Raw genomic sequence first — 115,343 nt, 5'->3', positions numbered from 1 at the left:
TGTCATAAAGGGATAGTTTCGTATGAGTACCGAGTGTAGTGGTGGATTGAGAGATGAAATGTTTTGCTGCGTATTCACTGCTTGTCCCCTTAGGGCCTAGTGTGTTGACTGTAAACATCTTAGGTGAAGGGCTTGGCTCTTCTTTGAAATGAAACACATCATCATTCTTTAGGATCATGTTTACCATCCAATCTTTTTCAAATTTTTACTAGATTATAAAATTTAAAATTGGTAATTGTCAACAAATTTTATAAAAAATGTAATATATGATGATATTAAAAATTGATCTAAAAAACTGCACATATCGAGATGTGCAGTGAAATGTGCTTACGTTTCAAGAGTAGTTGGCTGTTTTTTCTGTAAGGCACGTTCTCGTTTATAGCTGCCGAAGCTGATGATGAAACCAACAAGTGTGATCAATGCACAGACAAGACCTACCGTATGATATCCGAAATGGACATAAACGGGTCCCATCAGTCCGGAACCGAGCATAACAGCAAGGTTGGAGGCCAGGCTGTAAAAAGCCATCACTTTCCCGCGATGGGTTTGAGAGCAGTCGCTTAGAACGGTGCTTAGAAGCGTGACAGATAAGCTTTGCATAGCACCCCAAATAAATAGGGCGAAAATCAGCAACATCCACGAGAATGGCGCATAAGGAAGCAAGGCTAGAACAAGCGCAATTCCACCCAGCACGAGGACAAGGGAACGGGTTTTACCGAACCAGTCTGCTAATTTTCCAGTAAACATACTCATAGAAAAGCCGACGCCATAAGCCATAATAAGAAGTCCAGCTGTTGATTGTCCGCCATCAAACAGACTTTGCAAATAAGCACCTAAAAACGAGTACATGCCGTAAAATCCAAGCATATTGCAAAACGTCACAGTCAAATAGGCAGGCACACGATCGATTTTCAAAGCTCCCCATAAAGAGCCTGTTTTCTCTCTAGCTTGAGGTGCCTTCGGATCAGCTGCTCTGACTTGTTTTCTTGATTCAAGGATGACGAGCAGCAGGACAATGAGACTCATCATAGCGAAGATCCAAAACGTCCAGCGCCAGTTTAAACTCTGGCCGATAAAGGCGCCAATGGGCACACCAAGGACAAGAGAAAGAGACCAGCTCGATACAATGAGTCCCATCACTTTGCCGCGATATTCGTATGGAACCCGGTCGCCCACAAGAGCATAGGCTGTTGGCACAAATACACCAGTTGCCAGCCCAGAAATAGCACGACCTGCAAAAAACACGGCCAAATTTGGGGCAGCAGCACACATCACTGTTCCAATCAAAAAGAAAGACAGCCCAATCATCAAACACAGCTCTCTTGAATATCGGTCCCCTAAAGGAACGAGCAGCGGAGCTCCAACCAACACAGCTAACCCATAAATGCTGATGGAAAGAGCGAGAACATCAAGAGAGTGCTGAAAGGAGTTTGATAAATCAGGCAGCAGTGGTGAAATCACCAGTTCCTCCGATCCCGCCGCAAAAACGCCAAGTGTGAGTGCAATGGCAAGTGTGATGGGAAATGTTTTAGAAGCCTGGCTGTCTAAAGATTCTTTCATCAAGTGATCCCTCCATACTTGCTTTTTCATTCAATTCCGTTAAAATAAATTCTACCATTATTTAGTTTTATTTTACATTTCGTATCATAAGTATCATCATAAAATACTTTTCAAATGGAACGATTTTGGGATAGGAGCGTAACGAATGAAAATCACCGATGTGGATGTGCATATTTTAAACGAATTGAGAGAAGATGCCCGCTTATCAATGAGGGAATTGTCCAAACGAGTGAATTTATCGGCGCCTGCGGTAGCAGAAAGAGTGCGAAAACTGGAGGATGCAGGGATTATCGAAGGGTATTCTGTTCAAGTCAATTATAAAAAGTTGGGTCTGATGATAGACTGTTTACTGGAAGTCACCGTATTAAATGGGGAGTATCAGCGTTTTGTGACATTTATGAACCAGCATCCACGTGCGTTCTTTGCTTATCGAGTGGCAGGACAGTCCTGTTTTTTCATTAAGCTGTCTGTTTCTTCTCTTGAAGAAATTGAAGCGTTTATTCAAGATGTGTCTGGCTTTACAAAAACGGTCTCTCATATTGTCTTATCAGAGCATTCCTTTACCCATCCCATTCATGAACGTGTGAAACAAATAGAAGAGCCAGAAATGACCGTGGTGAAATAGAAAAAGGACCTGCCCTCAGGTCCTTTTGATTCGTTTATCTGACTGATAGCTCATGATCGTAATGATCAATCCAATGAATGTTACACTTGCCGCAAAGAGCGGGACAAGCTGTAAATGTGTGATTTCGATAGCAAGACCGCCAAGCGCTGCACCGCCGGCATTTCCAATATTAAAGGCAGAATGACTGAGCGTTGATGCGAGTGTCGGGGCTTCATGTGCCATGTTCATCGTGCGGTATTGCAAGGTAGGAACGAGAATAAATGAAATGATTCCCCAAACAAAAATCGTCAGCACGGCAGGCACTTTAAAGGCAGATGTATATGTGAATAACAACAGGACAACCATCAGCAAGATCAATGTGACGATAATACTCGGCATCAGCTTCCAGTCCGCAAGTTTTCCACCGACTAAATTCCCAATGGTGACCCCAAGCCCAAAGAGGACAAGAATGAGGGTGACCCCGTTTTCCTGAAGGCCAGTCACTTGCAGCAGGATCGGGCTGATATACGTAAAGGCGGTAAACACACCCGCAAAACCGAATATCGTCATCGCAAAGGAGACGAGGACCTGCGGCTTTTTCAACACCGATATTTCATTTCGAATATCTAATACTTCTTCTTTCGATTGATTGGGTACTAAACTGATAATACCGATTAAGGAAATGAGACCAATGACAGCAATAACGAGAAATGACATGCGCCAGCCGAATTGATTTCCGATAAAGGTGCCAAATGGCACACCCAGTACATTGGCTACTGTCAGTCCTGTAAACATGAAGCTGATCGCACTTGCGCTTCGCTCCTTAGGAACAAGCCGTGCAGCCATAATGGCGCCGACACCAAAGAAGGTACCATGGGCAAATGACGTTAAAATACGTGCAGCCATCAAGAGACCATAAGAAGACGATACAGCTGCGACAGCATTTCCTGCTACGAAAAGAATCATTAATAGAATGAGGAGACGTTTTCTCGACATTTTTCCAGTTGATAACGTTAAAATAGGGCCGCCAACTGCGACACCGAGTGCATATCCGGTAATCAGCTGACCTGAAGCAGAAATAGATACATGAAGATCATTTGCGACATTTGGCAAAAGTCCCATGATCACAAATTCAGTCATGCCAATCGAAAACGCACCGAGCGTTAACGCAAAAATAGCGATGGGGAAGTTTTTCATGATGAGATCACCTTTCTAAACAAATACATAAAAAGGCTTCGGAGAGATCCGAAGCCTTAAGAGTTTATCATACATGGAAATAAGACGCTAGTTGCTCGTTTGCTAATCGGTTTCCAACAAAGAAGGAACCAAATTCGCCGTAACGTGCACTCACTTCATCAAATCGCATTTCGTAGACCAATTTTTTAAATTGAAGCACATCATCAGAGAAAAGAGTGACGCCCCACTCATAATCATCAAAGCCAACAGAACCTGTAATGATCTGTTTTACTTTCCCAGCATAGCTTCTGCCAATTAAACCATGGCTTCTCATAAGGGATTTGCGCTCATCCATTGAAAGCATGTACCAGTTGTCATTGCCAGAACGTCTTTTATCCATTGGATAGAAACAGACATATTGAGAAGAAGGAAGCTCTGGATAGAGGCGTGCACGTACATGCGGGTTCTCGTAAGGGTCTCCGCCATCTCCGCCTCCTGCCAAGTAGTTGCTGAGTTCAACAACTGACACGTAAGAATAAGCTGGAATCGTAAACTCTGCTAGTCGTGTCTTGTTAAATTCAAGTTCAATTTCACCCAGTTCTTCCATGGTCGGACGTAAAATCATGAGCATAATATCTGCTTTTTGGCCGACAATACTATAGATTGTTTGGCTTCCAGCCTGATTGTGCTCAGCTGTTTTCCATTTTTCTAATAGACCTGTGAACTCATGAATGATAGCTTGACGCTCATCGCTTGTTAGCAACTTCCAAGCTGTCCAGTCGATCGTTCTAAAATCATGCAGTGCATACCAGCCATCTAGTGTTTGAGCTGCTTCATTTGTTGTATGTTGTTCGCTCATTTCTTTCACTCCTATTTACAGTTTTCCATCTGTTCCAACTATAACATAGTTTGTCCAAATGAAGATGTGATCAAAACTTGAACGACGAAAACGCTTTTCTAGAAATTGATTTAATTAGTTTGAAAAATAAGAATTTAAATTGTAAGCGCTATAATGTAAGTTGGTAGTTTGAATTTATGTAGAAGAAGAGTATGCTTAAAAGAGAACGCTTTTTTTGTAAAATCAAGGAGGGTATTGAAGTGGCAGATATTTTTTCAACAGTTCAGGAAAAGGTTGCAGGTAAAGGAGTTAAGATCGTTTTTCCTGAGGGAATGGACGAACGCATTCTAACAGCCGTTCAAAAACTAGCAGATGGCAAAGTATTGCAGCCAATTGTTGTAGGTAAGAAGGAAGAAGTAGAAGCAAAAGCAAAAGAATTAGGTCTTACACTTGATGGTGTTGACGTGTATGATCCTCATACATATGAAGGTTTTGAAGATCTTGTACAAGCTTTCGTCGAAAGACGTAAAGGCAAAGCGACAGAAGAGCAAGCGAGAAAAGCATTACTGGATGAAAACTACTTCGGTACAATGCTTGTGTATAAAGGTCTTGCAGACGGCCTTGTAAGCGGAGCAGCACACTCAACTGCTGACACAGTACGCCCAGCACTTCAAATCATTAAAACAAAAGAAGGCGTAAAGAAAACTTCTGGCGTCTTCATTATGGCTCGCGGCGAAGAGCAATATGTGTTTGCTGATTGTGCGATCAACATTGCACCAGACAGCCAAGATCTTGCTGAAATTGCGATCGAAAGTGCAAACACAGCAAAAATGTTTGACATCGAACCACGTGTAGCAATGCTTAGCTTCTCTACAAAAGGTTCAGCAAAATCAGACGAAACAGACAAAGTATCTGAAGCGGTTCGCATTGCAAAAGAAAAAGCACCTGAGCTTGTTCTTGATGGAGAGTTCCAATTCGATGCAGCTTTCGTTCCTTCAGTGGCAGCGAAAAAAGCACCAGATTCCGTCATCAAAGGCGATGCTAGCGTATTTGTTTTCCCTAGCCTTGAAGCTGGAAACATTGGCTACAAAATTGCCCAGCGCTTAGGTAACTTTGAAGCTGTAGGTCCAATCCTACAAGGTCTAAATCAGCCAGTAAACGATCTTTCAAGAGGCTGTAATGCCGAAGACGTTTACAATCTTGCGCTTATCACAGCAGCTCAAGCACTATAATATAATCATCCAAGAAGCTAGCTTCGTGTCAAAACGAAGCTAGCTTTTTTTATGTGAATTAGGTATAAAAACCCAATACATACGATTCATTTTTAAGTGAATTCGTTTTCAATCATATGCCTCTTGTGCTAGTAAATGGTAACATAACAGAGGACTATTTGAGGAATAGAGGTGTTTGACGATGTCTGGAGCTATCATCGGTTATACAACAGCCTTGTATTCGTTAAAGGCAGACATATCCATAAAAAAAGAACAAATCATAGAACTGAACATGTGTCGAAAAGAAATCAAAGAAGCAAAGTCTGCTCTGGCAGATGCTAACAAGAAAATGACTCATCCAGATCTGACATCACATACATGGTTTGGCCATCTCGCAGATACGTTTGATGACATTCGAGACGAGATGGCATCCGCCAGTCAAGAGATAAAAAGTGTACAGCTGACCAATCTATTGAATCGAATTGATGAGAAAATCAGCGACTTAAAATCAGAGATCCATTCATTAGAACATGAAATTCATTCGGTTGAAAGAAAAATAGAGAAAGAAAAGCAGAAACAACTGGAAGAAAAAAGAGGGTAGTCACATGAGCAGAGAAATTAAAATAGATGCCAGTCAGGTCAAACGAGTATTACAGCATGCAAAACAATCAGGCGCTCAAATGAATGCAACACTTCCAACAACCATCAAAGGAAGAAATCAGCTCCTGACGGCAGACACATTAGAAAAAATCAATCAGCAGCTGAACGAATTAAGTACATCCTATATAGACATTCTTCAGAAACAACTTGTACAAACAGAACAAGCGGTGAACACCATGATCGAAACGGACAAGGCGCTTGCTTCCAGCAGTAAAAGAAAATAAAGGAGAAACGATCCATACCTGCGACTTTATCATCTGTTATTGGATCTCTTCCTGTAATAACCCGACCCAATGCACAACCATATACAGGTACGCTTAAGTCGAGTGCTGGGTATGGTAAAGTTGTTGGTAGGCAGTCTGCTGACGGAAAAGTAAGATGGAGATTAGATTATGATCCTAATAAGGGACCACATATAAATATTGAAGATTTTCGTAATGGTAAAGGAGCTAATGCAAAGAAAATCGCTATACCATTTGAAGGTAACGAAGGTACTTTTAAATCTTTATTAAAACACTTGAATAGATAAGGAGATTTTATATGAGTTTATTTGATGAATGTATTGAGGCACTTGGTGAGAATGTACACGTTTTATATGATAATAGTAGGGAGAAAATATTAAGCCATTTTGAAAGTTCATTTCCATTTTCTGATTGGGGGCAAATTGAATGGAAGAATTTATCTTCTTATGCTGAAGTGAATACGTTTGATGAGATACAATCTTTTTTAAATCAAAAAATGGATGAGTATAATGATGTTGTTTATATCATTTGGGATGAAGGGACGTTACCAATTATTCAATCTACTTTAGATAAAGTTTTTGAAGCTATAGATGATGTTACTGCAGTCAGTTTTGATACATGGATTTTTTCACCATCTTCTGGTTATGTTATTGAAATATTTCATGATGGTGAAGTGAAAGTAGGATTAAAGTAGGGATGTAATAGAATGATGGATAATGATTGGATATCTGTTCAGGAAGTTGAAGATGATACTCAAATTTGGGCTGGAACCGTAGTTAGAGTTTTTAAGGAGGAATTAAATAAGGATAACCTAGAAGGTAATTTCTATGATTACATCGTTTCTTTTATTTATGATAACAATGAATATTTACAATTAACCTGTCTAACTCAAGGTGAGGGTGGAAATATTGTTTGTGTATTGCAAACAGAACCAAATTCTAATTATTCATTAGGTAAGGAATTGAAAAGAATGATGGATGATGGTACAAACTCTGTTTTTGTGAAATTTTCACCTGAATGTATCGTTAAGTAAACATCTAATATGAGCGGTGAACACCATGATCGAAACGGACAAGGCGCTTGCTTCCAGCAGTAAAAGAAAATAAAGGAGAACGCAATGAAAACCCTTGATGCTTTTGCGCTAATAAACGGAATTGACCAAACGCTGAATACATTAAAGCAGCAATCACAACAGATTAGCTCCATAGAAAAACAAATCCAACAGATCATCTCACTTGATGGCGCACTAAAGGGAGAGGCGGGACAAGCCATCCGCTCCTTTTATACAGAATGCCATATTCCCTTCCTGCAATTTTTTCAGGTTGTCATTGAGGAATACAGCTCTGCGCTCAAACAAACAAAGCAGGCGCTTCATACCCTTGAATCAAATCAGCACGGCTTTATATCACAAGCATTTATTGAACACGAACTTGATCAAGGCTTAAAAAAAGCGGAGCGAGCGATTTCTGAAATCGTATCAGAGGTGAACCACGCCATTGGCAGAGTTGGTCATATTGTTCACTTGCCAAGTGTAGACGAATCAGCTTTTCAGCAAAACTATCAAAAGGCATGGCTTGAGACCTCAAGAACCATTGGTCTGCTTCATGCATTTGACAGGGAGCAGACAAGTGCTTTGCAAGAAACAAAAAGCTCCCTTCAAACAATGAAACAATTCATCAACACGCTAAGCACCATGTTCACCGGCCCAAAAATCGACATCACGAGTTATCAAAAAGGGTCTATTTTCAAAAATGGAAAAGAAGAAAAAATAAGCAACACCATCAGTGGATTGAATGACAAAATAGACAACATGAAAGAAAACCCGATGATGATCATGCTGAAGAAGCTGAGAGAGAAACAACAGGCGAATGTGGAGACGGTGGTTCGGGACGAATCTCATAAAAACATTAATCAACAAGTCACAGCAAACGATCCATCACTTACGACATTGCAAAGGGAAGCTGTGAGCGGGAAAAGTAAGATTCATAGAGACATCAGGGTCGTAAATGGTAAACTATATAACGTAAAAGGCATCAAAAAGCTAAAAGAATTCGACATCGCTGATGAAGTCGTCACAGATCCGTCGAACATTGATTTTATAGGCGGGAGATACACCGTTTACGCCAATAAACAAATCATTCGAACGTATATCGCAAACGGTGAAGTTAGAATAGAAGAAGTAGATAAAATCCCAGAAAGCCGGAGCCGAGGCAATGCGAAACGCATATTAGACGGTGAAGTTGTCTCAACAACCGAAAACATCATCCTAGAATACAGCGGAATCTATGACGGTTATCGAGCCGTCACCGGCAAAGACCCTGAAACCAGCAAAAATATTAGTAGCACAGAACAAGTTCTGTCCGCAGCTTCAATTATCCCAATCGCAAAAATAGTGAAGGTAGGGAAATATGTTTTTAAGATAGATAAAGGGAAGAGTGCGGTAAAGAGGATTACTACTAGTACAGGGAGTAAGATAGATTCTGATACAATAAAAAAATATGTTAGAGATATAGAAGGACGAACAGGAAGAGAGTTACCTAAAAACCAAATAGATAATTTGAAAGCAGCATTAAGAAATAAAGAGTATAGCAAAATGTCACCTATAGAAACAGCTAAGCATCGGGCGAAATTTGATAGTGTGAAAAATAAAGTAATCAAAGAGTGGGAAAGAAATACTGGACAAAAGTGGCCAGTGTATAATGAGAATATTATTTCAGGAAAAACTGGTAAAGTAATTAGAAAAAAAGGAGATAAGTATGATGCTCACCATATAATTGAAAATACTTTTGGAGGAGAGCATGAGTGGTGGAATATGCATCCTGCAAAATTTCCAAATGAGCATCAAGCAGGTATACATGGAGCAGGTTCACCCGCAAATACATTATTTAAAGGAGTTAAAAAATAATGGGATATGAAATTATTAAGAAAAACGAAGAAAATAGTTTTTTTTTAGTAACTGAAAAAGAAATCTTAGATGTTGAAAAGGAACTTGATTTAAAGTTTCCTAAGGAGTTAATTCGTTTTTATATAGAGGTAGGTTACGGTTTTATTAATGGGTCTGAGTTTAACACTAATCGCATCATGGACCCTTATTCTGTAAGAGACTTTCGATTAAGGGCTAATGATTTTGAATTTTATCCTGACATTGAAATCTATGATGAATTTGAGAATAACAAATTAATCTTTTTTGAAGCAAATGAGACAGCATTAATGTCAATTGAATTGAATGAAAAGGATAAAAGCGCAATATATTATTATGATATAAAAATCGCTAATTCTTTGGAAGAATTTTTAACCAAAATACAAGAGGATGATAAATATTATCTAGATTTACTAGCAGACTAATAAAAGCCTTTCAAAAGTTACTTTGCATTGATTAACTAATAGATGAGAATTGCAAAAGTCGAAATTCATAATTTGGAATATAAGTATGGGTTGAGTGACCTGTTAAGTAAAATTTAAAGATAAATCAAAAATTTATAAACATAGCACTCATCGAGGAGGATTCACATGATCGATGTAACCCAAATTCCAGGTTTAATCATCAACAAACCAGAAACTGATATAAACATCAAAGAGGTAGAATCCCAGCTAAACATGCTGCTGCCCCATGCTTATAAGACCTTGCTGAAACAGACAAATGGATGTTCCGTCGAAGGCGACGTTCTACTATATGGAACTGAGGACATAGTGGAACGCAATGCAACATGGGAAGTCCATCATTATGCCAGCGGCTATGTAGCCATTGGTGACGATGGCGGCGGGCGAGTATTTCTTATGCGGCAGGCAGAAGAGGAGAAAAAAGTGTGGATTGTCGATGCTGGTGTGATGGACCCTCAGCATGCGGAATTGGTGGCTGAAGACTTGTTAAGCTGGGTAAGTCACGGCTGTTTCATAGAAGTTTAGTCTATTAAGGAGATGATCGATTTGCCGTGGAACACATTGATCGCTGCGGGCCTCGTGGTTGGGGTTCCTGTCGTTTTGATTGCAGCTGTTTATTTCATCTCGAAAAGGAAGAACAAGAAAACCAAAGCATCCAGTTGAAAAGCTCTGTGACGTTCCTTGTCATAGAGCTTTTTTCTCTCTCATTCTCCCTCCATGTTATAATAAACACAGTTTATGAACGAGAGGATATGCAGGACATGAAAAATGAACCTATTGAGTTATTGACACAGCCGACATGGCGAATCATAGATCAATCGAGCCTGGGTCTCTATGTGGATCCAAAGCAATCTTTTGCGATGGATGATACGCTTTGTGCGTCGGTCGGGAAAGGACTCTCATCAGCGACAGCGCGTTCTTGGGTGCACCACAATACGATCGTTCTTGGGATTCAGGATACAAGACTTCCATTTCTCCAAGAGGGTGTAAAGCTTCTTGAGGAAGAGGGATATCGCGTCATTGTGCGCAATTCAGGCGGTCTTGCTGTTGTGCTGGATGAAGGCGTACTAAATGTGTCTTTAATCTTTGCGGAACAAAAGAAGGGCATTGATATTGACCGTGGATATGATGCGATGGTGGAATTGATCCGCCGGATGCTGTCGATGTATGAGGTGGACATTGAAGCCTATGAAATTGTCGGCTCTTACTGTCCAGGTAGCTACGATTTGAGCATTAATGGAAAGAAATTTGCCGGCATTTCTCAGCGTAGATTACGCGGAGGGGTCGCTGTGCAAATCTATTTGTGTGCAGATGGAAGCGGTCGGGAACGTGCTGATTTGATTCGCCGTTTTTATGAGGCGGCCTTAAAGGATAGAAGGCATGAGGTGAAAGCGGTATTCCCTGATATACAGCCTGATACGATGGCATCCCTATCAGAATTAACTGGAGAACCCATTGATTGTGCGCTTCTCATGCGTCTTTTACTAGAAGAACTTCAAAAGCTGAGCGAGCAACTGACTGCTTCAGGGTTGACGACCGAGGAACAACTGGAGTTTGAGAAGAACATGACACGGATGATTGAGCGAAATGAGAAAGTGTTCTCGTAAACATATCGTCCCATCTTAAAAATAGGGGTGATGTAATGGAAACGAAACTTCTGAAAGCTATTGAACTTCGAGAAAGTGGACATCTTCAAGAATCCAATGACATGCTCATCCGTCTTGTAGAAGAGTATCCAGATCATGCCTCCATTCACTATCAATGTGCTTGGAGTTATGATGTGTTAGGGAAGGAAAAACAAGCTGTCTTTTTTTATGAGAGGGCCCTTGAACTAGGTTTGTCTTCAGAAGAAAGAGAAGATGCTTTCTTAGGATTAGGAAGTACATACAGAACCTTAGGGGAATATGAAAAGTCAAAACAAATATTCCTCCATGCGATGGAAGCTTATCCGCATAATAAAGCCATTCAAACGTTTTATGCCATGACTTTGTATAATTTAAATGAACATAGCAAAGCCATGGAAATATTACTGAACTGTTTAACTGAGACGACAAATGATCCTGCTATTTTGAGTTATCGAAAGGCCATTGATTTTTATTCAAATCAGTTAGATAGATTGTGGAAATGATTTGGTTTGTTTGGTCAGCCAAATAGAAAAGGAGGATTACGGTGAAATCTAAAAACGGCGGTTACCTCTATTTACTATGGCTTCCTGTCATCATAGGAGCCGGCTACGGCATTTCGCTTTTCGTGCCGTTTCTTCAGCCTGTACTGATGCTTGGTATCGCAGGGCTTTATATTTTTATCTTTGGTGATTTTCAGGTGAGGCAAGTCAGGTATATTTTTATGTTCGTCTTCTTGATCAATGTCCTTTTTAGTGTGATGCTATTTTTGGATATTTAAAAAAGTGCTTCCCGCAGGTGGGGAGCACTTTTTGGTTATTCAGCCATTTTTTCAAGGTTGCCGTTACGATCCATTTTAAAGGTTGGTGCGGCACTGTCGTCCTCTTCAAACAAAACTAGTTTTCTTGCACGGTTCATGATTTTGACGAGTGTTTCATAATCTTCTTGAATCGTGAGCTGATCCTTTTCAAGTTTTTTCACTTCAGCTTCTAGCTGCGACACTTTATGTGAAAGTTCATTGTTTTCTTGTTTTAACCGGCTGTTTTCCATCCGTAAGGCAGAAGATTGCTGTCCATCGCCTTCATAGCGGCGTAAGAAATCAATGATATCTTCAATGGTTAGCTCTTGGCGCTGCCCAAATGGATTGGTTTCTGGCTTTTTCTCTGTCACTTGAGAAGCCTGTGACAATAAATGTGATAAACTAGCTAACTCTTCATTGTAGCTTTGATCCACAAATTGAAGCTGTTCGGCTGTTTCGGCTACAGGTGCAAACGTTTCTTCTTGCGCAGGTTCCAGTTCTTGAGAGAACTCTTCCTGTGTGATCGTTTCTTCAACTTGCGGCTGATAGAGCAAACGTTTTTTCGCAGGCTGCCCATTGCCGAGTGCACGCATGCGTTGTTTACGCTGTTTTTTGGCAAGTGCCAATGCTTTTTCATATTGATGCCTCACGACAGCATTCCATCTAAATCCGCATGCCGCTGAGGTACGGTTTAGCTTGTCTCCCACTTCTTCAAATGCGTTCAGCTGTGTACTGCCCTCTCTGACGTGACGTAAGACGGTTTCTGCCAGAAGGAGATCATTTTCCTCTGACCAAGCATCTTGTCTTTGTTTTGACATGTGTTTAAACCCCCATAAGATTTGATGGTATTAGATTAGCCAAGTTGAAGAAGGTTTATACAAGTTTGCTAAAAGGATAGTGGAAAATACTAGCTTTTATGTGAATACGTCTCTGTGCTGACAAAGCTTCTTGCAACTCCAGTCGCTTCGATGTACAATGTTGGGTGGTATATTATTCACTCTTAGTTGTCCAACTGTTTCATATAGAATGAAGTTTCATCATTGAAAGGAAGCGTAAGAACATGGCTAATGAGTTTCGCGTATGTGACGATTGTGATGCGACGAACCTAAAAACGTTATTGCCTCGACTTAAATCGGTTGACCCTGATGCAAAAATTGAGATTGGCTGTCAATCGTATTGCGGTCCAGGACGAAAAAAGGCTTTTGCGTTTGTGAACAATCGCCCATTATCCGCACCAACAGAAGATGAGTTACTCGAAAAGGTTCAAAAAAAAGTCAAATAAATGTCACTGAATGTGTTCAGTCGACCTAAAAAGAGGTCCGTCCCTGTCAGGTCGGGCTTTTTACGTCCGTTCAATCTATGAGAACACATTCGCCAGCAAATTCAAGGATGTTTTCGGGAAAAGTTACCCGATATAATAGAAACACGTCTTAAAAAAAGAGGGACGAAACGATGGCGTATCCAAAAGGGAAATTATCCGAAGAAAAGGTATTTAAAGATCCTGTGCACCGCTATGTTCACGTACGGGATGCATTGATATGGGATTTAATCGGAACGAGAGAGTTCCAGCGCCTTAGACGAATTAAACAGCTAGGCACCACTTATTTAACGTTTCATGGGGCAGAACACAGCCGATTTAATCATTCACTCGGTGTATACGAGATTGTCAGACGAATTGTGGATGATGTGTTTAAAGGAAGACCCGAATGGGATGAAGGGGAGCGTGAGCTTGTACTGAGTGCCGCCCTGCTTCATGACCTTGGACATGGTCCGTTTTCTCATTCCTTTGAAAAGGTCTTTCATTTAGATCATGAATCGTTTACAAGAGATATCATTTTAGGGCAGACGGAAGTAAATGAAGTGCTGCGCCGGGTTAGTGACGATTTTCCAAAGCATGTAGCAGAAGTCATTGCCAAAACGTATCAAAACAAACAGGTGGTCAGTTTGATTTCAAGTCAAATTGATGCCGACCGAATGGATTACTTGCAGCGGGATGCTTACTATACAGGCGTCAGCTATGGTCACTTTGATATGGAACGTATTTTACGCGTAATGCGTCCAAGAGAAGATCAGATTGTGATGAAACAGAGCGGGATGCATGCTGTAGAGGATTATATTATGAGCCGCTATCAAATGTACTGGCAAGTCTATTTCCATCCAGTGACACGCAGTGCGGAAGTCATTTTAACGAAAATTCTCCATCGTGCAAAAGAGCTGCATGAAACGGGATATATTTTCACACATGCCCCTGTGCATTTTTATTCGATTTTTGAAGGAAATGTCACCACAGAGGACTATATTAAGCTGGATGAATCCATTGTCTTATTTTATTTTCAGGCGTGGGAAGATGAAGAAGATCACGTGCTGGCTGATTTGTGCCGCCGTTTTATGAACCGCCGTTTATTCCAATATACAGAGTTTAATCCAAATGAAGAAATGACGAAATATTTCAAGCTGACGGCTTTGTTCAAAGAAGCAGGAATTGATCCTGACTATTATTTAGTGGTCGACTCTTCCTCTGATTTGCCTTATGACTTCTATAGACCGGGCGAAGAAGAAGAACGGCTGCCGATCCATCTCTTGACGCAAAGTGGTCATATTAAAGAACTGTCGAGACAGTCAGATATTGTTGACGCCATTTCCGGTAAACGAAGAACCGATCATAAACTTTATTTCCCGATGGACTTAATTGTAGATATGTCGGAAAAAGCTGAAGAAAAGAAGGCGATCATGAAGCTGCTTGGATTGGGATAAGGAAGTACTGAAAAAGGAGATGTCGGGAATTTGTTGAAAGAGCATGCAAAGTTGATGAAGGTGTTCTCTGAATCTGGGGAAATCGTTGGACGGAAGAAGCTGCAAAAAATGATTTACATAGCAAAAAAGCTAGATTTGCCTTTTTACGAGAAATACGATTTTCATTTTTATGGCCCTTATTCAGAGGAGTTGACGCTCAGAATTGAAGAGCTGTGCAACCTTGGATTCTTGGACGAAATGAAGGAAAAAAAGGGCGGATACTTTCAATATCGCTATTCGCTGACGGACAATGGGAAAGAGTTTCTCGATCAGTGTGAAGTGGACATGCCTGACCTCAAAGTGCTGACGCAGCAGATGAATGAGCAATCGTCTCGTTTTCTAGAGCTTGTCTCAACGATTTTATACTTTGACGATCTGCCAAAAGATGAGGTAAAGGAAAAGGTCTTCACCATTAAAAGCAAGCAGCGCTATACGGACGAAGAATTTGAGGCGGCTCTTGCGTATATTGATCAGTTGAAGGAATTGAACTAACTTTGCAAAAGCCCAATTTTTGGGCTTTTTTTGTTTTGTAAGACCCGGACCGAAAGCGCTATTTTTGAATAAAATGTGTGTCAAAATATCCGAAAAATTAGTGAAAATGACATGTTTCGACTTTCTTCCTGTATATCCAATTCCCTGTTTTTGACTGAATAGAAGGAAAATGGTGAATTTTCAGTGAATATATAACCTTGTGAAAAACAAAGGAGGGATAGGAATGAAAAAGCGTTCAGTCTTTTTGTCATTTTTATTGGTAGGTAGTTTGTTACCGGGGGTAAGTTCAGCTTCAGCACCAGTTGCAAGTGCAGGTCATGGGCATGATCATGGTCATGCGCCGTTTGAAACACATATTAGTGAAGGGTTGCCAAAGGCAAACGATTTTAAAGATTTGACGAAGGCACCTCCTATTGAAAGAGATGTGACAACAAAGATTTTAGATGAGTCTGGTAAACAGGTAGGGTCTAGAACCTTTAAAGCAAATACAGGAGATTCGATTTCAACAAAAGCTAGTACAGGCAGTCAGAAAGTGACCGTCTATGCAGTAGCTGATGCGCAGTATCGTGCGAAATATAGTGATTGGCAGACGCGCATTGTCAGCATCATTGAGCAAGCGGATGTGACATTTAACCGTGATCATGATGTGGACTTTGTCGTACAAGCCGTAGGGTCTTGGACGTCTTCAGGATCAAATGCATCACAAATTTTGTCTAACCTTCAGCGCAGCTTTGATGGCAGAGGATACGATTTTGTCACAGGATTTACAGCAAATCCAAACTTTGATGCTGGCGGAATCGCTTACGTATATAATAGTGCACCGAGCGGAAGTGCATTCGCCGTTAACCTTGACCAAGGAACAGCGAATACAGCAAAAGCGGCTACACATGAATACGGCCATAACTTTGGTTTGCCGCATGACCCTCAAGGCAGCGGAATTGTCTGCTTAATGAATTATGATTATTCTTACACTGTCGATTACTTCGATGCGGCTCATAAAAATCAAGTGAACCGTAATAAAGCTTGGTACAGATAAGGTAAGAGAAAAAAGGACAAACACCGAAAAAGTGTTTGTCCTTTTTATATGCTTACAGGTCGCTCATTCGCTTTCCTGCTACAGCATAATGTTCTTTTTTCATCTCTTCAATAATGACAGAGACTTTCTCTGCACCTGCGCCTGTTGTTTCAACAACGGCATCTGTGACTTTCTCCACAAGAGCTCTTTTCTGCTCATCTGTTCTTCCTTCAAGCATTTGAACGGTGACAATTGGCATGGCGAAAACCTCCTTTTCCTTTCATGCTACGCTTCCCTTTAGTTTAAGGGACTTCTTATAGTATACTGAATGAAGTAAATCATTGTATAGAAAGAAAGAGGGATTCATGCCTTTGGACCAATTTCTTGTTTATCCATTAGAACTGATTCCATATGTCGCCATTACGCTTGTTGTGGCTTTTACGATACACGAGCTGGCGCATGCATATGTTGCGTATCGTTTTGGAGATCCGACAGCTAAAAATCAAGGGAGACTGACGCTCAATCCATTGAAGCACCTTGATATTTTCGGGACGATCTTGATCTTTGTGGCTGGGTTTGGCTGGGCGAGGCCTGTACCTGTGAATCGGTACCATTTCAAAAACCCGCGCTTAGCAGGAATCTGCGTCTCGATTGCAGGCCCATTAAGTAACTTGGTGTTGGCGTTTCTAGGCTTTTTTGTGTACGTCCTTCTTCAGAAATTTGGCGGGGAGTCGCTCATACGCTTTGAGCCGGGGGTCGATTATTTCTTCCAAATCTTTATTAACTTGAACGTGATTTTGTTCCTATTTAACTTATTACCGATTCCGCCGCTGGACGGATATCGTATTATTGAGGATGTTGTCAGTCCCGGCATCCGTGCAAAGATGACGCAATTTGAACAGTATGGGATCATCATTTTCCTCATCTTCGTCATCACACCGCTAGGTCAGTTTGTTTTTGTTCCATTGATCGGAATGCGGGATCAAATCATATACTGGTTTAATCTTATTTTGAAGCCGCTGCTTTAGGAGGTCTAATGAATGGAAGGTAAAAAGAAGAAACCAATTGGTTTTAATATCATTAAAAAAACAGATGCAACGGATGGACATGGAGGTTTTGGTGCAGGTGCCCTCAGCCTTGATAATATCTCGCCGGTGATCATTGATGTGGAGGAAAAGGAAGCCGTCATTGATATTGGTGCGATGCATGCAAGAAGTGCCGTCGAAAAAGGAATTAAATTTTTAAAAACCAAAGAAGAGGTGCCTAACGGAAAACCGTATTGGCTCGTATGGGTGACGATTGACCGCAGAGAAGAAGGGCCATATTATGCAGGAGTCACAGCTTGTGAAATGACAGTTGACCGCTCGATCCGCAGAGGATATAAGTCGCTTCCTGAGCATGTGAATTTAATGGATAAATCCATGAAGCGTAAAATCGTTGTCAGTCATATGGATGATGGTTCGAAAAAGGTGCTCGCTGATTTCTTGAAGAGTCACAATGAAGCGTTATGGGAAGCATCTACAGATGAATTAAAAGAAGGATTGGCTGTTCCTGAGTAATTGTGAAATTTTTGTGAAGAATGATGAATGGATACCAATTCCAAGCGTTTTTTCAGTAAACTGGTGTTAAAGCTAGGACATGGAGAATCCCGAGATGCAGATCTCGGGGTTTTTCATGTCCATTTTTAACGTTTCAGCCACTTTTCCCACCATTTCTTAGGCTGTTGATCCTGAGTCGTGTCTTGTTCAGATGCTTTGTTCTCGGCACCATAGCAGACACTGGTCGGCTCCGTTCCTTCTATAAAATACGTGAATACCTTTGATTCGCATCCTGGGCCTGCGAGATCACCGGTTTTTGGATTGATATATACGCCTTTTACACCGTCTGGCGGCATGAAGGAGGAGGCTGGCTGGTTTGAGAGGGCTGATTCCATAAAGGAAGCCCATATCTTTTTCGCATAGGCGGTTTCTTTGACCGAGTCAATGGTGCGTCCTTTATCATAGCCAGTCCACACACCTGTGACGAGCTGGGGAGAGAAGCCGATCATCCAGCTGTCAGCGCCTGTCGTCCCCGATTTCCCTCCATACGTTCTGGTAAGATCTTTTGAAATGGTACGACCTGTGACACTTGTATAGCCATTTAATTGATGATTGAACATCCCTGACATCATGTCAGTGGTGACAAATGCTGCTTTTTCATCTAGTACTTGCTCTCGTTTTTGTTTCTCCTCAAAGAGCACGTTGCCCTTTGCGTCCGTTACTTTCGTAATAAAGGTTGGCTTGACGCGTTTTCCTCCATTGACAAGCATCGCGTAAGCATTGGTCATTTCGATTGGTTTGACAGGTGAAGTACCTAGCGCAAGTGAAGGCACTTGATCTAGTTTTTCGTGAATCCCGAACGTCTTGCCTGCACGTACAAGCTGTTCCATTCCTAAAAATAGATGGGTTTTGACCGCATAAATGTTATCAGATAGAGCCAAAGCCTGAAGCATCGTAATGCCGTCATTGGCGTAATAGCCGTGATAATTGCTTGGTGAATAAGCGGCGCCGCTTCCTTGCTCATCGAGTTCAAAAACAGTTTCTTCACTGCGCATCACGGTTGCTGGTGTAAACCCATTTTGCAAAGCCATGTAATAGAGAAGTGGTTTCATTGTTGAACCCGGCTGTCTTTTTGCTTGTGTGACCCGATTGAATGGGCTTTTCTCGTAATCTCTTCCGCCTATGAGGGCGAGTACATGACCTGTCTGGGGATGAATGGCGGTTAAGCCAATTTGGATACCTGATTCAGAATCCATGATGTTGGTTAAAGTCTTTTCAGCGATTTTTTGTAATTCAGGTTGTAAGGTCGTTTCGATATGAAGACCATACGTTTCAATTTGTTCCTCGGTTAAGCCCAGCGTTTGTTTCAGTTCGCGAATCACATCATCATAAAAATACGGGGCCTGCTTTGCTTGCAGCTGCTTTTGTTTGAGCGGGCGATAGGACAGCTTTTCCTTGCTGGCATCAGCAGCTGCTTTTTTCGTAATCATGCCATCCTCTTGCATTTGCCTCAGAATCATATTCTTTCTTGCGCTGGCTTTCTCCTCATTCACATAAGGGGAATAGAGAGAAGGACCCTTTGGAATACCGGCAAGCAAGGCAGACTCAGCTAAAGTTAAGTTCTTCGCTTTTTTCCCAAAGTAAAGGCGGGATGCCGCTTCCACACCGTATGCGCCGTGGCCATAATAAATGGTGTTCAAGTATCCTTCCAATATCTCATCTTTTGTATAGTTTTGTTCTAAGCGGATGGTGTAAAAGGCTTCATTCCACTTCCGCTTCCATGTTTTATCATGATCTAAATATAAATTTCGTGCGTATTGCTGGGTGATCGTGCTGGCGCCTTGTACTTTTGCCATTGCACGAATATCTGCCACCGCAGCACCTGCCATTCGTTTCACATCAAAGCCGTGATGCTGATAAAAGGTTTTATCCTCAACCGCGACCACTGCCTGCTGTATATGAGGGGACATGTCCTTTAACGGAACCCAGTATCTCTTTTCTCCAAAGCTCGATTCGCCAAGTTTAGACCCATCGGCTGCATAAATGGTCGTGGATTGGGGAACTTGAACAGAGGGTGCGCCTTGCCACTTAGCTAGTAAAAGAATCGACAAAAAGACTGTGCCTGCAAATAGAAAAGCGAGCAAGCCGATAAAAAAACAGGCCCGAATCGTTTTCACGGTCATGCGGATTTTTTTATTACTCATGATTGTGTCCATGCAAAGCCCCCATTTTGACGGTTTTTTATCAGTATGGGACAAAGAAAACCGTTTTAAACAGGCGGCTGCAAGGGTGTGCTTTAAAAATGAAGTTATCTCATGCGGTTCTTTACAATTTGATATGAATCCACTATACTTTTTTCTTGGACAATCGATATAGTCATAGCCGATAAAAGGCGCTAACAATAGATGTTTGTTTATTATTGGATGAGAGGAAGATGAACGATGAGCGAACTTTGGTATACAGAGAAGCAAACGAAGAATTTTGGCATTACATTGAAGGTGAACAAAACCCTTCACACAGAACAAACAGATTTTCAGCATTTAGAAATGGTGGAAACAGAAGAGTTTGGTAATATGCTGTTTTTAGACGGTATGGTGATGACATCAGAGAAAGATGAGTTTGTATACCACGAAATGGTGGCACATGTTCCTCTTTTCACTCATCCAAACCCGGAAAATGTTCTTGTTGTAGGCGGAGGAGACGGTGGTGTTATTCGTGAAATCCTGAAGCATCCAAGTGTGAAAAAAGCGACACTTGTTGATATTGATGGCAAGGTCATTGAATACTCGAAGAAGTTCCTTCCTTCAATTGCTGGGAAACTAGACGATCCTCGTGTAGAGGTGAAAGTCGGAGACGGCTTTATGCACATTGCGGAAGCCGACAACGAATATGACGTGATCATGGTTGACTCAACTGAGCCAGTTGGACCAGCTGTAAACCTGTTCTCTAAAGGTTTCTATGCAGGAATCTCAAAAGCACTCAAAGAAGACGGTATTTTCGTTGCACAAACGGACAACCCTTGGTTCACACCTGAGTTAATTACAAATGTACAGCGTGATGTAAAAGAAATTTTCCCGATTACCAAGTTATATACAGCGAATATCCCAACATATCCAAGCGGTCTTTGGACATTTACTATCGGTTCTAAGAAGTATGATCCACTTGCTGTAGAAGACAGCCGCTTCTTTGATATCGATACGAAATATTACACAAAAGAATTGCACAAAGCGGCATTCGTTCTGCCGAAATTTGTGAGCGACTTAATCAAATAAATCAAGCGAAGTGGAAATGCGCAAATGACCGTTTGCGCATTTTTTGAAGCGTAAAAGGAGGAATCTTGTATGAGATTCGACGAGGCTTACTCAGGAAAAGTGTTTATTGGAAGTCATCCGACATGGGAAGATGCGAAAGTCATTTTATACGGGATGCCGATGGATTGGACCGTCAGTTACCGTCCAGGTTCTCGTTTTGGCCCGAACCGTATTCGTGAAGTATCCATTGGATTAGAGGAATACAGCCCTTATTTAGATCGTGAACTGCACGAGGTGCCATTCTTTGATGCTGGCGACATCCCGCTTCCATTTGGCAATGCACAGAAAAGCTTAGATTTAATTGAAGAGTATGTCGACAGCATTTTAGAAAAAGGGAAGTTTCCATTAGGAATGGGCGGCGAGCATCTTGTGTCTTGGCCGGTTTTCCGTGCGATGTATAAGAAATACCCTGATTTGGCAATCATCCATATGGACGCACATACCGATCTTCGTGAGGAATATGAGGGTGAGCCGCTTTCACATTCGACACCGATTCGTAAAGTTGCAGGACTTATTGGACCTGAAAATGTATACTCTTTCGGCATCCGTTCAGGGATGAAAGAAGAATTTGAATGGGCAAAAGAAGCAGGCATGCACATTTCTAAATTTGAAGTGCTGGAGCCATTGAAGCAAGTATTGCCAAAGCTGAAAGGCCGCCCAGTTTATGTGACAATTGACATCGATGTACTCGACCCAGCTCATGCACCTGGTACAGGGACGGTAGATGCTGGCGGTATTACGTCAAAAGAACTGCTGGCATCCATTCATGCCATTGCTGGTTCTGATGTGCATGTCGTCGGTGCAGACCTTGTAGAGGTAGCGCCTGTATATGATCATTCCGATCAAACGGCGAATACAGCAAGCAAACTTTTGCGTGAAATGCTGCTTGGTTTTGTGAAATAACATTGATAGAGGAGCTTGTCATCTCATATGGACAAGCTCTTTTTTTACATTGGTGACATGATAAAGGAGGCAGGTCGTGTTTTCTTCTGTATTGATGGTATTACTCGCTTTATGTGTGTTAGCGGCAGGCTTTCTTACGCTGAAAAGAGAGCTTGCAGCGAGTCCGCCCACGTTCACCTCGAAAAAAGAGACAAAGGATGAGATGGTTCATCTGTTTCAGGATCGAGGCTTTTTCTATCTTACTGGCATAGCGCTGTTGATGCAGTTTGTTTATAAGCAAGGGCATCTTCTCCCATTTGATTTCTTTCAGGCATTTTTGGCAAGTTTAGGTATCCAAGCACTGTTTTATCTCATTAATCGAAAAAGCGCAGGGCTCAAGACTGGACTCGTGATAGGCGTGAGCTTCATTTTTCTTTTTTTCTAAAGAGACATGTGAAGATCAAAAAGGGGGTATCATCCACACGAAGATGAGAAATGATGGGATGATAGGCAATCGGGATTATGGTATACTATTTTAGTTAAACGGGTCTTAGCAAAGGAAGTGCAAAATGACACAAAACCGAATTTCAATTCATGTAAAGTCAGTGATGAAACCAGAGACGGAACCGGCTGAAACGATCGAATTCCGAACAACTGGAACGTATCAAGAGAAGAATGACAAAACGTATCTCACTTACCATGAAGAACATGAAATGGGTCAAGTAAAAACTGTTGTCAAAATAAGTAAAAAAGAAATTTTTGTCATGAGATCAGGTGCGATTCAAATGAAGCAGCGCTTTCTCACTGGAGAAACGACCGTGACACATTACACGATGCCATTTGGCACACTTCAACTCGATGTGCACACACATGGTATTGATCTTGATGTAGACAATGGGCTTCTACACATTACGTACGATATGCTGACAGGTGAAGATCAAAAGCATTTACATACATTATCGATTTCATATAAGGAGGATTTACGTTCATGAATATCGCAGAACAGGTCAAAGATGCGTTAAAAGAAGAAATCATTGCGGCAGTCGTCAAAGCAGGACTTGCTGATGAAAGCCAGGTGCCGGATGTTCTTTTGGAAGTGCCAAAAGACAAAACTCACGGTGATTATTCCACCAATATGGCGATGCAGCTTGCACGCATTGCGAAAAAAGCACCTCGTCAAATCGCCGAGGACATTGTGAATGCATTTGACAAAGGCAAAGCGTCAATTGAAAAACTGGACATCGCAGGTCCAGGATTCATCAACTTTTATATGAACAATCAATACTTAACAAAACTGATTCCGGCAGTCCTTGAAGCAAAAGAGGCATATGGAGAAACAAATACAGGCGGCGGTCAAAAAGTGCAAGTCGAATTCGTCTCAGCCAATCCAACAGGTGACCTTCACCTTGGACATGCCCGCGGCGCAGCTGTAGGAGATTCTCTTTGCAACATCCTTGATAAAGCAGGCTTCGACGTGAGCCGTGAATACTATATCAACGATGCAGGCAATCAGATCAATAACCTTGCTCTATCTGTAGAAGTACGCTACTTTGAGGCGCTCGGTCTTGAAAAAGAAATGCCAGAGGACGGTTACAGAGGAGAAGACATCAAAGGCATCGGGCAGAAACTTGCGGATGAATTTGGTGACCGTTTCGTGCATGAATCAGAAGAAGAGCGTATGAAATTTTTCCGTGAGTACGGTTTAAAATATGAACTAGAAAAACTACGTGTCGACCTAGAGAATTTCCGTGTCCCATTTGATGTGTGGTATTCTGAAACGTCTTTATATGAAAACGGAAAAATCGAACCAGCGCTAGAAACACTTCGCGCTAAAGGCTATGTCTTTGAAGAAGACGGCGCAACATGGTTACGTTCAACTGATTTTGGTGATGACAAGGACCGTGTCCTGATTAAAAAAGATGGCAGCTTCACGTACTTGCTTCCAGATATCGCATATCATAAAGACAAATTAGACAGAGGTTTTGACCAGCTCATCAACATTTGGGGAGCGGACCATCACGGCTACATTCCTCGAATGAAAGCGGCAATCCAAGCACTCGGATATCCAGCGGACAAACTGGAAGTCGAAATCATTCAGCTCGTTCACCTTTACAAAAACGGTGAAAAGATGAAGATGAGTAAACGTACAGGTAAAGCCGTCACAATGCGTGACTTGATTGAAGAAGTAGGCTTAGACGCCACTCGTTATTTCTTTGCGATGAGAAGTGCGGCGACACATATGGATTTTGACCTAGACTTAGCGATTTCTACGTCTAACGAAAACCCTGTGTACTATGCACAATATGCACATGCGAGAATTTGCAGCATGCTCCGTCAAGGGGAAGAAAAAGGCTACGAGCCAAACCTTGAAAAAGCAGATTTCTCTCACATTCAGTCGGATAAAGAATACGATCTTCTGAAAATCATCGGCAGCTTCCCAGAGGTTGTAGCAGAAGCAGCAGAAAAACGTATTCCGCACCGCGTCACAAACTATATCTATGATCTAGCATCAGCCCTTCACAGCTTCTACAACGCCGAGAAGGTCATTGATGTTGAAAATGAAACAAAAACAACAGCACGTCTATCGCTGATGAAAGCAACACAAATCACGCTTGCGAATGCATTAAAACTTATCGGCGTATCTGCGCCAGAGAAGATGTAGTGGAATGAAGGAAAGCCCCGCTCTATTTTATGAGCGGGGCTTCTTTATATAAAAAACCCGCTATTCTCGAGAGATAACGGGTTTTGAAAATTAACCAAGCGTATTAATAATGTTAGAAATAGAATCGAATAATTGACTAAGTACATCAGAGAACATGAGCGTATCCTCCTTTCAGAAAGCATGTAGTATGTGCGTGTCATAGGAATTACCCAAGTGTGTTAATAATGTTAGAAATAGAATCAAATAATTGGCTAAGTACATCAGAGAACATGAGCGCATCCTCCCTTCAGAAAGCATGTAGTATGTGTGCGTTAATGGGATTATCCAAGTCTATTAATAATGTTAGAGATAGAATCGAATAATTGGCTAAGTACATCAGAGAACATGTTTTTGCCTCCTCTCTTTTCTTTTTACATCTACTTAACGAAGGGGATGAAGGGTTGGATCACTTTTTCTAAAAAAATTTTAAAAAGAAATAAAGGCATAGAAAAAGCACCCTCATATGTGGGTGCTTTTTAGGTTTTATTTATGCATGAACACGCCATTGGATTTGTCCGCCGTAGCAGGATAGTTCGGCACTCCCGCCAATCGGCAAGGTGAAGACCGGCTGTGTATGTCCGATATCGACATCGTAAATCACTGGAATGTGTTGAAGCATTGGGTGCTTATCTAGGATGAACCTAAATGTTCCTCTGTCATCTTGGATTTCTTTTGAAAACGTCCGATGATTAACCCTTTAATGGATTCGGCATGCTGCAAGAGCGAGGCAAGGTCTCTGGCGAACATTTCAGGAAAGACCAAGTCATCATCTTCTACAAATAAGATGGCATCCTTGATGCGAGGCATAAAGGGTGTCCCTTGCAGTAAGTTCAGTGTACAAAGATTTCCGCCATACAAGGTGCCTTCAGCTGTTCCTTCCTGATAAATCCCCCATGTTGTCGGATGAAACTGCCTATTTACTTGATCAAGATACCACGCATCATCACTCCACTTTGTAGAAGGGGTGACATCAAATGGCTCGCTGCTCATCACGCACGCTTGAAACATGGCTGTCTGCTCCTCTTGTCCTTGTTCCATTTGGAAACTGGAGAAATGAGGACCTGAGTACGTCACCATGTCACATTTGGCGGTAATGGCGTTTGCAAGTGCGGTAATATCACTGTAGCCGCAAAGAACCTTTGGGTGCTGACGAATCAAATTATAATCTATATAAGGCAAAAGCTCATTGCAGTTAAAGCCGCCGATTGCTGTCAAAATGCCGTCGACTTCATCATTTGAGAATGCCTCATGTAGATCAGATAAACGGTGTTCAATAGAAGAAGAGGAATGCAGATCACATTCAAACACGTGTTGTCCAAAAGAAACAGTGAACCCTAATGCCTCTAAACGTTTTTTCGCCTGAGCCATTCCTTCTTTTGATAAAATGCTGGCACTTCGACTTGGAGCAATTACCCGAATGTGGCTTCCCTTTTTTAAAGCAGATGGTGTACGCATAAGTCATTCATCCTTTCCTTCACATATTTTCCATTATATCGGATCAAAACGCTCCAGTCTGTAAAAGCTAAAAGAAAGCAGCAGACCGTGCGTTTCAGACGAGCTGTGCAAAGGGTATGGAAAAGAAAAAGACAGAATGAGGGCGGAGAATGTGAAAAAGAGGAGACTGGAATTTCTATTTTTATATTTCATGATATTTGGGGCATATGTGGTGTTTTGGTGGCCAGTGCCGGCGTGGGGTTTTCAGCTATACGCAGCTAGTTACATCGCCATCATTTTATTTAGTATTATTTCGCTCATGCTAGAGAACCGGACATCACAGCACACGCTGTTATGGATGTATGTACTGATCTTTTTCCCGATCATCGGCTATATGTTTTATTTGTTCTCAGGACAGCTTTATGTCAAAGGACATTTGTTTAAATCAAAGAGAATGTATAACCGAGAAAAATTACGCAGAATATCAGAGCTTGAGAGTAAACCGGATGAGACGCGTTTAACCGATAATCAGCGTGCTTTTTTTCATTACACAGAAAAAGCAACAGGGATGCATGTAAATACAAATAGTGATATGGAGATTTTAAAGAATGGAGAGGAAACCTTTCCTCGTATTTTTGAAGAATTAAAAAAGGCAAAAACGTTCATCCATATAGAATATTACATGTTCAAATCTGATTTCCTCGGTCACCGGATGATGGAGATCCTGATTGAAAAAGTGAAAGAAGGAGTAGAGGTTCGATTCATCTATGATGCGGCTGGCAGCATTCGCTTCTCACGAAAAGATATTAAACGATTGAAGCAGGCAGGGATAAAGGTCGCTCCTTTTCTACCATTAAAATACGGATTCTTTAATCAAAAATTCAATTTCCGAAATCACCGGAAAATCGTGATTATTGATGGAGAAACAGGATTTGTTGGCGGGCTCAATGTCGGGAAGGAATATGTAGGACGCGATGAAAACATCGGCTTTTGGCGTGACACGCATACGATGTTAAAGGGTGAAGCCGTTCAGACACTTCACTCCATATTTATGCTGGACTGGGAGTATGTATCAGATGAAGTGTTAATTGATGATCCGAAGTATCACACCCCGCATCCTGTGACAGGAGAAGATGTCATTCAGGTCGTGCCGACTGGACCTGATATGAAGGAAAGTATGAGTGATTTATATGACGCACTCATTTCGAATGCACAGCAATTTGTCTGGATTGCGACGCCTTATTTTGTCCCAAATGAATCCATTCGCACAGCGTTAAAAATTGCGGCGACAAGAGGGGTGGATGTGCGTGTGATGGTGCCTGAGATTAATGATGGATTTCTCACGCAATACGCCACACGATCTTATTTTTCTGAGCTTTTGAAAGAGGGCATCAAGGTGTATCACTATCAAAAAGGGTTCATGCATCAAAAGGTCATGATTGCAGATGGAGAACTTGCCTCTGTCGGAACGGCCAATGTTGATATGAGAAGCTTCCAACTCAATTTTGAGGTCAATGTCTTTACAGCGGCAAAGAAACCGATCGAGCAATTGATGGCTCATTATGAGGAAGATATGAAAGAATGTGAGCAAATGGGGCCAGTTCATTTTTATAAAAGGGGCTTAAAGGAACGTTTAAAGGAATCGTTTGCGCGATTGTTTTCAGGTGTATTGTGAGGGTTTCGAGGGAAATAAATCATTTCCTGATCTAGTATTTCGATAATGATTCCTCTATAATTGAAAATGATTATCAATTATAGGGGAAGTGAGGTTCTTTTACATATGCTAAAACGCTTTTTTGCCTATTACAGGCCCTATCGCGGTCTGTTCTTTTTAGATTTCTTTTGCGCTGTTGCCGTTGGGCTCATGGAACTAGGTTTCCCGCTCATCGTGAACTACTTCATTGATACATTATTACCAACAGGGAACTGGACGGTCATTGCCTGGACCGCACTTGCGCTGTTTGTCATTTACGCACTCAGCTCAGTGATGCAATTTATCGTGTCGTATTGGGGACACATGCTTGGCATTAACATTGAGACCGATATGAGAAAAAAGCTATTTGATCATTTTCAGCGTCTGTCCTTCAAATTTTTCGATAACAACAAAACAGGCAAACTCATGTCACGGATGACAAATGACCTCATGTACATTGGTGAGGTGGCGCATCACGGACCTGAGGATTTGTTTATTGCGATTATGACCATTCTTGGCGCCTTTGCCGTCATGCTCATGATTAACTGGCAGCTTGCCATTTTAACCTTCTTGATTATGCCAGTCATCATCTGGTTAGCCCTTCATTTTAATAAAAAAATGACACAGGCGATTACACAACTCAACAATGACATTGGAGATTTTCATGCAAGGGTTGAAAATAATATTGGTGGTATTCGTCTTGTTCAAGCCTTTGCAAATGAACATTTTGAGAAAAAGCGTTTTGCTGAAAATAACAACCGCTTTCGAAAAGCGAAACTTCTTTCCTATAAAATTATGTCAGTTAACGGATCAATCAGCTATATTCTCACAAGACTTGTGACGCTGTTTGTCCTTCTGGCAGGTACATGGTTTGTCCTTCAAGGTCAATTAACGGCAGGCGGATTTATCGCCTTTGTTTTGATCACAAATGTGTTATTCAGACCAATTGATAAGATCAACACGGTGATTGAAATGTATCCAAAAGGCATTGCCGGTTTTAAAAGCTATGTCGATTTGCTTGAAACAGAGCCAGATGTGAAGGATACAGAAGGAGCACGTGATCTTTACGGCTTGAAAGGTGAAATTGAGTATCGAAACGTGACATTTGGCTACGATGAGCACAGTCATGTATTGAAGGATATCAACTTAAAGATCAAACAAGGGGAAACTGTTGCGTTTGTCGGGCCATCAGGAGCGGGGAAATCGACCATTTGCAGTCTGCTGCCTCGTTTTTATGATGTGGACGAAGGAGACATCACCATTGATGGTGTGAGCACAAAATCGATGACCTTGTCCTCTTTAAGACAGCAGATTGGCATTGTGCAGCAGGATGTCTTTTTATTCTCAGGCACCATTCGTGAGAATATTGCGTACGGCAACCTAGAAGCGAGTGATGCAGACATTTGGGAGGCGGTGCGACGTGCCCATTTAGAGGAGCTCGTTCAGCGTTTCCCAGAAGGGTTGAATACGGTCATTGGAGAACGCGGCGTTAAGCTATCCGGCGGTCAAAAGCAACGCCTGTCAATTGCACGGATGTTTTTGAAAAACCCGTCTATTCTTATTTTGGATGAAGCGACGTCAGCACTTGATACAGAAACAGAAAAAGCAATCCAAGACGCACTAAGCGAACTGGCAGTCGGCCGGACGACACTCGTCATTGCTCACCGCCTTGCGACAATTAAACATGCAGACCGAATTATCGTCGTGACAGAGGAAGGCATTGAAGAACAAGGCCGTCACCAAGATTTAATTCAAATGGGCGGTGTATACAGCAGACTGCATGAAGCGCAGTTTGGTCATTGAAGAGAAGTGATTGAGTGAGTCCAGCTATTAAGCTGGGCTCTTTTTGATAGGATAAAATCTTCTTTTCTATTTAAATGGAATGTTGATATAGTATAAGGCAATTGGATTCAAAAGGAGAGGATGGCTTGAGTGAAACGGCAAAAACAGTCATGATCAAAAGTATTCACTACGTGACGCTCGTTGGCTTATTTATCTTAATCATTCCCGCTGGACTCAATCCAGTCTTTTTTTATGTGGGAATGATTTTGTTTGGCATCAATACTGGAGTGAACGTCATAGGTAGTTCTCTGAGCAGAAAAAAGATATTTGCGATGCTGGCCATCAGTTTTGCTGTCATATTGTTTGGGCTGTTTAAGCTCTTATATTAAATCTGAGCCCTTTTGAAAAAGGGCTTTTTTTGCTAGGATAGTAAAAACTCGTGTAGGAAGGATCTGATGGAATGAAGGGGCTTCGGCATTTACAGAAGGGCGATAAAATTGGTATTTATTCTCCCTCAAGTCCGGCATCTGCCACCTCGCCTCTTAGGTATGAGCGGGCGAAGGAATGGCTTGAACAAAAAGGATTCATTGTGGTACCAGGATCATTAACAGGGAAAGAGGATCACTATCGTTCGGGAACGATTCAAGAACGAGCAGCTGAGCTAAATGAGCTGATGGCGAGAGAAGATTTGACCTGTATCATGTCGATGATTGGAGGGACGAACTCGAATAGTTTGCTGCCTTATCTTGATTTTGAGCTGCTGAAGAAGCATCCGAAAATCATGATTGGTTATTCAGATGCGACGGCGATTCTTTTAGCGGCTTATGAAAAAACGGGTCTTCCTGTTTTTTACGGACCTGCACTTGTGCCGTCTTTTGGAGAGTTTGAACCATTTGTCAATGATACATATCAATCTTTCGAGGACATTCTCATTCATCCGCAGCCCATCCCATATCAGGTGAAAAAGCCGCCCTTCTGGACGGACGAACGGATCAACTGGGAAGAGAAAATACGAGAAAAAGAAAAACGTCCAAACGATTGGATGTGCGTCATTGAAGGGCAGGCAGAAGGCAGACTGATCGGCGGGAACCTAAATGCCATGTATGGCATATGGGGAAGTGAATTCATGCCTCAAATCCAAAAAGGCGATATCCTTCTCATTGAAGATTGTATGAAAACCGCCTCCACCGTCGAAAAGAACTTCTCTCTGTTAAAGATAAATGGTGTGTTTGAACGGGTATCTGGTATCCTCTTAGGGAAACATGAGCTGTTTGATGATGAAGGAACGGGCAAAAGGCCGCACGATCTTTTACTTGAAGTACTGGGAGATACAAAGAGGTCGCTCATCGCCGAATTTGACTGTGCTCATACGCACCCGATGCTCACGATGCCAATCGGTACACAGGTAAAAATGAATGCATCGTCAGGTGAGGTTTGGCTGACAGAAGCATGGATATAAGAAAAAGAGGTGCTCACGAATGCGCAATTCGCTCCGCTCCTCGTCCTTCCTAGACGTCAAAGGTTTTCTATCACACTGAAAAGAAGATAAAGGGCTAAAATAAATTTTATTTTAGCCCTTTATCAACAATCTAGAGCAGCCTTAAGACTGCCTTTACGAAGCATGTTCTTTTTCAAACGGCTGAAGAAGGTCTTGTGCCTCTTTTCCTTCTACCACGATTAAATAGTCTGAGTCTAAATGAGTGAGCCTAAAGGTTTCTAGCTCTACGATGTTCTTAATGTTGCACATTGTTTTTTTAGAATATACATATAAACGATGCTGAGCGTGTTGGCACTTTTCGTATAGAGAAATAAGCTTATGTAAATTCAATGCTTTCGCAGCAATTCGGATTGAATAGATTTGTGACATCTTCATATCCTCCTGTTAAATACTTTCTCACAATAGCTTTGTTACCCCCGTTGTGATAGAGGTAAACCTTTCTCTACGATTTCCACTCAATGGTGCCTCCGCCCGTCCGCCGATTGCCTCTGATCGCTGACAGCTCCTCAACAAGACGGAGCAAAGCCTGATCCTTTTTCTTTGCCTCAATCATAAAATCCACATCACGACCATACGGCTTTAAAGCTTGAAAAAGTGGCAATACAAAGGACATCTCCACTCCATCCGCATGGCTTCGTATCGCCTTTTCTGATTTTGGTGAGGATAAGTGGATTTTAGGCGGTATGCCAGTGTTTGCCCACGTGTCAAACACTCTTGGCAGAATGTCATCAAGTGCCGCATCATCATCTTTGTTTGCAATGTGATGGTGGTAATCAAATACAAACGGGATGCCATGCTTTTCACAAACATCAAGCGTTTCTAATGACGTATAGGTTTTGTCATCATTTTCAAGCGTCATTCTCGCCTTGATATGTGCAGGAAGCTGCTTTATATTTTCATCAAAACGCTGTAAAGCAGATGCCTTGTCGCCATATGCACCTCCGACATGAATGTTCATATAGCCTTCCTTTTCAAGCTCCATGGCCTCAAGCATTTCATAATGATAGGTCATATCAATGACGGCGTTTTCTGTAATGGAAGGTTTTGGACTTGTGAACAAAGTAAATTGATTGGGGTGAAAGCTCACTCGTAATCCGTGCCGCTTTACGAGTTGACCAATCTCTAGAAATTCTTTGTGAAAGGGTGTCACAAAGTCCCACCGCACCTCAGGATGGGTGGCGAGCGGGACAATCGAGCTTGAAAAACGGTAAAGCGGAATATCATGGGCAATCGCAAAATAAAGCGTTCTTAATGTATTGACGAGGTTGGCTTTCGTCGTTCGCAATAGAGCCTCTGTCCTCTCTACCTTTGAGAGCTTACTGTATCTTGCAAAGGTCAGCGACTTGGCAGGTGAAGCTTCCCATAAAGTGACGGCGTTGGATACATAACCAAATCGATAACGCATAGGTCAACTCCTTTATAAAAAATACGAGAACAGGGCGCCTATCCACTCAATTGGTCGCGTGAGAAGTGGGCGTTGTTTGTATTTTTCTTCAGTCATCAGTTCTGACACTTCCATGTGTTCACGAATCTTTTCCTCTACATGTGCGGTGAAGGCGGGATCATCAATGGCCACATCCACTTCTTCGTTGAAAAACAAACTTCGTTTATCAAAGTTCGCCGTACTGATCATACAACGGCTATGATCGATGAGAATGGCTTTCGCATGATAAAACCCTTTATAAAAACGATACACAAGACATCCAGCAGCAATCAGATCCTTCAAATAATGAAATCCAGCTTCTTTCACAAGCGGGTGATCTGCCTTCATTGGGATGATAATGTCGACAGTCACGCCTCGCTTCCGTGCGTCAAGAAGGGCGCTTAGAAGAGGAGCGGATGGAATAAAATAGGGTGTGCAGATGGTGATTTGCTTTTTCGCCTGTTGAATATCGTGAAGAAATAAGGCTTCTAAAGAAAAACCTGCCGTCGCACGTGTAGTGCACTGTAATGTCCCCGGTTCCAGTGTAGGAAAAACCTCGTATTGCAGCTGGTGAATACCAGATGACCGGTACAAATCATTCAGAAACACATGCTGGAGGTCTGCGACAACCTGTCCTGTCATGCGCAGGTGATAGTCTTTCCAAATGCCAAACCTGCCGTTTTTCCCTACATATTCATCGCCGATATTAAACCCGCCAATGTAGCCGATCTTCCCATCGATCACCGTGATCTTCCGGTGATTTCTCATGTTCAAGCGATAAATGAAAAAAGGAAAACGTGGTTTGTTTAAAAAGTAAAATTGAATGCCGCTTTTTTCGAGCATCTGAATGGATGTTTGATCAAATGGATAGGAGCCTAACCGATCAGTGAGCAAAAAAACCGAAACACCTTGCTCTGCTTTCGCTTTAAGTGCTTGCAGAATCCTTTGCCCAATCTTGTCGTTCTTTACAATAAAGAACATCATATGAATAGAAGAAGAGGCTTGCTGTATATCCGTAAGCAGCTGATCAAACAGTGGTTCGCCATCATGATAAAAAACTGCATTGCCGCTTGTTTGGTCAAAAGACCGTTCAAAAGCATGGGTAGAAAAATATTTTCTCCCTATATAAAGATCTAGCCTGACGAGTAGAACAATGACGAAGACGACGAGTAGAATGATCCATGCGATCATGAAGGTTCCTCCTTTTTTACATATGACGATAGTGTACCCAAATGGGCAAAAAATATTGACTGAATACTCATTCATTATTTATGATAGAGGTACAACATGGAAACGGAACAAAGTGGGTCTTGGGGAATGAAAGGGGGAGCAAGATGAATAGCCTTTTAATTGTTAACTTGATTGCATTTGCGGCAGTGACCGCTTACGCTGTGTATTTGTTTATTTATCTCATTCGAACACGAGCCGCGTATATTCGTCTTGGCAAAAAAGAAGAATTTCAGAAAGACATGAAAAAACGCTTAGAACGTGTTTGGGTGAATGTGTTTGGTCAAAAGAAACTGCTGAAGGACAAGAAGAGCGGCATCATTCATGTGCTGTTTTTCTATGGATTTATTTTAGTGCAGTTCGGAGCCCTTGATTTTATTATGAAGGGACTTGTTCCAGACAGCGGGCTACCATTAGGTCCGCTTTACGGTGTCTTTACGTTCTTCCAAGAGGTAGTCACACTTCTCATTTTAGTGGCGGTGGTTTGGGCGTTCCATAGAAGATATGTCGAGAAGTTAGTCCGTTTAAAAAGGGGCTTTAAGTCAGGGCTTGTCCTTTTGTTTATTGGCGGATTGATGCTGACCGTATTACTGGGAAACGGAATGAACATCATTTGGCATGGGCACTCACTATCAGCAACTGAGCCCATTGCTTCCGGCATTGCTTTCTTGCTGGGTTGGCTGTCACCACTTGCGGCAACAATTGTGTTCTATGTCGCATGGTGGGTGCATCTTCTTATTTTACTGACGTTCTTAGTGTACGTCCCGCAGTCTAAGCACGCCCATCTTATCGCTGGCCCGGTCAACGTATTTGTCAGCAGATTGGACCCGCCAGGCAAACTGCAAAAAATTGATTTTGAAGATGAGACACAAGAAACGTTCGGCGTTGGGAAAATTGAAGATTTCCGTCAATCTCAGCTGATCGATCTTTACGCTTGTGTGGAGTGCGGGCGCTGTACGAATATGTGTCCGGCGACAGGGACGGGGAAAATGCTGTCTCCAATGGATTTGATTTTACGATTAAGAGATCATTTAACAAATAAAGGGGCTGCCATTACTTCAAAGACACCGTGGGTTCCGCAGCTTGCTTTCAAACAGACGACAGGAAATCAACTGGCATTACAGGCAAGGGGAGCTGGAGCGGAAGAATCTGCGGCGAGCGCAATGTATCATCCTTCTCTCATTGGTGAGGTCATTACAGAAGAAGAAATCTGGGCATGCACGACATGCCGAAACTGTGAAGATCAGTGTCCTGTCATGAACGAACACGTCGACAAAATCATTGATATGCGCAGATACTTAGTGCTGACAGAAGGAAAAATGGATGCAGATGCACAGCGTGCGATGACAAGCATCGAGCGACAAGGGAACCCATGGGGATTGAATCGAAAAGAAAGAGAAAACTGGCGTGATCTAAGAGAAGATGTGCACGTACCGACAGTGAAAGAACTGAAAAAAGCAGATCAGACCTTCGACTATTTATTCTGGGTTGGATCGATGGGTGCATATGACAATAGAAGCCAAAAGATTGCTCTTGCCTTTGCAAAACTGCTCAATGAAGCAGGGGTTTCTTTTGCCATCCTAGGCAATAAAGAGAAAAACTCAGGTGATACACCGAGAAGACTTGGGAATGAATTTTTGTTCCAAGAACTTGCTGCAAAAAACATCGAAGAATTTCAAAAAAATGACGTAACCAAAATCGTCACGATCGATCCGCATGCTTACAATTTATTTAAAAATGAATACCCAGACTTTGGACTTGAGGCAGAGGTGTATCATCATACAGAATTGCTGGCAGAGCTAGTAAAAGAGGGGAAATTAACGCCAATTCATGAAGTGAACGAAGTCATTACTTTCCACGATTCTTGCTATCTAGGCAGATATAACGAGGTCTATGATCCGCCAAGAGATATTTTAAAAGCCATTCCTGGTGTGACACTGAAAGAAATGGAACGGAATCGTGAATCGGGGATGTGCTGTGGTGCCGGCGGTGGCTTAATGTGGATGGAAGAAGAGACAGGTACTCGAATTAACACAGCGAGGACGGAGCAGGCCTTACAGGTACAGCCGTCCATCATCAGCTCAGGGTGCCCATATTGTTTAACCATGCTTGGGGATGGGACGAAAGCGAAGGAAGTAGAAGAGCAGGTCGGCACATTTGATGTCGCAGAACTTCTTGAAAAATCAGTGTTTGGCGAAACGAGAACGCAGGCTTCATAAAGGTGTCAGGCCGATGGATCGACTGTTCATCGGCCAGTGGACACCGATATTTTATGAACTGTCTAGCATTTATGTAAGCGGTAACAAATAGGAGGGGAAAGAAATGAGCACGACGGTCATTGTATCTGGGGCGAGAACACCATTTGGAAAACTAGGTGGAACTTTAAGTCGTTTGACTGCTGCAGAATTAGGCGGGATGACGATAAAAGCTGCGCTGGAAAGAGCCTCAAATGTTCATGAAGTGGATGAAGTCATCATGGGCAGTGTCCTTCAAGGAGGACAAGGTCAAATTCCTTCAAGGCAGGCAGCTAGACATGCAGATCTCCCTTGGTCGGTTCCGACGCAAACCATCAACAAAGTCTGTGCTTCAGGAATGCGCAGTGTCACGACAGCCGATCAAATCATTCGAGCGGGAGATGCCAATGTGATCGTGGCAGGCGGCATGGAATCCATGTCTCATGCTCCTTATCTTCTGAAAAAAGCACGATGGGGTTACAAAATGGGAGATGGTGCAGTACAAGATGCCATGATTTTAGATGGATTAACCTGTTCGTTTACAGGTGTTCATATGGGTGAGTATGGAAGCATGGCGGCGAAAGAGCTTGGCATTACACGAGAAGAACAAGACCTTTGGGCGTTAAGAAGTCATGAACGAGCCATTGAGGCGCAAAAAAGCGGCTTTTTTAAAAATGAGATCATCCCCGTTACCGTCAAGAATAAAAAAGGAGATCAGCTGATTTCAGAAGATGAAGCCCCGCGGCGTGATACGTCATATGAACGTTTGTCAAAACTGATGCCCGTTTTCGATCAGGCAGGTACGATCACTGCTGGCAATGCACCTGGTGTCAATGATGGTGCAAGTGCGCTTCTATTAATGAAAGACACATATGCCATGCAGCAAGGTGAAAAACCTCTGGCAGTTGTGCTTGGACATGCGCAAGTAGCAGTAGAGGCAAAGGATTTTCCGAAAACACCAGCCTATGCCATCGAAAAAGTGTTAAAGAAAACAGGGAAGCGAGTAGAGGATATTGATTTGTTTGAAATCAATGAGGCTTTTTCAGCGGTTGCATTGGCATGCGAAAAAATTCTTGGACTGGATCGGCGGAAAATGAATGTGAACGGAGGGGCAGTCGCGATTGGTCACCCGATTGGAGCAAGCGGAACACGTATTATATTGACCTTGATCCATGCACTCAGACAAAGAGGCGGCGGGATCGGCATTGCGGCGATTTGCAGCGGCGGGGGTCAAGGTGATGCGATCATGATCAAGGTGGATTAAAAGGGAGGCGTTCATTGTCATGAGTATAGAAGAAACCGTCATGGTCGTTGGGGCTGGTCAAATGGGCTCGGGTATTGCCCAAGTATTTGCACAGTCAGGTTATACCGTCCTGCTCCATGATACGGAAGAGGAGCAGATTCATCGAGCCATTTCCTCTATGACCAAACAACTGACGAAACGAGCAGAAAAAGGAAAGCTGGCACATCAGGCAGTCCGTGATATTACACAGCGACTGGCTGTTTCAACAGATTTAAAGGATGTACAGCAGACGCATTTAGTGATTGAAGCCGCATCTGAACAAATGAAGATCAAAAAACAAATCTTTGAAACCCTCGATCAATTTGCACCTGATGACACGATATTTGCGACAAATACGTCTTCCTTGTCGATCACAGAATTAGCAGCCGTGACGAAACGGCCTGAGAAAGTGATCGGCATGCATTTTATGAATCCAGTTCCCGTGATGAAACTTGTGGAAGTAATCCGTGCGCTACAAACGGATGATGCCACGTACCAATTTGTTTTTGACACCGCAAAGACATTAGACAAAACCCCAATAGAAGTGGAAGACTTCCCTGGGTTTGTGTCAAACCGTATTTTGATGCCGATGATCAATGAAGCCATTTATACCCTTTATGAAGGCGTCGCAGATGTAGAAAGTATTGACGGCATCATGACGCTTGGAATGAACCATCCAATGGGCCCGCTTCGTCTCGCCGACCTCATCGGGCTCGATACTTGTTTATTTATTATGAATACCCTTCACGAGGGTCTTGGAGATAGCAAATATCGACCTTGTCCTCTTTTGAAAAAATACGTGAACGCAGGCTGGCTGGGCAAAAAGACAAAGAGAGGTTTTTACACTTACCACGACCACTCATAGGGGGAGTCAAGATGGATGTGTTGCTGACAGAAAAACAACGTCTTTGGAGAAAACGAGTAGCAGAATTTGCACGCCAGCATGTATTCCCTGAAATAGAAGCGATGGAACAGGGCGTGTTCCCGAAAACGCTTTTAGCTGAAATGGGTCGGCAAGGCTTTTTAGGCATTCCGATCCCAGATAAGTATCACGGATTAGGGGCAGATTTCACAACCTATATCATGGCGATTCATGAATTTTCCAAAGTAAGTGCAACCATCGGTGTCATTGTATCCGTTCATACATCCGTTGTGACGATGCCGATTTTGGCGTTTGGAACGACTGAACAAAAAGAATCCTACGTTCCCAAGCTTGCGTCCGGGCAGAAGCTGGGCGCCTTTTGTCTAACTGAACCGAAGGCAGGATCAGATGCCTCTAGTATTCAGTTGAAAGCAGAGCGGGCAGACGATCACTATGTGTTAAATGGAACGAAAATTTTTATCACAAGCGGCGGTGAAGCGGAAGTCTATCTTGTATTTGCCGTGACGGACCCTGCTTCTGCTAAGAAAAATATATCAGCGTTCATTGTGGAGAAGGGGACACCAGGATTTACGATCGGAAAAGATGAGAAGAAAATGGGCCTGCATGGATCAAAAACAGTCACACTTCATTTTGACGGTGTTCGAATTCCAAAAAAACAGCTGCTCGGCGCAGAAGGAGAAGGCTTTCGGATTGCCATGTCTAGCTTAAATGCGGGGAGAATTGGCATTGCGGCTCAAAGCCTTGGTATTGCAGAAGCCGCATTAGCTGAGGCGGTCACGTATTTAAAGCAGCATCCAGCTGGCCTTGAAACGACCATTCGGTTGGGCGATCTGGGCACCAAGCTGGAAGCGGCAAAACTTCTTGTCTATCAAGCGGCTTCTTATAAAGAGGCCAATCGCCCTGTCACGAAGGAAGCGTCGATGGCGAAGTTATTTGCATCTAAAACAGCGGTTGATATTAGTACAGAAGTCATCCATTTGCTTGGTCTAGCTGGTTACACGAAGCAATACCGAGCAGAGCAGTACTTTCGTGATGCGAAAATTTGTGAGATTTATGAAGGAACAAGTGAAATACAAAGGCTGGTTATTTGTAAACAGCTAATATGAAGTGAGGTGGCTCATGATGCAGTTCCAATTAAGTGACGAACACGAAATGATACAAAAAATGGTGAGAGACTTTGCGAAAAATGAAGTGGAGCCAACAGCAGCAGAGCGAGATGAAACAGAATCGTATGATCCCGCTATTTTTCGTCAAATGGCGGAGCTTGGTTTAACGGGAATCCCTTGGCCAGAAGAAAATGGGGGGATTGGTAGTGATTATTTGGCCTATGTCATAGCGGTTGAAGAGCTCTCACGAGTGTGCGCCTCAACAGGCGTCACCCTATCTGCTCACACATCACTCGCCTCATGGCCAATCTATACATTCGGAACAGATGAGCAAAAGGAGACGTATTTAAAGCCGCTTGCAGAGGGACAGAAGATCGGCGCATACGCACTGACCGAGAGCGGATCGGGCTCAGATGCCGGCGGAATGAAAACAACAGCAGTAAAAGCAGGGAATGAATACGTCTTGAACGGGGCAAAGATTTTTATTACCAATGGAGGCATTGCGGATTATTATATTGTGTTTGCCGTTACCGACCAAGATCCTTCATCCCGTAATACAACCGCTTTTATAGTAGAAAAAGAGACGCAAGGCTTCTCAATCGGCAAAAAAGAAAGCAAACTGGGCATCCGCTCATCGCCAACGACAGAAATCATCTTTGAAGACTGTCGTATACCCGAAAGGAACCGGCTTGGTCAAGAAGGCGAAGGTTTTAAGATAGCGATGATGACACTTGACGGCGGCAGAAACGGTATTGCCGCACAAGCTGTTGGTATTGCTCAAGGTGCTCTGGATGCAGCAGTCAATTACGCAAAGGAGCGCAAACAATTTGGTAAACCAATCATTCAGCAGCAAGGCATTGCTTTTAAGTTAGCGGATATGGCAACGGCAATTGAGGCCTCAAGACTGCTCACCTATCAGGCAGCATGGCTTGAAACGAAAGGGCTTCCGTATGGGAAAGAATCAGCTATGTCCAAGCTCTTTGCCGGTGATACAGCCATGAAGGTGACGACAGTAGCCGTACAAATCTTCGGCGGATACGGCTATACAAAGGATTACCCAGTCGAACGATACATGCGTGATGCGAAAATCACTCAAATCTATGAAGGTACACAAGAAATCCAGCGGCTGGTCATCTCACGGAAACTGCTAGATATGTAGAAACCAAGTAAAGACCACCTGATATGAGGTGGTCTGTTTTTGTATCAAATGTGAAATCTCTCCCATATGATCTCATATCACCTGATCACTATGGTAAAATTGGGAAAAGAACCAAAATGGAGGTTATCATGATGAACACAACATTTATTGGCATTTTAGGAATCGTCACGATGATCATATGGATTATGGTCTCCACAGAGCTTTCAAAGTCTCCAAAAAGGAAGGAAGAAAAAGAAAACAGCCGCAGAAAACTCATTGTACTCGTGTCTGCGGGCACTTTATTCACCGTACCTTTGGTTTTTTCACTCATTCAGAATATCCAGGTGTAACATATCCATTCGACTAAACCGCTGCTGTCTGTTTTAATTTCACCCATTTGAAAAAAACAAAACGGACAAGCGGTCCCATAATCAACATTTGCAAAGGGAACGCCAACATGACATTATGACCGAAAATCGTTAAGTAATCAGATAGAATCGATTGTGTTTGAAATCCTGTGCTGATGCTTTGAACGACATATCCGCATAAAGACATGAGACACACCATCCCAAACACGATAAAGATAGAAAGAGTGAGAATAAAATAGATTTTCTTGCCTTTTGGGGCAAAACGGCTGGCTGCTTTTTTTGCTGAAGGCCCAACAATAAACATCTCAATCAACAACGTGATGGCAAAACCGATCACATAGGTGAGTACACCTTCTAACCATGTCATATGTCCAAGCCGTCCATTTAGAAATAGGTTATAAAAGAACATCACTGAAAACATACAAAAACACATCAAGACACCAAATTGTATATCTTCTTTTTTTGTCATTGGCAATTCGATCAACCTTTCAAAATTAGTCTATTTATTATAGATTTCTGTTTCAATTCGTCGTAAGTGAACATTTTGTGAAGGAATAATTCCCCTTTTTTAAGAAGAGTAAATGGCTTTGTATTCATCAAAAGAGAAGACAAAAAAGCATGCAAAATGTGTGCTCCACACATGAATTGCGCCAATTCGGCACAAATGATTGACCGCTAGAGGCTCCTCTTGTGAAAAAATCAAAAATTAACATCAATAAAGGTGGCATAAACTCCCCTAATTTGTTTATAATGAGAGGTATGGTTTGTCGTAAGAATAAGGTATAAATACTTATTATTTCACTGATAAATGGATACATACATGTAATAGAAAGGGAGTGTCTGACCTTGAGTTTGAAAGAATACTCACAGGAACAGCTCAAACAAATGTCTTTAGTTGAACTTGCTTATGAAATTTTCAGAGACAGCAAAACGCCGATTACGTTTTCCGAGTTAATAGATGAAATGGTCCGTTTGCAAGGGATACAAAAATCTGATCTTGATGATCGACTTGCTCAATTTTATACAGACTTAAATATAGATGGCCGCTTTATTTCGTTAGGTGATCAGAGATGGGGACTTCGCAGCTGGTATCCAGTTGATCAAATCGAAGAAGAAGTTCAGCCAGCTGTGAAAACAAAAGCGAAAAAGAAAAAAACAAAAGCTGCTGTCGTTGAAGAAGATTTCGATGATATTGAAGAGGAAGAAGAAATCGACGAGCTTGAAGAAGATCTTGATCTTGTTGAAGACGACGAGGACCTTGACCTAGATGATGAAGAAATCGATGAAGAGATAGAAGAGTTCGACGAAGATGATGATGAAGATGATGACGGCTTAACGGAAATTGATGAAGACGATTTAGACGATGATGAGGAAGACAAATAACCCTCACAAACCGGTCCTGAAAACAGGACAAAACCGTCTTGACTTTCCAGAGCGAACTATGTAGTATGTATTTTGGGCTCTCTAAAAAAGAGTACGTAAAGATACGTTCATTTACGCTCCCTTTCATTTATTTGAAAGGGAGCTTTCTTATTTTTCAAGAGATTTAGGGATACACTCTAAAAGGATGAAGCTATGCATGTCTAGTCATGCAAGGGTAAAAAAGAGAGGAGCATACGAAATGACAAAGTATATTTTTGTAACAGGAGGAGTTGTTTCCTCACTTGGAAAAGGGATCACGGCTGCATCGTTAGGCCGCCTTCTGAAAAATAGAGGGATGGATGTCACCATTCAAAAGTTTGATCCATATATCAACGTAGACCCAGGGACAATGAGTCCATATCAGCACGGTGAGGTATTTGTCACAGACGACGGTGCTGAAACAGATCTTGACTTAGGTCACTACGAGCGCTTCATTGATATTAACTTGAATAAATACAGCAACGTCACAACTGGTAAAATCTATTCTACAGTCCTGAAAAAAGAGCGCCGCGGCGACTATTTAGGTGGAACCGTACAGGTCATTCCCCATATTACAAATGAAATCAAAGACCGTGTGTACCGTGCAGGGAAAGAAACGGGTGCAGATGTTGTCATTACAGAAATCGGTGGAACAGTTGGAGATATCGAATCCCTTCCATTCCTAGAAGCGATTCGTCAAATGAAGAGTGACATCGGCCGTGAAAACGTGATGTACATTCATTGTACCCTTGTTCCTTACATCCGTGCTGCAGGCGAACTGAAAACAAAACCAACACAGCATAGTGTAAAAGAACTTCGTAGTCTAGGTATTCAGCCAAATGTCATTGTGGTCAGAACTGAAATGCCATTGGCACAAGACATGAAGGACAAAATTGCGCTATTCTGTGATATTGATACGAAAGCAGTCATCGAATGTCAGGATGCAGATACCCTTTATTCGATTCCGCTTGATTTACAAAAGCAAGGATTAGACAAGCTTGTATGTGAGCACATGAAGCTTGACTGTCAAGATGCGGACATGACGGAGTGGACGGCGCTTGTTGATAAAGTGCAAAACCTTTCAAAACAAGTCACAATTGGTCTTGTAGGGAAATATGTTGAGCTGCAAGATGCATACATTTCTGTCGTTGAATCACTTCGTCATGCGGGCTATGCATTTGATGCGGATGTTCAAATCAAATGGATCAACGCAGAAGAAGTCACAGCAGAAAATATGGCTGATTTCGCTCAAGATGTAGACGGCATTATTGTTCCTGGAGGCTTCGGAGACCGCGGAGTAGAAGGGAAAATCATTGCAACACAATATGCGCGCGAAAACAAAGTGCCATTCTTCGGAATTTGCTTAGGTATGCAAGTCGCATCTATCGAATATGCGAGAAACGTACTAGGTTTAGAGGGAGCGCATTCCGCTGAAATTGATCCAGAAACAGCATTCCCAATCATCGACCTTCTTCCAGAACAGAAGGATGTAGATGACTTAGGTGGAACACTTCGCCTCGGCCTATACCCTTGTAAATTAAACGAAGACTCAAAAGCATTTGCTGCATACAATGACGAAGTCGTGTACGAACGCCACCGTCATCGCTATGAGTTTAATAACGAATTCAGACAGCAAATGGAAGCAGCAGGTTTTGTCTTCTCTGGTACAAGCCCAGACGGACGCCTTGTTGAAATCATTGAACTGAAGGATCACCCATGGTTCCTTGCTTCTCAGTTCCACCCAGAATTCATTTCAAGACCGACAAGACCACAGCCGTTATTTAGAGATTTCGTTGGTGCTTCACTACAGGCATCTGAATCAAAATAAAACAAAAAACTGCCGAGAATATCATCTTCTCGGCAGTCAGGCTGTCGAGAAAATCTCGACAGCTTTATTTTTTTCCTTAAAATTTACATCTCCTCATTTTATAATAGAGAAAAGCCCACTAAAGGAAGGTGTTTTTCTCATGTTCCACACTAGAAATTCTTCTCAGCACGAAGCCGAATTTGTATTACTAGATCAACTGGTCGAAGAGGATCACCTGCTTCGTAAAATTGATCAGTACATTGATTTTTCATTTATCGTAGATAAAGTAAGACCGTATTATAGCGAGAATAAAGGTCGTCCTTCTCTTGATCCACTTATTTTGTTCAAAATGATGTTTATCGGATACCTGTACGGTATCCGTTCTGAAAGACAACTTGAAAAAGAAATTTACTATAACATGGCGTATAGATGGTTTTTAGGTTTGAACATCAATGACCCCGTTCCTCATCACTCGACCATTAGCTGGAATCGTCGTACTCGATTCAAAGATACAACGATTTTTCAAGACATTTTCGACGAGATTGTGCTTCAAGCTATCAATCATGATATGGTAGGAGGCCGCGTTCTTTTTACTGATTCAACTCATCTTAAAGCCAATGCCAATAAACATAAATATATGAGAAAAACGATTGAACAAGATACCCAGAACTATATAAATGATTTAGAAGAAGCGATCCAAGAAGATCGGGTGGCACACGGAAAAAAGCCCTTAAAGGTAAAAGAGGAGGTGAAAACGGAAAAAGACATTCGTCAAAGTACGACTGATCCTGAAAGTGGCTATCTTTATCGTGAAAACAAACCGGAAGGCTTTTTCTACCTAGACCACCGTACAACGGATATGAAGTACAATATCATCACGGATGCCCACATCACGCCCGGTAATGTCCATGATTCTGTTCCGTATCTTGATCGGTTGGATCACCAAATCGCACGATTTGGTTTTCAAGTAGAAGCTGTTGCCCTTGATTCTGGTTATTTGACGACCCCAATCTGTAAAGGTTTATCAGATCGCCGTATTTTTGGTGTCATCGCACATAGACGCTTTCATCCAACAAGAGGTTTATTTGAGAAGTGGAAATTCAAGTATGACTCTGAACATGATCATTACATATGCCCAAATGGTGAGAAGCTATTATATACAACAACTGATCGAAAGGGTTATCGATTCTACAAATCAGATCCTAAAAAATGTGCATCGTGTTCTTTCCTTGAAAGATGCACAAGGTCGAAAAATCATCAAAAAGTCATCTCAAGACACATATGGGAAGAACATAAAGAAAAGATCAGACAAAATCGTCTATCTGTCTCTGGAAAAGAGCTATATAAAAAAAGAAAAGAAAAAATAGAGCGAAGCTTTGCAGATTCAAAACAACTGCACGGGCTTCGCTACTGCCGGTTGAGGGGAAAACAAAATGTGAGTGAGCAAGTTCTTCTCACAGCTGCCTGTCAGAACATGAAGAAGATTGCCACACATCTAGCGAAGCTAGGTTAGGTGTGTGGGAGGCCTTTTTCATTCAATCTCATCCATCATCATTACGATGAAAATAAAAAAGATTGTAGAAAAACATGAGTTTCTCTACAATCTGACTGCCGAGAATATCATCTTCTCGGCAGTTTTTTTATTCATATTCCTCAACGATTTCTTTCACAGTAAACGATAGAGCATGGTAGACATATAAGCAGGTCATCAGTGCAGGATAGCCGAACCTTGTTCCATCTTCAGCAGGCACAAGTGGTTTTTTGAGCTGAAAATCAATGTGGACATCACAATGCTCTTCAATGAATGACGTCTCCTTTTGTGCAGGACCGACCCCAACAATAGGTGTACCTTGTTCGTGAAGCTCTTTGACAAGGGATTGAATCTCTTGATCTTCTGGATCTGAATAAAATAAAAGCACCCTGTCACTTGGATGAAGTAAGCTGCGCTCCTTTTGATCCAGCGGCAGAACCTTCGCACCCGGAAACGGCTCCTTGCTCTCAGATGCCTCTAAGGCTACAGCCGCCAGTTCATTCTTGCCATGAAAATACACGGCATGTCCACTGACAACGGCCTGAGCAAGAAGGCGTGCACCGTCTTCGATCGCTTCGGCCTGCTTATCTCCAATACGTGAAAAAATACCTGATAATTGGGTAGTGAAAATTTTTAACAAGACTCATTTCCTCCTTCTGTCAGATCATTTTATAATAGAATATAAAGAGAATATTAGGAAAAATGCTCAGAAAATGTCGTAAAGTAAACTATTATAATTAAAGGAAATGTGAAAATCAAACAGAATTATTTAACAACAGCTCTTTTTATGGCGAAAAATGAAAGCAATGGGGTGTAACAGATGAATGAGAAAATTTTAATTGTCGATGATCAGTACGGTATTAGAATATTGCTGAATGAAGTGTTTCATAAAGAAGGCTATCAAACCTTTCAAGCCGCTAACGGACTACAGGCATTAGATATTGTGAAAAACCATAGACCAAACCTCGTCCTGCTTGATATGAAGATTCCCGGAATGGATGGCATTGAGATTTTAAAACGCATGAAATTAATTGATGAAGACATCCGCGTGATCATTATGACAGCTTATGGCGAACTAGATATGATTCAAGAGTCTAAAGAGCTAGGTGCATTAACGCATTTTGCTAAACCATTTGATATTGATGAAATCCGTGATGCAGTCAAAGAATACTTGCCGCTCGAAACAAATGGCTAGATGGAAATGATTGAATCAAGTCATTCTGTTGCCGATTTGTCGAATAATTGGTATTCTAGATAAGAAGAAGAAAGCGATCTGACTTTGAAAGTTTACATATGGCGAGAAATTCTGGTCATGCTAGGGTGGAGAGCTTTTTTTAGTAAGCAAATTAGCTACATAGGGAGGATTTTTCATCATGCCTTTAGTTTCAATGACAGAAATGTTGAAAGACGCAAAGGAAAAAGGTTACGCTGTTGGACAGTTTAACTTAAATAACTTAGAATTCACGCAAGCGATTTTACAAGCTGCTGAAGAAGAGAAATCTCCAGTTATCTTAGGAGTATCTGAAGGAGCAGGACGCTACATGGGCGGCTTCAAAACAGTTGTCGCAATGGTAAAAGCGTTAATCGAAGAATATAATGTAACAGTTCCTGTTGCGATTCATTTAGATCACGGTTCAAGCTTTGAATCTTGTGCAAAAGCCATTCATGCAGGATTTACTTCTGTGATGATTGATGCTTCTCACCATCCATTTGATGAGAACGTAGCGACAACTGCAAAAGTAGTTGAGCTTGCACATTTCCACGGTGTATCTGTAGAAGCTGAGCTTGGAACGGTTGGTGGACAAGAAGACGACGTCATCGCTGAGGGCGTTATTTATGCTGATCCAAAAGAGTGCCAAGAGCTTGTAGAACGTACTGGTATTGACTGCCTTGCGCCTGCACTAGGTTCAGTTCATGGTCCATACAAAGGTGAACCAAACCTTGGTTTCGCTGAAATGGAAGAAATTGGTAAAACAACTGGACTTCCACTTGTTCTTCACGGCGGAACAGGTATCCCAACTGCTGACATCAAGCGTGCGATTTCACTTGGTACAGCAAAAATCAATGTAAACACTGAAAACCAAATTGCTTCTGCGAAAGCAGTTCGCGAAACACTTGCTGCAAAAACAGAAGAGTATGATCCACGTAAATATCTTGGACCAGCTCGTGAAGCAATTAAAGCGACTGTTATCGGCAAAATGCGTGAATTTGGTTCTTCTAACCAAGCATAATTTGATGAGAACCGAAAGCCGCCTGAGTCACAGGCGGTTTTCTCCATATCTTGAGAAAGCGCAATCAAATTTACATTTCAGACAATTTATTGATAGGAGAGTGGCACAGTTATGTTATTTTTCGTAGACACAGCGAATATCGCAGATATCAAAGAGGCACACGAGCTTGGCATTTTAGCAGGCGTGACAACAAACCCTAGTTTAGTAGCGAAAGAAAAGGACGTATCGTTCCACGACCGCCTTCGTGAAATCACTGACGTGGTATCAGGTTCAGTTAGTGCGGAAGTCATTTCCCTCAAAGCAGAAGAAATGATCGAAGAAGGAAAAGAGCTGGCTGCTATTGCACCAAATATCACAGTGAAAATCCCAATGACAACAGACGGTCTTAAAGCAGTCAAAGCGTTAACAGACCTTGGAATTAAAACAAACGTCACGTTGATTTTTAGTGCAAACCAGGCACTTCTTGCAGCTAGAGCTGGTGCGACGTATGTCTCTCCATTCCTCGGCCGCTTAGATGACATTGGCCAAAATGGTCTTGATCTCATTAGTGAAGTGAAAACCATTTTTGATGTTCATGGATTAGATACACAAATCATTGCTGCATCCATTCGTCACCCGCAGCATGTGACAGAAGCTGCGCTTAGAGGTGCTCATATCGGCACAATGCCGCTGAAAGTCATCAAGCAGCTGACAAAACACCCATTAACGGATGCAGGCATTGAGCAATTTTTAGCAGACTGGAATAAATAAGTGATTGTGGCAGACGGATACGCATCCGTTTGCCGCAGTTTTCCTTAAATACGCTAAGAAATGTTTTGTGCAAAGAAGAGAACATCACAGCCTCGCAAAGCTTCGATTATTTTTCTTCCGACAAATTTCGTTTAACCTGTATTCTTTCTCTTGATATTGGCTAAATTTTGGACAAGACCTTTTAAAGCGCGACATCCACAAACAGTATAACTCCAACAGTGATCTTCTTTAAGAAGGGAGACAAATATGGAAAAGTTAAACATTGCCGGCGGTGACCCCTTGCGCGGGACCGTACATATTAGTGGTGCGAAAAATAGTGCTGTGGCACTGATTCCTGCCACGATTCTCGCTGATTCTCCAGTAACCATTGAAGGCCTTCCGCATATTTCAGATATTGACACATTACGAGATCTGTTAGAAGAGATTGGCGGAAAGGTCACGTTTGAAAAAGGTGAGATGGTTGTCAATCCTGCCTCCATGATCAGTATGCCGCTTCCTAATGGGAAAGTGAAGAAACTACGAGCATCCTATTATTTAATGGGTGCTATGCTCGGTAGATTTAAGCAGGCTGTCATTGGATTGCCAGGGGGATGTCACTTAGGACCTAGACCGATCGATCAGCATATCAAAGGCTTTGAAGCACTTGGAGCCGAGGTGACAAACGAACAGGGTGCGATTTATTTGCGCGCTGAAAAATTAGTCGGAGCCCGTATTTATCTTGATGTTGTCAGTGTAGGTGCGACCATCAACATCATGCTGGCAGCCGTACTGGCTGAAGGGAAAACAGTGATTGAAAATGCCGCAAAAGAACCCGAAATTATTGATGTAGCGACACTGCTTGCAAGCATGGGAGCTAAAATCAAAGGTGCGGGGACGGATGTGATTCGGATCGAAGGTGTGGAATCTCTTCATGGCTGCAGGCATTCCATCATCCCTGACCGCATAGAAGCAGGTACATTTTTAATTGCAGGTGCAGCGATGGGTGATGAAGTTGTGCTTGATAATGTGATCCCAACTCATTTAGAATCAATTACGGCGAAACTTAGAGAGATGGGATTCACAATTGAAACAAGCAACGATCAAATGCTGATCGTTGGCAGGAATGAAGGACTCAAGCCTGTCGATATCAAAACCCTTGTGTATCCGGGCTTTCCGACCGATCTTCAACAGCCGATGACGGCTTTGTTAACAAAGGCGAAAGGCACGAGTGTCGTGACAGATACCATTTACTCTGCCCGCTTTAAACACATTGACGAATTGCGTCGAATGGGTGCTAATATGAAGGTGGAAGGAAGATCTGCCATTATTACAGGTCAAACGCAGCTTCAAGGTGCAAAGGTCAAAGCAAGTGATCTGCGAGCAGGTGCTTGTCTCGTTGTTGCAGGGTTAATGGCAGACGGTGTGACTGAAATCACAGGGCTTGAACATATAGACAGAGGATATAGTATGCTTGAGGAGAAGCTTGAAGGCTTGGGTGCAACCATCTGGCGTGAAAAGCTGAGTGACCAAGAAATAGAAGAACTTCAAAATTCATAAGGCTTTGACTGTGAGAGGAGATTTGGACAAAAATGGAAAGAAGTTTATCGATGGAACTAGTACGGGTGACAGAAGCAGCTGCATTAAAATCTGCTCGTTGGATGGGTAGAGGTTTAAAAGACGAAGCGGATGATGCTGCAACAAGTGCCATGCGTGATGTATTTGATACGATTCCGATGAAGGGAACTGTGGTCATCGGCGAGGGAGAAATGGACGAAGCGCCAATGCTTTATATTGGGGAAAAGCTTGGAAACGGATATGGACCTCGCGTGGATGTCGCTGTTGATCCATTGGAAGGAACAAATATTGTGGCAAGCGGCGGCTGGAATGCTTTAGCTGTTATCGCTGTTGCAGATCATGGCAACTTGCTGAATGCACCTGATATGTACATGGATAAGATCGCAGTAGGTCCAGAAGCGGTAGGCTGCATCGACATTGAAGCGCCTGTCATTGACAATCTTCGTGCTGTTGCAAAAGCGAAAAACAAAGATATTGAAGATGTTGTTGCGACAATTTTAAACAGAGAGCGACATGAAAAGATCATTGCTGAGCTGAGAGAAGCTGGAGCAAGAATCAAGCTGATCGATGATGGTGACGTTGCAGGAGCCATTAATACAGCATTTGATCACACAGGTGTTGATATTCTATTTGGTTCAGGTGGAGCGCCTGAAGGTGTCCTTTCTGCTGTTGCGTTAAAAGCACTTGGTGGAGAAATCCACGGTAAGCTTCTTCCACAAAGTGAAGAAGAGCTGAGACGCTGTGAGAAAATGGGACTGGATGTTGGAAAAGTCCTCAGAATGGAAGACCTCGTGAAAGGCGATGACGCCATTTTTGCAGCGACAGGTGTAACAGATGGCGAGTTATTAAAAGGTGTTCAATTTAAAGGCTCTGTTGGAACAACACATAGTGTTGTCATGCGTGCGAAATCAGGTACTGTTCGATTCGTCGATGGCAGACACAGTTTAAAGAAAAAACCGAATCTTGTCATTCGTCCGTAATCTGAAAGCGGGTATTCTTTACCCGCTTTTCATATAGGTGTCAAATATATATCATTTTCTTTTTAAAGTTGAATATTCCCTGCAAATGAGGTAAAACTAAAGAGTGCTGCGAAATTTTCTGCGAATTTACTTCTTTTAAGCTTCAACAAGTTTAAATACTGCCGCATCATGACGATATACTCATTATCCTTCTCTATGTTGACAAAGCTCAATTTCACATTGTTCCTATCTTTACGATAAAACGAGTGGGAGCGTTACCATGAGAGCGAGGTCATTCCAACAAAAACGGAATTAAAAGCTAATCAAATACAATGGTCATGCATTTGTAATGAAATACATTGACTAGAAAAGTGTGGTGTCCATATTGAAAGATGTTTCGATTTCATCTTTGGAAAATATGAAATTAAAAGAGCTGTATGAGTTAGCAAAAAAGTACAAAATCTCTTATTACAGCAAACTAACAAAAAAAGAATTAATTTTTGCCATCTTAAAGGCGAATGCTGAGCAAGAGGATCTCTTATTTATGGAAGGGGTTCTAGAAATTATTCAGTCAGAGGGATTTGGTTTCTTAAGACCAATTAACTACTCCCCAAGTTCTGAAGACATTTATATTTCAGCTTCACAAATCAGACGCTTTGATTTAAGAAATGGTGATAAGGTGTCTGGAAAGGTACGACCTCCAAAAGAGAATGAACGCTACTATGGCCTCCTTCATGTCGAAGCGGTAAATGGGGACGACCCAGAATCAGCTAAGGAACGTGTTCACTTTCCTGCACTCACGCCGCTATTCCCTGATCGTCAAATGATTCTTGAAACACAGCCTAATCACCTGTCTACTAGAATTATGGATATGATGGCGCCAGTTGGGTTTGGGCAACGTGGTTTAATTGTTGCACCGCCTAAGGCTGGGAAAACCATTTTGCTCAAAGAAATTGCCAACAGCATCTCTGAAAATCATCCAGAGGCAGAACTGATTGTTCTTCTTATTGACGAACGTCCAGAGGAAGTAACAGATATCGAACGTTCTGTTGCAGGGGATGTCGTTAGTTCAACCTTTGACGAAGTACCGGAAAACCACATTAAAGTAGCAGAGCTTGTATTAGAGCGTGCGATGCGTCTAGTTGAACATAAAAAAGATGTCATCATCTTAATGGACAGCATCACAAGGCTTGCTCGTGCATACAACCTTGTCATCCCGCCAAGCGGCCGAACGCTTTCCGGCGGTATTGATCCAGCGGCTTTCCACCGTCCAAAACGCTTCTTTGGTGCTGCGCGTAACATCGAAGAAGGTGGGAGCTTGACCATTTTAGCTACTGCACTTGTTGATACGGGATCACGTATGGACGATGTGATTTATGAAGAGTTTAAAGGAACAGGAAACATGGAGCTCCATTTAGATCGTTCTCTTGCAGAAAGAAGAATTTTCCCAGCCATCGACATTCGTCGTTCCGGTACAAGAAAAGAAGAACTGCTTGTGCCTAAAGAACATCTTGATCGTCTATGGGCGATGAGAAAATCAATGTCAGATACACCTGATTTCGCTGAGAAATTCATGCGCAAAATGAGAAAAACAAAGACAAACCAAGAATTTTTCGATATTTTAACGCAAGAGTGGAAACAAGCAAATATGTCTGCATCAAGAAGATAGCTTCCTGAAAAAATACATTTGCAATCATAGACTCACACTGTTATAATTTTATCATGTGCGTTTCAGAATTTATTCTGAGATATTAACTCTGTTTCCGAATTGGATTCAGGGCGGAAGGAGATGACAGTAGATGAAAACAGGAATTCATCCTAACTACAAAAAAGCTACAGTCAAATGCGCTTGTGGAAATGAGTTTGAAACTGGATCAGTAAAAGAAGAGGTACGCATCGAGATTTGCTCTGAGTGCCATCCTTTCTATACAGGCCGTCAAAAATTCGCTTCTGCTGATGGACGTGTTGACCGCTTTAACAAAAAATACGGTCTTAAGTAATAATAGATACAATAAACAGGCAGGAATCCGTTCTTGCCTGTTTTTTTACGTGGATTGATGGAACTTTAAAACGGGGGAGAAGACCTTATGTATGTGATGAAACAAAGCGGTTGGCTTGAAGTCATCTGCGGAAGTATGTTTTCTGGAAAGTCGGAAGAATTGATTCGGAGAGCCAAAAGAGCCACCTTTGCCAAACAAGAAGTAAAAATATTCAAACCAGCGATTGATAACCGGTATAGCACAAGCTCAGTTGTGTCACATAACGGTTCATCCGTCGATGGGATTGCAGTAACCTCACCAAAAGACATAATAACGCACATATCAGAACGAACCGATGTCATTGGCATTGATGAGGTGCAATTTTTTGATGAGACAATCATTGATATTGTCACTCAGTTGGCTGATAAAGGCTACCGAGTCATTGTTGCAGGCCTTGATCAAGACTTCAGAGGAGAGCCATTTGGTGTTGTTCCGCATTTAATGGCATGTGCAGAGCTTGTAACAAAACTTCAGGCAGTTTGTTCGGTATGCGGCTCCCCAGCGAGTAGAACACAACGCTTGATCGACGGTAAACCCGCATCCTATGATGATCCCATTATTTTAGTAGGTGCGCAGGAATCATACGAAGCACGATGCAGACATCACCATGAAGTACCAAAACTAGATGTTGGTACAACACTTGACAATTAAAAAAATAGCAAATGCCGCTGTGTTTCGTTTTTCGAGTTTTTGGCTGAACACCCATCATTTGTACTTAAATAAATTAAATAACGCTACGAAAAAATTATCTAATTTTCAACGCTTGCGTTTTGGTATAAGCAGGCATAAAATGACTAACTGTAGTGTAAAGCATTTAAACGAAAAGTTCGATTTCTTGTCATAATTTTTTTGATTAAGGATTTTTCTCCTTGATCGTTCTTTGTATTAATAGTTCACTTTATTTATATTTTAGAAAGAGGGTAGTTTTTGATGAACAACGTGAAGAAAACAAAAGAAGGGTACCTCGAAACCACTTTGACAGGTAAAGATGTATTATCGATTCCAACGTTGAACAAAGGCGTTGCTTTCTCTGAAGAAGAAAGACAAGAGCTTGGACTAGAAGGATTACTTCCTCCAACTGTTCTGACTTTAGAACAGCAAGCAGAGAGAGCATACAAGCAATTTCTAGCTCAGCCAGATCGTCTTCGTCAAAACGTATACTTAAGTGATTTGCAAAACCGTAACGAAGTATTATTCTATAAGCTTCTAACGGACAAGCTTCGTGAAATGCTTCCTGTTGTTTACACACCAACTGTTGGTGAAGCGATTCAAGAATACAGCCATGAATACAGAAGACCTCATGGTGTCTACCTTTCAATCGACAACATTGACGGCATTGAGAAAGCATTTGAAAACTTACATGCAACAGCAGGCGACATCGACCTCATCGTAGCAACTGACTCTGAGAGTATTCTTGGAATTGGTGACTGGGGTGTTGGTGGTATCAACATCGCAATTGGTAAATTAGCTGTTTACACGGCTGCAGCAGGGATTGATCCAAGCCGCGTGATTCCAGTTGTATTAGATGTTGGAACTAACAATGAAAAACTATTAAATGATCCATTGTACATCGGGAACCACCACAAACGTGTACAAGGTGAAAAATACGAGGAGTTCATTGATGCGTATGTCAAAGCAGCACTTAAATTCTTCCCGAAAGCATTGCTTCACTGGGAAGACCTTGGAAACAAAAATGCGCGTAACATCATGAAAAAATACAACGACAACATCTTAACATTTAATGATGATATCCAAGGTACTGGTGCCATTACTTTAGCGGGTGTTCTTGCAGCTGTCAAGAAAACTGGTACTCAATTGAAAGATCACCGTGTGATGATTTTCGGAGCTGGATCAGCTGGAATCGGAATCGCCGATCAAATGCGTGACACAATGGTTCTTGAAGGTCTAAGTGAAGAAGAAGCAAACAATGCATTCTGGACGTTAGACTACAGAGGATTGCTAACAGATCAGTTTGAAGATGAAGTGCTTGATTTCCAAAAACCATACCTTCGTTCTTCTGATGAAGTAGAAGGCTGGGCTCGTGATGAAAAAGGACAAATCTCATTTGCTGAAGCTGTTCGCAAGGTGAAGCCAACCATTCTTATTGGTACATCAGGTCAAGGTGGCGCATTCACTGAAGAAATTATTAAAGAAATCGCAGCTCATACAGAGCGTCCAGTGATCATGCCGATGTCTAACCCAACTCCACTTGCTGAAGCAGTACCGGAAGATCTATTCAAATGGACAGACGGTCGTGCGCTTGTTGCAACTGGAAGCCCATTCGAAAATGTCGAGTATAACGGAATTGAACATGAAATCGGACAATCAAACAATGCGTTCGTTTTCCCTGGACTTGGTCTTGGTTCAATCGTAACGGAATCAAAAATTATCACAAAAGGCATGTTCGTTGCTTCTGCAAATGCGATCGCTGAAATGGTTGATCATGAAAAACCAGGCGCTGGACTGCTTCCAAGCATTGATAAATTGCAAGAAGTATCAATCAAGGTAGCTGTTGAAGTAGCAAAAGCAGCAATTAAAGATGGTGTCGCAAGAAGAACACCTGACAACATCGAACAAGCTGTGAAAGATGCTATGTGGATTCCTGAATATAAAAAAATTGTAAGAGCATAATAAAATGTGTAACGCGGCATTGTTTCGGGTAATGTAAGCAATGCCGCTATAAAATAAGAAACATGTAAAGGATTCAAGGAGGAATAGTAAGATGGACTTTTTAAATATTTTGATCCTCCTAGCACCGATTTTTTTCGTTATCGCGCTGGGTTGGTTCGCAGGGAACTTCGGCAGCTATGACGCTAAATCTGCAAAAGGTGTAAGTACACTTGTTACAAAGTATGCTTTGCCAGCGCACTTTATCGCCAGCATTCTGTCAACACCAAAAGATAAATTCTATAGTCAAATTCCATTTTTCGTTGCATTGATTCTCGGAATCGTAGGCTTTTATATCATTATCCTTTTAGTTACGAAATTTGCTTTTAAATATGATTTAACAGATTCATCTGTTTTCTCATTAAACTCAGCACAACCGACCTTTGCATTTATGGGGATTCCGGTCTTGGGCAGTTTATTTGGGGCTCAAGAAGTTGCAATTCCGATTGCTATTACCGGAATAGTTGTAAATGCATTGCTTGATCCAATTGCTATTATTGTGTCAACTGTCGGTGAAAAAACAAAAGGAAAAGCCAAAGACGGCGAAAGTTTCCTAAAAATGACGACGAAAGCGATTTTGCACGGTTTATCAGAGCCGCTTGCGCTTGCACCGTTAGCAAGTATCATTCTTGTTCTTTTAGGATTTAAACTTCCTGAAATCGGACATGAAATGCTAGAGGAAATTGGAAGTGTGACATCAGGGGTTGCGCTCTTTGCAGTCGGTGTCACAGTCGGTATCCGCAAAATTAAACTGAGCTTACCAGCTTTCAGTATCGCATTGCTCAAAGTAGCTGTACAACCGTTACTTATGTATTTTATCGCCATTCTTATGGGTCTTTCGGCGGATGAAATTACAAAAGCTGTATTGCTTGTTGCCTTCCCAGGTTCAGCTGTTGCGGCCATGATCGCCACTCGATTTGAGAAACAGGAAGCAGAAACAGCATCGGCATTTGTGATCAGTGCGATCATGTCACTCATTACATTACCGATCATTATTGCACTTACCGTATAATATAGTAGAAAGGCTGCCTTATAGGCAGCCTCAGACTGTAGACAAAGGGCTAAAATGTACTTTATTTTAGCCCTTTGTCTTCTTTTCAGCGTGAAAGAAAACCTTTGCAGTCTAGGAAGGACGAGCACTGGAGCGGAGCGAATTTGATATTCGTGAGCACCAGCGCGCAGGACTGACAACGAATGCGAGGGTTTGTCTTCACGCTAAGGCTGCCTCGTTAGGTAGCCTTTCTTAGCGAAATGAATGAAACAGAGGGAAGAGCACACGCTTTTTTTTCATTTCGGGGTGTGCCTTTTCCTTTTCTTCTTCTTTTGATGGTTTTGGTTTTGTCAATGTGGCTGTGAGGCGTTCTAATTTTGCAGTTAATTCTTCAATTTCTCTTCTGTGCTGGAGGAGCTGGTAGGAAACGCCTTCATCTGCTTTCTTAGCGAGTTTCCGTTCTATTTCTTGGAAACGGGCTTCAATATGACTGACATGTGATTGCTCTTGAAGGAGCTGTTTCACTTGTTCTTCTAAGGCTTCTATCCGTTTTGATGAGTCAGAAGTTTCTACAGCAGGTGATAATTGCTGGGCGGTTTCTTCATGGATCGGCAGTCTAATGTCATGGAGAATCACACCTTCGTTCATTTGGTGTTGGACCTCTTTGAGCAGCTGGACAATGTCATCATGAAATTCGTAATGTCCAAGTTCATTCCGGGCGACAGGGATGTTGAGCTGTTTGACCCAGCGCTGAATGGTTTTTGAAGATACACCAATTTCCTTTGCAACCTCATTTGTATTCAAACCAAATGCCCTCCCTTTTTTCAATTACAAGTACCATTCTCTTTCGTGAGCATCCGTTCCTTCACGTTAGACAAAACAAGTAACCAATCGCCAAAGATCGTGTTTTCTAGTGAAAAATTGCAGAAAATCAATTGTTTTGGAAATTTTTTTGACTGTCATACCCCGCTATACTATAATTAGACTGTTACGCACAAAACAGAGGTGAAGACCATGTTAGACCGTTTAAAATCAATTGAAGAACGCTATGAAAAGCTAAATGAATATTTAAGTGACCCTGAAGTGGTGAACGACCCTAAGAAGCTTCGTGAATATTCGAAAGAACAATCTGATATTCAAGAAACTGTTGAGGTATATAGACAATATCGTGCGGCATATGATCAGCTAAGTGATGCGAAAGCCATGCTGGAAGATAAGCTCGATGCCGATATGCGCGACATGGTCAAAGAAGAAATTTCAGAGCTCACAGAGGAAACAGAACGTTTAGAAGACGAGCTGAAAATCTTGCTCATCCCGAAAGATCCGAATGACGATAAGAACGTTATTGTGGAGGTTCGTGGTGCAGCGGGCGGAGAAGAGGCTGCGCTGTTTGCAGGAAACCTGTACCGTATGTACAGCCGTTATGCTGAAATGCAAGGCTGGAAAACGGAAGTCATGGAAGCGAGTGTCACTGGAACTGGCGGTTATAAGGAGATCATCTTTATGATTAGCGGTAAAGGTGCATATTCTAAACTAAAGTTTGAAAACGGTGCACACCGCGTGCAGCGTGTTCCTGAAACTGAGTCAGGCGGCCGTATTCATACATCAACAGCGACAGTTGCTGTATTACCAGAGGCTGAGGAAGTTGAAATTGATATTCACGAAAAAGATATTCGTGTGGATACATTCGCATCAAGCGGACCAGGGGGACAAAGTGTTAATACCACAATGTCTGCTGTTCGTTTAACTCACCTGCCAACAGGTGTAGTGGTTTCCTGTCAGGATGAGAAATCACAAATCAAAAACAAAGAAAAAGCGATGAAAGTTTTGCGTGCGAGAATTTATGATAAATTCCAGCGTGAAGCACAAGCTGAATATGACCAAACCCGTAAATCTGCTGTTGGAACAGGGGATCGTTCAGAGCGTATCCGTACGTACAATTTCCCGCAAAACCGCGTGACGGACCACCGTATCGGATTGACGATTCAAAAGCTTGATCAAATTTTAGAAGGAAAACTTGACGAGGTCATTGATGCATTAATTATGGAAGACCAAGCAAGAAAACTTCAAAATGCAAAATAAAGAGCGAACGATCTTTGAAGCCCTTAAATGGGCTTCTTCTTTGTTAACGGAAGCGGGCAGAGACCAAAACGCAGCAGAGTTAATGTTGATGCATGTGCTTGGATGGAGCAGAAGTGAACTTCTTGCCCGTTTTCATGATCCACTGCCAGAGGAGCAAGATTCTCAATTCAGCAAGTTCGTCGCACAGCACAAACGTGGAGTGCCTGTGCAGCATTTAACGGGTGTTGAATTTTTTTATGGGCGTCCTTTTGAGGTAAACAAACACGTTCTGATTCCTCGTCCTGAAACGGAGGAAGTGGTGCTGGCGGCATTAAACATGATGAATCGTGTGTTTCCTGATGATCAGCCGCTCAAAGCTGTTGATGTTGGAACAGGTAGCGGTGCAATTGCGATTACGTTAGCTCTTGAAAAAGAATCTCTCACTGTGATAGCGACGGATATTTCACATGAAGCACTTGAAGTAGCAAAGCGAAATCAAGAAGCGCTTGGTGCAGACGTTCATTTTGTCCAAGGGGATTTACTTGAACCGATTATAGCTCAAGGCATCAAAGTTGATGTGTTTATTTCCAATCCGCCTTATATTGCGGCAGAAGAAATGGATGGTTTATCAGAGGTTGTCACAAAGCATGAACCTGTCAATGCGCTGACAGATGGGCGTGATGGCCTGTGGTTTTATGAGCGTATCGCCTGTGATCTCCACAAAGTACTTCATCAGCAAGCAGTGGTTGTCCTTGAAATAGGACATACACAAGCACAAGATGTAAAAGCGCTTCTTTTGCAGGCGTTCCCTTCAGCTGATGTTCATATCATCAAGGATATCAACGGAAAGGATCGAGCGGTTTGCGCACACATTCAAAACGGAAGTCCGGCTGAATAAAGTCGGACTATTTTATTATGTAAAGATGAAACTTATGGTAAAAGGGAAACGTATATATAGAAGAATGAACATTCTGATCATGATTTTTTACATAAATTTGTTTTGAAGGAGCGAATGGTGTGAACAGAAGGTATGCGATGGTGTTGGTCATCGTCAGTGTACTATTGATTGTGAGTGCTTGCGGTAAACCAAGCTTTAAAAAAGAAGCAGCAGCATTTGGGGAAAACTATAAAAAAGCACAATACACAGTGAATCGGACGGATGACCTATCTGACATGAAGGAGAAGTTGAAGGATTATTTAACCGAGCATGAATATCAAGAATATACAGAAGACAGTATGTTTCCAAGTGTATTAGAAGCAGCAAAAGATCAAGATTGTCAAATTAAACTGAAAAAAATTACGTTTACACCTTCAGATGAAAGCGATGACAGGATTGAATTTGACTATGAAATGATCATTCAATTTATTGACCATAAAGGAAAGGTCAAAAAGGAAATTGAGAAAAAAGGTGCAATGACAGTTATCAAAACAGATTCTGGATTAAAAATCAGCCGAGATTGGGATGGAAGACTGTACCCGTCCGATTACCAATCCTCACTAAAAAGCCGTTCATAAGTTGTCGAATGGCTTTTTTGCATGCAGAAAAAACATTGATTCGCTCACCTCATGTAGTTGTTTTTTACTCATAATCTATTAAAAAAATCATTTTTGCTGTTTACGAGATGCGTTTCCTGGACACAATGTTTGTAGCGAAGAGAAAAAAGTGGGGGGAACACATTATGTTCAAAAGTAAAATGATGATTTGTCTTTATATGTTTCTATTATTATGTGGTGCTTTTGCAAACCTTGGAAAAGAGGAGACGGCGGCTGCTTCTGCCAATCAGCCTGTTGTGATTCCAGATGAAGCCATTCGTTTACGCATTTTAGCCAACAGTGACCAGTCGGCAGATCAAGATGTGAAACGAAGTATTCGAGATGAGGTCAATGCCAATATAACGGAGTGGGTGAAAGACCTCACATCCATTGAAGAAGCTAGACGTGTGATTCGTTCAAAGCTTCCAGACATCAATCGTATTGCCAAAGCAAAATTAAAGGAACAACACATTGATCAATCCGTATCGGTCAGCTTTCAAAAAGCCTCATTTCCAACAAAGCTATATGGCAACTTTGTTTATCCTGCTGGGAAATATGAAGCCATTTTGATTACGTTAGGGGAAGGAGACGGAGCCAATTGGTGGTGTGTGTTATTCCCACCTCTCTGCTTTATCGATTTTTCAAACGGAGAAGCGATCGCCTCACCAGAAGGAGATGATAAAGAGCAGGTAGCCGCAGAGCCATCAAATGAATCTGTCAATGAAGTGGTAAAAGAAGAAGAGACGGGTGAAGTGAAATTCTTTCTGTTCGAATGGGTCTCTAGTCTTTTCTCTTAAAAAAGGTCTAAATCTGTTTTTGCCTCATAGAGTTGAAGTAAGAGAACAAAAAGAGGTGAAAGCATGTATTATCAATTAAGAATAGCGACAGAAGAAGATGCCCCGGCCATTAATGCTTTTCTTGAAAAAGGCCAAGCGAAAGGCGGGGTGACGATTGCAGAGCGTACGTCATTTGTGGTCATGGAAGATGCAGACGGTGAGCTTGCAGGCTGTTTAGGTCTTGAACGACTAAATGAACAAGAAGGATTGCTAAGATCACTTGTGATATCAGATAAACTTGGTCAGGGGCATATCGTTTCTCTGTTCCAAAGTGTTCAAACGCTAGGGGAAAAGCAAGGTGTGGACACCTTTTATGTTGTAGCCAATCACTCCTCTTCGCATGATTTTTTAGCGCTGATGGGCTTTACGCCTATAGAGGAAATCCCAGAAAGTGTGTGGGTATCTGCGCATGCAAAAGAGTCGTTGGGAAAAGAGCAGGCGGTTGTGCTGCAAAAAACAGCGAGTTAATCACAAAACACCGGACTTATTCACATACTTATCCACTGTAAAACAAGCGTTATCCACAAATTGTGGACAACGCTTGTTTTATTTAGCATCATCTTTTATACTTTCAAAAGGATAATTGAGATATATCAACAGTTTTATCTTTTTTAAAAGGAGTTTGTATGATGTTAAATACAAAAAGGTGGTCTGTGGATTTAAAAAAGGATTTATCCACATACTATCCACAAATTGAACAAGCAGCTCTGTTGTTGCGGCAGAATGAAGTGGTCGCTTTTCCGACAGAAACGGTGTATGGACTAGGGGCAAATGCAAAAGAGACAGAGGCTGTGAAGAAAATTTATGAAGCGAAAGGACGCCCAAGTGATAATCCGTTGATTGTTCATATTGCGGACGTTCAACAGCTTCACGAATTTGCGAAAATAGAAAATGAAAAAGTAACAGCGCTGATGGATGCCTTTTGGCCAGGCGCTCTCACCATTGTTCTACCTTGTAAGCCGGGCACATTATCAAAGCAGGTGACGGCAGGTTTAACGACAGTAGGCGTAAGAATGCCTGATCATCCTGTTGCGCTTGAACTCATTCGAGCAGCTGGTCTGCCAATTGCCGCGCCTAGTGCCAACCGTTCGGGAAAACCGTCGCCGACACTTGCGGATCATGTCGCGAGTGATCTTGATGGGAAAATTGCTGGCATTGTCGATGGTGGTTCAACAGGTATTGGCGTGGAGTCAACGGTTGTATCCTGTATAGACGAGATTCCAGTGATCTTAAGGCCGGGGGGTATTACAAAAGAAGCGTTAGAAGAGGTCGTAGGAAGAGTCAACATGGATCTAGGGCTGACGAAAAAGGATGAGGCGCCAGTATCGCCGGGAATGAAATACACACATTATGCACCTGAAGCACAAATGTATATATTTCATGGAAGTGATGAAGACATGCAGCTGCATATTCAGAAGTACCGAGCTGAAGGGCTAAAAGTAGGTGTGCTGACGACAGAAGAAAAGAAGGAATGGTTTGCGGCAGATGTTATCTTTAGCTGTGGATGGAGAGAAAAGCCTGAAACGGTTGCGGCAAACTTATATCGTGTGCTGAGACAATTTGATGAAACGGATGTAGACTTGATCATTTCAGAAGCCTTCTCAGAGCAAGGAGTTGGTTCTGCGATCATGAACCGTCTGCAAAAAGCGGCAGGAGGGCGCACTCTCTCTTCATTCAAATAGTTCTAACCTCTCTTGGACAAACATAGGTTAAAGGAGAATGCGTGTCCAAGGGGGATTTACATGAATGAACTAGCTGGCGAATTGCTGACACTCAGTATCATGGCTTTTGCACTTGGAATGGATGCCTTTTCGGTTGGACTCGGCATGGGGATGATTCAGCTGAGATTCCGCCAGATCCTTTATATTGGACTTGTCATTGGGATATTTCATATGTTTATGCCTCTTTTTGGCATGCTAACAGGTCAGCTTTTATCTGGCTGGCTTGGGCTCCTAGCAACCTATATAGGCGGGGCGCTGCTTTTGGTGCTGGGTCTGCAAATGATCATCGCTTCTATCCGAAAAGAAGATAAGCCATTTATCGCACCTGTTGGGGCCGGTCTCGTTCTTTTTGCAACAAGTGTGAGTTTAGATAGTTTTTCCGTTGGCTTAAGCCTGGGGATTTACGGTTCTCGGGTGTTGATGACCATTTTATTGTTTGGCTTTTTTAGTATGATGCTCACATGGCTTGGATTATTACTCGGTAAACAGGTTCGGTCATGGGTAGGTTCATACAGCGGGGCGCTTGGCGGATTGATTTTACTAGCCTTTGGAATCAAATTATTATTTCCGCTCTAGCCAGTCTCCTTACATAACATGTAGAATGAAATGCTATATAATAGAAGAAAAGGAGGTCGAAAGATGAATATCTTATTTGTTTGTACGGGAAATACTTGCAGAAGTCCGATGGCTCAAGCCCTTTTTTCCTCCATTGCAGATGAAAAAGGCTTACAGGTCACTGTAAAATCAGCGGGCATCTTCGCCTCTGATGCAGGGAAGGCTTCTCCTCAAGCAGTCGAAGCATTATTTGAGAAAAGCATTCCACTGAATCACTCATCGTCTAAACTAACAGAAGAACTTCTTCATGAAGCAGATTATGTCTTCACCATGACGATTCAGCATAAGCAGTTGATTGTGGAGCAATATGCTCATGTGAAAGACAAGGTCTTCACTCTAAAAGAATTTGCGACAGGATCAGAAGGTGACGTGTCGGATCCATTTGGAGGGAGTCTCTCCATTTATCAGGAGACACGAGATGAACTAGAAACGCTATTGTATCAACTTGCTAAAAAGCTTAAACAGGATCACAAATCCTCATAAATGGACAACCTGTAAAACCGTTGCGTAAACGGTTTTTCTGCTTTTGTTTGCAAATGACTAGGCAGAGGTTAAAATATAACTGTAAATAAAGAATGAATGTAAGACATGACAGATTAACTCACCCTTAGGAGGAATTGCCCGATGAAAGTAGCCATTGCATCCGATCACGGCGGAACGAATATTCGTGAAGAAATCAAACAACTAATGGATGAATTAAAGATTGAATACATTGATATGGGTTGTGAATGTGGATCAGGTTCTGTAGACTACCCTGACTATGCTTTTCCTGTAGCCAATATGGTGGCAAACGGGGAAGTCGATCGAGGCATTTTGATTTGCGGGACAGGTATCGGAATGAGCATTTCAGCAAACAAAGTGAAAGGCATCCGCTGTGCACTGGCGCATGATACATTCAGTGCAAAGGCGACGAGAGAACATAACGATACAAATGTTCTTGCGATGGGAGAACGAGTCATTGGACCAGGATTGGCAAGAGAGATTGCTCACATTTGGCTGACAACAGAATTTACTGCAGGACGTCATGCTGTGCGGATTGGTAAAATCGCTGATTACGAAGAAAAGCACCTGTAAGGAGCGCTTAACATGAACATTGGTCAAGATTGGCTTGAAATGTTAAAAGAGTTTCATCAAACAGTTGAACTGCGAGCCGGCCACATTTTAGTGATTGGCTGCAGTACGTCAGAAGTGGCTGGCGAGCACATTGGGACAGCGGGAAGTGAGCAAATTGCTGAAGCTATTTATCAAGAGCTCGATCAACTGAGACGCGAAACAGGAATCGAATTGGCCTTCCAATGCTGCGAGCATTTGAATCGTGCCCTCGTTGTGGAAGAAGAGGTGGCGTACCGGCTTAACTTAGAAATTGTAGCGGCAGTACCTGTCCGTAAGGCGGGTGGTTCTATGGCGGCTCATGCGTATCAGCAAATGGAACACCCTGTGCTGGTTGAATCCATTTCAGCACATGCAGGGATTGATATCGGTGATACATTAATCGGCATGCACTTAAAGCGGGTAGCCGTACCGGTCCGTCTCAGCCGTCATCAATTAGGACAAGCACATGTGACGTTTGCAAAAACTCGTCCAAAGCTGATTGGCGGAGAACGAGCCGTTTATACAAGATCATAGTTCGGATATATTTCTAATATAATGTTGAATGATGAAGACGCTCCACCCCTTGAATATTCGGGTTTTCATAAAAAAGAAGTCGATTTCCCAAAAAAAACTTTTACATTTTACTCAAAAACCGTGTACAATGAGATGGTGAAAACATCGAATGGAAATAGATTGGAGAGGATTTCGCTGATGAAACATTTACCTGAGCAAGACGCACAAGTATTCAAAGCAATTCAACTAGAGCGGAAACGCCAGCAGGACAAAATCGAATTAATTGCATCAGAAAACTTCGTAAGCGAAGCAGTCATGGAAGCGCAGGGCTCTGTCTTAACAAACAAATATGCAGAAGGTTACCCTGGTAAACGCTACTATGGCGGCTGTGAACATGTAGACGTTGTAGAAGATATCGCACGTGACCGCGCAAAAGAAATTTTTGGCGCTGAGTATGTGAACGTACAGCCTCACTCAGGAGCTCAAGCGAATATGGCCGTATACTTTACAATCCTTGAGCATGGCGATACAGTGCTAGGCATGAACTTATCACATGGCGGGCATTTAACACATGGAAGCCCTGTAAACTTTAGCGGCGTACAGTACAACTTTGTAGAATACGGTGTAGATAAAGAAACACAACATATCGACTACCAAGATGTGCTTGAAAAAGCACGTGAGCATAAGCCGAAACTAATCGTAGCGGGGGCAAGTGCTTACCCACGTCAAATTGATTTCAAAAAGTTCCGTGAAATTGCCGATGAAGTCGGTGCTTACTTTATGGTGGACATGGCTCACATCGCGGGTCTTGTTGCAGCAGGTCTTCATCCAAATCCAGTTCCTTACGCTGATTTTGTGACAACGACAACTCACAAAACATTGCGCGGACCTCGCGGCGGAATGATTCTATGCCGTGAAGAGTTTGGTAAAAAGATCGACAAATCGATCTTCCCTGGTATTCAAGGTGGACCACTCATGCATGTGATCTCTGCAAAAGCTGTTTCTTTCGGTGAAGTATTGAACGGAGATTTCAAAACATATGCACAAAACGTGATTGATAACGCAAAACAACTAGCTGAAACACTTTTATCTGAGGATATTCAGCTTGTATCTGGTGGAACAGATAACCATCTTGTTCTCATCGACTTGCGCTCTCTTGGCATTACGGGGAAAATTGCAGAAAATGTTCTTGATGAAATTGGTATCACGGTGAACAAAAATGCAATTCCATATGATCCAGAGAAACCATTTGTTACTAGTGGTGTACGTGTAGGTACAGCAGCAGTGACAAGCCGTGGCTTCGATCAAGAAGCGATGAAAGAAGTCGGTTCCATTATTGCGCTTGCTCTGAAACATCATGAAGATGAAGCGAAATTAGAAGAGGCGAAAAAGCGTGTATCTGATCTGACAGCTCGTTTCCCTCTATATCAAGAATTAGATTATTAAGATGCAGACCCATTTGCCTATTTTTGGCATGTGGGTTTTTTTTTGTAGGATTTGCGAATCATATTGAAAGATGATGTCTTTTTATGTAGAATTGTAGGAAGTGTGCAAAGTTCACCGGAAGATGACAGAAAAGGAGTTGTAGCAAGCAATGGCAAAGGTTTATGTATTTGATCACCCGCTTATTCAGCACAAACTTACATATATTCGTGACGTTCATACAGGAACAAAAGAATTTAGAGAGCTAGTGGATGAAGTCGCAACATTAATGGCATTTGAAATCACAAGAGACTTACCGCTTGAAGAGGTAGATGTAGAAACACCTGTACAAGTCGCTAAATCAAACGTGATCTCAGGTAAAAAACTCGGAGTTGTGCCGATTTTAAGAGCAGGTCTTGGAATGGTAGACGGGATTTTGAAACTCATTCCAGCTGCCAAAGTGGGACATGTCGGTTTATACCGTGATCCGAAGACATTAAAGCCTGTTGAATATTATGTGAAGCTTCCATCTGATGTGGAAGAGCGTGAATTTATCGTAGTAGACCCAATGCTTGCAACGGGCGGATCAGCAGTAGAAGCATTAAACAGCTTGAAAAAACGCGGTGCGAAAAACATCCGCTTCATGTGTCTGATTGCTGCGCCAGAAGGTGTAGAAGAAATGCAAAAACATCATCCAGATGTTGATATCTACATTGCAGCATTAGATGAGAAGTTAAACGAAAAAGGTTACATCATCCCAGGTCTTGGTGATGCTGGTGACCGTATGTATGGAACAAAATAAGAATGATTCATGAAAAGCCCACATGCAAACGTGCATGTGGGCTTTTTTGAAAAATATGACAAACGGTTGATATCGTTCTTAGAAAAATCAATGTATACTGAACATTAGCAGTTTTTTTGAATGAATGTCACAACTCTCCTAAAGTTTGATGAAATTGTGAACATTTTGTGTGCTCTCTCATTATAGAAAAGTTTTTTAACTTTCAACGGATTGACACATCATAGACGCTATTGTATGCTAAACGAGGGTATTATGGTAAGGTTTTCATAGCCTATAGCACTCTACTAATCCTCATTGTGAACCCTTTAATAATCAGGGTTTGTATCAGCGAATGAAGCAGAATCCCATAGATCTAAAGATTTCAAGTCTGATTGCACAATTAGACCGATGGGTGATTGATTTTTTTCAAACAGGACGGCTTATCATAAGCGTCTTCTACGCAGTTTTCATCACCATTTATCACCTTTTTTACAATATTTTTCATCGGGAGTCAGATGAATGAACGATCCAAACGTCATTTTCCGCAGACAGAGTAAATATATGTTCTATTTATTGGCAATTTTTGTGTTTGGCTATGCCATGCCTGGTTTTAAACCACTGTTTCTTGGTTTCATTATCGGCACAATTTTTGCTTTCTTTAATTTATTCCTGCTTATTCGGAGAATGCATGCTTTTGATCGAGCAGTTAAAAAAGGAAAATCTATTCGTTCAATGGGAAGTACAGCCAGGTGGGCCAACGCAATTCTCGCAGTAGCGATTGCTTGGCGTTACCCTAACGAAGTTCATCTGGCAGGTGTTGTTATAGGATTAATGACAATATATCCTGTCATTATGATAGATTCCTTCATTCAACTTAAACGTTCTACTATGGAAGAGAGGTGAATACTCTTTGGGTCACAGTTCAAAAACTACAGAATTTTTAGGGTTAACGTTCAACTTATCCAATGTTCTCATGATTACGATTGCTAGTATCATCGTTCTTCTCATAGCGGTGCTGACTACTCGTGTTCTGGCTATTCGTCCGACAAAGGCGCAGAACTTCATGGAATGGATTGTTGATTTTGTTCGAAATATCATAGGTAGTTCGATGGACATGAAAACAGGAGCCCCATTTCTAGCGCTTGGCGTTACATTACTCATGTACATATTTGTTTCAAACATGCTTGGACTGCCATTCTCGATTACGGTCGATCACAATTTATGGTGGAAATCACCAACTGCTGATCCTGCAATCACAATGACACTAGCGGTTATGGTCATGGGATTGACACACTACTATGGTGTTAAAGCAAAAGGAGTCAAGGAATATACAAAAGACTACTTTAGACCAATCCCACTTTTAGTACCGCTGAAAATCATTGAAGAATTTGCAAACACGTTAACACTTGGTTTGCGTCTTTATGGAAATATTTTCGCTGGAGAGATTCTTCTTGGTTTACTTGCAGGACTTGCAACTAATTTCTACACGCAAAACATTGCACTAGGTATTGTTGGTACATTAGGTGCCATCGTGCCAATGATTGTATGGCAGGCATTCAGTTTGTTTGTCGGAACCATCCAGGCATTTATCTTCACCATGCTGACAATGGTGTATATCTCCCATAAAGTCAGCGACGAACACTAAAAAATTGAGAGTCCAAAATGGACGTTATTTTAAAGGAGGAGCTTTTTAATGAATTTAATAGCAGCAGCAATTGCAATCGGTTTAGGAGCACTAGGAGCAGGTATTGGTAACGGTCTAATCGTATCTAAAACAGTTGAAGGAATCGCTCGTCAGCCAGAAGCTGGTAGAGAACTAAGAACACTTATGTTCATCGGGGTAGCTTTAGTTGAGGCACTTCCAATTATCGCTGTCGTTATCGCATTCTTGGCATTCTTTGGTTAATATGTGAGAAGCGTTCTAATATGAATTTTAATGGCGAAGATCAGATTAGTTCGAAACTTCGCCATTCCTTTATGTTTTGTTTCTTAACATATTATTTAAAGAAGGGAGTTGCCGTACTAAATGTCTCAGTTACCAGTGGTTTTAGGAGCAGGGGGCTTAAGTTTTAACGCTGGGGATATGTTGTTCCAGCTAATCGCTATGCTCATCCTGCTTGCACTTTTAAAGAAATTTGCGCTTAAGCCTTTATTAGGGATTATGAAACAGCGTGAAGATTATATAGGAAATGAAATTTCAAGTGCTGAAGAAAAGCACGTTCAAGCTGAAAAGCTTCTTGAAGAACAACGTGTCTTATTGAAAGAAGCACGCGAAGAATCACATACACTCATCGAAAATGCGAAAAAGATTGGTGAGAAACAAAAAGAAGACATCATTCAAGCAGCACGTCAAGAATCAGAACGCTTGAAAGAGTCTGCTAGAACTGAAATCGTGAAAGAAAAAGAACAAGCTGTGGCTGCACTGCGCGAGCAAGTTGCATCACTTTCTGTATTAATTGCTTCTAAAGTGATTGAAAAAGAACTTGATGAGCAAGCACAAGAGAAATTGATCCAAGAGTATCTTAAAGAGGCAGGCGAAAGCCGATGAGCGTGACTATTGTCTCTAAGCGTTACGCTTCTGCTCTTTTTGACATCGTTCTTGCTTCTTCGGCAGTAGACGAAACTGAAAAAGAGCTGAATGAGATCAAAAAAGTTCTCAAGGCTGACCAAGAATTAAATGACTTTCTTGTTCATCCGAAGATTACGGCAGACAAAAAGAAACATCTGATTGCAGAAGCTTTCAAAGGTGTTTCGACATATGTTTTGCACACAATGTATTTACTGATTGACCGCGGACGCACGAATATTTTTCCTGAAATGGCGTCTGAGTTTGTGAAACTTGCAAACCGTACGAAACAAATAGACGATGCGATCGTGTATTCAGTGAAACCGCTCAGCGGAGCTGAAATTCAATCTTTATCTGAAGTATTTGCCAAAAAAGCCGGAGTCACATCACTGCGTGTAGAAAACGTGATTGACAAGGATCTAATAGGCGGAGTGAAAATCCGTATCGGAAACCGCATTTATGACGGCAGTGTCAGCGGAAAGCTTTCCCGCATTGAACGTCAGCTTGCAGGCGAAAATCGTTAGAAGGGGTGAAACCTTAGTGAGTATCAAAGCTGAAGAGATTAGCGCGCTGATAAAGCAGCAAATCCAAAACTATCAATCTGAAATTGAAGTAAAAGATGTCGGTACAGTCATTCAAGTAGGGGACGGTATCGCGCGTGTACATGGCCTTGACAACATTATGGCAGGAGAGCTTGTTGAGTTCTCTAACGGTGTAATGGGTATGGCTCAAAACCTTGAGGAGTCTAACGTAGGTATCGTAATCTTAGGACCTTACAAAGATATCCGTGAAGGTGACGACGTAAAACGTACAGGTCGTATCATGGAGGTTCCAGTAGGAGAAGAGTTAATCGGACGTATTGTGAACCCACTTGGTCAGCCTGTTGATGGACTAGGTCCAATTTTAACAAGCAAAACACGTCCAATCGAAAGTGAAGCACCAGGCGTTATGGATCGTAAATCGGTACATGAGCCGCTTCAAACGGGAATTAAAGCAATTGATGCCTTGATTCCAATCGGACGCGGACAGCGTGAATTGATCATTGGGGACCGTCAAACAGGTAAAACATCTGTTGCAATCGATACGATCCTGAACCAAAAAGATCAAGACATGATCTGTATCTATGTAGCGATCGGACAAAAAGAATCAACTGTTCGTGGTGTTGTTGAAACACTTCGTAAGCATGGTGCGCTTGACTACACAATCGTTGTCACAGCTTCTGCATCACAGCCAGCCCCACTTCTTTACCTTGCTCCTTATGCAGGTGTAACGATGGGTGAGGAATTCATGTATAACGGCAAGCATGTGCTTGTTGTGTATGATGACCTTTCTAAACAAGCGGCAGCTTACCGTGAGCTTTCATTATTGCTTCGTCGTCCTCCAGGTCGTGAAGCATTCCCTGGTGATGTTTTCTATCTTCACTCTCGTTTATTAGAGCGTGCAGCGAAGCTTAGTGATGAAAAGGGTGGCGGTTCTATCACAGCATTGCCTTTCGTAGAAACGCAAGCTGGTGATATCTCTGCATATATCCCAACAAACGTTATCTCAATCACAGATGGACAGATCTTCTTACAATCTGACCTCTTCTTCTCAGGCGTACGTCCAGCGGTAAACGCAGGATTGTCTGTATCTCGTGTAGGTGGTTCTGCACAAATCAAAGCGATGAAAAAGGTAGCAGGTACACTTCGTCTGGATCTTGCTTCTTATCGTGAGCTTGAAGCATTCGCTCAGTTTGGATCTGATCTAGACCAAGCGACTCAAGCCAAATTAAACCGTGGTGCTAGAACAGTTGAAGTCTTAAAACAAGACTTGAACAAGCCGCTGAAAGTTGAAAAACAAGTAGCGATTCTTTATGCACTGACAAGAGGATACTTAGATGATGTAGCGATTGCTGATGTCAAACGCTTTGAAGCTGAGTTATTCATGTACATTGAAGAAAACCATAAAGACTTGTTTGACACAATCTCTCAAACAGGAAACATGCCTGCTGATGAAGAGTGGAAAGCAGCGATCGAAGGCTTTAAACGTACGTTTGCACCAAGCAACTAATTAGTAATCTTTCCGAGAGAAAAAGATTCTCTTTTTCTCTCTTTTCACGTAAATGAACACGGATTCCTGAAAAAAGGTGGTGAAATCTTTGGCCTCATTACGCGATATTAAGTCAAGGATCACGTCAACAAAAAAATCGAGTCAGATCACAAAAGCGATGCAAATGGTATCAGCTGCGAAACTGAATCGTGCTGAAAATAATGCGAAGTCCTTTGTTCCTTATATGGAGAAAATCCAAGAAGTCGTTGCGGCAATCGCAACTGGAACAAGTGCTAAGCACCCAATGCTTCTTTCAAGACCTGTTAAGAAAACAGGGTATCTCGTCATTACATCTGATCGAGGACTTGCAGGACCTTTTAACAGCTCGATTTTACGTGCCGCTTACCAAGCCATTCAATCTCGACATCAATCTGCTGATGAATATGCGGTGATTGTGATTGGTAAAATCGGACGCGACTTCTTCAAAAAGCGTGGTATTCCAGTTATTTCTGAAGTCACAGGGCTTGGAGACGAAGTAGCGTTTGCTGATATTAAAGAATTAGCAAGCAGTACAGTACAAATGTTCTCTGATGAAGCGTTTGATGAGCTTTACATGTTCTATAACCATTTCGTCAGTGCCATTTCACAAGAAGTAACAGAGAAAAAATTATTGCCGCTAACGGACCTTTCGGCCGCAGCGACACCAAATAAACGTTCCGCATCTTATGAGTTTGAGCCTTCTGAAGAAGAAATTCTTGAAGTTCTCCTTCCTCAATATGCAGAGAGTTTGATTTTCGGTGCGCTTCTTGACAGCAAAGCAAGTGAACATGCTGCAAGGATGACAGCAATGAAGAGTGCAACAGACAACGCAAAAGAATTGATCGACAGCCTGACACTCTCTTACAACCGTGCTCGTCAAGCAGCGATTACACAAGAGATTACAGAAATTGTCGGCGGAGCAGCTGCCTTAGAATAGAAATAATTGTCAGGAGGGAATGCAATGAAAACAGGACGCATCAGTCAGATCATGGGACCAGTCGTAGACGTTCGTTTTGAAGACGGTCACTTGCCTGAGATTTATAATGCGATCAAAGTTTCGCATAAAGCGGAAAGCGAAAGTGAAGTTGATATCGACTTAACTTTAGAAGTAGCACTACATTTAGGTGATGATACAGTGAGAACCATCGCAATGGCATCAACAGACGGTGTGAAGCGCGGTATGGAAGCTGTAGACCTTGGAAAACCAATTTCAGTACCAGTTGGTAACGTAACACTTGGACGTGTATTCAACGTACTGGGAGATAACATTGACTTAGATGAGCCACTTGGTGTGGAAGCGCAAAGAGACCCAATCCACAGACAAGCGCCTTCTTTTGATCAACTTTCTACAGAAGTTGAAATTCTTGAAACAGGTATCAAAGTTGTTGACCTTCTTGCTCCTTACATCAAAGGTGGAAAGATCGGTCTATTCGGTGGAGCCGGTGTTGGTAAAACCGTTCTGATTCAAGAATTGATCAACAACATCGCACAAGAACACGGCGGTATTTCTGTATTCGCTGGTGTTGGAGAGCGTACACGTGAAGGAAATGACCTTTACTACGAAATGAAAGATTCTGGCGTTATCGAAAAAACAGCGATGGTCTTCGGCCAAATGAACGAGCCACCAGGTGCACGTATGCGTGTAGCTCTAACTGGTTTGACAATGGCAGAGCATTTCCGTGATGAACAAGGTCAAGACGTATTGTTCTTCATCGATAACATCTATCGTTTTACACAAGCAGGTTCTGAAGTATCAGCCCTTCTTGGACGTATGCCTTCAGCGGTAGGTTATCAGCCAACTCTTGCAACAGAAATGGGTCAGCTTCAAGAGCGTATCACGTCTACAAACGTAGGATCGGTTACATCGATTCAAGCGATCTATGTACCTGCGGATGACTATACAGATCCAGCTCCAGCTACAACGTTCGCTCACCTTGATGCAACGACAAACCTTGAGCGTAAGTTGACAGAGATGGGGATTTACCCAGCGGTAGATCCACTTGCTTCAACATCTCGTGCCCTTGCACCTGAGATTGTTGGCGAAGAGCATTATGCGATCGCGCGTGAAGTTCAGCAAACATTGCAGCGTTATAAAGAATTGCAAGATATCATTGCCATTTTAGGTATGGATGAATTATCTGAGGACGATAAGCTTGTGGTACACAGAGCTCGTCGTGTTCAATTCTTCCTATCTCAAAACTTCCACGTAGCAGAACAGTTCACTGGCCAAAAAGGTTCTTATGTGCCATTACAAGAAACTGTTAAAGGCTTCAAGGAAATCTTATCTGGTAAATACGATCACCTTCCAGAAGATGCATTCCGCTTAGTCGGCCGCATTGAAGAAGTGGTTGAAAAAGCCAAAGAGATGGGTGTAGAGGCCTAATCTGGTCCTTAGGAGGGTAAAAGCATGAAGACCGTTCAAGTCAATATCGTTACTCCCGACGGCCCAGTGTATGAAGCGGATGTGGAAATGGTCAGTGTAAGAGCAGAAAGCGGTGAGCTTGGGATTTTAGCTGGCCACGTTCCAATGGTTGCTCCGCTAAAAATCGGTGCAGTTCGCTTAAAACATAGTGGATCAACTGAATTGGTTGCAGTAAGCGGTGGATTTGTTGAAGTTCGCCCCGAAAAAGTAACCATTCTTGCTCAGGCTGCTGAAACATCAGACAAAGTTGATGTAGATCGTGCAAAATCAGCGAAACAGCGTGCTGAAGAGCATTTGAACCACCCGAATGAAAGTGATGTACGCAGGGCGGAACTCGCATTAAAACGGGCATTAAACCGTTTAAATGTAGCAGGGAAATAAAACAGAAAATCCTTCTTATCACTGTGATAAGAAGGATTTTTTTTAGGATGACATGAGAGATTGATACATCGACACATAAGGATGAGATGCTTGCTTTTCTAGATATAACTGCTCGCAAAATTGCGTACTGCAATGCCATGTTTTATTGTTTCTGCGTAAGCCAAGCGTATATTGGTGCGAAGAGTCCATATAAGGCCGCACGACCCAATCAGCATCTGAATGATGACGGATGATAACCTCTCCTAAATACACACTCATCATCGCTTCTAATGCATCTATTGGCATTTTCCACTCAGCAAAAAGCTGCTGACGGAAGGCATCGAAGTATAATGACTCTAACTGATAAAGGCTTTCCTCTGAGTAATCCAAAGAAATGTTATGAAAATGACACAATTGTGCTAATTCTTCTAGCTGTGTCTGTCTATAATCAAAGTAGAAAGCAATGGCTTCCCATTCATGTTCAAATGAGGGAACCAGTTCTCCGTACAAATCAACAAAGTCAGGAAAAGAATCTTTCAAATATGATCAGCTCCTTCCACCGCAGTATATCATCTCCTTCGCATCAGAATAAGAGGGGATTCACTCTAAATGTAGCTCTTTTTTCCAAATGATTCATCTTTCCGATTTTGGAGGATATAATGAAAGGGAGTTTTCCTTTACAGAAATCAATAAAAGGAGGATTCAAGTGTATGGAAGACGTAGGACAACAAGCAATTGTTAGTATTGTGATCCACCTATTTTTTATCGCCATTACGTGGTGGGCATTGCTTGCGGTGAATATCGATCCACTGATTAAAAAAGGAAAAATTATTCAAGCTAGATTGCTCATGATGCTGATCACGATTGCTATTGCATCGGCAGTCAGCAATTTCTTCCTTGATTATTTAAATTTCTCCAGACAAATCCCTTATATGTTTTAACATAAAAGGTTTGGTCACTGCCTTCTGCGGGAACGTAAAAAGAAGTGTCAAAAATATGGCCTTTGATGACTTTTCCACGTATGCATTGATCTCCTTGCGGCAACACTTGTAGCAAGGGGGAATGACAAGTGAGAAAGTATTTAAAAGGTTGGCCATTATTTGCATTTATTCTTTTTTTTGTTCTGATGATTCAAGGTGTTCGGGCGGAAGAAACGTCCACGCTCGCCCAAATAGCAGAAGGTATGAAAAACCAGCAAATCGAAGTAAGTGGATGGACGCTTCATGCCAAAACAAATATAGACATTTCATCCGAACAATTTTCAAAAAAAGTGAAACGTTTGAAAGACGAACTACGACAGTATGAGTGGACCGAAAAAAAAGAGAAACATATCACCAAAGTCACAGGAATTTACAAAGATGAAAAAAATGATACATTATCGAAAATTTTACTCGTGAAGACCGACACAAAATCAAACCAAAAGTCGTATTTATTATATGAGCAAAAAGGTGCTCACCCACTGAATACTTGGGAGCATACATATGATCAGTTCGTACGTCATGCAAAAAGCATATTACAAGAAAAATTTGTGATTTTTACTTGTCTCGATGGTCATGTAAATGGTATGATGGATGTTGTTTTGCAAAAAAAAGCTGAAATGATAGCAAATGAATTTCAAGCAAAACCTGTTGAGTATCTCGTTGAGTCTAATTTTGTGTCGCTTTCCGCTTACACAGAGAAGTGGGAACAGTTCATTATGACTTCAAATGATAAAATGAATGTTCAAATTGCCATCAGAAGTTCGGAAATGAACGAAAATCATACGATTACGGTTGGCACACCAATCGTAACGACTGAATATTAATATAGAGAATTTGGGACGCGGAGGGGAAGACCTTGGAAAAAATCATCGTCCGCGGCGGTCAAAAGTTAAACGGCACAGTTAAAGTAGAAGGCGCAAAAAATGCCGTTTTACCAGTTATCGCTGCATCTTTGTTAGCAAGTACAGAAAAAAGCGTAATTTGTGATGTACCTACGCTCTCCGATGTATATACAATCAATGAAGTGTTACGTCATTTAGGAGCAGAAGTACATTTTGAAAATAACGAAGTATCAGTAGATGCATCTCATGCACTAGAAACTGAGGCTCCGTTTGAGTACGTCCGTAAAATGAGAGCATCTGTGCTCGTCATGGGACCACTTTTAGCTAGAACAGGTCATGCAAGAGTTGCATTACCTGGTGGTTGTGCGATTGGTTCAAGACCAATTGATCAGCATTTAAAAGGCTTTGAAGCAATGGGAGCTAAAATTCAAGTAGGTAATGGTTTCATCGAGGCTGAAGTAAATGGCCGTTTAAAAGGTGCAAAAATCTATTTGGATTTCCCAAGTGTAGGGGCAACTGAAAACATCATCATGGCAGCAGCATTGGCTGAAGGAACGACGATTTTAGAAAACGTAGCAAAAGAACCTGAAATTGTTGATTTGGCAAACTACATCAATGCCATGGGCGGTAAGGTTCGCGGTGCTGGAACTGGTACAATCAAAATCGAAGGTGTAGAAACACTTCACGGTGCAAAACACAACATCATCCCTGACCGAATTGAAGCTGGTACGTTTATGGTGGCAGCAGCCATTACTGAAGGAAATGTTCTTGTAAAAGGCGCTGTGCCTGAGCACATGACTTCACTTGTGGCGAAAATGGAAGAAATGGGTATTCAGATCATTGAAGAAGAAGAAGGTTTAAGAGTCATTGGACCATCTGAGCTCAAGCCAATCGATCTAAAAACAATGCCGCATCCTGGTTTCCCGACGGATATGCAATCTCAGATGATGGCGCTATTGCTTCGTGCGAACGGAACAAGCATGATCACAGAAACTGTGTTTGAAAATCGTTTTATGCATGCTGAAGAATTCCGCCGCATGAATGGCGATATTAAAATTGAGGGTCGCTCTGTGATAATCAATGGACCTGTTCAACTTCAAGGTGCTGAAGTGGCAGCGACTGATTTAAGAGCAGGAGCAGCACTTGTACTTGCTGGATTAGTGGCAGAAGGTCATACACGTGTCACTGAATTGAAGCATATTGACCGTGGATATGTGAACTTCCACCAAAAACTAGCAGCAATCGGTGCAGACATTGAAAGAGTAAATGATGAATCAGCAGATGTGACACAAGAACAAGTTGTATCAGATCTAAACGCATAATCATAAAAGAAATCAGTGTGTCCATTTGGGCATGCTGATTTTTTTTTAGAATCATAGACTGGTTGCATTTTCAAAAGCTTATCATTAGTGTATCCAATCATTTTAAATTTTATTCATAAAGACGAACAGTAAATCAAATGATGAAGAGCACAAACATATCAGCAAAAGACTTGTCCAATGAATGAAAGAAGCTGTCATATTAGCTTGTCCTTGCCCATAGGATAAAAGAGATTCAATGACAAATGGGGGCAGCCAATATGAAACCAATGATATGGACAATCGCAGGAATTTGCATCATCATTTTAATGATTCCAACCTTACTCGTGTTGCCGACGTTCCAAGGAAAACCAGCAGCCAGCCAACACGTAGCAGCAGAACCATCAGTTAAAAAAGAAGTGAAAGGTTCAGTCAAATTGAAACAATCACCCGTCTCCATTCCCGTCTACCGTTCAGCGCATCAGCAGGTAGAAAACATCCCCTTAGAAGAGTATGTGATCGGTGTCGTCGCTTCTGAAATGCCAGCCGATTTTGAAATAGAGGCGCTCAAGGCACAGGCACTCGCCGCTAGAACGTATATCGTCAGACAAATGATCATTGATAAAACCGTCAAATCTCCACAGGGTTCTCTTGTAGATGACACTCAAATGTTCCAAGTGTACAAAAATAAACAGGAACTGAAGAAAATTTGGGGAAAAGCGTACAATTGGAAATTAAAAAAGGTCACAGAAGCTGTCGCGAGTACACAAGGGAAAGTACTGACGTATGACGAAAAACCAATTGATGCTTCCTTCTTTTCAACAAGTAATGGGAAAACCGAAAATGCAGAAGCTTATTGGAAAAATGAAATCCCTTATTTGAAAAGCGTCTCAAGCAAATGGGACGAAAAATCACCCAAATTCCAAAACAAGAAAACCATCACAGTGAGTGAATTTCAGCAAAAACTGGGTGTGACCCTTGGCCATCAGCAGGTGGGAGAAATTGTAGAACGAACACCAGGCAATCAAGTAGCAAAAGCCGTCATTAACGGAAAAACATTGACGGGCAGAGACATTCGCGAATCATTAGGATTGCACTCTGCAGACTTTATATGGGAACGAAAGGGTCAGCAAATCGTGATTACGACAAAAGGGTATGGCCATGGTGTGGGCATGAGTCAGTATGGTGCACATTATATGGCACAGTCAGGCAAAAAAGTAGAGGCGATCGTGAAACATTATTATCAAGGGATAAAAATTGAATCAGCTGATCGCTTTCTGAACACATATATGGCTAAGAAATAAAAGCAAAGGTGCCTCAAAATGGGGGCATCTTTTTTTTATGTGTGAAGAGGTTTGAACATAATGTGACAAATTGCGACTTAAGACGCACCTCAGGAAATCTTAAACATTTACATCCCGACAAGAACCGATGGCCGATACAAAGCCCCTCGAAAGAATGAGAAAACGTGGGTGACAAAAGAGTCGTTAGGTGAATATATCTAGACATCTGACAGAATTTTAGTGATTTTGATGAAAGAGAAAAAGGGATCGAGTCCTATACCATTCCAAGACAGAATATTTTACGATTAAGATGTTTCAATCAAATACATAAGGAGGAAGGAAAAGCATGTTGAAAAAAGTATTTACACTCGTAACCTTAGCTGTATTGACATTATCAATGTCAATCTCTTCACCAGTATTTGCAGAAGCAGCATCAGCCAAAAAACATAAGAAAGATGTAAGAGTGACGATCTTACTTGATGCAAGTGGAAGTATGGCAAGAAAAGTGGATGGAGAGCGCAAATTCGATTTAGCAAAACAAGAGGTATTTAAATTTGCTCAGTCTCTTCCGAAAGATGCTAAAATCCGTATGAGCTTGTTTGGGTCTGAAGGAAACAACAAAAACTCAGGTAAAGCCCAATCATGTGAAGTCATTAGAGGCGTTTATGGCGTTCAGCCTTATGAAAAGGATAGTTTCGAAAACTCTCTAAACGGTCTTGGACCAAATGGCTGGACACCGATTGCACGTGCTCTTGAAAGTGCAAAGCAAGCGGATAAGCAGCTTCATAAGGGAACAAAACACATTGTGTACTTAATTACTGATGGTGAAGAAACTTGTGGTGGAGATCCAGTGAAAGTAGCGAAAGAGCTTCATAACTCAAAGGGATCTACTGTAGTCAATGTGATTGGATTAGACTTTAACGATGGCTATGAAGGTCAATTGAAGCAAGTAGCTAAAGCTGGTAAAGGTCATTACTACCAAGCAAGCACTGGGAAAGAAATGGGTTCTATCCTTACAGCAGAATCATTAAAACTACACGAATAACTTGCTGAAGAAAAGGGAAACGATTGATTGATGCTTTCGTTTCTCTTTTTCTGTACAAATGAAAAAAAAGGGAGATTTTTTAATGAAAAGAAATATTATATTAACCATTTTAGCGAGTCTTGTTCTGCTTCTTTCTTCACCAGCTCATGCTGTAACGAAAAAGGAGCCTGCTCATGTGGTGATTTTACTTGATTTAAGCGGAAGCATGGCACAATCGGTTGAAGGCGAAAAGAAAATCGATATCGCAAAACGCTCGATCCAAAGTTTCGCCAGTATTTTATCAGAAGATACACAAGTCTTGCTTCGTGTTTTTGGTCATGAAGGAACGAATAAAAATGCAGGAAAAGCCGTTTCTTGTGCAAGTTCCGAAGCAGTTTATGGATTTGGAACATATGAGCAAGCAACCTTTCAACAAGCGCTAAATGTGTATGGTCCAACAGGCTGGACACCACTTGCCAAAGCATTAACTGATACGAAACAAGATTTTGAAGATCACCAAGCTGAAGGAAAAAATATTGTATATGTTGTCAGCGATGGTGAGGAAACATGTGGCGGAAGCCCATCACAAGCAGCGAAGCAGTTACATGAAGAAGGTATTGACACAATCGTCAATATCATTGGCTTCGATGTAAATGAAAAAGAAGCAAAAAGTCTAAAATCTGTTGCCAAAGCTGGTGGTGGACAATATCAACCAGCAGCAAATGCAGAAGAATTAAATCATATTCTTCAAAAAGAAGCGAACTCTTTTGGTCAATAGGATGTGAATAGACAGCTGGGGAGAAACCCCCAGCTGTTTTTTTATTAAGGATCAATTTAAAGTCGTTTCCAATTCATCAATCCGTTTCTCCACGTAGTGCTGATCTTTTCTTGCATGAAAGGTTTCGGCTTTTTCTAATATTGCGGTGGTATTGTATTCTGGAATCTGGGAATAGCTTTCGTAAACTCCTTTTGGTATTAACACGTTTCCTTCAGGCCAATAAACTGCGATATTTCCACGTTTCAGCTCTCCGAATTGAGCAACTCCTTGGTAGGATCCATATTGATTAAAAAGGACAACGGGATCGCCTTCTTGGACGTAAAGCTCTTTCGCATCTTCTTCATTCATCAAGATAGAATGCCGCTTTCCACCATTAAAGGCATCCTTTTCACTGTAAATCATAGAGTTGAATTGCTTGCCTCGTCTTGTCGTGATATTGAAATGCCCCTCAGTTTTTCGATATTGAGGCAGCTGTGCTGGGAGCAGGTGTCCTTTTCCATCCGGTGTTGGACACACCCCATCTTCGCAAAGCCATGCGCCACCCCATTGAAAGACATCCCCTTTATGACGCAAATGCTGGATCCCATCATAGTTCCGATTTGCGATGGCAATCTCACGGCGAATGTCTTCAGCATGGTCAAAATGAATCAGCTTCGCGTCTTCTGGGCGAACTCTTTTTGCTAGGTCAATATAAATGTCCCATTCAGCTCTAGCTTCTTCAATGCGAGGTCCTTCAATTTCCGGACTGAAATACACCATGCGTTCCGTACTGGTTGATGTACCGCCGCCTGGCTGTTCATATCTTGTCATTGCAGGCAGAACAATCACAGTCTCTTCTGCTTCTACCAGTGTAGAGGTGTTCAAAATAATATCTTGATGGACACGGAGTTCAAGTTCGGATAGTGCTTTTTCAATCGCTTCAGGATTTGGCATCGTTTCTAAAAAGTTTCCACCGCTAGTAAACAGCACCTTCAGCTTTTGCGGGTGTTCTTTTGGAAGAGCCATTTTTTCAAATGATTGCCCAATCGTGTCACCATGCCATTTTGGAATATCAAATCCCCATATCTTCTCGATTCTTTTAATATTCTCTTCATCAAAATCACTGCCGGGCAATACGAATGGATCGGCACCCATTTCGCCTGAGCCTTGGACACCGCTATGGCCACGAATAGGCATAACGCCACAATGTTTTCTGCCAATAAATCCGCGTAACATGGCAAGGTTTGCGACTTGAGATATATTATCAGTTGCAAAGCGATGCTGAGTGAGACCCATACTCCAAATAAACACCCCTGAATTGGCATTGGCAAGCAGTACAGCGAATTCCTTCATTCTTTCTTTAGATAAGCCTGACGATGCTTCGAGATCCGACCATTTTAACTGAGTGACATGCTGCTTTACATCTTTTATGCCGGTTGTATGTGCTTGGATAAATTCATGGTCAAGAGCGGAATGAGGCGCTTGCTCTTCCATTTCAAACCAATGTTTGATGACACCATTCATAAACGCAATATCGCCGCCTATATTGACTTGATAAAAATCATCCGCTATTTTTGTGCCGAATAAAGCACTTTCTGGAATAGAAGGGACCCAATATTTTTCCATTGCAGGCTCTTTATATGGATTGATGACAATGATCTTGGTTCCTTTCTTTTTAGCGGCGTACATATATTTAGTCGAAACCGGCTGGTTGTTTGCTGCAACAGAGCCCCAAAATATCAATACATCTGTTCCAATCCAATCAATGTAATTACAGCTGGATGCACCTATACCAAGGGAGCGTTTAAGAGCGGTTTTGCTTGGTGAATGGCAAATACGAGAAGCATTATCGATATGATTTGTTCCAATAAATCGCGCAGCTTTCGCCGCAGTATAGTACACTTCATTTGTAATCCCTCTAGCCGTTAAATAGAAAGCAAGCTGACGTTTATCAATTGATTTGATTTTAGCGGCGATTTGATCTAATGCATTATCCCAAGAAATGCGTGTAAAGGCATTCTCACCTTTTTTTCGAATCAGGGGATAAGGAATACGCCCAAGTTTTCGAAGAGACGTGCTATCCATTTGTTTGAGCCGCTCAATATCTTCGAACCATTTTGGATCAATAGCTGGCATTGTGTTAAGCCGTAGCACATTCAGTCTTGTAGTGCATATATGGGGTCCTGCTAGTGTTTGATCGTATAAACCTGATACACCAAGAGCACAGCCGTCACAAACGCCCTGAGTCAATATACGGTACGCATAAGGGAGATTATCTTTGTTCTCCCATGCCACTTTCATCGTGTCTCGAATGTGTTTCGGTTTTACTTTTCCGAGCCCCATAGGAGCAAAAGAGGCCCATAGCTTTGGTGAGGGTTTTTTGTTGAGTTTAATAGGCCCCTTGTGTTTTGTTTTTCCCATGATATCGTCACCCTCCTATCATTTTGTAAAGCGTTTTCATATCTAAAAATTACCTGTAGATTGTCATTCTGTCAAATTCATATTAAGAGCGGACCGTGACAGAAGAAGGAGCAGTAAGATTTGATTCACGAAGTTGTTTAATATCCTTCCGAATGAGAAGAGATATGATAAACGCAATGAAAAATAGGCCAGAGAAGACCATGAGACTTTGTGTGTAATTGCCTGTAATGTCACGAATAAAGGAGGAAAATAAAGGTCCTGCTAAACCAGCAGCGGCCCAAGCGGTGAGAATATAACCGTGTATGGCACCTAGCTGCTTCGTACCAAATAAATCTCCGATATAGGCTGGAATTGAAGCAAACCCTCCTCCGTAGCACGTATAAATGATCGCCATCACGATTGAAAAGATGAGCGGTTCTTTTAAGTAGGGAAGTAAGGGAAAAGCAATGAGCTGTATAGTAAAGAAAATCGTATACGTATTTGGCCTTCCGATATAATCAGAGAAGGATGCCCATCCGATCCGTCCTAGCCCATTAAAAGCACCTAAAATTCCAACAAGAGTAGCTGCTGCACCCGCCGTGAAACCAACACTTTCTTGAGCAAGCGGTGATGCTACAGAAATAATAGCAATTCCGCATGTGATATTAATAAAGAGCATGACCCACAAATAATAAAAACGCCGTGTTTTAATGGCTTCATTTGCGGTGAGCTGTGATAAATCTTGAGGAATTTTCCTTTGGCTTGTTTTTAGCACGTTAAATTGTTTGACATCATCAGGTGTTGGTGGTGATAAATAAAGAGATGAAACGACCATGATGATAAAATAAGAGATTCCGAGAATATAGAAGGTATTTGCAATATCAACTTTTTCAATGAGAAATTGAATAATGGGACTGCAAATTAGAGAAGCAAATCCAAAACCCATAATGGCTAAACCCGTTGCGAGTCCTCTTCGATCTGGAAACCATTTGACTAATGTTGATACTGGAGCAATATAGCCTACACCTAATCCGATTCCAGCGAGTACACCATAAAATAAATAGAGGAGAGGTAATGAAGACATGTGGACAGCAAACCCTGATCCAGTCATCCCAATGCCGAAGAAAATAGCTGAGAAGAGCCCTGATGCCCTCGGCCCATACTTTTCAACGAAATGCCCCATGAAGGCAGCTGATAAACCTAAAAATAAAATAGCGATGCTAAATGTCAGGCTTATTTCTGTTAATGACCATTGAAAGGTTTGATGTAAAGGATTCGTAAAAACACTCCATGCATAAACAGATCCGATAGATAAATGAATCCCCACAGCACTTGTAGCGATCAGCCAACGATTTTTTGTTTTATTCATTGTGTTCCCTCCATATAAAGCAAACAAAAAGTTTGATAAGATGGAAATATGTTACATTTTTATGACTTTTTAAAATAATATCACAATTCGTCTGGTTCATATAACTAAATTTGTGTTGAAAGGAAGATCAGATCATGAATCCTTCTGTTAAAACGAAACGACGCATACACCAATATCGCAAAGGTCAAATGACATGTAAAACAGATGAAGTTGTAGAAGAATTCCCTTTAACCGTGCTGGTGAATGGTGAAGAGTTTGTCACACTCGTTTGTTCACCCGATCATTTGAAAGAATTGGTAATCGGTTTTTTAGCTTCAGAAGGAGTCATTCGATTTGAAAAAGAGATTAAAAGGTTTACAATAGATGAAAGTATGGGTTTTGCATATGTTGACTTACATCACACAACTCAGTTCCAATCCTCAGATTTTACAAAACGAGTGATCGGATCTTGCTGTGGGAAAGGAAGACATTTTTATTTTCTCCAAGATGTGAAGACGGCAAAAACAGCCATTGACCGAATCAGTATTTCTGCTGAAACTTGTATTCATTTAATGAAATGTTTACAGGAGGAAAGTCAGTTATTTCAACATACTGGTGGTGTCCATAATGCTGGACTGTGTGATACTGAAAAGCTATTCATCACTAGGACGGATATAGGACGGCATAATGCGTTGGATAAAATCTATGGATATTGTTTACTTCATAAAATCCCACTGAGAGATAAAATCCTTGTATTTAGCGGCCGGATATCATCTGAAGTTCTCTTGAAGGCAGCAAAATTAGGAGTATCAATCGTCATATCAAAATCAGCTCCTACTGAGTTAGCACTTAAAATGGCAGAAGAATTAAATATAACAACAGTTGGATTCGTAAGAGGAGAATCTTTTAATATCTATACTCATCATCAGCGTATTACAGAATAGGAGGCTAAGTATGGTCAGTATTTTGGATAAAAGACATCGACCATTGCGCGATTTAAGAATATCCGTAACAGATCGCTGTAATTTTAGATGTACGTACTGTATGCCTGCTGAAATCTTTGGACCAGATTATCCTTTTTTAGATAAAGAAGAGCTGCTTAGCTTCGAGGAAATTGAACGACTTGCTGCGCTTTTTGCAAAGGAATTAGGTGTGGTGAAATTACGTATTACAGGCGGTGAACCTTTAATGCGTAAAGATTTGCCCGTTTTGATAGAAAAACTCGCAAAAATTCCAGGTATTGAAGACATCGCGATGACAACCAATGGAACGCTGTTACCTTTGTACGCAGATAAGCTAAAGAAAGCAGGTCTGAATAGAGTCACCATTAGTTTAGATTCTTTAAATCCAGATCGTTTTAAGCAGATGAATGGAAGACACATTTCTATCCAAAAAGTATTTGATGGGATAGAGGCTGCAAAAAAAGCTGGACTTGCTATTAAGATCAATATGGTTGTCCAAAAAGGTGTGAATGATCAAGATATCTTACCAATGGCAGCCTATTTTAAAAAAGAAGGACACATTCTACGATTTATTGAATTCATGGATGTTGGCAATACGAACAAATGGAATCTCAAGCATGTATTGACGAAAAAAGAGATTATGGAGCTAATTCATTCAAAATACCCTATCAAACCAGAACCTCCTCGATATCAAGGGGAAGTAGCCAAGCGTTATTTTTATGAGGATGGGTCAGGAGAGATTGGCATTATTTCTTCCGTTTCAGATGCTTTTTGTGGATCGTGTAATAGAGCTAGACTATCTGCACGTGGCGAATTATTCACCTGTCTTTTTGCATCATCGGGTTTTGATCTGAGACGATTCATCCGTAATTCAGAAAATGATGAATACCTAGTGAACATATTGAAGGAACTTTGGTCAAACAGACAGGATCAATATTCAGCTGAGAGAGAGCAAAAGAAAGATCAGAAAAAAGTTGAGATGTCCTACATCGGTGGGTAATGACAACAAAGTATCATGATCATCGATTTTTGAAAAGAAGAGAAAATGCTATAATCACTGTTGAAAATCTTCTTTTAACATCAGGACAATCTTTCCTATAAGGCTCGGCCCCATAAAAAAACAGCAGAGATTCTGCTGTTTTTTAAAATGCTATTTTGTACCTCAAAATTGACGGACTAAGGATGAAAAAGAGATTTTTATTCATTTTGTCCTGCTTTACATTGACAGGAACTATGCTAAGATCAAATCAATCTTTACCAACTCGATTTTTTCACTCCTGGAATCTGTCCTTTATAGGCAAGCTCACGAAAAGCAATTCGAGACATTTTAAATTTTCTCAAGTAACCTCTAGGACGGCCAGTTAATTCACAGCGGTTTTTTAAGCGAGTGGGTGAAGAGTCTCTAGGTAGTTTCTGCAAAGCTTCATAGTCACCTTTTTCTTTTAGCTCATTCCTTAATTGTGCATATTTCAAAACGAGCTGCTGCCGCTTTTTTTCTTTTGCTATTTTTGATTTCTTTGCCATTTAAAACCCTCCTGGTTTAAGTGTGTATGTTCCATTGAAAGGGGTCTTCAAACGTTGTCCAATCTTGATCAAATTCTTCAGGTGTGAGTAAGCATTGATCTAGTGTACGAATAATTTCTGCTTTAGGTAAATCTACACCGATAAAGACAAGTTTTGTATGTCGATCACCAAACTCTGCATCCCACTCATCTAGAATGTCTGGTTCCTGATTTAAGATCCGTGATCGTTCTTGCTCAGGCAAGGCAGCAATCCAGTATGCGATTGGTTCAATTGCCACAGATTTTCCGGCTTGTGAAATTAAAATGGTTAAATCATGATGTGTCGCTAGCCATGTAAATCCTTTCGCTCGAACGATTTGCTCTGGCATTTGATCTAACCAAGCATTCAGTCTGCCAGTATGAAAAGGAAGCCATCTTTCATAAACAAAAGATGAGATTTGGTATTCTTCTGTTTCAGGCGTATGCTGAGAGTGTCCAGCATTAATTTCTTTGATCCAGCCCGCAGAAGCACTAGATTTTTCAAAATTGAATAAACCAGTATTCAAAATATCACTAGGCTGTACATTACCTTTAGAGGTTCTAATAATGGTTGCTTCTGGTTGAAGTTTGGTTAGCACATTCTCAAGCCGATCTAGTTCTGATGCTGATACAAGATCACATTTGTTGATAATGAGCACATCACAAAATTCAATTTGATCAATAAGTAAATCGGAAATCTCTCGTTCATCATCATCTGAAACTGCTTCTTTACGATCCAATAAACTTTCTCCTGACTGGAAATCTGTCCAGAAACGGTTTGCATCTACCACCGTTACCATCGTGTCTAATCTGCAAAAACGTGTCAAATCTATGCCCATTTCTTCATCAATGTAAGAGAAAGTTTGAGCGACAGGAATTGGTTCACTAATACCTGTAGATTCAATGACAATATAATCGATATTCCCAGCCTTACAAAGGCGTTCTACTTCAATTAATAAATCTTCTCTCAATGTGCAACAAATACAACCATTAGATAGTTCAACCAGTTTCTCATCTGATCGAGAGAGTTCGCCGCCTTGCTTAACTAATTCCGCATCAATGTTTATTTCACTCATGTCATTGACAATAACAGCTACTTTTAGGCCTTTACGATTCTGAAGAACATGATTTAATATCGTGGTTTTTCCAGCTCCTAAAAAGCCGCTTAGAACTGTGACAGGTATTCTTTTATCCATTTGTTTTAGTCCTTTTGAACATGCTCATTTTGTATGCCGCCTCACTTATATAGTAATGATTACGATTTAAATCTTAAAAATTATTTTGTTTCCCGATGAAGGGTGTATTTCTTTAATCGTGGAGAATATTTTTTTAACTCCAATCGGTCTGGGTTCGTTCGTTTATTTTTTGTAGTGATATAGTTTCTGTCACCTGTTTCAGTACAGGCTAAGGTGATTTTCACGCGCATAATTGCTATAATCCTCCTTTATTTCGTAATGATTACGATTTGTATTTTAAAATGATAAAGGCTGATTGTCAAGTTTAGTATCAAGTCTATGCCAACTCAAATAAAAAAGGGGTATCGTATTTCATTGATACCCCTTTCTATTAATAAAAGTCACCAAGTTCTTCTTCGTAATAATCTTCGTACTGTTGGACATCAGTAGGAAGCTCTTGGAGAAAGGCTAGCCCGCCTAGTATAAACATCAAAACAATCGCGATGAATGAGAGAATAACGGCGGCAATACTTGAAATCGCAAACAGTGTTTGCATTTTCATCATCTTAGCATATTGTTCCAATAATTCTTCGTAAGAAGTATCAGGCGCTTGAATCAATTGTTCAGCTGCTTTCACGGATTTTTGGACATGTATTCCCATCATGATGAGAAAAACGCCAATGGCAGCAGGAAGAACAAGCCAAAACCCACTGAGGATGGATAGACCACCTGAAATATAGAGAAAGATGCTCCCAACCTTTCCCCACTTTGTTATTGAATGAAGAGATTGAATGATTTTCTCAGTTTGTTGCAATTGTGTTCACTCCTTTATGTATTCACTCTATATCATACTTGAGCAAGTAGTACTTTAGGAAGAGTGAATTGACCTTTTTTCTATCTTTCATTTACTTTTTATGGATAAATAAATTATTTTTGAATAAGAAAAAAGTAACAATTACTATAATTTAAACATGCAAATATTGTAATAAATAAGAAAAATAGTTTAAAATAATTAGAAAAATTATCAAAATATGTTGTTAGTTGTCTATCAATTGGTTATTATTGTGTTGTATTACCATAAAATTTGGAAGGTGGAATTCATATGTTAGATCGAATTTTAAACAAAATGACCAATGTTCAACCTGCAGCTGCTAGATGTATTTTGCAAAGATTGGTCACTTCTTGCCAATCAGCACCAACTTGTTTCCTTCAAGGCGTTGGAACTTTCCGTTACTATGTGGATCGTGACACAGGTGAGATTTGTACTAGCCAAGAACGCGTTAAATGTGGCTGCTAAATCTAAGTATCTTATTTATTAGGGTGTGAACGCATGAGCATAACTCCAATTTCATTAGTAACAAATGCTATGCAGACGTCAAATAAGCGTCAAGCAGGCCATACATCAAATTCTTTTTTGACCCAAGCAGCGCAAATTGTTCAAGGCGACCATTCTCCAGAAGAGAGAAAGGCGTTATTTCAACAACTGACTTTAGTTCAGCAAGGAAAAGATTTAGAGCTTCATGTTTCTAAATTAAAGGAACTAGAGAAAGAGGTTCAAAAAGAGGGGTCTTCTTCTGTTACTGTGAATCAGCACGGTGATCAAGTTGACATTTCAAATGAAGCTCGCAGTGAGTTTGAACAAGCTGAGGAACAAACATCCGCTTCAAGCGAAGCTAATGAAATCGCTGCAGAGGAAAAAGGGAAGGATGTTCAGCCAAATTCACAATAATAAAAAATGAGGCATGTGTTTGATGCTCTTCACATGCCTCATTTATCTTTAGTTTGCAGCTAGTCTTGAATAAAGACCGTCTGGAAAAGGTGCTGCGTATGAGATGGTATCATTCTCTTCTACCATGATGTAGAACGGAAACTCCTGAATTTGGAATGCGTTTATCAATTGTTCGTCTACCGGAATAATTCGCAAGTTTGTTTCGTTATCACGATATAATTCTTGGTCTTTTTTTTGCCCGTTTTTCAACAAAATACTCAATGAAACGTTTAGTTTACGCTGCTTTTTTGTTTCTAGGAATTGTTCGAGTGATGGAATGCAGTGCGGACATGCTGTGTCAGTGAAGATCAGTAATTGTTGTGTACGATTTGTTTGCAGCAGATCATTCATGTGAATGGGTGATGGCTGTTCGAGAAGTGGATGCGCAAGTTTCTGCCCCACGTGTTCTATAGGTAAGATGATAAGCTGCATCTGTTGTTTTAAATAGATGATAATTCCAGCCGTTAATAGAAGACTGCAAATCATAAGAGCGAGCTGTAAAAGAAAAATTGAATTCATCGTATATCGTCCTCTCAAAGTGAAGTTACGCAAAGCTATCATATTACAAATATCAAAAATATGTCAATTATACTAAATGGTGTAAGGTGGAGCATCTCATGAGTACAGTGAACCATTGTTTATATGCAATCTCCTATACTTGGAAAAAAAGTCGTTCTTATCTTCTTTTAACTTTGTTCATTCAAGTGATCGTTGGTTTTATGCCTTTGGCTAGTGTCTGGATTATTCAAACTTTGATTAATGAAATTATTTTATTTATGACGTCTTTAGGTGACATCCAAAAGGTTTTGTGGTTATTTGGACTGCAAATGGTCATTGTGATTTTAGGATATGGGCTTCAATTCATTCTTCAGCTTAGTCAACAGAAAGCAACAAATCTGATTGGTCTGCATTTGAAAGGTGAATTGCTTCAAAAAGCGATAAGACTGCCGTTTATTACGTTTGAGCACCCGTCATTTTACAATGAAAGTCAACGTGTGATGAACAGTCATCAGCATGTTCTCAGTATGGTGAGAAGTATTTTTACAATGATGAGCGCGTTGATTACTGTTGTATCACTTCTTATCTATATGATCGGTATTCATTGGGGCTTAGCGGTCATATTGTTCTTGTTTACCTTGCCTGTATTATGGATTGAACTTTTCTTTGGAGGCGCACGTTATCGATTAAATCGTTTGTTAACGGCTAATGATCGAAGAGAAATGTATGTATCTGATCTCGTCGCGCAGCGAGATTCTTTAAAGGAAGTTCGTTTATATGGAATAGGGAATTATCTTCTTCAAAAGTGGAGAGGTCACTACGTTAAAAGTGCAGATGAAAAATATAATTTGCTGAAACGCCAAGTGCGCTGGGAGATGGCAGGCGGGTTGCTTATGACATTGGCCTATGTGTGCTGTGGTTTATTGATTGTCTTTCTTATTTTTCAAAAAAAATTAGCAGCGGGTACCTTTGTTGCAGTGCTGCAAGCTGTACAAAACATTCAAAGTGGGTTTCAAGATTTAACGAGGGAATGTTCTAGTTTATATGAAACAAGCCTATATATTGATGAAATGAGAGCTTTTCAAAAGAGAGAAGAGGAAATGCATGAACAGAAGGAAGAGGCAGCGTCGCTTCAGGGAATTGAGCATATCCAGTCCATTACATTAGACAATCTCTCTTTTACTTATCCGAATATGAAAAAACCAGCGATTGAGCATATTCATTTTCATATGAATAAAGGTGAACGAATTGCATTAGTAGGAGATAATGGGTCCGGTAAAACCACTTTAATCAAATGTTTAACCGGCTTATATGATCCAGATCAACAGAATATGCACAAAGTCAATGGAGAGGATATTTCCACCATCCATAAAAAGACCTATCATGCGAGAATGGCTGTTCTTTTTCAAGATTTTATGAAGTACGAATTCACTGTGAGAGAAAACATAGGGTTTGGCCGTATTGATGATATAGAAGAGGAAGAGCGGTTGATTTCAGCCGCCCGCCAAGCAGGTATAGAGAAAAGAATTAATCAAATGGAAGACACATATGATGCGCAGCTAGGTCGCTTTTTTGAAGAGGGACATGAATTGTCTGGCGGACAATGGCAAAAGCTTGCGATGGCGAGAACCTTCTTTAGAGAAAGTGATTTTATTATTTTAGATGAACCGACCTCTGCTCTCGATCCGCTGTCGGAGATCTCGCTCATTCGAAAGTTATTCGATCATACGCAGGATCAAGGGGTTTTGTTTATTACACATCGTATGGGAGCGGCCCGCTTAGCAGACCGTATCATCGTCATGAAAGATGGTGCTTTCATTGAAGAGGGCAACCATGATGAACTGATGGCGTTGCACGGAGAGTACAGAAGGCTTTACGAGGCACAATCTCAACTATTTCAACAAAAGGAGATGGTGTAAGGTGAGTGTCTTTTATTTCATAGGCGTCTATTTACTAGGAATCATTTTTGCGGGTGCATGGCTCGATAAAGCAAGGAAACAGAAGGCACATGTCCAGCAGATCAATGCTTATCGGCTGCTGCCGCCTTCTTTTGCGGCACCTATGTTTTATTTATTTTTGTTGATTGAATTGGTTTGTACGGTTCATTTGTTTATATGGAACATGTCTGTCCTGCCTGCAATTGGCCTTACAGCCCTGTTATGTATTTATACTGGAGCGGTTACGTTCAATTTAATTAGGGGGCATCGTGATATTTCGTGCGGTTGTGGAGGGTTACTGGAAAACGATCGCCTGCATTGGGGGATTGTGATTCGCAATCTGCTGATGCTTACTCTTGTGGCTGGGTTATTTTATGTACATCCTGGTGTTGAAATGATTTCATTGCGGTTGAAAATGATTTGTTTTCTCATTGCAGCGGCTGTCTGTTTGATCATAGCGGTCAGCCAAGAAATTGTGCTATTGAAGCGAAAGTGGATCGACTCATTCCAGATTGCAGATGGATCAATTATAGAAGGAGATAAAATGAAATGACAGATATTTTATTAATCATTGTGTTATTAATTGTCATTGCCCAGCTGGCTGTCGTTTTTTTGCTTGCCCGTTTTATCGGGAGATTTATGAATAAAATAAAGTCCCTTGATGGAATTGAATTGAAGGAAGCGGATATTGGTGACCCGGCTCCGTTATTTCGCAGTTATTCGCATGTAGGTGAAAAGGTGATCTTGAAGGAGTATTTGCAAAAAGGGCGAGCTGTGATGCTGTTATTTGTGAATTCTACTTGTATGACTTGTAAAAGTATTTTGTCTGATGTGCAGCCTCAAACTTCACATGATGATGCTCATGTGATTGTTATAAATGGAGATGAACAAGCCGATGATGCCTCGCTTCTTCAATTGCTGCCGGAGCAAGCTGTTTATATGCGCTCATCACAAATTATGGAGTTGTATGGAGTAACAGTTGTTCCGCAAGCGCTTCTGATTGATGAACATGGTATCATTCTGAAAAGAAAATCACTTCAAAATGCGAAGCAATTTGAGCAGTTGGTGCATGCTTCATAAAAAAGCGTCTCTTTCTTCAAGAGACGCTCCAGCGTGTAGACAAACCCTCGCATTCTTTGTCAGTCCTGCGTGCTGGTGCTCACGAATGTGAAATTCGCTCCGCGCCAGTACTCGTCCTTCCTAGACTTCAAAGGTTTTCTATCACGCTGAAAAGAAGACAAAGGGCTAAAATCAAGTTCATTTTAGCCCTTTGTCAACAATCTAAAGCGTCTCTTTCTTCAAGAGACGCTCAGTTTATAATTCTTTTCCTAAAATATCTAAGTCGTACCGATTGCCGTCCATTTCTGCGATGCGTGGCAAATGTCCCCAAGTCTCAAATCCGTGCTTCTTAAATAATTTGATGCTGGCTTCGTTGTGGCCGAAAATAAAGGCAAGTAACGTTCGGATGCCTAATGAGGGTGCCAATTCGAGCGCCTCTTGTAAGAACAGTGACCCTAAACCTCTTCCTCGATAGTCTTGGTTCAAATAAATACTCATTTCAACAGTACCGTTGTATGCAGGTCTGCCGTAAAACGTTTCAAAACTGAGCCAGCCGTAGATATTTCCTTCCTCATCTGTTTTCACATAGAGAGGACGTTTCTCTGAATGATTCAAAAACCACTGACGGCGGTCTTCTACTGTAACAGGTTCTGTATCGGCCGTTACTTCTCTTGAAGCAATCGTTGAATTGTAGATATCGACGATCTCTTTGAGGTCATCTTCTGTTGCCATGCGGTTGAAAGTTTTCACCATATGTACCCCCATCTTTTTTCATTCATCATACATATTATTGATGCGATTGCGCAAAATAAAAAGAAAAATGATTTCGTGTGTATATATTTTTTGAAAAGTGTTCAGAATGTTGCTGAGGTGATGAAAAATGAGAGAGGAAGAAAAGAAACGTACTTCCAAAATCACAAAAGTTCAGCAATTTTTCCGTAAGCGCTGGGTATTCCCTGCTATTTACTTGGTCAGCGCAGCGGTCGTGTTAACAGCCGTTCTTTGGTATCAAGCTGTATCGAAAGATGTGAAAGACCAACTATCTGATGGAAATCAAACAGGACAAGAACAACGTGATGATGCCGTTGAAGTTGGAAAGCCAATTGAAAATGTCGCTATGCCGGTCCAGAATTCTGAGAATGTTTCTGTCGTGAAAAAGTTCTATGAAGCAGATGCTGATCAAAAAGAAAAAGAAGCAGCACTTGTAAACTATAATAACACCTATACCTTAAGCAAAGGTATTGATCTTGCAGATAAAGATGGCAAAGTGTTTGATGTCACAGCTGCTCTTAGTGGAACAGTCGTTCAGGCGAAAAAAGATCCAGTTCTCGGTCACGTTGTTGAAATTGAACATGAAGATGGATTGTCTACTGTGTATCAATCGTTATCTCAAGTGAGTGTAAAAGAAGGCGATGAAGTAAAGCAGAATGATGTCATCGGTGCTTCTGGTAAGAATCTATATGGTGCTGAAAGCGGCAACCATGTACACTTTGAAATTCGTATGGAAGGTTTAGCGCTTAATCCACTTAGCTTCATTGATAAGCCTGTTTCTTCCATTGAAAAAGCAGCGCAAGAAGTGACAGAAGAAGCAAAAGAACCTGCTCAGCCAAAGGTTGATGAAAAAACGAAGGAACCTGCTGCTGAAGATAAGGTCAAAGAGCCTGCTGGAGAAAAATCTGAAGAAAAGTCTGATGAGAAGGGGAAATCCTCTGATCAAGAAAAGTCTTCTGATTCCTCTAAAGACCGCAGTCAGTCAGAAGAAACAAAACAATCTTAATGTCATGTCAGATCCTCTGTGTAGATAAATGCACAGAGGTTTTTTTCTGTCTTTAAAAAAACCTCCACCATATGGCGGAGGGATGCTATAAGGCGGCAGGTCCTTCTTCACCTGTCCGAATGTTGATTGTATTTTCTATCTCATATATAAAAATCTTCCCATCCCCTGGTTCGCCTGTACGAAGTACCTTTTGAGCCGTTTCCACGACCTGTTCAACAGGTACTTTGCTTAAGACGATTTCGATCTTTAAACGTTCGTACACATTGCTTTCCTTTTTGACGCCACGGTATAGTTCCGTATGTCCTTTTTGTAATCCGCAGCCGTGCACATTGGAAAAGGTAATCGAGGTGACACCAATCTTTCCAAGCTCCACCTTTAATGTTTCAAAATTAGCTGGACGTGTGACAATCTCCACTTTATACATTTTGCTCATAGAGACACCCCTTTTTCTTTAATCTTGATATGCTTTTTCGCCGTGCATCGTTAAATCAAGACCGATTGATTCTTCTTCTTCAGTTGCGCGAATCTTGAAGAAGATGTTGACGACTTTGATGATCACGTATGTGACAACTGCAACAAAGACGTATGTGGCCACGATGGCGACAACTTGTTTCCAAAGTAAGCTTGGATCGCCGTAAAATAAGCCGTTGGCTCCGCCATCATTGACAGATGTAGTGGCGAAAAGGCCTGTAGCAATGCCTCCCCACGTACCGCCGATTCCGTGCAGACCGAATGCATCCAGTGCATCATCATAGCCGAACTTGGCTTTAAGTGAATAGACGCCCCAGAAACAAACGATTCCGCCGATGATCCCGATGATAATCGAAGCAAATGGTGTGACAAAACCTGCGGCAGGTGTAATCGCTACTAGGCCTGCAATGGCTCCAGAGATTGCACCTAGCATCGTTGGTTTTTTGTTGATCATCCATTCGACTAACAGCCAGCCGATGATTCCTGCAGCAGCTGCTGTATTCGTGTTAATAAAGGCATACATGGCGACACTGTCTAATGTGAGGGCACTTCCTACGTTAAACCCAAACCAGCCAAACCAAATCACAGCTCCGCCTAGAAGTGTGTAGATCAAGTTATGCGGAGAAGAACTTGCCGCTTCTTTTCGCTTCCCGAGAACAATGGCTACGACTAGACCAGCCACACCGGATGAAATGTGGACGACGTTTCCACCGGCGAAGTCAAGTGCTCCCATTTCGCCAATCCAGCCGCCACCCCATACCCAGTGTGCGACTGGAGCGTATACAAATGTGACCCAAAGGAGTGTAAACACGACCACCGCTGAGTAACGAATACGTTCAGCGAAGGCACCAGAGATAATGGCTGTTGTGAGGACAGCAAAGGTCATTTGGAACATCATGAACAATGAATGTGGAATCGTATCACTATATGAACCAGGTTCAAAGCCAACGCCTTTTAGTCCAACCCAGTCAAAGCCTCCGATCCATGCATTGCCTGGCGCAAAGGCCAGTGAATAGCCAAACACGATCCAGACGATAGAGACAATGGCTAGTGAGGTTAAGCTGTGCATTGTCGTACTTAACACGTTTTTACTTCTCACAAGTCCTCCGTAGAATAAGGCTAAACCCGGTGTCATTAACCACACGAGTAGTGCGCAGAAGAACATAAATACTGTATCACCCATTTGCATGCTGCATTCCCCCGAATCATTCAGAATTAATAGATTTCTTAATTCTTCATTATAGAGAGAAAAGTCATATATAACATATTCATGTAAGTTTATCTAACATGGTTTTTTGGTCATTATCAATATAAATGGATGAAAAGTTCGTAAAAAATGAGAATAAACGTGCATGAACGACGAAAAATAAAGGGCGTTTGACCTATAAAATCGAACTGAGAAACAATTTGGTTCGCTCCTCTTGAGGAGAATCAAATAATTCTAATGGGGTACCTTGTTCGACAATTCGTCCTTCATGCATATAAACAACTCGGTCAGCTACTTCTTTTGCGAAGCCCATTTCATGAGTGACGATGACCATTGTCATGCCTTCTTTGGCAAGACTTTTCATGGTTTGCAGCACTTCGCCTACAAGCTCTGGGTCCAGCGCAGAAGTGGGCTCGTCAAATAACATGACATCGGGCTTCATGGCGAGAGCTCGTGCGATGGCAACGCGCTGTTTTTGACCGCCTGATAGCTTTGAAGGGTACACTTTTGCTTTATCCGCTAGTCCGACTTTCTCTAATAAGACATTGGCTTCAGTTATCGCTTGTGCTTTCTTTGTTTTTTTCACCATAACCGGTGCTTCGATGATGTTTTCAAGTACGGTTTTGTGCGGGAAGAGATTAAAATGCTGAAACACCATGCCTATTTTCTGCCTCATTTCGTTTAATTGATCTCGTTTTGGATGAACGGGACTGCCATCAATGATGATCTGACCGTCATTTTTTATTTCTAAAAAATTCATACAACGGAGCAAGGTGCTTTTCCCAGAGCCGCTTGCACCAATTAAGACGACAACATCATTTTCATATACAGTGAGGTCGATATCTTTTAAGACATGCAGTTCTCCAAAGTGTTTATTCAGTTTTTCAACACGAATGATCTCTTTTGATTCTGTCATGCTTCTCCTCCTAATGATCACTGACTGATAGTTTCTTCTCAACGGTTTGCACAGCGAATGTTAACAGCAGGACAAGAACTAAGTAATAGACAGCCACGACAAGTAAGTACGTCATGTTGTCAAAACTGTTGGAGCCTTGAGTGGTGGCTATGTTAAAGAGTTCATTGACGCTGATGAAGGCGGCAAGTGAAGAGTCTTTTAAGCCGATAATAAACTGATTGCCGAGAGGGGGGAGGGCGCGCCGCATCGCTTGCGGGAGAATGATACGTCTCATGGTTAGAAATCGCCCCATGCCAAGAGAACGTCCTGCTTCTTTTTGACCTTGATCGATTGATTGAATCGCCCCTCTGAATATTTCTGCTATATAGGCACCGTTATGGAAGGCAAGCGCAATAGAGGCTGCCCAAAAGTCGGGTATATTTAATTCTGTCAGCCCAAAATACAGGATGAAAATCTGCACAATGAGTGGTGTCCCGCGTACAAGGAAGATATAGGCATTTGCGATATAACCGAAAACGGCCACGCGGGATATTTTTAGTAAGGCAAAGAAAAGCCCGATGAACATGCCGATGAAAATACTGATGACAGTGAGTTGTAAGGTGAGCAGCATTCCTTCTAAGAAAACGCCTCTAGAATCAATCAGCGTTTGAAAAAAATGTGATAGGGTAGGCAAAACAATCATCTCCATTTGAAGAAAGTGCGCCTAGAGAAAGGCGCACAATCGTGGTTTTAATCCTGTTTGACGGTAATATCTTCGTCAAAATACTTTTCGCTAATTTGTCTTAATGTTCCGTCTTTTTTGAGTGCATCAATCGCATCGTTGATTTCTTTTATGAGCTCTTTATTGTCTTTAGAGACAGCAATTGCTTGCTCACTTTGCCCGAGTCTTTCTTGTGCTTCAATTTTTAGTTTTTTCTTCATGGCTTCTGCCCCTGTGGCAAAATCAGTGACGACCGCATCGTGTTTGCCATTGGCTAGTGCTTCTAAAGCGACAACATCACTGTCGTAATATTTCGGTTCCTGCCCGCTATGTTCTTTGGCAATATCCGCATAAGACGAACCTTTAGAGACAGCGATTTCTTTGTTTTTTAAGTCATCTGCACTGTGAATGTCTGCGCCGGGTCTTGTGAAGATTTGCGGACCTGAGTAGTAATACGGTTGAGAAAAAAGGACGTGTTTTTTTCGTTCCTCGTTGATGGTATGACTTGCAATGGCGGCATCAAATTTACCTGCTTTGACGCCTTCGACGATGCCTGCGAATTTATATTTTTTCTGTACAGGCTCGAGACCCATCTTGTCACTAATCGCATTGCCGACATCAATATCAAAGCCGGACATCTGGTTTCCATCCATGTAACTGAATGGGTGGAATTCACCTGATGCTGCAAAAATAAATTTCCCATCTTCCAAAATCGGCGACCCTTTCGCTGTAGAATTACGTTTATCTCCGTTCCCATTTGTTTCATTTGAACCGCACGAAGACAGAAGTAATACTGCAACCGAGAAAAGGGCTGGGACCCAAAACCGTCTTTTTTTAATAATAAGCTTCTCCTCCTTTTCAGCCGTTCTCCGTATAAGGAGAAAGTAGGCTTTTCAATATGTGTAGCATCTTACCATTTATTCCTCATATTCTCAATTTTATATGCGCTTTTCCAACACTTGCCCTTTTTAAAATGTATGTCTTGCTTTTCGGAGAGAGAACTTGAATTGATCAGGGTAAAAAAGGGAAATGAATCTCATAATAACGAGGAGATAGACAAAGAACGTGTATGTCAAAAGAAGGGGGCGGGTGTATGATCAAATGGAAAAACAACCGAAAAGTCTTTTTAACGGCGATTGCTTTTGGAACGATGTTAAATCCATTGAATTCCTCAATGATTTCTTTAGCCTTGCATCAAATTCAGCATGAGTTCGGTTTGTCGTTTACGACGGTATCTTGGCTCATTTCAACCTTTTATTTGGCCAGCGCGGTCACGCAGCCGGTGAGTGGACGAATTGGAGATCATGTGATGAGCCGGAGAACCTTATTTTTATTTGGACTAGTTCTAGTGGCAGTCTCAGCCATTTGTGCGCCGTTTGCCCCGACTTTTGCGGTGCTGATTGTGATCCGGCTTCTACAGGCGATTGGAAGCAGTGCGATCTATCCTTCAGGTGTTGGACTGATTCGGGATCATGTGAAGGAACGACAAGCTTCTGCTTTAGCGGTATTGTCCATCTTTGCTTCAGCGATGACAGCACTCGGACCGACACTTGGCGGGTTTTTGATGACGATCGGCAGCTGGCCGGCGATCTTTTTAGTGAATCTGCCATTCATATTGATCAGTTTTTTTCTAGGCCTTTCCTTGTTTCCTAAGGAGAAGAAGAAAAAATTGCGTATCGGAGACACTGTCCGAAAGCTTGATTTGCCAGGGATGTTTCTATTTACAGTTTGTATTGTCCTTTTGCTTTCTTTTTTATTATCACTATCTGATGGTATTCAGTATGTACAGGGCATTCTCTGTCTTGTGAGTGCGGGTGCTTTTATATGGTGGGAATATCAGGTGGATGAGCCATTTATCCAAATTCGGATGTTCAGGCAGGAGAAACGGCTTTCGCTTGTGTATGTGCAATTTATCATTTTAAATATTTTTTTCTATTGTCTCTTTTTTGGCTTGCCAAGTTATTTTCAGGATGAATTGGGCTGGCGTGTGGAGATGACAGGTCTCTTTATGCTTTGCATGTCTGGCGTGAGCATAATGGTATCGCCGCTGACTGGCAAGTGGGTAGATCGCGGCGATGAACGGCACCCTGTTTTGGCAAGTGCTGTGCTGATGCTGGCCGGCGCTTCCGCAATGACTTTCTTTTTTATTCCTGCGCCATTCTGGGGGAAAGGACTGGTTCTTGCTTTGCTTGGACTCAGTTACGGGATTGGAAATGTTGCGCTTCAAGCTGCGATGTTAAAAGCGAGCCCTCAACAAATGATTGGCACGACCTCTGGGCTTTTTCAAACATGCAGGTACCTTGGTTCCATTCTGTCATCTGCCGTGCTTGGCATGCTGTTTGGTGAGGAAATTGCAGGTTCTCATTTTGAACAATTAGGCTGGACATTGATCATGATTTCTCTTGTCGGCATTAGCGTCAGCCTTTATTTTTCGAGTATGGTCAGAGGAAAACAAACAATGAAAAAAGCGGCTGGGATAAAGTAGAAGAGAGGTCTTCCATACTTTATCGCAAGCCGCTTAAGAGTTGGACAGGTCTGATCCTTGGTCCTTTTGCTTCCTTCTGAAAATTTTGCCCACAATGTTCTCGTAAAATGTCACGATACGGTCAATTGGAGAGTCAAAGAACTTCCATAATTTATTCATGATAAAGACAACCAAAATCGATACGATCAAGCTGCCTAATACATCAAATGGATAATGATGACCGACCCAGATGCGGGAGAACCCTGTCAGTAATCCAAAAACAAGCAAAATATTGCCGAGTTTTTTATTACGGGATCGAATGGCTAGTGAAAGAGCCAGTGCACCTGTTGTGTGGTCACTTGGGAAGGAAGCGTCTGCTGAGTGCGGGATGAGTGTGTCGACTTTGTGCGCCACAAACGGCCGCTCTTCATAATAAAACAGCGTAATGGCAAAATTGACGATGAGTGCCACGATGCCTGTTACACCAGAAAAGAAGACATGCTTCTTAAATTTGTGATTACCTAAAAACCAGCAAATCAATAAGACGAGGGCATATACGAGAATGGCCTTTTTCGTAATGAAAATCATGGCCTGATCTAAAAACTCAGAATGATGAGCCATCCCGTGTATGACTTTAAACAATTCGTAATTCAAAACATCACCTATACTTTCGCTTAACGCCAACTATTTTTCAAAAGACCTATCTGTTCATTTGAAATATCCTATATTTTAGCATGTTTTCAGTGAAGTTTAAAACAGTATCCTATTCTGATAGGGAAACCTTTTGTGCTTTTGCTTCTTGCGGTTTTCGTTCGCTCCAATAAAAAACGCCCATGCTGAGTAACACGACAACGCCAGCAATGAGATATACATTTGAAAAATCTGTGAAGCTGACAAGCAGTCCGAAGACAAATGATCCAGCGGCAATCCCCGTATCATATAGGGTGAAGAAAGTTGCTGTGGCGTAGCCTGTACGGTGTGCTGGTGAGTGCTGTATCGCAAGTGTTTGTAGACATGGCACCAAAGAGCCGTAGCCAAGACCGATGACAGCGCCGGATAAAAGAAGCATGGTGGCTGTTTGGGTAGCGGTCAGCATCCATAAACCAATCGCAAAGAGAGCAATCGATGGATAGATCACAATATGAGGTCCGACTCGGTCAAACAGTCTGCCTGTAAATGGACGTGATCCAAGCATTGCAGCTGCAAAAACAATGAAGAAATAACTGCTTGCACCCATTAGGTTCAGGGAATTGGCATAGACTGAAATAAATGAAATGATCGGCGAGTAACAGAAGGAGATAATGATTCCAACTGCTGCCGTTTTTAAAGCACCTTTTTCAAACAGGTGAGAAAAAGTGAATCGAAAGATGACACTTCCGCCGTTTTCAGGCTCTGGCTGTCTAATCAGCATCGTGAAAGCTGCACCGATAGAGACGATGATCGAAAAGAGAAGAAATAAAGAATGGAATCCTACTTTTCCGACTTGATTCAGTGCGATAAACGGACCGATAACCACAGCGAGGTTCATTGACATCACAAAGTATCCAAGACCCTCTCCTCGTTTATGTTTCGGAATCATATCCGCTGCAATGGCACTTGCTACGGTTGTCAAAATGCTGAAGAAGATTCCTTGCACGAAACGCAGCATGAGAAGTGTTTGGAATTGATCAATTGGAATGTATAAATAAGTGAGCAGGGCAAAAGCCGTTGAAGAAAAAATCGCCATGCGTTTCTTGCCGAATTTCTCAATAATGGCCCCTGAAAATGGTCTTGTCACAATTGCTGATAATAAGAAGACCGTCACAAGGAGGCCGCCCTGTGATTCTGTTCCATTTAATTCATCCATTGTGTAAATGGGGAGTAGTGTCAAAAGGGCATAAAAAGAGGTGAATGTAAATAAATTCACCAGGACAATCATGATAAAGTCTTTTGTCCAAATGCGTTCGTTCATGGTGTAAGTCACTTCCTATTCAGTTGATAATTTGTGTAAAAGTGTATGGAGGAGTTGTTTTTCTTCGTAGGTAAAATTTGAAAGACATTCTTCTTCAAATTGTTCCATCGTCTGTTTGATTTTTTTAAACTTTGCTTTTGCATCGTCTGTCATGACGATGAGATTCTCACGTTTGTCTTTTCCTTGGACTCGTTTCACCCAGCCGTTTGCTTCTAGACGCGTCACGGTTCTGGTAATCGTCGGTGCTTCGACGTTCAAATAGGTCCAAATGTCTTTTTGCGTTTTAGGACCGAATGTATCCAAACAAAAAAGTACAGTCCACTGGGACATGTACAAGTCATAAGCAGCAAGCGCTTCGTTCGCTTTTTTAGACAGCAGCCGCGCGCTTTGATGTATTTGATGTAAACACTCTCTGTTTAACGTATCCATAGGCTCACCTTTATTCATTATTTATCTAGGTAAATAAATTCACCTTTCCTATTTTACGTGTTACACCGATGCTTGTAAAGTGAAAATTTTCGCCACTCGAAATGCTTTTTTGTTTTGTCTTTTCTGATAAATCCCTTGTCCCATCTTCATTTTTAGCATATTCCCTATGCAATGCTAATACACTGTTACAAACCTGACAAAGAGAGTGTTTGAGGTGAGGGATCGTGTTTGGCATTTACTACCTAATGGATGAGAAATTAAGACGAACAAGCGCCGCTGAAAATGGATAATATTGATACGGATCTCATTTCACACTTCTCACATCCATTTTAGGGAGGTCGAGTGGTGTGCACGATTACATCAAAGAGCGAACAATCAAGATAGGAAAGTATATCGTGGAGACAAAGAAAACCGTTCGTGTAATTGCGAAAGAATTTGGAGTCTCTAAAAGTACTGTACACAAGGATCTAACAGAAAGACTGCCAGAAATTAATCCAGATCTGGCTAACGAAGTGAAGGAGATACTGGATTATCATAAATCAATCCGCCACCTGCGAGGGGGAGAAGCCACAAAGTTAAAGTATAAAAAAGAAGAAATTTTAGAAGGTGAGCCTGTAAAACAGTAAGCTTTAGTTCTTTGTTCATAAACATGATATATATATCTTCCTCTTATCGGTAGTTTCTAACCACAAATTTTGTAAAGACTTTTGTAAAGAAATATCTTTTTTTCTGCAAATTATGATAGAATATATAATTAGGGCAGAATGTGGTATTTGCTATGGAAACAGATTTTCAAGGAGGATATATATAGATGTTTGCTAGGGATATTGGAATTGATCTTGGTACTGCAAATGTACTGATTCATGTCAAAGGAAAAGGAATTGTGTTAAATGAACCATCTGTTGTCGCTCTTGATAAAAACAGCGGGAAAGTATTAGCTGTTGGAGAAGAAGCGAGACGTATGGTTGGACGTACGCCTGGGAATATTGTTGCGATTCGTCCATTAAAAGATGGCGTAATTGCTGATTTTGAAGTAACTGAAGCGATGCTCAAGCATTTTATTAACTCATTAAATGTGAAAGGGCTATTCTCTAAGCCGCGTATGCTCATCTGCTGCCCAACAAACATTACATCTGTTGAGCAGAAGGCGATCAAAGAAGCTGCTGAAAAAAGCGGCGGGAAGCATGTATTTCTTGAAGAAGAGCCAAAAGTAGCAGCTATTGGTGCTGGTATGGATATTTTTCAGCCAAGTGGAAACATGGTCGTAGATATTGGAGGCGGAACGACAGATATCGCTGTCATCTCAATGGGTGACATTGTAACCGCCTCTTCTATTAAAATGGCTGGAGACAAATTTGACTTGGAAATTCTAAACTACATTAAAAAAGAGTACAAGCTGTTGATCGGTGAGCGAACTGCAGAGGACATTAAGATCCAAGTTGCAACGGTATTCCCAGACGCACGTCACGAAGAGATCTCGATTCGTGGACGAGACATGGTGACAGGATTACCAAGAACGATTACCGTCACAAGCAAAGAAGTAGAAGAAGCATTACGTGAATCTGTATCTGCCATTGTTCAGGCTGCGAAACAAGTTCTTGAAAGAACACCACCTGAATTATCAGCTGATATCATTGACCGCGGCGTCATCATTACTGGTGGCGGAGCGCTTCTAAACGGGCTTGATCAATTGCTTGCAGAAGAGCTGAAAGTACCAGTTTTCGTTGCAGAAAATCCAATGGATTGTGTAGCAGTTGGTACTGGCGTGATGCTTGATAATATGGACAAGCTGCCAAAGCGTAAACTCAGCTAATGATTTCCCTCATTCTTTTTAGAAAGAATGGGGGATTTTTATTAAAGAAGCCTGCCAATATGCCGATATATTTCATAGAAGATTGTGTACTGATGATTTTAGGTCATGTGAAAGAATTTGAATGAGGTGAGCACGTGTTAAAAGGACTATACACCGCAACATCTGCCATGATCGCTCAAGAGCGGCGGACAGAAATGCTTTCAAATAATATCGCAAATGCGAATACTCCAGGCTATAAAGCAGATGAAGGGGCCATGCGCGCATTTCCAGAAATGCTGTTAAGCCGAATGGAATCAGGACGTTTCCAAACATCTTCAGGCAAAGGCTTTAGTATCCCGCAGCAAACGGCGATTGGCGGAATTAATACGGGAACATACATGCAGGAATTGATTCCTCAATTTACACAAGGAACATTAAAAACAACGGATCAAACAACTGATATCGCATTAGTAGAAAATAATGTACCCATCAACCCGGAGACAAATCAAAAGTCAGCGCTTTTTTATGCTGTGAATACACCAGAAGGCGTTCGTTATACGAAAAGCAGTTCCATTACATTGAATGATCAAAATCAGTTGACGATCAATGGACGTGCCCTTCTTTCTGTGACGGGTCAGCCGATTACCGTTCAAAGTGAGAATTTCAAAGTGAACGCAGATGGAACCGTGAGTGAAAACGGACAAAACCTTGGACAAATTGATGTACGTGTTGCAATGGATACAAGAAACCTTGCGCGTGAAGGAAATGATTTATACCGTACAGCTGATAACCAGCCTCTTCCAAGTGCGGTCAATAACGGTCAAATGTCCTATACATTAAGCCAAGGTGTATCAGAGCTCTCGAACGTTGATGTGACGAAATCATATACAGAAATGACAACAGCCTACCGCGCATTTGAAACAAACCAAAAAGTGGTTCAGGCATATGATAAAAGTTTAGAAAAAGCAGTGAATGAAATCGGAAGAGTGTATTAATAAAGAAATGAAAGAGAGAGGAGGATTCTCATGCTTAGAACGATGATCAATGCAGCTGTGTCAATGAACGAGGTGCAAAAGCAGCTTGATATCATTAGTAATAACATCGCAAACAGTGAAACAACAGGGTATCGCGCAAAAAACACCCGTTTTTCAGAGCTGGTCAGACAACAGTTTAATCAGGTAGATGAAAAAAATGAGCAGGTGGCAAACAGTCGTCTGACACCTGCTGGTTTAAGGCTTGGAACTGGAACGATGGTCAATGCATCCATTAACTCATTGCAAGGTTCTATTAAAGAAACAGGCCGTGACCTTGATGTTGCATTTGGTGCGCCATCTCAGTATTTGCAGGTCAATGCTGGCGGTAACATCCGTATACAAGAGATGGCTCTCTTTATTTACAGCCAGGAAATAATCGGAATCAAGTCCAGCTGGTGACAAGCGAAGGCCATCCGATTCTTGACGAAAACGGGAATGAGATTGTCTTAAATGCGAATTTTCGTGATATTTCTATCGATAAAAATGGCCGGCTTACAGCTATTTCTCGAGGCAATCAACCGAATCAGCAGGTGAATCTTGGGGTTGTTCAAGTGAATAATTCTTCAGCACTCATCTCTGAAGGAGAAAATTTGTTCTCAGTCGACGGCAACTATCAAGGCGCTTTAACGGCACTGAATGGCGCAAACCGTCAGGCCATTCAACTTCAGCAAGGTGCACTTGAAACGTCGAATGTGGACATGTCTAAAGAATTAACAGACCTCATGACAACACAGCGTTCGTATCAGATGAACTCAAGAACCATTACGATGGGCGATCAAATGCTAGGACTCATTAATACCATTCGATAATGAGCAGGCGGATGTCAGCCTCTCATGATAAAAAAGGCGGCTCGCTCAAAGTCGCCCTTTTTTTTATAAAAATCTGAGACATCTGCAAGCAGATCTTCAAGATCAATCCAGGCTTCTTTTCGTTCAAGACATGTGACGAGTGTAGCAATCTGTTCATCTGCCTTGGGCGTTTGGCTGTAGAGAAGGAATAAAATTTGGAACTTGATTCTTAATAGATCAAATTGGGCATCAACGGCTTCTTTTAGCCCTTTTTGAATATACTTCATTCCTTCATCAGTTAAATCCTCTTTAAAGCAGGAACGCACAGTTTCATAGAGACACGATACATAGGAGTGGGCAGATTTCCGGTATGCTGGGAGCCGAAGCGCTTTTTTAAAGTATTCTAGTGCTTCCTTATGACGGTTTTGTCTTGACTTGATAAAACCAGCGTCATAATACACGATACCAAGCAGTTCTTGGTCATCAATCATTTTCACGTATTCGATAATTTCAATAAAAATAGCTTCTGCTGCTTCATATTTTTTTTGATCACTAAAGTTAAGTGCGAGCACAATTTTGCACCGATAAATGCTGTGGATATCCCCGTGCTTTGCAAAGATATCCATGGCTTTTTCAACATGTCGAATGGATAACAGTGAATAGCGGTTGTTATAATAAACACCACTTGTACGGAAATGAAACTCCGCTTCCTCTAGCTCATCGTCTAGCAGGGGCAGTTTTTCTTCTGCTTTTTCTAGATAATGAATGGCATCATTTTGATCGCTCTTTAAAGATTCGTATAAACCGAGAAAAAAGTAAAAATAATATTGCAGTTGATCATTCATTTGATCTTTGTGGAGCATGAGTTCATGCTTCAGTTTTTCTAAGTCTTCTGTTTGGTTCATCCAGAGCTGGTGCCGAAAAAGCATAAGCTGATAATGTAAATGAAGCTCCTGTTTCTTTGACAATCTACGTTTATATTTGGTTAAGGACGTTTTGATCTCTTCAGCCTTCGAAAAATGTCGATGTTTTAGCATTGTATACCACGAATGGAGAAGTTTTTTAATGGATTTATCGCTTATAAAATTCATTTTTACCCTCTTATTCAATCAATGATGTAATATATATTACCATATTTGTGAAAAAACGATGAGTGTAGAGTGGATTATATTTCATGACAATAGGTAATGATAGATTCTATTTTTTACCATAAATGTGGGCTAAACATTGAAAAATGACTGCATTCATAATATACTTCAATAGGAATCAAATGAAGATTAGCGATATAGAAAAGAAGGAGAGATCAAGACATGCTTGATGCTCAGCAAATTCAAGACATTATTCCACACCGTTATCCATTTTTATTGGTTGACCGTATTTTAGAAGTTGATGGTGAGAAAAGAGCGGTTGGAATCAAAAATGTCACAGTAAATGAAGAATTTTTTAATGGCCATTTCCCAGGATACCCCGTCATGCCGGGTGTGCTTATTGTAGAAGCGCTTGCTCAAGTTTTTGGGGTCATCATGTTAGGTAAAGAAGAGAACAAAGGGAAAATTGGTTTGTTTGCAGGGATTGACAGCTGCCGATTCAAAAGACAGGTCAAGCCAGGTGATCAGCTACGTTTAGAGGTTGAAGTCACACGTCTTCGCGGTCCAGTTGCCAAAGGAAAAGCAGTTGCAACAGTAGATGGCGAAGTGGCATGTGAAGCAGAACTGACATTTTCTATCGGTCCGAAAGTATCGTAATGTGTCTGACGGTTCATCTTGTATGAACCGTTTTTTATATGGAAACATTCAGCCAGAGCGGATGAGGACTTGCTTTTTTGACAAAAAAACGTCATATTAGACAAAAAAAGATGAAGGTGATAAAGAATGCTGAAAGAATTTAGAGAGTTTGCCGTCAAGGGGAATGTGATTGACCTTGCTGTCGGTGTCATCATCGGGGGAGCATTTGGCAAAATTGTCACTTCTCTTGTGAATGATTTAATTATGCCGCTTGTTGGTATTATTGTTGGGGGGCATGATTTTAGTGGATTGTCTATTAAAATCGGTTCTGCTCAAATTTTGTATGGAAGTTTCATTCAAACAGTGGTCGACTTCTTGATTATCTCCTTTTCCATTTTTATCTTTATTCGTTATTTAAATAAATTAAAACGGAAAAAGGTAGAGGAAGAGGAAGTGGTTGAAACGCCAGATCAAACGGAAGTGTTGTTAACCGAAATTAGAGATTTATTGAAAAATCAAAGCCAATCGAAAGATGTGCAATAGAAAAAGAGCGGCTCATCCCGCTATCAGCGTGTAGACAAACCCTCGCATTCTTTGTCAGGGCTGTGCTCCGGTGCTCACGAATATTAAATTCGCTCTGCTCCGGTGCTCGCCCTTCCTAGACTTCAAAGGTTTTCTATCACGCTGAAAAGGAAGACAAAGGGCTAAAATAAAGTTCATTTTAGCCCTTTGTCAACCATCTAAGAGCGGCTCATCCCGCTCTTTTTTTATGTGTTCTGTTTAAAAGCATCCAGCAGTTTTTCTCCTGATAGCCCCTCTTTGACGAGGTCTTTTAATACTTCTTCGGTTTCTGTTCTGTAACGATTTGTGATCATTTTACCGTCGAGTAATACAGATATGTTTTCTTCTAAGGCAACGATGTTTTTGACTTGGACCGATAGATGAACAGGGCGGTTGTTTTCTTTTGTAATCGTCACGAGAATCTTTACTTCTGTATGCTGCTGAAAGAGCACCTCAAACACTTGTCTATGCTTCTTTGGAATCAGTGCCTCGATCATCCAGTGGTTTTCGCCATCTTCTTTATTAATGATTAAGCCGTCACGAAGGGGAATGCTGGACATTTTATCTTGCTTTGGATCAAGTTCAATTTTTAAATCAATCAGCCTAAAGGTTTTCAATATTTATCACCTCACAAGCGTTCATTATTCGTAAGTATCATTATAGCATACAACATCTGTATAAATGAAACCGCTGCCTACTCAGAACTAGCTGCATATAAGTGAAAGGAGATGTTTTATGGAGTCCTATCAACTTCGAAACATACATATTGGTGAGGAAAAGGAAAGCAATGTGAGGGTCTATACATGGGGAGACATTCTCTCATTTTGTGATGTGTATATGGAAGAAGGGGAGTCCCTCACTTTTCAATACGTGACAGACGATCAAATGGACTGTTTCGAATTTCAATTGTCAATTCATGATGGAAGGCTTTGTTTTTATTGGTTTGCGTGGGACGGGTCTGACTATATTCACATGCCTTCTAGTAATTGGATTCATTCAGATGTTTTTTATCAATTTATGAAAAATAAGTATTTCGTCAAACAAAATAAGATGATGTTTTATACGCAAGCGGTAAAAAGTAAAAATGATTGAGGAAATAAAGAATTTGAAGAACGATTTTATCATTTTCGTTTTTTGTCTCTTGTGCTATTTCTCAGTAGACTAGGGTTAGCTGAAAGGAAAGGAGGCAAAAGGCAAAGGTCTAGCATCTCGCGGCCCTCCTCTAGCTATAGCTGATAGACTTTGCCTTGTACACATATTCACTGCGTAATAGTAGAACCAAGGTTTCTTTGTATCAGTCATGTGTCCCCTGTGAATCCCCTTATGCGTATCCGGTCATGTAGCGTGACTGGGTACTCTTATATTCATTGATAAGCCGATCATCCCTTGCAAATAGTGGATACTCATTTCATAATGATGATGGATTTGATAAACGGAAGGTCAACTGAAAATGCAGGCAAAAAAGGAGAGACCGATGACAAACATTCAATTAATCGCAACGGATTTAGACGGAACTTTATTGAACAGCGAGCACAAAGTGAGTCAGGAAAACGAGCAGGCGTTAAAGGAAGCAGTGGCGAGTGGGATTGAGGTTGTCGTTTCAACAGGAAGAGCGTATTTTGATGTGAAATCTATTTTTGATCAGCTTGGGATGAATACGTGGGTCATCAGTGCAAATGGAGCTGTGATTCATGATCCAGAAGGTCAGGTATATCATTCGGCTGTTCTAGAAGAAGAAAAAGCAAAACACATCTTATCATGGCTTGAGGAGCGTGATTATTACTATGAAGTGTTTACGAATGAAGCCATTTACACACCAAACCGCGGCAGGGAGCTTCTGGCGATAGAAATGGACCGCTTAAAGAGTGCAAATCCAGAAACGGATCAGCGTGTTCTTGAGCAAGCGGCTGAAGTTCAATACAGCCAGTCAGGTTTTGCTTATATTGATACATATCAAGAATTGTTTCGTGAGGATCAGAATCTTTCGTTTTATAACATCTTAGGTTTCTCATTTTTTCAAGAAAGATTGAAAGCCGGATGGGATGCGTTTGGACATGATTCTGAATTAACATTGGTTAGTTCGGCTGATCATAACTTTGAAATTGGAGCAAAGGAAGCGTCGAAAGGGCAGGCGTTAACCAGGCTGTCAGAAAAGCTCGGTATTCCATTAAGCCGAACAGCAGCTGTAGGAGACAGTTTAAATGATGAATCAATGATTCGGGCAGCTGGGGTTGGAATTGCAATGGGGAATGCGAGAAAGGATATAAAAGAATTAGCTGATCACGTCACGTTAACAAATGATGAACATGGTGTGGCACATATGATTCAACATCTTTTGAAATAATTGAATCGTATGTATTTGTATAAATGACATAGGATGAAGCGCATTCTACAAAAGAGGAATTCAGAACTACTTCTATTTACACCCGCTATGGAACATCATATAATTTAATTATGAATATAACCCGCTTGTAAGGAAGTTAAGGAGAGTAAACGAATGGCGCTGGAATCTTATAAGTCCGACAATCTGCATTTAATCAAGGAAGCCTTAGACTATACTCAGGTTGGCCTGACGGTGACGGACCCGTCTTTACCTGATAATCCTTTAATATATGTGAACAAGGGCTTTTTAGATATGACAGGCTATCAAGAAACCGAAGTAATAGGAAAGAACTGTCGTTTCCTTCAAGGAGATGAAACTGAACAGATTGCTCTCAAACAAATTAGGGCAGCCATTGAAAACAAAGAGGCTGTCACTGTACAGTTGAAAAACTATAAAAAATCTGGTCAAATGTTTTGGAACGAGTTAAGTGTGGCGCCTCTATGGATTGATGAAAATGAAGGGAAACGCCTTTATTTCGTTGGTCTGCAAAAGGATGTTACGAAAGAGATGGAACAGCAAGAGCTTCTTGAGCAATCCATTGATGAAGTATTGAATATTTCTGTCCCGATTGTTCCGGTGAAGGATGGTATTTCTGTCCTGCCGATCATAGGTACGTTAACAGCGCCAAGGTTTGATAAAATCATCTCAACAGTCTCCACTTATATCTCTCAATCCAAAGACGATTACTTCATTGTGGATCTGTCTGGTTTATTAGAGGTGGATTCATTTGTGGCGGATGCGATCTTTAAGCTGAACGATTTGATTTTAATGACTGGCACAGAACTGATCGTGACAGGTATTAAACCAAATCTTGCGATGAAAATGGGAGAAATGAGAGAGGACTTCCGTGAGTTGAACACGTATATGAATGTGAAATCTGCATTGAAAAAGCTGCAAATTTAAGCATTCCTTTAGATGAGATTAAAAAAAGAGGACTTTTCATCAAGTTTGAGAAAAGTCCTCTTTTTGCTGTCATTACGATGATTGAGCGGCTGCACTTAACGTGAATAAATCTTCTAGTTCGTTCGTTGACAGCTCTGTAATCCAGCTTTCACTTTGGATAATTTGATCATTTAACGTTTGTTTTGTTTCGAGCATTTGATCAATTTTTTCCTCTATCGTGCCGGTTGTGATCATCTTATGGACGTGAACAAACCGCTTTTGCCCGATGCGGTAAGCACGGTCTGTTGCTTGGTTTTCTACAGCAGGATTCCACCATCTATCGTAGTGAATGACATGATTGGCGGCGGTTAAGTTTAGTCCGGTTCCTCCTGCTTTTAAAGAAAGAATTAAGATGTTGAACTCTTTTTTCTGGAAACGTTCCACCATTTTGTCCCGATCATGTTTTGATAAGCTCCCATTTAAAAATTGAACTGGTTCTCCAAACATCTTTTCGGCGAGCTGTTTGATCATGTTGCCCATTTCAATATACTGCGTAAAAATGAGACAGCTTTCTCCTTGTTCGTGTATGGCTTTTAACAGCTCTGCTAATTTATCCATTTTTAATGAACGCTTCAATAATTTCACATCTGTTCCGCTCTCTTTTAAATAAAGAGCAGGGTGATCGCAAATTTGTTTGAGTCTGCCAAGCATACTTAAAATGATGGCTTTCCGCTGCATCCCTGTTAATGAGGCCATATGTTCGAATGTATCTTTGACCAGCTGTTCATATAAAGATGCCTGCTCTGCAGATAACGGGATGAATTCTTTTTCTTCTAGTTTCTCTGGCAGATTGAGTGCGACTTCTTCATCTTGTTTTGTTCGTCTTAATAAGAATGGCTTGATCAGCTGCTGCAGCTGTTGGATTCTTTTTTCTTCACGGTCTTTTTCAATCGGAAGGACGAACTTTTTATGAAAACTGGTCAGGCTGCCGAGATATCCTTTGTTCACGAAGTCGAAAATAGACCAAAGCTCTGTCAAGCGGTTCTCCATCGGTGTCCCGCTGAGGGCAATGTGGTGCTGTCCTTTTAATTGCCTAATGGCTCTCGATTGTTTCGTATGGGCATTTTTAATGTTCTGGGCTTCGTCTAAGCAAATGGTATTCCATTTGGCTGCTGTTAATTCATCACGGTCAGAATGTGAGAGACCATACGAAGTGAGGACGATATCTGTTGATTCGTACGCTTTTGTAAAGTTCTCACCTTGTGGACGTGACGGTCCATAATGCAGAGCGACATTCAAATGTGGTGCGAATGTTTCAAGCTCTCTTTGCCAGTTCCCTAATACGGAAGTCGGTGCAATGATGAGAGATGGAGCGGCGTCTTGTTGATGCTCCTTCAAATAGGTGAAATAAGCGATCATTTGAATCGTTTTTCCAAGTCCCATATCATCTGCTAAACAAGCCCCGAATCCATGAGACCTTAAGAACAGAAGCCAGTTGACACCGTGCTGCTGATACGGGCGCAGTGTGCCCTTAAAGGACTCACTCATCTCATAGGATGGCAGCTCTTGTGTATCATTTAACTGATGAACAAGCCCTCGTAATTGAGACGAAAGTTCAAATTGAATATGGGCAAAGGCCGAACTGTCTAGCAGCTCAGGAATCGACTCAGAGGAGGCCTCTTGGTCTGCGAGTTCACGTGATAAAATATCCGACATATGAAGTCCTTCGTTCTCAGCGCGCTCCATCCATTTCTTCATTTGCTGGATAAAGGTCGGATCGATTTTAATCCATTGTCCACGAATGTTGACAAGACGACGTTTACTTTGAACAAGCTCGTTGAACTCATCTTCTGTCAGCTCAATACCGTTTGTGGCAAAGCGCCAATTAAAGTCCATAAGGGCATCCATTCCAACGTGCGATTCGCCTCGTGGTGTGGAGGAAATCCGTGCTTTTAGCATCATGGTGCTTTCTTTGACGATCTGCCACCATGATGGGAGCAGGATCTCAATCCCCATGTTCACAAGTGTTTCACTCGCTTCAGATAGGAAGAGCCACGCTTCTTCTTCTGACATGAGGGTGGTACCAGATGTAAATGAGAGCCAAGGGACAATCTGACCGAACCGCTCCAGCTCTCTGGTGATTTTTTCTTGAAACGGACGCCATGATTTTTTTAAAGAACGGATGCCTTCAAAGAAATGCAGATCACTGTTTTTCTTATCACGCAAAAACAATTCAATTTTCCAATCATCCCCGTCGAAATCAGGCTCATTTAAACGCAAGCCGACAGTGAAAGGCGTCTCATCATCGATCCAGCCGATCGTTTCCAAGAAATCCTGTTCATCTAAAAAATGTCCCTGGAAGGAGGAAAGAGCAGGCGATTGTGCAGTCATTCGGTTCCATTTGTGCTGCAAGGCATCATCATATTGAATGTAATCCTGTACGGCAAAGGAGAACCAATCAGCTGTGTAGCCATCTAACAGGCCTTCTTTGTCTTTAAAGCGAAGCATGCCTTTTGTCCATGCCTCGAAATCTGGGACAAAATCTTCATCCTCGATGAATTCGTAAATGGTTGAGGCTGT

The 115,343-nt window shown here is 41.5% G+C and carries 123 protein-coding genes and 3 pseudogenes (2 of these 126 running past the window's edge); 92 read left to right on the top strand and 34 right to left on the bottom strand.

All coding sequences use genetic code 11. From position 1 onward, the window contains the following. Both M2353_RS17910 and M2353_RS17905 read right to left on the bottom strand, forming a co-directional pair. Positions 1-178, bottom strand: the 5' end (the start) of a protein-coding gene (locus M2353_RS17910; protein WP_047945786.1) for a bacilysin biosynthesis protein BacA. 428 nt of this gene lie to the left of the window's left edge; the window shows 178 of its 606 coding nt (coding positions 1-178); the start codon lies at positions 176-178; its stop codon lies beyond the left edge, outside the window. A gap of 149 nt (positions 179-327) precedes the next feature. Next, positions 328-1,560, bottom strand: coding sequence for an MFS transporter (locus M2353_RS17905; RefSeq protein ID WP_284725826.1), 1,233 nt, complete (start codon positions 1,558-1,560; stop codon positions 328-330). 145 nt (positions 1,561-1,705) lie between these two features. On the opposite strand from M2353_RS17905, the gene M2353_RS17900 reads away from it, so the two are divergent. Further along, on the top strand, positions 1,706-2,185 hold the full coding sequence (locus M2353_RS17900; RefSeq protein WP_073413039.1) for an Lrp/AsnC family transcriptional regulator: 480 nt from the start codon (positions 1,706-1,708) through the stop codon (positions 2,183-2,185). Between the two features lie 15 nt (positions 2,186-2,200). Here M2353_RS17900 and M2353_RS17895 read toward each other — a convergent pair whose 3' ends face one another. Further along, entirely contained in the window at positions 2,201-3,361 is a 1,161-nt protein-coding gene (locus tag M2353_RS17895; protein WP_284725825.1) for an MFS transporter, read from the bottom strand. A gap of 67 nt (positions 3,362-3,428) precedes the next feature. Next, positions 3,429-4,199 carry a hydrogen peroxide-dependent heme synthase gene (gene hemQ / locus M2353_RS17890; protein WP_024719459.1) on the bottom strand — a complete coding sequence of 257 codons (771 nt, stop codon included), beginning with the start codon at positions 4,197-4,199 and terminating at the stop codon, positions 3,429-3,431. Positions 4,200-4,438: 239 nt separating this feature from the next. Here hemQ and pta point away from each other — a divergent pair, with 239 nt between their 5' ends. The 12 genes and pseudogenes from pta (at position 4,439) to M2353_RS17830 (ending at position 12,075) form a co-directional block, all read left to right on the top strand. Beyond that, positions 4,439-5,410, top strand: coding sequence for a phosphate acetyltransferase (gene pta, locus M2353_RS17885; protein ID WP_008343597.1), 972 nt, complete (start codon positions 4,439-4,441; stop codon positions 5,408-5,410). Between the two features lie 181 nt (positions 5,411-5,591). Then, the gene (locus tag M2353_RS17880; protein ID WP_041507929.1) at positions 5,592-5,990 is read left to right on the top strand and encodes a YwqH-like family protein; all 399 of its coding nucleotides are present in this window, start codon (positions 5,592-5,594) and stop codon (positions 5,988-5,990) included. Between the two features lie 4 nt (positions 5,991-5,994). Continuing rightward, positions 5,995-6,273: a YwqI/YxiC family protein gene (locus tag M2353_RS17875; protein ID WP_008343583.1), complete on the top strand. Its 279-nt coding sequence runs from the start codon at positions 5,995-5,997 to the stop codon at positions 6,271-6,273. Between the two features lie 68 nt (positions 6,274-6,341). Continuing rightward, a pseudogene (locus M2353_RS17870) lies at positions 6,342-6,578 on the top strand (T7SS effector LXG polymorphic toxin); the annotation flags it as partial. An 11-nt stretch (positions 6,579-6,589) separates the two neighbouring features. Continuing rightward, positions 6,590-6,985, top strand: coding sequence for a CDI toxin immunity protein (locus M2353_RS17865; RefSeq protein WP_284725824.1), 396 nt, complete (start codon positions 6,590-6,592; stop codon positions 6,983-6,985). 15 nt (positions 6,986-7,000) lie between these two features. Beyond that, positions 7,001-7,324, top strand: coding sequence for a hypothetical protein (locus tag M2353_RS17860; RefSeq protein WP_284725823.1), 324 nt, complete (start codon positions 7,001-7,003; stop codon positions 7,322-7,324). Between the two features lie 84 nt (positions 7,325-7,408). Continuing rightward, a complete protein-coding gene (locus tag M2353_RS17855; protein ID WP_284725822.1) occupies positions 7,409-9,196 on the top strand; it encodes a T7SS effector LXG polymorphic toxin in 1,788 nt (595 codons plus the stop codon). Further along, positions 9,196-9,636 (top strand): SMI1/KNR4 family protein, encoded by a 441-nt coding sequence (locus M2353_RS17850; protein ID WP_056704175.1) that lies wholly within the window; start codon positions 9,196-9,198, stop codon positions 9,634-9,636. Before M2353_RS17855 ends, M2353_RS17850 begins: the two co-directional genes overlap by 1 nt. A 165-nt stretch (positions 9,637-9,801) precedes the next feature. Next, a complete protein-coding gene (locus M2353_RS17845) occupies positions 9,802-10,197 on the top strand; it encodes an SMI1/KNR4 family protein (protein WP_284725821.1) in 396 nt (131 codons plus the stop codon). 236 nt (positions 10,198-10,433) lie between these two features. After that, the gene (lipL, locus tag M2353_RS17840; RefSeq protein WP_284725820.1) at positions 10,434-11,279 is read left to right on the top strand and encodes an octanoyl-[GcvH]:protein N-octanoyltransferase; all 846 of its coding nucleotides are present in this window, start codon (positions 10,434-10,436) and stop codon (positions 11,277-11,279) included. Positions 11,280-11,314: 35 nt separating this feature from the next. Continuing rightward, entirely contained in the window at positions 11,315-11,800 is a 486-nt protein-coding gene (locus M2353_RS17835) for a tetratricopeptide repeat protein (RefSeq protein ID WP_017368242.1), read from the top strand. Between the two features lie 41 nt (positions 11,801-11,841). After that, positions 11,842-12,075 (top strand): DUF5970 family protein, encoded by a 234-nt coding sequence (locus M2353_RS17830; RefSeq protein WP_284725819.1) that lies wholly within the window; start codon positions 11,842-11,844, stop codon positions 12,073-12,075. A gap of 35 nt (positions 12,076-12,110) precedes the next feature. Here the strand turns inward: M2353_RS17830 and M2353_RS17825 are convergent, their stop codons facing one another. After that, complete coding sequence (locus M2353_RS17825; RefSeq protein ID WP_284725818.1) at positions 12,111-12,911, bottom strand: RsfA family transcriptional regulator; 801 nt, start codon at positions 12,909-12,911, stop codon at positions 12,111-12,113. Between the two features lie 242 nt (positions 12,912-13,153). Here M2353_RS17825 and M2353_RS17820 point away from each other — a divergent pair, with 242 nt between their 5' ends. From M2353_RS17820 to M2353_RS17805, 4 genes are all read left to right on the top strand, one after another. Further along, positions 13,154-13,375: a YuzB family protein gene (locus M2353_RS17820; RefSeq protein WP_003215259.1), complete on the top strand. Its 222-nt coding sequence runs from the start codon at positions 13,154-13,156 to the stop codon at positions 13,373-13,375. 170 nt (positions 13,376-13,545) lie between these two features. Further along, entirely contained in the window at positions 13,546-14,847 is a 1,302-nt protein-coding gene (locus M2353_RS17815; RefSeq protein WP_007497716.1) for an HD domain-containing protein, read from the top strand. A gap of 30 nt (positions 14,848-14,877) precedes the next feature. Next, the gene (locus tag M2353_RS17810; RefSeq protein WP_024719448.1) at positions 14,878-15,378 is read left to right on the top strand and encodes a YwgA family protein; all 501 of its coding nucleotides are present in this window, start codon (positions 14,878-14,880) and stop codon (positions 15,376-15,378) included. A 223-nt stretch (positions 15,379-15,601) separates the two neighbouring features. After that, positions 15,602-16,414: a zinc-dependent metalloprotease gene (locus M2353_RS17805; protein ID WP_100324670.1), complete on the top strand. Its 813-nt coding sequence runs from the start codon at positions 15,602-15,604 to the stop codon at positions 16,412-16,414. 52 nt (positions 16,415-16,466) lie between these two features. Here the strand turns inward: M2353_RS17805 and M2353_RS17800 are convergent, their stop codons facing one another. Then, positions 16,467-16,652 (bottom strand): 2-hydroxymuconate tautomerase, encoded by a 186-nt coding sequence (locus M2353_RS17800; protein ID WP_003214939.1) that lies wholly within the window; start codon positions 16,650-16,652, stop codon positions 16,467-16,469. A gap of 112 nt (positions 16,653-16,764) precedes the next feature. On the opposite strand from M2353_RS17800, the gene M2353_RS17795 reads away from it, so the two are divergent. Then, positions 16,765-17,421 (top strand): site-2 protease family protein, encoded by a 657-nt coding sequence (locus tag M2353_RS17795; protein ID WP_284726015.1) that lies wholly within the window; start codon positions 16,765-16,767, stop codon positions 17,419-17,421. Between the two features lie 12 nt (positions 17,422-17,433). Next, on the top strand, positions 17,434-17,952 hold the full coding sequence (locus tag M2353_RS17790; protein ID WP_007497712.1) for a YwhD family protein: 519 nt from the start codon (positions 17,434-17,436) through the stop codon (positions 17,950-17,952). Between the two features lie 125 nt (positions 17,953-18,077). On the opposite strand, the gene M2353_RS17785 is transcribed toward M2353_RS17790, so the two are convergent. Continuing rightward, positions 18,078-20,147 (bottom strand): transglycosylase domain-containing protein, encoded by a 2,070-nt coding sequence (locus M2353_RS17785; RefSeq protein ID WP_284725817.1) that lies wholly within the window; start codon positions 20,145-20,147, stop codon positions 18,078-18,080. A 225-nt stretch (positions 20,148-20,372) separates the two neighbouring features. Here M2353_RS17785 and speE point away from each other — a divergent pair, with 225 nt between their 5' ends. The 5 genes from speE (at position 20,373) to argS (ending at position 24,786) form a co-directional block, all read left to right on the top strand. Next, positions 20,373-21,203: a spermidine synthase gene (gene speE, locus M2353_RS17780; RefSeq protein WP_017360074.1), complete on the top strand. Its 831-nt coding sequence runs from the start codon at positions 20,373-20,375 to the stop codon at positions 21,201-21,203. 69 nt (positions 21,204-21,272) lie between these two features. Beyond that, positions 21,273-22,145, top strand: a complete 873-nt coding sequence (gene speB, locus M2353_RS17775) for an agmatinase (RefSeq protein WP_017360073.1) — start codon at positions 21,273-21,275, stop codon at positions 22,143-22,145. Positions 22,146-22,221: 76 nt separating this feature from the next. Beyond that, positions 22,222-22,569 carry a hypothetical protein gene (locus M2353_RS17770; protein WP_284725816.1) on the top strand — a complete coding sequence of 116 codons (348 nt, stop codon included), beginning with the start codon at positions 22,222-22,224 and terminating at the stop codon, positions 22,567-22,569. A 124-nt stretch (positions 22,570-22,693) separates the two neighbouring features. Beyond that, positions 22,694-23,116, top strand: coding sequence for a YwiB family protein (locus tag M2353_RS17765; RefSeq protein ID WP_284725815.1), 423 nt, complete (start codon positions 22,694-22,696; stop codon positions 23,114-23,116). Beyond that, complete coding sequence (gene argS, locus M2353_RS17760; RefSeq protein WP_008343507.1) at positions 23,113-24,786, top strand: arginine--tRNA ligase; 1,674 nt, start codon at positions 23,113-23,115, stop codon at positions 24,784-24,786. Before M2353_RS17765 ends, argS begins: the two co-directional genes overlap by 4 nt. Positions 24,787-25,312: 526 nt before the next feature. Here argS and M2353_RS17755 read toward each other — a convergent pair. Next, positions 25,313-26,280: pseudogene (locus tag M2353_RS17755) on the bottom strand (S66 family peptidase). 151 nt (positions 26,281-26,431) lie between these two features. On the opposite strand from M2353_RS17755, the gene cls (M2353_RS17750) reads away from it, so the two are divergent. The 4 genes from cls (M2353_RS17750) to M2353_RS17735 all read left to right on the top strand — a co-directional run bounded on the left by cls (M2353_RS17750) (position 26,432) and on the right by M2353_RS17735 (position 31,193). Next, positions 26,432-27,934 (top strand): cardiolipin synthase, encoded by a 1,503-nt coding sequence (gene cls / locus M2353_RS17750; protein ID WP_025208143.1) that lies wholly within the window; start codon positions 26,432-26,434, stop codon positions 27,932-27,934. 105 nt (positions 27,935-28,039) lie between these two features. Continuing rightward, on the top strand, positions 28,040-29,755 hold the full coding sequence (locus M2353_RS17745; protein WP_017368229.1) for an ABC transporter ATP-binding protein: 1,716 nt from the start codon (positions 28,040-28,042) through the stop codon (positions 29,753-29,755). Between the two features lie 125 nt (positions 29,756-29,880). After that, positions 29,881-30,123, top strand: coding sequence for a hypothetical protein (locus tag M2353_RS17740; RefSeq protein ID WP_061420503.1), 243 nt, complete (start codon positions 29,881-29,883; stop codon positions 30,121-30,123). A 71-nt stretch (positions 30,124-30,194) separates the two neighbouring features. Then, positions 30,195-31,193, top strand: coding sequence for a S66 family peptidase (locus M2353_RS17735; protein WP_284725814.1), 999 nt, complete (start codon positions 30,195-30,197; stop codon positions 31,191-31,193). A 153-nt stretch (positions 31,194-31,346) separates the two neighbouring features. Here the strand turns inward: M2353_RS17735 and M2353_RS17730 are convergent, their stop codons facing one another. The 3 genes from M2353_RS17730 to cls (M2353_RS17720) form a co-directional block, all read right to left on the bottom strand. Beyond that, a complete protein-coding gene (locus M2353_RS17730; RefSeq protein WP_138826620.1) occupies positions 31,347-31,601 on the bottom strand; it encodes a general stress protein in 255 nt (84 codons plus the stop codon). Positions 31,602-31,674: 73 nt separating this feature from the next. Then, positions 31,675-32,637 carry a UV DNA damage repair endonuclease UvsE gene (gene uvsE / locus M2353_RS17725; protein WP_284725813.1) on the bottom strand — a complete coding sequence of 321 codons (963 nt, stop codon included), beginning with the start codon at positions 32,635-32,637 and terminating at the stop codon, positions 31,675-31,677. A 12-nt stretch (positions 32,638-32,649) separates the two neighbouring features. Continuing rightward, on the bottom strand, positions 32,650-33,846 hold the full coding sequence (gene cls / locus M2353_RS17720; RefSeq protein ID WP_284725812.1) for a cardiolipin synthase: 1,197 nt from the start codon (positions 33,844-33,846) through the stop codon (positions 32,650-32,652). Between the two features lie 143 nt (positions 33,847-33,989). Between cls (M2353_RS17720) and M2353_RS17715 the strand changes: the two genes are divergently transcribed. The 6 genes from M2353_RS17715 to M2353_RS17690 all read left to right on the top strand — a co-directional run bounded on the left by M2353_RS17715 (position 33,990) and on the right by M2353_RS17690 (position 40,875). Beyond that, complete coding sequence (locus M2353_RS17715; RefSeq protein WP_024718768.1) at positions 33,990-36,101, top strand: (Fe-S)-binding protein; 2,112 nt, start codon at positions 33,990-33,992, stop codon at positions 36,099-36,101. Between the two features lie 103 nt (positions 36,102-36,204). Further along, positions 36,205-37,380, top strand: coding sequence for an acetyl-CoA C-acetyltransferase (locus M2353_RS17710; RefSeq protein WP_058337036.1), 1,176 nt, complete (start codon positions 36,205-36,207; stop codon positions 37,378-37,380). Between the two features lie 19 nt (positions 37,381-37,399). Next, a complete protein-coding gene (locus M2353_RS17705; protein ID WP_007497692.1) occupies positions 37,400-38,263 on the top strand; it encodes a 3-hydroxybutyryl-CoA dehydrogenase in 864 nt (287 codons plus the stop codon). An 11-nt stretch (positions 38,264-38,274) separates the two neighbouring features. Next, positions 38,275-39,387 carry an acyl-CoA dehydrogenase family protein gene (locus M2353_RS17700; protein ID WP_048002972.1) on the top strand — a complete coding sequence of 371 codons (1,113 nt, stop codon included), beginning with the start codon at positions 38,275-38,277 and terminating at the stop codon, positions 39,385-39,387. Between the two features lie 16 nt (positions 39,388-39,403). Further along, positions 39,404-40,546, top strand: a complete 1,143-nt coding sequence (locus M2353_RS17695; protein ID WP_284725811.1) for an acyl-CoA dehydrogenase — start codon at positions 39,404-39,406, stop codon at positions 40,544-40,546. Between the two features lie 131 nt (positions 40,547-40,677). After that, positions 40,678-40,875, top strand: coding sequence for a hypothetical protein (locus tag M2353_RS17690; protein ID WP_159145190.1), 198 nt, complete (start codon positions 40,678-40,680; stop codon positions 40,873-40,875). Positions 40,876-40,888: 13 nt separating this feature from the next. Here the strand turns inward: M2353_RS17690 and M2353_RS17685 are convergent, their stop codons facing one another. After that, the gene (locus M2353_RS17685; protein ID WP_284725810.1) at positions 40,889-41,368 is read right to left on the bottom strand and encodes a DUF2798 domain-containing protein; all 480 of its coding nucleotides are present in this window, start codon (positions 41,366-41,368) and stop codon (positions 40,889-40,891) included. 371 nt (positions 41,369-41,739) lie between these two features. Between M2353_RS17685 and rpoE the strand changes: the two genes are divergently transcribed. The 3 genes from rpoE to M2353_RS17670 all read left to right on the top strand — a co-directional run bounded on the left by rpoE (position 41,740) and on the right by M2353_RS17670 (position 45,614). Continuing rightward, positions 41,740-42,276, top strand: a complete 537-nt coding sequence (gene rpoE / locus M2353_RS17680; RefSeq protein WP_017360054.1) for a DNA-directed RNA polymerase subunit delta — start codon at positions 41,740-41,742, stop codon at positions 42,274-42,276. Between the two features lie 238 nt (positions 42,277-42,514). Further along, positions 42,515-44,122 (top strand): glutamine hydrolyzing CTP synthase, encoded by a 1,608-nt coding sequence (pyrG, locus tag M2353_RS17675; protein WP_017360053.1) that lies wholly within the window; start codon positions 42,515-42,517, stop codon positions 44,120-44,122. A 139-nt stretch (positions 44,123-44,261) separates the two neighbouring features. Beyond that, the gene (locus M2353_RS17670; protein ID WP_096880954.1) at positions 44,262-45,614 is read left to right on the top strand and encodes an IS1182 family transposase; all 1,353 of its coding nucleotides are present in this window, start codon (positions 44,262-44,264) and stop codon (positions 45,612-45,614) included. A gap of 127 nt (positions 45,615-45,741) precedes the next feature. On the opposite strand, the gene M2353_RS17665 is transcribed toward M2353_RS17670, so the two are convergent. After that, the gene (locus tag M2353_RS17665; RefSeq protein WP_008343445.1) at positions 45,742-46,272 is read right to left on the bottom strand and encodes a DUF2529 domain-containing protein; all 531 of its coding nucleotides are present in this window, start codon (positions 46,270-46,272) and stop codon (positions 45,742-45,744) included. Positions 46,273-46,452: 180 nt separating this feature from the next. On the opposite strand from M2353_RS17665, the gene M2353_RS17660 reads away from it, so the two are divergent. The 10 genes from M2353_RS17660 to M2353_RS17615 all read left to right on the top strand — a co-directional run bounded on the left by M2353_RS17660 (position 46,453) and on the right by M2353_RS17615 (position 56,844). Then, positions 46,453-46,827 (top strand): response regulator, encoded by a 375-nt coding sequence (locus tag M2353_RS17660; RefSeq protein ID WP_003214681.1) that lies wholly within the window; start codon positions 46,453-46,455, stop codon positions 46,825-46,827. Between the two features lie 178 nt (positions 46,828-47,005). Further along, the gene (locus M2353_RS17655) at positions 47,006-47,863 is read left to right on the top strand and encodes a class II fructose-bisphosphate aldolase (protein WP_284725809.1); all 858 of its coding nucleotides are present in this window, start codon (positions 47,006-47,008) and stop codon (positions 47,861-47,863) included. A 111-nt stretch (positions 47,864-47,974) separates the two neighbouring features. After that, positions 47,975-48,613 carry a fructose-6-phosphate aldolase gene (gene fsa / locus M2353_RS17650; RefSeq protein WP_003215343.1) on the top strand — a complete coding sequence of 213 codons (639 nt, stop codon included), beginning with the start codon at positions 47,975-47,977 and terminating at the stop codon, positions 48,611-48,613. A 246-nt stretch (positions 48,614-48,859) separates the two neighbouring features. Next, positions 48,860-50,149 carry a UDP-N-acetylglucosamine 1-carboxyvinyltransferase gene (locus M2353_RS17645; RefSeq protein WP_061420485.1) on the top strand — a complete coding sequence of 430 codons (1,290 nt, stop codon included), beginning with the start codon at positions 48,860-48,862 and terminating at the stop codon, positions 50,147-50,149. Positions 50,150-50,181: 32 nt separating this feature from the next. Beyond that, on the top strand, positions 50,182-51,147 hold the full coding sequence (gene glpX / locus M2353_RS17640; RefSeq protein ID WP_007497670.1) for a class II fructose-bisphosphatase: 966 nt from the start codon (positions 50,182-50,184) through the stop codon (positions 51,145-51,147). A gap of 364 nt (positions 51,148-51,511) precedes the next feature. Continuing rightward, a complete protein-coding gene (gene rho / locus M2353_RS17635) occupies positions 51,512-52,795 on the top strand; it encodes a transcription termination factor Rho (protein WP_007497667.1) in 1,284 nt (427 codons plus the stop codon). 130 nt (positions 52,796-52,925) lie between these two features. After that, positions 52,926-53,126 carry a 50S ribosomal protein L31 gene (gene rpmE, locus M2353_RS17630; RefSeq protein WP_003215407.1) on the top strand — a complete coding sequence of 67 codons (201 nt, stop codon included), beginning with the start codon at positions 52,926-52,928 and terminating at the stop codon, positions 53,124-53,126. An 87-nt stretch (positions 53,127-53,213) separates the two neighbouring features. Beyond that, a complete protein-coding gene (locus tag M2353_RS17625; RefSeq protein ID WP_007497666.1) occupies positions 53,214-53,816 on the top strand; it encodes a thymidine kinase in 603 nt (200 codons plus the stop codon). 279 nt (positions 53,817-54,095) lie between these two features. Then, on the top strand, positions 54,096-55,796 hold the full coding sequence (gene malS, locus M2353_RS17620) for an oxaloacetate-decarboxylating malate dehydrogenase (protein WP_024718762.1): 1,701 nt from the start codon (positions 54,096-54,098) through the stop codon (positions 55,794-55,796). Between the two features lie 91 nt (positions 55,797-55,887). Further along, a complete protein-coding gene (locus tag M2353_RS17615; protein WP_007497662.1) occupies positions 55,888-56,844 on the top strand; it encodes an AEC family transporter in 957 nt (318 codons plus the stop codon). A 231-nt stretch (positions 56,845-57,075) separates the two neighbouring features. Here M2353_RS17615 and racA read toward each other — a convergent pair whose 3' ends face one another. Then, positions 57,076-57,627 carry a chromosome-anchoring protein RacA gene (racA, locus tag M2353_RS17610; protein WP_268416847.1) on the bottom strand — a complete coding sequence of 184 codons (552 nt, stop codon included), beginning with the start codon at positions 57,625-57,627 and terminating at the stop codon, positions 57,076-57,078. 210 nt (positions 57,628-57,837) lie between these two features. Between racA and prfA the strand changes: the two genes are divergently transcribed. The 21 genes from prfA (at position 57,838) to M2353_RS17505 (ending at position 74,833) form a co-directional block, all read left to right on the top strand. Next, positions 57,838-58,905, top strand: coding sequence for a peptide chain release factor 1 (prfA, locus tag M2353_RS17605; RefSeq protein WP_008343422.1), 1,068 nt, complete (start codon positions 57,838-57,840; stop codon positions 58,903-58,905). After that, positions 58,895-59,782, top strand: a complete 888-nt coding sequence (prmC, locus tag M2353_RS17600; RefSeq protein WP_284725808.1) for a peptide chain release factor N(5)-glutamine methyltransferase — start codon at positions 58,895-58,897, stop codon at positions 59,780-59,782. The genes prfA and prmC overlap by 11 nt, the downstream gene beginning before the upstream one ends. 137 nt (positions 59,783-59,919) lie before the next feature. Further along, positions 59,920-60,399, top strand: coding sequence for a hypothetical protein (locus M2353_RS17595; RefSeq protein WP_019743247.1), 480 nt, complete (start codon positions 59,920-59,922; stop codon positions 60,397-60,399). 164 nt (positions 60,400-60,563) lie between these two features. After that, a complete protein-coding gene (spoIIR, locus tag M2353_RS17590; protein WP_017360045.1) occupies positions 60,564-61,214 on the top strand; it encodes a stage II sporulation protein R in 651 nt (216 codons plus the stop codon). A gap of 63 nt (positions 61,215-61,277) precedes the next feature. Next, entirely contained in the window at positions 61,278-61,721 is a 444-nt protein-coding gene (locus M2353_RS17585; RefSeq protein ID WP_007497650.1) for a GNAT family N-acetyltransferase, read from the top strand. 161 nt (positions 61,722-61,882) lie between these two features. Then, the gene (locus M2353_RS17580) at positions 61,883-62,935 is read left to right on the top strand and encodes an L-threonylcarbamoyladenylate synthase (protein WP_284725807.1); all 1,053 of its coding nucleotides are present in this window, start codon (positions 61,883-61,885) and stop codon (positions 62,933-62,935) included. Between the two features lie 60 nt (positions 62,936-62,995). Continuing rightward, positions 62,996-63,550, top strand: a complete 555-nt coding sequence (locus M2353_RS17575) for a manganese efflux pump MntP (RefSeq protein WP_025208133.1) — start codon at positions 62,996-62,998, stop codon at positions 63,548-63,550. Between the two features lie 63 nt (positions 63,551-63,613). After that, entirely contained in the window at positions 63,614-64,072 is a 459-nt protein-coding gene (locus tag M2353_RS17570) for a low molecular weight protein arginine phosphatase (protein ID WP_017360042.1), read from the top strand. A gap of 141 nt (positions 64,073-64,213) precedes the next feature. Further along, positions 64,214-64,663, top strand: a complete 450-nt coding sequence (gene rpiB, locus M2353_RS17565) for a ribose 5-phosphate isomerase B (RefSeq protein ID WP_003214714.1) — start codon at positions 64,214-64,216, stop codon at positions 64,661-64,663. 12 nt (positions 64,664-64,675) lie between these two features. Then, a complete protein-coding gene (locus M2353_RS17560; protein ID WP_135009591.1) occupies positions 64,676-65,215 on the top strand; it encodes a TIGR01440 family protein in 540 nt (179 codons plus the stop codon). A gap of 177 nt (positions 65,216-65,392) precedes the next feature. Continuing rightward, positions 65,393-66,640 carry a serine hydroxymethyltransferase gene (glyA, locus tag M2353_RS17555; RefSeq protein ID WP_024718755.1) on the top strand — a complete coding sequence of 416 codons (1,248 nt, stop codon included), beginning with the start codon at positions 65,393-65,395 and terminating at the stop codon, positions 66,638-66,640. 148 nt (positions 66,641-66,788) lie between these two features. Further along, a complete protein-coding gene (gene upp / locus M2353_RS17550) occupies positions 66,789-67,418 on the top strand; it encodes a uracil phosphoribosyltransferase (RefSeq protein WP_003214553.1) in 630 nt (209 codons plus the stop codon). A 498-nt stretch (positions 67,419-67,916) separates the two neighbouring features. Continuing rightward, a complete protein-coding gene (locus M2353_RS17545; RefSeq protein ID WP_007497639.1) occupies positions 67,917-68,300 on the top strand; it encodes an ATP synthase subunit I in 384 nt (127 codons plus the stop codon). A 7-nt stretch (positions 68,301-68,307) separates the two neighbouring features. Further along, the gene (gene atpB / locus M2353_RS17540; RefSeq protein WP_284725806.1) at positions 68,308-69,042 is read left to right on the top strand and encodes a F0F1 ATP synthase subunit A; all 735 of its coding nucleotides are present in this window, start codon (positions 68,308-68,310) and stop codon (positions 69,040-69,042) included. A 48-nt stretch (positions 69,043-69,090) separates the two neighbouring features. Then, entirely contained in the window at positions 69,091-69,303 is a 213-nt protein-coding gene (atpE, locus tag M2353_RS17535; RefSeq protein ID WP_003214968.1) for a F0F1 ATP synthase subunit C, read from the top strand. 120 nt (positions 69,304-69,423) lie between these two features. Next, the gene (gene atpF, locus M2353_RS17530) at positions 69,424-69,945 is read left to right on the top strand and encodes a F0F1 ATP synthase subunit B (protein ID WP_017360037.1); all 522 of its coding nucleotides are present in this window, start codon (positions 69,424-69,426) and stop codon (positions 69,943-69,945) included. Further along, complete coding sequence (locus M2353_RS17525; RefSeq protein ID WP_007497632.1) at positions 69,942-70,487, top strand: F0F1 ATP synthase subunit delta; 546 nt, start codon at positions 69,942-69,944, stop codon at positions 70,485-70,487. The genes atpF and M2353_RS17525 overlap by 4 nt, the downstream gene beginning before the upstream one ends. 16 nt (positions 70,488-70,503) lie before the next feature. Further along, positions 70,504-72,012, top strand: coding sequence for a F0F1 ATP synthase subunit alpha (gene atpA, locus M2353_RS17520; protein WP_008343398.1), 1,509 nt, complete (start codon positions 70,504-70,506; stop codon positions 72,010-72,012). Between the two features lie 88 nt (positions 72,013-72,100). Continuing rightward, positions 72,101-72,967, top strand: a complete 867-nt coding sequence (locus M2353_RS17515; protein WP_007497628.1) for a F0F1 ATP synthase subunit gamma — start codon at positions 72,101-72,103, stop codon at positions 72,965-72,967. 24 nt (positions 72,968-72,991) lie between these two features. Further along, positions 72,992-74,413 (top strand): F0F1 ATP synthase subunit beta, encoded by a 1,422-nt coding sequence (gene atpD, locus M2353_RS17510; protein ID WP_008343395.1) that lies wholly within the window; start codon positions 72,992-72,994, stop codon positions 74,411-74,413. Between the two features lie 24 nt (positions 74,414-74,437). After that, positions 74,438-74,833, top strand: a complete 396-nt coding sequence (locus tag M2353_RS17505) for a F0F1 ATP synthase subunit epsilon (RefSeq protein ID WP_008343393.1) — start codon at positions 74,438-74,440, stop codon at positions 74,831-74,833. Between the two features lie 42 nt (positions 74,834-74,875). On the opposite strand, the gene M2353_RS17500 is transcribed toward M2353_RS17505, so the two are convergent. Continuing rightward, entirely contained in the window at positions 74,876-75,352 is a 477-nt protein-coding gene (locus tag M2353_RS17500; RefSeq protein WP_035389791.1) for a hypothetical protein, read from the bottom strand. Between the two features lie 170 nt (positions 75,353-75,522). On the opposite strand from M2353_RS17500, the gene M2353_RS17495 reads away from it, so the two are divergent. The 6 genes from M2353_RS17495 (at position 75,523) to M2353_RS17470 (ending at position 81,017) form a co-directional block, all read left to right on the top strand. After that, the gene (locus M2353_RS17495) at positions 75,523-75,753 is read left to right on the top strand and encodes a DUF1146 family protein (RefSeq protein WP_025208130.1); all 231 of its coding nucleotides are present in this window, start codon (positions 75,523-75,525) and stop codon (positions 75,751-75,753) included. Between the two features lie 128 nt (positions 75,754-75,881). Then, on the top strand, positions 75,882-76,616 hold the full coding sequence (locus M2353_RS17490) for a YwmB family TATA-box binding protein (RefSeq protein WP_284725805.1): 735 nt from the start codon (positions 75,882-75,884) through the stop codon (positions 76,614-76,616). Between the two features lie 32 nt (positions 76,617-76,648). Next, complete coding sequence (murA, locus tag M2353_RS17485) at positions 76,649-77,956, top strand: UDP-N-acetylglucosamine 1-carboxyvinyltransferase (RefSeq protein WP_007497616.1); 1,308 nt, start codon at positions 76,649-76,651, stop codon at positions 77,954-77,956. Between the two features lie 257 nt (positions 77,957-78,213). After that, positions 78,214-79,236, top strand: a complete 1,023-nt coding sequence (gene spoIID / locus M2353_RS17480; protein ID WP_284725804.1) for a stage II sporulation protein D — start codon at positions 78,214-78,216, stop codon at positions 79,234-79,236. Positions 79,237-79,561: 325 nt separating this feature from the next. Then, positions 79,562-80,260, top strand: coding sequence for a VWA domain-containing protein (locus M2353_RS17475; RefSeq protein WP_008343379.1), 699 nt, complete (start codon positions 79,562-79,564; stop codon positions 80,258-80,260). A gap of 82 nt (positions 80,261-80,342) precedes the next feature. Next, positions 80,343-81,017: a VWA domain-containing protein gene (locus M2353_RS17470; protein ID WP_039165296.1), complete on the top strand. Its 675-nt coding sequence runs from the start codon at positions 80,343-80,345 to the stop codon at positions 81,015-81,017. A gap of 51 nt (positions 81,018-81,068) precedes the next feature. Here the strand turns inward: M2353_RS17470 and M2353_RS17465 are convergent, their stop codons facing one another. Then, on the bottom strand, positions 81,069-83,417 hold the full coding sequence (locus M2353_RS17465) for an FdhF/YdeP family oxidoreductase (protein WP_284725803.1): 2,349 nt from the start codon (positions 83,415-83,417) through the stop codon (positions 81,069-81,071). 82 nt (positions 83,418-83,499) lie between these two features. Beyond that, positions 83,500-84,765: an L-lactate MFS transporter gene (locus M2353_RS17460; RefSeq protein ID WP_025208127.1), complete on the bottom strand. Its 1,266-nt coding sequence runs from the start codon at positions 84,763-84,765 to the stop codon at positions 83,500-83,502. Positions 84,766-84,899: 134 nt separating this feature from the next. On the opposite strand from M2353_RS17460, the gene fdhD reads away from it, so the two are divergent. Continuing rightward, positions 84,900-85,688 (top strand): formate dehydrogenase accessory sulfurtransferase FdhD, encoded by a 789-nt coding sequence (gene fdhD / locus M2353_RS17455; RefSeq protein WP_024718748.1) that lies wholly within the window; start codon positions 84,900-84,902, stop codon positions 85,686-85,688. 10 nt (positions 85,689-85,698) lie between these two features. Then, complete coding sequence (moaA, locus tag M2353_RS17450; RefSeq protein ID WP_017360030.1) at positions 85,699-86,706, top strand: GTP 3',8-cyclase MoaA; 1,008 nt, start codon at positions 85,699-85,701, stop codon at positions 86,704-86,706. 254 nt (positions 86,707-86,960) lie between these two features. Here the strand turns inward: moaA and rpsN are convergent, their stop codons facing one another. The 4 genes from rpsN to M2353_RS17430 form a co-directional block, all read right to left on the bottom strand. Further along, positions 86,961-87,230 carry a 30S ribosomal protein S14 gene (gene rpsN, locus M2353_RS17445; protein WP_024718746.1) on the bottom strand — a complete coding sequence of 90 codons (270 nt, stop codon included), beginning with the start codon at positions 87,228-87,230 and terminating at the stop codon, positions 86,961-86,963. 16 nt (positions 87,231-87,246) lie between these two features. Beyond that, positions 87,247-88,443, bottom strand: coding sequence for a GTP-binding protein (locus M2353_RS17440; RefSeq protein WP_284725802.1), 1,197 nt, complete (start codon positions 88,441-88,443; stop codon positions 87,247-87,249). An 80-nt stretch (positions 88,444-88,523) separates the two neighbouring features. Then, the gene (gene rpmG / locus M2353_RS17435) at positions 88,524-88,673 is read right to left on the bottom strand and encodes a 50S ribosomal protein L33 (RefSeq protein ID WP_003214771.1); all 150 of its coding nucleotides are present in this window, start codon (positions 88,671-88,673) and stop codon (positions 88,524-88,526) included. 140 nt (positions 88,674-88,813) lie between these two features. After that, positions 88,814-89,236 carry a DUF5362 family protein gene (locus M2353_RS17430; protein WP_007497598.1) on the bottom strand — a complete coding sequence of 141 codons (423 nt, stop codon included), beginning with the start codon at positions 89,234-89,236 and terminating at the stop codon, positions 88,814-88,816. Positions 89,237-89,524: 288 nt separating this feature from the next. Here M2353_RS17430 and M2353_RS17425 point away from each other — a divergent pair, with 288 nt between their 5' ends. Together M2353_RS17425 and M2353_RS17420 are read left to right on the top strand one after the other, a co-directional pair. After that, on the top strand, positions 89,525-89,719 hold the full coding sequence (locus tag M2353_RS17425; RefSeq protein WP_072367358.1) for a hypothetical protein: 195 nt from the start codon (positions 89,525-89,527) through the stop codon (positions 89,717-89,719). A gap of 33 nt (positions 89,720-89,752) precedes the next feature. Further along, positions 89,753-90,151 carry a hypothetical protein gene (locus M2353_RS17420; protein WP_007497596.1) on the top strand — a complete coding sequence of 133 codons (399 nt, stop codon included), beginning with the start codon at positions 89,753-89,755 and terminating at the stop codon, positions 90,149-90,151. Between the two features lie 48 nt (positions 90,152-90,199). Here M2353_RS17420 and M2353_RS17415 read toward each other — a convergent pair whose 3' ends face one another. Further along, positions 90,200-90,709 carry a thiol:disulfide interchange protein gene (locus M2353_RS17415; protein WP_284725801.1) on the bottom strand — a complete coding sequence of 170 codons (510 nt, stop codon included), beginning with the start codon at positions 90,707-90,709 and terminating at the stop codon, positions 90,200-90,202. A gap of 98 nt (positions 90,710-90,807) precedes the next feature. Here M2353_RS17415 and M2353_RS17410 point away from each other — a divergent pair, with 98 nt between their 5' ends. The 3 genes from M2353_RS17410 to M2353_RS17400 are packed head-to-tail and all read left to right on the top strand — an operon-like array spanning position 90,808 to position 93,705. After that, positions 90,808-92,607, top strand: coding sequence for an ABC transporter ATP-binding protein (locus M2353_RS17410; protein WP_072367359.1), 1,800 nt, complete (start codon positions 90,808-90,810; stop codon positions 92,605-92,607). A 1-nt stretch (position 92,608) separates the two neighbouring features. Next, positions 92,609-93,178, top strand: a complete 570-nt coding sequence (locus M2353_RS17405) for a MauE/DoxX family redox-associated membrane protein (protein ID WP_047945739.1) — start codon at positions 92,609-92,611, stop codon at positions 93,176-93,178. Then, the gene (locus M2353_RS17400; RefSeq protein WP_282917084.1) at positions 93,175-93,705 is read left to right on the top strand and encodes a TlpA family protein disulfide reductase; all 531 of its coding nucleotides are present in this window, start codon (positions 93,175-93,177) and stop codon (positions 93,703-93,705) included. The genes M2353_RS17405 and M2353_RS17400 overlap by 4 nt, the downstream gene beginning before the upstream one ends. 234 nt (positions 93,706-93,939) lie before the next feature. Here M2353_RS17400 and M2353_RS17395 read toward each other — a convergent pair whose 3' ends face one another. After that, positions 93,940-94,437, bottom strand: coding sequence for a GNAT family N-acetyltransferase (locus tag M2353_RS17395; protein WP_061420456.1), 498 nt, complete (start codon positions 94,435-94,437; stop codon positions 93,940-93,942). A 127-nt stretch (positions 94,438-94,564) separates the two neighbouring features. Here M2353_RS17395 and spoIIQ point away from each other — a divergent pair, with 127 nt between their 5' ends. Next, positions 94,565-95,461 carry a stage II sporulation protein SpoIIQ gene (gene spoIIQ / locus M2353_RS17390; protein ID WP_284725800.1) on the top strand — a complete coding sequence of 299 codons (897 nt, stop codon included), beginning with the start codon at positions 94,565-94,567 and terminating at the stop codon, positions 95,459-95,461. 85 nt (positions 95,462-95,546) lie between these two features. On the opposite strand, the gene M2353_RS17385 is transcribed toward spoIIQ, so the two are convergent. The 5 genes from M2353_RS17385 to M2353_RS17365 form a co-directional block, all read right to left on the bottom strand. Further along, positions 95,547-95,894, bottom strand: a complete 348-nt coding sequence (locus M2353_RS17385; RefSeq protein WP_007497589.1) for a P-II family nitrogen regulator — start codon at positions 95,892-95,894, stop codon at positions 95,547-95,549. An 18-nt stretch (positions 95,895-95,912) separates the two neighbouring features. Next, a complete protein-coding gene (locus tag M2353_RS17380) occupies positions 95,913-97,121 on the bottom strand; it encodes an ammonium transporter (RefSeq protein ID WP_284725799.1) in 1,209 nt (402 codons plus the stop codon). 193 nt (positions 97,122-97,314) lie between these two features. Further along, complete coding sequence (locus M2353_RS17375) at positions 97,315-98,055, bottom strand: amino acid ABC transporter ATP-binding protein (RefSeq protein WP_281215499.1); 741 nt, start codon at positions 98,053-98,055, stop codon at positions 97,315-97,317. A gap of 10 nt (positions 98,056-98,065) precedes the next feature. After that, entirely contained in the window at positions 98,066-98,743 is a 678-nt protein-coding gene (locus M2353_RS17370) for an amino acid ABC transporter permease (protein WP_007497584.1), read from the bottom strand. A 41-nt stretch (positions 98,744-98,784) separates the two neighbouring features. Beyond that, positions 98,785-99,630 (bottom strand): transporter substrate-binding domain-containing protein, encoded by an 846-nt coding sequence (locus M2353_RS17365; RefSeq protein ID WP_226650609.1) that lies wholly within the window; start codon positions 99,628-99,630, stop codon positions 98,785-98,787. A 218-nt stretch (positions 99,631-99,848) separates the two neighbouring features. Here M2353_RS17365 and M2353_RS17360 point away from each other — a divergent pair, with 218 nt between their 5' ends. Next, complete coding sequence (locus tag M2353_RS17360; protein ID WP_035389771.1) at positions 99,849-101,240, top strand: MFS transporter; 1,392 nt, start codon at positions 99,849-99,851, stop codon at positions 101,238-101,240. A gap of 33 nt (positions 101,241-101,273) precedes the next feature. Here M2353_RS17360 and M2353_RS17355 read toward each other — a convergent pair whose 3' ends face one another. The 3 genes from M2353_RS17355 to M2353_RS17345 all read right to left on the bottom strand — a co-directional run bounded on the left by M2353_RS17355 (position 101,274) and on the right by M2353_RS17345 (position 103,599). Further along, on the bottom strand, positions 101,274-101,873 hold the full coding sequence (locus M2353_RS17355; RefSeq protein WP_061420445.1) for an undecaprenyl-diphosphatase: 600 nt from the start codon (positions 101,871-101,873) through the stop codon (positions 101,274-101,276). A 109-nt stretch (positions 101,874-101,982) separates the two neighbouring features. Then, positions 101,983-103,170 (bottom strand): MFS transporter, encoded by a 1,188-nt coding sequence (locus M2353_RS17350; protein WP_007497577.1) that lies wholly within the window; start codon positions 103,168-103,170, stop codon positions 101,983-101,985. A 15-nt stretch (positions 103,171-103,185) separates the two neighbouring features. After that, entirely contained in the window at positions 103,186-103,599 is a 414-nt protein-coding gene (locus M2353_RS17345) for a MarR family winged helix-turn-helix transcriptional regulator (RefSeq protein ID WP_284725798.1), read from the bottom strand. Positions 103,600-103,946: 347 nt separating this feature from the next. Between M2353_RS17345 and spoIIID the strand changes: the two genes are divergently transcribed. The 4 genes and pseudogenes from spoIIID to M2353_RS17325 all read left to right on the top strand — a co-directional run bounded on the left by spoIIID (position 103,947) and on the right by M2353_RS17325 (position 107,234). After that, positions 103,947-104,225 (top strand): sporulation transcriptional regulator SpoIIID, encoded by a 279-nt coding sequence (gene spoIIID, locus M2353_RS17340; RefSeq protein WP_008343327.1) that lies wholly within the window; start codon positions 103,947-103,949, stop codon positions 104,223-104,225. 185 nt (positions 104,226-104,410) lie between these two features. Continuing rightward, positions 104,411-105,412: a cell shape-determining protein Mbl gene (mbl, locus tag M2353_RS17335; protein WP_012011515.1), complete on the top strand. Its 1,002-nt coding sequence runs from the start codon at positions 104,411-104,413 to the stop codon at positions 105,410-105,412. A 134-nt stretch (positions 105,413-105,546) separates the two neighbouring features. Further along, a complete protein-coding gene (locus M2353_RS17330) occupies positions 105,547-106,386 on the top strand; it encodes a flagellar hook-basal body protein (RefSeq protein ID WP_017360018.1) in 840 nt (279 codons plus the stop codon). Positions 106,387-106,416: 30 nt separating this feature from the next. Next, positions 106,417-107,234 (top strand): annotated as a pseudogene (locus tag M2353_RS17325) (flagellar hook-basal body protein). 14 nt (positions 107,235-107,248) lie between these two features. Here M2353_RS17325 and M2353_RS17320 read toward each other — a convergent pair. Beyond that, a complete protein-coding gene (locus M2353_RS17320; RefSeq protein WP_284725797.1) occupies positions 107,249-108,304 on the bottom strand; it encodes a tetratricopeptide repeat protein in 1,056 nt (351 codons plus the stop codon). Positions 108,305-108,523: 219 nt separating this feature from the next. Here M2353_RS17320 and fabZ point away from each other — a divergent pair, with 219 nt between their 5' ends. Next, positions 108,524-108,958 (top strand): 3-hydroxyacyl-ACP dehydratase FabZ, encoded by a 435-nt coding sequence (fabZ, locus tag M2353_RS17315; protein WP_007497564.1) that lies wholly within the window; start codon positions 108,524-108,526, stop codon positions 108,956-108,958. A gap of 126 nt (positions 108,959-109,084) precedes the next feature. Further along, complete coding sequence (gene mscL / locus M2353_RS17310; protein WP_007497563.1) at positions 109,085-109,480, top strand: large conductance mechanosensitive channel protein MscL; 396 nt, start codon at positions 109,085-109,087, stop codon at positions 109,478-109,480. A 224-nt stretch (positions 109,481-109,704) separates the two neighbouring features. Here the strand turns inward: mscL and M2353_RS17305 are convergent, their stop codons facing one another. Then, entirely contained in the window at positions 109,705-110,115 is a 411-nt protein-coding gene (locus M2353_RS17305; RefSeq protein ID WP_003215215.1) for a YwpF-like family protein, read from the bottom strand. 118 nt (positions 110,116-110,233) lie between these two features. On the opposite strand from M2353_RS17305, the gene M2353_RS17300 reads away from it, so the two are divergent. The 3 genes from M2353_RS17300 to ytvA all read left to right on the top strand — a co-directional run bounded on the left by M2353_RS17300 (position 110,234) and on the right by ytvA (position 112,784). Continuing rightward, positions 110,234-110,590 carry a hypothetical protein gene (locus tag M2353_RS17300; protein ID WP_008343305.1) on the top strand — a complete coding sequence of 119 codons (357 nt, stop codon included), beginning with the start codon at positions 110,234-110,236 and terminating at the stop codon, positions 110,588-110,590. A gap of 391 nt (positions 110,591-110,981) precedes the next feature. Beyond that, complete coding sequence (locus tag M2353_RS17295) at positions 110,982-111,842, top strand: Cof-type HAD-IIB family hydrolase (RefSeq protein ID WP_284726014.1); 861 nt, start codon at positions 110,982-110,984, stop codon at positions 111,840-111,842. A 153-nt stretch (positions 111,843-111,995) separates the two neighbouring features. Beyond that, positions 111,996-112,784 (top strand): YtvA family blue-light photoreceptor, encoded by a 789-nt coding sequence (ytvA, locus tag M2353_RS17290; protein WP_282745940.1) that lies wholly within the window; start codon positions 111,996-111,998, stop codon positions 112,782-112,784. 72 nt (positions 112,785-112,856) lie between these two features. Here the strand turns inward: ytvA and M2353_RS17285 are convergent, their stop codons facing one another. Beyond that, positions 112,857-115,343 carry the 3' portion of a DEAD/DEAH box helicase gene (locus M2353_RS17285; RefSeq protein WP_017360014.1) on the bottom strand. Its footprint extends 291 nt past the window's final position, so the window shows 2,487 of its 2,778 coding nt (coding positions 292-2,778); its start codon lies off the right edge, out of view; its stop codon occupies positions 112,857-112,859.

Source organism: Bacillus aerius, assembly GCF_029894105.1.
GTDB classification, from domain to species: Bacteria; Bacillota; Bacilli; order Bacillales; family Bacillaceae; genus Bacillus; species Bacillus altitudinis.
The sequence above is the reverse complement of the archived record's forward strand: the minus strand, read 5'-3'. Positions and strand labels throughout refer to the sequence as shown.

Bases quoted from the DNA above. Each gene is read 5' to 3' on its own strand.
- uvsE (WP_284725813.1), bottom strand. From the start codon at position 32,637: ATGCGTTATCGATTTGGTTATGTATCCAACGCCGTCACTTTATGGGAA.
- M2353_RS17375 (WP_281215499.1), bottom strand. From the start codon at position 98,055: ATGACAGAATCAAAAGAGATCATTCGTGTTGAAAAACTGAATAAACAC.
- M2353_RS17895 (WP_284725825.1), bottom strand. From the start codon at position 3,361: ATGAAAAACTTCCCCATCGCTATTTTTGCGTTAACGCTCGGTGCGTTT.
- prmC (WP_284725808.1), top strand. From the start codon at position 58,895: ATGCAAAATAAAGAGCGAACGATCTTTGAAGCCCTTAAATGGGCTTCT.
- mscL (WP_007497563.1), top strand. From the start codon at position 109,085: ATGCTGAAAGAATTTAGAGAGTTTGCCGTCAAGGGGAATGTGATTGAC.
- M2353_RS17815 (WP_007497716.1), top strand. From the start codon at position 13,546: ATGGCGTATCCAAAAGGGAAATTATCCGAAGAAAAGGTATTTAAAGAT.
- M2353_RS17850 (WP_056704175.1), top strand. From the start codon at position 9,196: ATGGGATATGAAATTATTAAGAAAAACGAAGAAAATAGTTTTTTTTTA.
- M2353_RS17835 (WP_017368242.1), top strand. From the start codon at position 11,315: ATGGAAACGAAACTTCTGAAAGCTATTGAACTTCGAGAAAGTGGACAT.
- M2353_RS17905 (WP_284725826.1), bottom strand. From the start codon at position 1,560: ATGAAAGAATCTTTAGACAGCCAGGCTTCTAAAACATTTCCCATCACA.
- M2353_RS17805 (WP_100324670.1), top strand. From the start codon at position 15,602: ATGAAAAAGCGTTCAGTCTTTTTGTCATTTTTATTGGTAGGTAGTTTG.
- M2353_RS17470 (WP_039165296.1), top strand. From the start codon at position 80,343: ATGAAAAGAAATATTATATTAACCATTTTAGCGAGTCTTGTTCTGCTT.
- M2353_RS17320 (WP_284725797.1), bottom strand. From the start codon at position 108,304: ATGAATTTTATAAGCGATAAATCCATTAAAAAACTTCTCCATTCGTGG.
- M2353_RS17645 (WP_061420485.1), top strand. From the start codon at position 48,860: ATGGAAAAGTTAAACATTGCCGGCGGTGACCCCTTGCGCGGGACCGTA.
- fabZ (WP_007497564.1), top strand. From the start codon at position 108,524: ATGCTTGATGCTCAGCAAATTCAAGACATTATTCCACACCGTTATCCA.
- M2353_RS17710 (WP_058337036.1), top strand. From the start codon at position 36,205: ATGAGCACGACGGTCATTGTATCTGGGGCGAGAACACCATTTGGAAAA.
- M2353_RS17660 (WP_003214681.1), top strand. From the start codon at position 46,453: ATGAATGAGAAAATTTTAATTGTCGATGATCAGTACGGTATTAGAATA.
- M2353_RS17395 (WP_061420456.1), bottom strand. From the start codon at position 94,437: ATGGTGAAAACTTTCAACCGCATGGCAACAGAAGATGACCTCAAAGAG.
- M2353_RS17300 (WP_008343305.1), top strand. From the start codon at position 110,234: ATGGAGTCCTATCAACTTCGAAACATACATATTGGTGAGGAAAAGGAA.
- hemQ (WP_024719459.1), bottom strand. From the start codon at position 4,199: ATGAGCGAACAACATACAACAAATGAAGCAGCTCAAACACTAGATGGC.
- speE (WP_017360074.1), top strand. From the start codon at position 20,373: ATGAGCGAACTTTGGTATACAGAGAAGCAAACGAAGAATTTTGGCATT.
- M2353_RS17410 (WP_072367359.1), top strand. From the start codon at position 90,808: ATGAGTACAGTGAACCATTGTTTATATGCAATCTCCTATACTTGGAAA.
- pyrG (WP_017360053.1), top strand. From the start codon at position 42,515: ATGACAAAGTATATTTTTGTAACAGGAGGAGTTGTTTCCTCACTTGGA.
- M2353_RS17420 (WP_007497596.1), top strand. From the start codon at position 89,753: ATGAGCATAACTCCAATTTCATTAGTAACAAATGCTATGCAGACGTCA.
- glpX (WP_007497670.1), top strand. From the start codon at position 50,182: ATGGAAAGAAGTTTATCGATGGAACTAGTACGGGTGACAGAAGCAGCT.
- M2353_RS17460 (WP_025208127.1), bottom strand. From the start codon at position 84,765: ATGAATAAAACAAAAAATCGTTGGCTGATCGCTACAAGTGCTGTGGGG.
- M2353_RS17735 (WP_284725814.1), top strand. From the start codon at position 30,195: ATGAAGGGGCTTCGGCATTTACAGAAGGGCGATAAAATTGGTATTTAT.
- spoIIR (WP_017360045.1), top strand. From the start codon at position 60,564: ATGTTCAAAAGTAAAATGATGATTTGTCTTTATATGTTTCTATTATTA.
- upp (WP_003214553.1), top strand. From the start codon at position 66,789: ATGGCAAAGGTTTATGTATTTGATCACCCGCTTATTCAGCACAAACTT.
- M2353_RS17855 (WP_284725822.1), top strand. From the start codon at position 7,409: ATGAAAACCCTTGATGCTTTTGCGCTAATAAACGGAATTGACCAAACG.
- rpiB (WP_003214714.1), top strand. From the start codon at position 64,214: ATGAAAGTAGCCATTGCATCCGATCACGGCGGAACGAATATTCGTGAA.
- M2353_RS17875 (WP_008343583.1), top strand. From the start codon at position 5,995: ATGAGCAGAGAAATTAAAATAGATGCCAGTCAGGTCAAACGAGTATTA.
- M2353_RS17860 (WP_284725823.1), top strand. From the start codon at position 7,001: ATGGATAATGATTGGATATCTGTTCAGGAAGTTGAAGATGATACTCAA.
- M2353_RS17360 (WP_035389771.1), top strand. From the start codon at position 99,849: ATGATCAAATGGAAAAACAACCGAAAAGTCTTTTTAACGGCGATTGCT.
- ytvA (WP_282745940.1), top strand. From the start codon at position 111,996: ATGGCGCTGGAATCTTATAAGTCCGACAATCTGCATTTAATCAAGGAA.
- rpsN (WP_024718746.1), bottom strand. From the start codon at position 87,230: ATGGCAAAGAAATCAAAAATAGCAAAAGAAAAAAAGCGGCAGCAGCTC.
- atpF (WP_017360037.1), top strand. From the start codon at position 69,424: ATGTCTCAGTTACCAGTGGTTTTAGGAGCAGGGGGCTTAAGTTTTAAC.
- M2353_RS17425 (WP_072367358.1), top strand. From the start codon at position 89,525: ATGTTAGATCGAATTTTAAACAAAATGACCAATGTTCAACCTGCAGCT.
- M2353_RS17345 (WP_284725798.1), bottom strand. From the start codon at position 103,599: ATGGATACGTTAAACAGAGAGTGTTTACATCAAATACATCAAAGCGCG.
- M2353_RS17800 (WP_003214939.1), bottom strand. From the start codon at position 16,652: ATGCCAATTGTCACCGTTCAAATGCTTGAAGGAAGAACAGATGAGCAG.
- M2353_RS17465 (WP_284725803.1), bottom strand. From the start codon at position 83,417: ATGGGAAAAACAAAACACAAGGGGCCTATTAAACTCAACAAAAAACCC.
- moaA (WP_017360030.1), top strand. From the start codon at position 85,699: ATGGTCAGTATTTTGGATAAAAGACATCGACCATTGCGCGATTTAAGA.
- M2353_RS17370 (WP_007497584.1), bottom strand. From the start codon at position 98,743: ATGGAGATGATTGTTTTGCCTACCCTATCACATTTTTTTCAAACGCTG.
- M2353_RS17820 (WP_003215259.1), top strand. From the start codon at position 13,154: ATGGCTAATGAGTTTCGCGTATGTGACGATTGTGATGCGACGAACCTA.
- M2353_RS17505 (WP_008343393.1), top strand. From the start codon at position 74,438: ATGAAGACCGTTCAAGTCAATATCGTTACTCCCGACGGCCCAGTGTAT.
- M2353_RS17695 (WP_284725811.1), top strand. From the start codon at position 39,404: ATGCAGTTCCAATTAAGTGACGAACACGAAATGATACAAAAAATGGTG.
- lipL (WP_284725820.1), top strand. From the start codon at position 10,434: ATGAAAAATGAACCTATTGAGTTATTGACACAGCCGACATGGCGAATC.
- M2353_RS17380 (WP_284725799.1), bottom strand. From the start codon at position 97,121: ATGCAAATGGGTGATACAGTATTTATGTTCTTCTGCGCACTACTCGTG.
- M2353_RS17880 (WP_041507929.1), top strand. From the start codon at position 5,592: ATGTCTGGAGCTATCATCGGTTATACAACAGCCTTGTATTCGTTAAAG.
- cls (WP_284725812.1), bottom strand. From the start codon at position 33,846: ATGATCGCATGGATCATTCTACTCGTCGTCTTCGTCATTGTTCTACTC.
- M2353_RS17575 (WP_025208133.1), top strand. From the start codon at position 62,996: ATGAATGAACTAGCTGGCGAATTGCTGACACTCAGTATCATGGCTTTT.
- speB (WP_017360073.1), top strand. From the start codon at position 21,273: ATGAGATTCGACGAGGCTTACTCAGGAAAAGTGTTTATTGGAAGTCAT.
- M2353_RS17690 (WP_159145190.1), top strand. From the start codon at position 40,678: ATGAACACAACATTTATTGGCATTTTAGGAATCGTCACGATGATCATA.
- spoIIQ (WP_284725800.1), top strand. From the start codon at position 94,565: ATGAGAGAGGAAGAAAAGAAACGTACTTCCAAAATCACAAAAGTTCAG.
- mbl (WP_012011515.1), top strand. From the start codon at position 104,411: ATGTTTGCTAGGGATATTGGAATTGATCTTGGTACTGCAAATGTACTG.
- M2353_RS17570 (WP_017360042.1), top strand. From the start codon at position 63,614: ATGAATATCTTATTTGTTTGTACGGGAAATACTTGCAGAAGTCCGATG.
- M2353_RS17785 (WP_284725817.1), bottom strand. From the start codon at position 20,147: ATGGACACAATCATGAGTAATAAAAAAATCCGCATGACCGTGAAAACG.
- M2353_RS17350 (WP_007497577.1), bottom strand. From the start codon at position 103,170: ATGAACGAACGCATTTGGACAAAAGACTTTATCATGATTGTCCTGGTG.
- M2353_RS17900 (WP_073413039.1), top strand. From the start codon at position 1,706: ATGAAAATCACCGATGTGGATGTGCATATTTTAAACGAATTGAGAGAA.
- M2353_RS17400 (WP_282917084.1), top strand. From the start codon at position 93,175: ATGACAGATATTTTATTAATCATTGTGTTATTAATTGTCATTGCCCAG.
- M2353_RS17525 (WP_007497632.1), top strand. From the start codon at position 69,942: ATGAGCGTGACTATTGTCTCTAAGCGTTACGCTTCTGCTCTTTTTGAC.
- M2353_RS17385 (WP_007497589.1), bottom strand. From the start codon at position 95,894: ATGAGCAAAATGTATAAAGTGGAGATTGTCACACGTCCAGCTAATTTT.
- M2353_RS17495 (WP_025208130.1), top strand. From the start codon at position 75,523: ATGGAAGACGTAGGACAACAAGCAATTGTTAGTATTGTGATCCACCTA.
- rpmE (WP_003215407.1), top strand. From the start codon at position 52,926: ATGAAAACAGGAATTCATCCTAACTACAAAAAAGCTACAGTCAAATGC.
- fsa (WP_003215343.1), top strand. From the start codon at position 47,975: ATGTTATTTTTCGTAGACACAGCGAATATCGCAGATATCAAAGAGGCA.
- spoIID (WP_284725804.1), top strand. From the start codon at position 78,214: ATGAAACCAATGATATGGACAATCGCAGGAATTTGCATCATCATTTTA.
- M2353_RS17615 (WP_007497662.1), top strand. From the start codon at position 55,888: ATGGACTTTTTAAATATTTTGATCCTCCTAGCACCGATTTTTTTCGTT.
- M2353_RS17845 (WP_284725821.1), top strand. From the start codon at position 9,802: ATGATCGATGTAACCCAAATTCCAGGTTTAATCATCAACAAACCAGAA.
- M2353_RS17580 (WP_284725807.1), top strand. From the start codon at position 61,883: ATGTTAAATACAAAAAGGTGGTCTGTGGATTTAAAAAAGGATTTATCC.
- M2353_RS17585 (WP_007497650.1), top strand. From the start codon at position 61,278: ATGTATTATCAATTAAGAATAGCGACAGAAGAAGATGCCCCGGCCATT.
- rpmG (WP_003214771.1), bottom strand. From the start codon at position 88,673: ATGCGCGTGAAAATCACCTTAGCCTGTACTGAAACAGGTGACAGAAAC.
- atpD (WP_008343395.1), top strand. From the start codon at position 72,992: ATGAAAACAGGACGCATCAGTCAGATCATGGGACCAGTCGTAGACGTT.
- M2353_RS17790 (WP_007497712.1), top strand. From the start codon at position 17,434: ATGGAAGGTAAAAAGAAGAAACCAATTGGTTTTAATATCATTAAAAAA.
- M2353_RS17545 (WP_007497639.1), top strand. From the start codon at position 67,917: ATGAACGATCCAAACGTCATTTTCCGCAGACAGAGTAAATATATGTTC.
- M2353_RS17625 (WP_007497666.1), top strand. From the start codon at position 53,214: ATGTATGTGATGAAACAAAGCGGTTGGCTTGAAGTCATCTGCGGAAGT.
- M2353_RS17730 (WP_138826620.1), bottom strand. From the start codon at position 31,601: ATGTCACAAATCTATTCAATCCGAATTGCTGCGAAAGCATTGAATTTA.
- M2353_RS17745 (WP_017368229.1), top strand. From the start codon at position 28,040: ATGCTAAAACGCTTTTTTGCCTATTACAGGCCCTATCGCGGTCTGTTC.
- M2353_RS17595 (WP_019743247.1), top strand. From the start codon at position 59,920: ATGGTGTTGGTCATCGTCAGTGTACTATTGATTGTGAGTGCTTGCGGT.
- malS (WP_024718762.1), top strand. From the start codon at position 54,096: ATGAACAACGTGAAGAAAACAAAAGAAGGGTACCTCGAAACCACTTTG.
- M2353_RS17670 (WP_096880954.1), top strand. From the start codon at position 44,262: ATGTTCCACACTAGAAATTCTTCTCAGCACGAAGCCGAATTTGTATTA.
- M2353_RS17705 (WP_007497692.1), top strand. From the start codon at position 37,400: ATGAGTATAGAAGAAACCGTCATGGTCGTTGGGGCTGGTCAAATGGGC.
- M2353_RS17825 (WP_284725818.1), bottom strand. From the start codon at position 12,911: ATGTCAAAACAAAGACAAGATGCTTGGTCAGAGGAAAATGATCTCCTT.
- M2353_RS17475 (WP_008343379.1), top strand. From the start codon at position 79,562: ATGTTGAAAAAAGTATTTACACTCGTAACCTTAGCTGTATTGACATTA.
- M2353_RS17700 (WP_048002972.1), top strand. From the start codon at position 38,275: ATGGATGTGTTGCTGACAGAAAAACAACGTCTTTGGAGAAAACGAGTA.
- M2353_RS17655 (WP_284725809.1), top strand. From the start codon at position 47,006: ATGCCTTTAGTTTCAATGACAGAAATGTTGAAAGACGCAAAGGAAAAA.
- prfA (WP_008343422.1), top strand. From the start codon at position 57,838: ATGTTAGACCGTTTAAAATCAATTGAAGAACGCTATGAAAAGCTAAAT.
- glyA (WP_024718755.1), top strand. From the start codon at position 65,393: ATGAAACATTTACCTGAGCAAGACGCACAAGTATTCAAAGCAATTCAA.
- M2353_RS17560 (WP_135009591.1), top strand. From the start codon at position 64,676: ATGAACATTGGTCAAGATTGGCTTGAAATGTTAAAAGAGTTTCATCAA.
- M2353_RS17415 (WP_284725801.1), bottom strand. From the start codon at position 90,709: ATGAATTCAATTTTTCTTTTACAGCTCGCTCTTATGATTTGCAGTCTT.
- M2353_RS17440 (WP_284725802.1), bottom strand. From the start codon at position 88,443: ATGGATAAAAGAATACCTGTCACAGTTCTAAGCGGCTTTTTAGGAGCT.
- M2353_RS17765 (WP_284725815.1), top strand. From the start codon at position 22,694: ATGACACAAAACCGAATTTCAATTCATGTAAAGTCAGTGATGAAACCA.
- atpE (WP_003214968.1), top strand. From the start codon at position 69,091: ATGAATTTAATAGCAGCAGCAATTGCAATCGGTTTAGGAGCACTAGGA.
- argS (WP_008343507.1), top strand. From the start codon at position 23,113: ATGAATATCGCAGAACAGGTCAAAGATGCGTTAAAAGAAGAAATCATT.
- M2353_RS17865 (WP_284725824.1), top strand. From the start codon at position 6,590: ATGAGTTTATTTGATGAATGTATTGAGGCACTTGGTGAGAATGTACAC.
- M2353_RS17715 (WP_024718768.1), top strand. From the start codon at position 33,990: ATGAATAGCCTTTTAATTGTTAACTTGATTGCATTTGCGGCAGTGACC.
- fdhD (WP_024718748.1), top strand. From the start codon at position 84,900: ATGAATCCTTCTGTTAAAACGAAACGACGCATACACCAATATCGCAAA.